Here is a 115,343-nt window from a genome sequence, read left to right as displayed (position 1 = left end):
GTAAGCTCTTCGCATCAATTCATCAATTTATTCACTTTCAAGCCCCTGTAATTATGACTTGCGAGCAAGCCAAACAGATATCTATTGTAGACTTGTTGGAACAATGCCATATCCGCCCCCAACATGTCCGGGGACAAGACCATTGGTACCTTTCTCCATTCAGGAATGAGAAATCGCCTTCGTTCAAGGTCAATGCGCGGTTGAATCTCTATTATGACCATGGAAATGGTCAGGGGGGTGATGTTATTGATTTAGGACGAGCCTTGTTTCGTTGCGATACAAAGGCGTTATTGGAGAAATTGGATTCTGGTCTTTTTCTATTTCAACCGCAAGATCTAAAATCGACTGGCTTGCATATAGATAGTGGCGGTACCCCGGCCAGGACTATCGATCAATCTGGCATCCAAATTACCGATTTAAAGGGGTTAGGCAGTAATCCGGCAATTACCCGGTACCTGGAATCGCGCGGTATCGATCTGGCCGTTGCTAAATCATACTGTCAGGAGGTATACTATCGGGTCGGCGACAAGATTTATTTCGCCGCCGGTTTCGAAAACCGGTCGGGCGGCTATGAGCTGAGAAATGCCTACTTCAAGGGTTCGACATCTCCGAAGGACATATCCCATATCGAGAATGGTCATAACTCGGTCTGCGTGTTGGAAGGCTTTATGGATTTTTTGTCGCTTCTCTCGCTTCGAAAACAGGAGCAGATCCAGACCGACTTTGTAGTGCTCAATTCGATAAGTCTGGCAGAGCGAAGTGTGGACATTGTCAAAGGTTACAGCACCGTATTTCTATATCCGGATCACGATGCAGCCGGGAAAAAGCTGCTTGAAAAATTCGAGAACGCGGGGCTCAATTGCGTCGATGCCTCTGGTATCTATAAGGATTACAAGGATCTGAACCAGCTGCTGGTTGCAAGCGAGCAGCTGGAAAAGCAGCCCCAACATCAGCACCGTCCTAAGAAGTCCCGAGGGCTGGGCCTCTAAGTTTCTTTCAGGGAGCAAGTTTGTGTTTTCGCTTCGCAAAAACTCGTTCCGGCCGCACCGGAACTCAAACTTGCTTTTACTCCCGATGGTCGCAAAAGGGTATTCAACAGACTCTGTAAACGAAATGAAAGTGGTAGAAAGCATGGAGCAAAATTCACACAAATCCAAAGGCGGAAGGCCGCCCAAGAAGGTCAAACGAAACGCGCAACTAATGGTCCGACTTTCGGAAACTGAGCGGTTTTTAATCGAGTCGAAAGCCAAGGACGCAGGCCTTAGACCAAGCACCTGGTTGAGGCAAGCGGCCAGGAAAGCCAGGGTTGTTGCGCGGCTCTCCGCAGAGGAAGCCGGGTTCGTCAGAATGCTGGCTGGCCTGGCTAATAACCTAAACCAGCTGCTCAGGTTTACGAACATGCAGGGACTGCTGCACGAGACAAAAAAGGCTGCACAGCTTCTATCAGACATTGATCATTTACTCAAAAGACTAGCCAACGATGATCGGTAAGATAATGATAGGATCAAGTTTCGGAGGGGCCGTCAGGTATGTCATGCAGAAAGAGCAGGCTATCGTGCTTCATGGCGAAGGAGTCAGGACCCAGGATGTAAAGTCAGCTATCCATGACTTCAATGCTCAGCGCCAGATGAATCCCGAGCTGGGCAAGGCTGTCGGTCACCTGGTGCTGAGTTGGAGTTCGTTTGACAAGGATAAGCTCTCACAAAAAGTCATGGTAGAGAGGGCTGCCGAATATATGGCCAAAATGAAAATCCAAAACACCCAATATTTGGTCGTTGAACATCGCGATACAAATCAGCCACATATTCATATTCTCTACAACCGGGTTGATAATGCTGGTAAATCTATTTCGGACCGCTTTCAGAAGCGAATGAATCAGAAGGTTTGCAAGGAGATGACCCTGAAATATGGCTACTACATAGGCAAAGGAAAAATGCTGGTTAACCGAGCGAGGCTTAAAGGGATTGATAAAACGCGTTATGAGCTGGCAGATCGGATCAAGATGGCAAGCAGATCGGCAGTGAATTGGAAACAATTGGAAGGGGAGCTTTCATCGAGCGGAATTGCCCTCATCTACAAATACAAGTCTGGTTCCGATCAGATTGAAGGTATCAGCTTCCAGAAGGATGGAACGGTGTTGAAGGGCTCAAAAGTGGACCGAAGCATGAGTTTTCTGGCACTTGATAGAAAGCTGCGGGAAAATTTTCAGCAACAGATGTTGGTGAGGCGTCGGATGTGGGAGCGCGGGACACCACCACCGGCCCAAGAAAAAATGCTAACTCACCGATATGGTTTGCCGAACTATCCGAAGGAAAACTTACTGAAAGACTTGATGGATCCGGTAAATCAGCATGACACAATCAACCCCAACCTTAAAACAAAACAAAAACGCAAAAAATCGAGAGGACTACATTTATGAAAGATATTGAAGATAAATTCGATGGCTTCGAGCAGGTACTGGCTATCCTTGTAAAAAAGATCTCAGTGCTGGAAAGCCTGTTGATTGATGCGAAAGTGCCGGTCGATGATTTAGCGCGCCAAATGCTGGCAGAGATTCAGGCCAGCGTGGCAAAAATACCGTCAGGTAACTTGATGCTTTCTGAGCTAGTTGGTATTCGAAAGAGCCTTGACGCATTATCATCTGCTCTGGAAAATCCCAAGCCAGCCACATTCGATTTCAAGGCTAAAAGCTATTTCGTTTCATTAGCGGTACTGCTTTGTACTACCGTTTCTTCGCTTACGATAGCAATATGTTCCAATAAGGAAATTGAACAGGTTCGTCGAACAGCGGCAAGGTATGAAGTGGCTCAACAGTTATTTCCTCGTCTAACGAGCATGATTGATAAAGCCTTCGACCAAGCAGCTGAACCCTCGGTAGAATCACTTCGGCATGCGTGGGAATCGCCGGATCCCGAATTAAAGAAGGCGAGTAATAGTAGGCACAAAAAGCGTTAAGTGTGTATTGAGCTGTCTCTGTTTCGCCGGAATTTCCAACGCCGGAGCGATTATGCGATCATTGGAGAGCCCGTCGAGGGTTGTAAGATTTCCGGCTAACCAGACAATTGATGTCGATGGTTCACCGAAGATTTTACGACATACCTCGTAAAAATCTATTTATGCATCTGAGTGAAAACTGTTCAGACAGCTCGATTTTATGCGGCCATAATAAAATCTTCTATGTAAGAAACTATTCTTAACGTATGCTCATTTTAATTATTAATAAAAATTCAATTTAAATCTCATACTAATTATTGGAATTTTGTAAAAAACAAATTATCCTTGCCAGATGTTAACTTAAATAAATTATTCCTATGCAAAACTCTTTTAAAACAAAATTTGAAAAGCTGGATAGTGGATTGTTTGAGCCGCTTGAAGAGACGCAACTTTCTAAAATTATTGGAGCAGACGGACCGACTAGCAGTAGTATGCCAACCTACAATCCAAGTACAGGAACAACTCAAACTGATACGACGACTGCGGAAGATACTCCTCCTCCAAGAGAAGTATAGTTTCAATAATCGGTAAGAGACTAACAATAACATGGCGATACATTGAAAGACTTAGGTCTTTCAATGTATCCATTATTTCAAATGATACTTCTTTTAAGCGAAAGGAATTGTGAAGAAAGTACTAATTTGGTTATTGACTGGATATCCTTTTTCGGTGCGGACTTTCAAAGAATAAATGGAGAGGATTTGGTTAGCAATGGGCTGGTAGTCAATATATCTGGTAATGGAAAAGCAATATTCGGAACTTCAAATGAATCGGGTTTTAAAACTTCAAATATCAAATCTGTATGGTTCAGAAGATGGCGGATACCTCCCATGCTTCGCCATGCTGTTTTATTGAATTCCATAGAATACGATGCTTATAGATACCTGGTTTCAGAGTTCAATGCACTTAGTGCTTCCTTCTTTGCAGGTATAAGTAAACGCAATTGGCTAAATAAACCTTCTGACCTGACACACAACAAGATCTTTGTGCTTACCCAGGCATCACTCGTAGGGCTGAAAATACCTGAAACGCTCATTTGTCAGACCAAAGTCGAACTTCGGGCGTTTCATCGAAAGCATTCGGGGATTATTTCTAAATCAATTGGTGATACCACATTTTTTAGATCTGAAAACAGAACATTCTCAAATTATACCGTTGAAATTACCGACAAGGACATCGATAGCCTGGAAGAACACTTTTACCCATCCTTGTTTCAATCAAAAATCGACAAGCAATATGAACTACGCATTTTTTACTTGGATGGAGATTTTCATGCTATGGCGATCTTCTCACAAGGTGATAGACAAACTGAGATCGATTTTCGGCAATACAACACACGAAGGCCTAACAGATGTGTCCCCTACAATCTGCCGGCTCAAATTAAGAACTTGTTGACAGCGCTAATGAAAAGGTTAGATATGAACTGCGGCTCCATAGACCTGGTCAGAGATAAAAAGGGAAACTACAATTTTCTTGAGGTAAATCCGGTTGGGCAATTCTCTATGGTATCATATCCTTGTAATTATCATCTTGAAAGGAAAGTTGCACAATACCTGATTAAACAAGCTCATGAACGAAAATAAAGATCAACCGTCAACAGATTTCATGGCGATGTTGTCAGTCAGCCTTTTATCAGAATTCCCCGTTCAATTCGGCAAGATAACTGAACATAAGCAAGAAGGAGCACATGTAGCCAGAATTGCTGAGAGTACCTTCCACAATGCGGGCCAGTATAGATGCCATGACTTCTATAAACCGATTTCCACCATCATTCCTTAATCGCTTATGGTATTTCTCTTGTATGCTTGTTGTGTGCCGGTTGACGGAGCAAGACGAAGTGTGATTTGTGATTTACAGAGAAATAGACCATACCTGATTCCGAAGGCGCTTTTTGAAATCCTGACTGTCCATGCCGACAAATCATTACCTGATATCAAGGCTTACTATGAACATGAAGTTGATGAAACAATAGATGAGTACTTTCATTTTTTAATTGAGAATGACTTAGGTTTTTGGACAGATGAACCTTACCTGTACCCGCCAATCGCTTATGATTGGGAAAGTCCCTCTCAAATAACCAATGCGATAGTGGATATGAATGAACACTCAATCCACGATTTTGATTGGATCGCTATGGAGCTCGACAAGGTTGGATGTGCTGCTATTCAGTTGAGATCATATAGCTCTTTATCGTTGGATGAGCTATATTCGATTCTTCGGTCATTTCAGAATTGCAGGCTCAGGACTATTGAAATACTTCTCAAATTTTCCGAAGGACTGGAACTCGCGGCGTTGGAAGAGATTGTACATACGCACCAGCGTGTTAGCTCGATTTACATTCATTCATCACCTTATGCTGAGGCGCACATGGCTAGTCGCACGAAAATTCCGATTGTTTGGATTAATACCGCGATAAGTGACCACTCGTTTTGCGGTAATGTGAATCCCGGGCGATTTGCTTCCAATATACAAATGTTCACTGAGAGCATGCACTATAATAATTGCCTTAACCGCAAGATTAGTATCGATGCAGATGGGCACATTAAAAACTGTCCTGCATTCGGAAAAAGTTTTGGAAAGGCCGGCAGCACCTCGCTGACAGAAGTTATTTGCGAGAGCGATTTTAGAAAATGGTGGTCGATCAGCAAGGATTCCATAGACACATGCAGGGACTGTGAATTCAGGTATATATGTACTGATTGCAGAGCTATCACTAGCAATGACAGTGACATGTTTTCGAAACCAGCTAAATGCAAATACAATCCTTATCAGGCAACCTGGATCGCAAATTCGTATTCATATGAGCAATAAGACAGAAATTTTGCACACCGCCGGAACTGTCCGTTGTATAGACCGGCTGTTTAACATTCTTCAAATAAAGATTCCGCAGGCCGCGGTAAAAAGTGCATTTGCTCAATACGACAATTATCCGAATATTTCGCTGTCTGAAATTATCGATGCTTTTCGTTCCTGGAATATCTATTCCATGGCGATAAAAGTAAAGGGGGATAGTCTTGCCTCTCTTGATCCTCCCATATTGATTTATTTAGAGGAAGATGTTGAAAACACCAGTTTTGCCGTTTTAACGGATTTTTCGGAGGAAATTGTATGCTATTATCACCCAAACAAAGGTATTGTCACTGAGAGCAGAGATGATTTATTCAAAAGATGGAAAGGTGTTGCACTTTTGATAGATGGTAGCAATTCAGTCGTCGATCCTTTGTTTGATACCGGTACTGCCTTGGTGGCGTCGGAGGTTGAATGCTATCTTAAATCTAAATTTAGAGTGATCGATGGGTTTTTGGATCCTACGGATTGTGACGCAATTATTTCTCACGCGGAAGAGAGGATGGGGAGAAGTGAAATAGTTGTAAACGGTGCTAACGTCCTATCAAATCATCGCACCAGCTATTCGGCTTCACTTGTAGACTTGCCGGAAGAGTTGAACTCGAAAATTAGGTCGAGGGTAAAAGGATTGTTGGGCGATCTTTGTTATGGGAGTATTGAGAACCTGCAATGCGTGTCGTATTCGAACGGTCAACAGTTTAAGACACATTTTGACGTTGATAAGGATCTTAGGCGCCTCTATACAATACTGGTATATCTTAACGATGACTTTATGGGCGGACATACATTTTTCCCGGAATTGGACGTTTCGGTCACCCCTAAACTGGGAAGGGCTGTTTTATTTCATAATTTCGACTCTAATGGCGATATCGACCGATTTTCTTTACATGCCGGACTTCCCATAACCAATGGCATTAAATACGCTTGTAACATATGGATTCGCGAATAGTTAATGCAGGAGCGAACGAATCATGATCTTAATTAAAATGTGTAAGAAAGTTAGTGTTAGAATTCAAAATGCCGGGAGATCTATTTTAGGTAATTTCGTTTTGCTGCTATTTTTATTTGCTGCTTTGGATGTAAAATCACAGACTCCCGGTGAGGTAAAAGGTTACTTTTTTACCGATGAGATTCTGGCCAGTGCCAGAAAAGACAGCTCCCGCGCTCAGTTGAATCTGGCTGCACTTCAATTTTCCTTTATCGGTGACTACCAGAATGCCTTGTTTTATATGGACAAAATCAGCCAGCCATTTAACAAGCTTAGCCCGTCGGATAGCGCTTCGTTTAAAACTTTGTCGGAAATCGACGCCCGCCAGCACATTAGCAGGATCGCGAAGGACAACAGAGCAATCATTGTCAATGAGGCGCATCACAACGCTCAACATCGCGTCTTTACCCAATCGCTTTTGCAACCTCTATATGAGCGAGGTTACAGGTATCTGTGTGTGGAAACGCTCAATGTCAAAGATGCGAATTTGAACCATCGAAAGTATCCGGTTTTAAACAGCGGATGGTATTCGATCGAGCCACAGTATGGAGAGCTGATAAGAAGCGCTTTAAGAATTGGATATCGGCTGGTTGCTTATGAGGACACGACGGATGCCGATGGCCTTCGCAGGGAGATCCACCAGGCGGAAAATATTGGTGAGGTGTTTAAAGCTGATCCGGATGCGAGGATTTTGGTTCATGCGGGCTATGACCATATCCGGGAGGACTCGGCCGTGGGCGATTGGGGAAAAGCCATGGCGGGACGTCTTAGAGAAATAACGGGAATTGATCCGTTTACCATAGATCAGGAGATTATGATGGAGCATTTTCATTCCACCAAAGAAAATCCTTATCGCGAGCTCGTAAATGCATCCAAGCCGGCATTCTACGCCTATGACGATAGCACTTTGTTTTATGGGCCACTCAACAGGCCAAAAAGGGTTGATGCAAGGTTATTCCACCCTAAAACTACCTACAAGTATGGCCGACCTGAATGGCTGACAATGGACGGTAGTAAAAAGTACTATATGCTTGATCCCATAAAAAGTCATTTGCCAACGCCCTGCCTGGTTTTTGCATACAACTTCTCGGAGGACAAAAATGAAGCAGTTCCGGCAGACGTAATAGAAGTGAGAACAACGGAAGAAAAAGCACTCATTCTTTATCCTGGAAAGTATAGTTTGCTCGTAAAAGACCGCCAGGGAAAAATAATTTTGTCTAAGGTGATCTCAGTTGCGGAGCATTAGTATGCTGCTTTTGGGTCTTTATCAACTGAAATTTCACGCTGTTTCCGAAAAATATGACGCCCAAAGCAGGCATTGCAACTACCATCAAAGGATGTCCTGCAAGCATTCTGGATGAATTTATCAGGTATCATCAATCAATTGGATTTGCGTATTTTATTTTCTTTCTGGATGACCCATCCGAGGAGGCCCCATTAGTTTGGCCGGCAGCTAATGTACAGTTTGTTAAAACTGACCGGGATCTTTACAATCAATGGCAGTCGGTCAATCGTCCCGGGTTGCTCAAATATATTGAGACTGACATTATAGCAAGGCAAATACTAAATCTGGAAGTTGCATTTCGGATCTTCAGGGATTTGGATGTGAAATGGGCGGTGCATATAGATGTGGATGAAATTTTCTACTCCATTCGGTGGGATAATGTTATTGATCATTTTATAGAGCTCGATTATAACAATATTTATTCCGTGAATTACCCTAATTTTGAGGCGATACCGGAGAAAATCAATATTGAAAGCTACTATCGGGACGTGACATTATTTAAAAGGAATTCTTCTCTGCTTACCGATTATCAGATTGATGCATTAAAGGTATACAGGACTGAAAACCCAGGAAGACAATATTTCAATTTTTATGGAAATGGGAAGCCGGCTGGCAATATCCTTGGCAATATATTTCCAGTGGGTCCGCATCATTTTTCAAATTCGATGAGAATTAAAAGTGATTCCAACGTAGTTATCCTGCATTATCCCGTTTGCGGGCTGCAATATTTTATAGACAAGTACAAAATTTTGGGCTCCTTCCCCGACACTTGGCTTGGGCAACATGAAATTGCTGCGTCACTACCTTTTCATGTCCTTTCCAGAGATACAATCGGGGCGACAAACATGGATGAAGTGATCGGTTTGTATAAAAATAATGTCATGCTTGACCCGGAACAGATTGCTTATCTGCTGGATAAGGGGATTCTCGTGAGATTACGGGACGTTGCTGATCGCCTCAAAACGTTGGTTTGATCGTTGGCCGGGGTATCGTTCCGACAGCAAAATCATTGACGCCCCGACTTAAAAATGGATACCAATCGTTCTGCAAGCACCCTGTCGGCCGTGATAATATCCGCTCTTCCCTTCATTCCCGCCCTGAACCGTATTTTCTGTCCGTACTCAGTTTTCAACGACGGAGGCAATATGACTTGTCCCCAATACAAGCTGTCTTGCCCCAATGTTTTGGATATATTGCCCAGTACTCCTTCCAGCATGCCATATTCCCGATAGGGGTATCCATCCAGCTTGATGTACACTTTGAGTCCCTTTCTTAACTTTCCCATATTTTTCTGAGGGATGCGGACTATCCCCTCGTAGTTGCCCGACGCCGGCTCCACAGTCATCAATTCATACCCCCGCGGGAAAAATTGATGCTCTTGCCAGGGGCCGGAGAGAGAAATCCGGCCAGATGTAGGCGCAACGAGTAAATACTTTTGCTTCCATGCTTCGACTCTGCTTTTGAATGTCTGAAGAGTTTGTAAGAAAAGGAGTTTGTGTTCGTAAATCGAATGATCGAGTTCCAATATTTCCTTTTGCTTAGCCGCCTGAAGTGTTTTTGTTTCAATGTATACGGAGCCGAGACTCATGACCGGGATTTCCCGGTTGATCAACTTTGATTCCTCCCTGCGGTATTCCAAAGGCGAGATGACTTTGTCGTTGTACAATTTCCGATGAATAGCGAATTCGCCCTCTGCGATTGTGAGATCTTTTTGTTGAAGTTCTATCCGTTTGGATATGTTAGATTCGAGGCTTTTCAAATGATCAATCTCTTCCATTAGCAATTTGCGTTTTTGCAGGTAGAACCCCTCGGAAAGGACAGTCTTTAATTTTACCAAATTTGTGTTAAGTAGTTCGTAGTCAGCTTGTAATTCTCCCAGTTCATGTGCGCTGTTTCCGTCGAAAAGTGAAATGAACTTCCAGTCATTCTGATGTATGGAGGCGACCAACCTATCAACTTGACCGGCAAGATTCAAAACTTCATTGTAATCGGCAATGCTTTCCGTAACCCCCACTAATTGGTTTTTTCGCACGAATTGATCTTCCTTAACCAGAAGTCTTGTAAGCCGGCCATCGGAGTGCATGAGCACTGGCCTTGGCGCATCCTTCGATGTCAACAATACCGAAGCGGCCACTACATCCGGATAGCGAACCAGAAATGAGGCAGTGATCAGGAGAATAAATACGAGGGTGCAAATTGATATCCCCCAGCTGACAAGCCAGGAGGGGGGGCGGTTGACAACATGCTGAACTGCCTCGCTGTGAATTTCGCTTAAAACCTTATTGCTTTTCATAGATCGATTGTTGTCGTTAATTGCTTGTTGACCAAATCGAAATATTTTCCCCTCCTGTTAATTAAATCGTCATGATCGCCAGTTTCAACAATCCGTCCGTTCTCCATCACCACGATTTGATCGGCGGTTCTGATAGTGCTTAGCCTGTGCGCGACTACTATGACGGTTCTGCCCTGAAAGAATGAGTTTAAATTTCTAACAATAGCCGATTCATTTTTGGCGTCGAGGGCATTAGTAGCCTCGTCGAAAAGCAGAAGCTTCGGATCTTTGTAAACTGCCCTTGCGATCAGGATTCGTTGCTTTTGGCCTTGGCTGATCCCATTTCCCTCAACGCCGATCCGTGTATTGAATCCAAGAGGAAGTGAAGATATGAAGTCGTGGATATTGGCGAGACGGGTCGCTTCCTTTAATCGTCTAAAATCGATTTCTTCCTCGCCGGCCGCGATATTTTTGGCTATTGTGTCGGAGAAAATAAACCCATCCTGCATAACTGCCCCACAACCTTGTCTCCATTCCCGGAATGAAATCGTTGCGATATCGATCGATTCATCGAAATTTCCGTCGGTTTCATCATTTGTCCTGATAAAAATTCTCCCCGCGTCTGGTTCATAAAACCGCAACAGTAGTTTCAACAGGGTGGTTTTTCCACTACCGCTGGCCCCGACGATAGCCGTTGTTTTGTTGTATGGAATTGTCAGATCTATATCTTTCAAAATGGCGGCATTCCCGGCTCCTGGGTATGAAAACGACAGATTTCTTATCGATATATCACCTTGGTTCCAGTCCGCAACCCTCGCGTCCAAAGGAAGTTCCTCATCATCAAGCTCATGCACCTCGTTTAGCCGCTCAATGCTTATTTTAGCATCCTGCCACGATTGCAGGAAATTGATCATCTGTTCAAGGGGGGAGTTGAATTGTGCCAGTACATATTGGATTGATAGCATTCCTCCAAATGAGAGGTTCCCGTCGATCACGGCCTTCGCTGCCAGAAATGTGACAAAAATGTTCTTACCCTGATTGATCAGGAGCGCGCCGGCCTGCTGGATCTGAGTGATCGAGAGATTGCGGACGTTCCATTTGAAAAGCCGGAGTTGTGTATGCTCCCATTCCCATCTCCGTTGCAACTCCGATCCGGACAACTTGATCTCCTGCATTCCCTGTATTATTTGCACAATCTGCGACTGATTTCGTGCGGAAATGTCAAATCGAGTCGAATCCAGAACGCGCCTTTGATTCATGAAAAGCAGTACCCAAAGAACATAGAGTAAGGATAGGCCTACGGTTGACAAAAAGACCTTCAGATCGAGGTAGCTAAGCAGAATCCCAAACACGAGGATGTTGAAAAGTGAAAAGAACATACTCAGCGTTTGACCGGTTAAAAATGATTCGATTCTGTTATGGTCGCCGATTCGTTGCATTATGTCGCCGAAATGCTTTGTATCAAAAAAGCCGACGGGCAACCTCATGAGCTTTGCTAAAAACTGTGAAATTATCGTAAGGTTTAGCCTGGTACTTATATGCAGTAGAATCCAGCTTCTCAGAAAATCAATAGTTGCAATGCTTATGACGAGTGCTATTTGTCCGATAAGGATCAAATTTATAAATGAAAAATCATGTGCTTCTATACCGATGTCTATTAAGGACATCATTAGAAATGGGAGTAAAAATTGAAGCAGACTTCCCACGACCATTCCCAGTGCTAACTGCGATATCAGTTTTTTGAATTTCCATACGTGCGAGAGCAATTGAAAAGTACCAATGTTTGTTGCGGTGCTTTTTGTACTCTCTTCGTCAAGACTGTCAAAAAGAGCGGTGGGCTCCAACAGGAGTACGTGCCCTTCTGCTCCACGCTCACTCTCACCCGATAGCCAGTGTTCCTTAAAGTCGTTTACTGAAAATGTTATTATTCCCCTGGCCGGATCTGCAATACGGAAATACAGCTCATCCGCCCTATTAGTAAAGCCGGCTTCGCTGTTGGCATTGTTATGAGACGTCGGGTTGTTTTTGCCTCCTAACCATTTTTTTAAATTAGCAAGATTTCCGGATGGCTTATCAATATGATAGAGTACCACAAAATGTTTCTGATCCCAATGAAGAATGCAGGGTAATGGGGCATCTTCAACGAGTTGTTTGATTGTCGATCGGGCACCAATGGATTTGAAACCTAATTCTTCGGCGGCTCTGGCAATACCCAGCATTGATACGCCTTCTCGTGTTGTCTTTGCTTTTCGTCTGACCGTATGGGCTGTAAAATGCTTTCCATAATATTGAGCTACCATTCTCAAACAGGTCGGGCCACAATCCATTCTGTCCAATTGACGAAAATATGGGAATTTGTTCATTTATAACTACTTGCAATAACATTTATGAGAGAGTTGATTTTATCAAATAGCGAAATATGATGATTCTTCTATTCTTCAACAATTAAAGTAAAAATATTTCAAACCCCAATGGAACATGCTCAGAACATGTTTGAAGGATACCTCCGAGATATGAAAAGCCATAGTGAAGTGCAGTAATGTTTTTTTTCTCAGAGCCCACCAGCGTGTGGATGGATTAACGTATCTGTGTAAAGGGGGCATTTGGGCCACCATACTTCTATAAATGGCATTTATTTTTCCGTAAAATAATTATGTGTTTTATCCAATTTTTCTACGGAATATCTGACTTCTACGACTAATCTTAATCGTTTGGTAACATAAATGGCGTCACCCATATAGAGAAACATTTTGACGATTTTTATTTATTATTTTCTACTGAAAGAAACACCGTAGTGTCAAAATTTCGATAAAACGAACACGGATAAGTAAACTAATTTTTGCTACGGTGTTACTTTTTCTATTTAGATCATATATTTAAGATAGAGACAGGCCTCTCTCTGTTTAAGGAAATTTATTAATTGTTACTTTAATCCAATTTCAACTATGAAAGATCAAGCATGTACACTTGCCAAAACTAATGTTACACCGGCGGAAAAATTAAACATAATTCAAAACCTTATTGGTAACAACCATAAAGGAGTATGTTCTAAAACTGTTGCTTACGCTGATACTACATACGTTCGCTAGGTTTCAAATAGAGGGCCTGGTATCCAGGTCCTCTGTGTTTATCTATTTTCCCCACTGTTAGCTGATCTTTACACTTCAATTTTACGATTTTGAACCTCGCCGGACTAATTTTGAAGATTGCCAGTCGATGCAATCTAAATTGCTCCTACTGTTACATGTATAATAAAGGAGATATGTCATACCTGTCGCAACCTAAATTCATGAGTAAAAAGACCATGGTTCAGGTTGTAGCCAGGATAGAAGATTATTGCAAAAGCAATAATCTGAGCGGTTTTCTTGTGATATTTCATGGCGGGGAGCCTCTGATGGCTCACAAGGACCTGTTCGAATTTTTTGTTCGTGAATGTTTGAAACTCGAATCTGTATCGATCGACTTTGCTTTACAGACGAACGGCATCCTGGTGGATGATGAATGGTGCGAGTTGTTCAAAAGACTTAACATTAGCGTAGGGTTCAGCCTGGACGGAACACGCGAGTCTAATGATGCATACAGAGTCTATCATTCCGGAAAAGGGTCATTTTTGGATACTTTGAAAGGGATTGATATTTATAAAAAGCACTTTCCTAATGACCTTTCGGTAATAACGGTCATGAATATCGATTACGATCCGATCGAAATTTATGAGCACTATAAAGAGATCGGGGTTAATATGTGGAATATATTACTTCCGGACTACACCCACGACACATTACCCTACTGGTTGGAATCCAAGAAGTCGACGATTTGGGCCGATAAGATGGTGTTGCTTTTTGACCACTGGCTCGAAGATAACGATGACGGAAAACCAATGATCGACATATTCATTACAATTATAAATCTTGTTCTGGCCAGAGAAAATGCGGGAAATGACCATTTTGGAACCAGGGAAAATAATACGATCGTCATTGAGACAGATGGCGGCATTGAGGCAACAGACCCCTTGAGGGCGTGTGGCGACGGGTTTACAAAAGAGGGGATGACCATTTTCTCAAATACCCTGGAAGAGGCACTTCAGACCCCACTCAGTAAGTTGTATATCAACAGCACATTATGTGATAAGTGCCAAGCATGTCCGATTGTCGAGATTTGCGGCGGAGGATATGTGGTTCATCGATATAGCAAGCACTCCGGGTTCGATAATCCCTCGATTTATTGTAGCAATCTGATCAGATTGATTACGCATGTTTATAACAGGCTCCTGAATTTGGAGCCGTCTCTAAAAGAACATCTCAGTCCTATGGAATACGAGGACCTGATCGAACGTATTTGAATATGGAAAAATTAGTACCTGGTGTAACATTGATTTTGGATGACAATCAATATATGGATAGGGTTTCATTGAGCTTAGGTTCGGTGGCAGGGAAAGCCGATAAATATCATTCCTGTTCTTATATTCCTGCCAGAGAATGGCGACGTATAACCACTGATGAAATACCCGTTGTTCGTAGTTTCAATTCGGAACGGTGTCAGTTAGGTAACGGAATTAAGATCCATAAGCTTCCTGAATCCATCATCAACTTGTGCAAGGAAATGGAATTTGACCGTGTATTGGATAGGCGGGATATTGTTAAAAAATACGAATCTCATGGTCACTTGTTTAAGGATTTTGATGATGAGATGGAGCATTTTTTATATTCTTTTGATACCATCGACGACGAAAAGCCGGTGGTTCACGCGTTTCCGATCGTCACGAAAGGGCTTGAAACCGTAACCAAGAGATATATAAATGGTGTGGAAGAATACCTTTTTTGCGGTATGCATATAGACAGTGATTCCGGAAATACTATCGGTGAATCTATTGGTGCAAGGAATCGGGTTTCTATCAACCTTACAAGCGAGCCTCGTCATTTATTGTATGTGAATGTATCTTCGGAGGATCTGATAAATAGATATCGAACCCTATTCAATATCAGCGCGAATATGGATACAGACAGGGACACACTGGTAAGATCTTTTTTCGAAAATAATCCGAAGTATCCGATTGTGAGACTGACCATTCGGCCGTACGAAATGTATATAGCTCCAACTGAGAACCTGATACATGATGCTTCTACGTTAGATCGGGAGTTGGAAGATATAACTATGGTTGCATTGGGTAAATTTGTTGTTAATTAGCGTTTTGGGTGGATTTAATGGAAATTTCTCGGGATGAGATTGCGCATGAAAGCGCGGGTATTGAAAGCAAGACGGCTTTTTCACAGGTTGAGCTGTTTCGCTTACACCGACTCAAATTTTTGATAACCTATTTTTTCACAATCACAGAGAATGTCATTAGTTTATCAATCCCTTACTTCACCGGCCTTGCAATCAATGATGCATTAGAGGGCCGCTTTCTTGGCCTCATTTACTATGCCGGCTTGTGGACAGTTCACGGATTGACCCATGTGGTACGACAAACATATAACATAAGAACATTCTCAAAGATATACCGAGATGTAGCGGTAAATGTTGTAAGAGATCAAAAGGACCGGGGTATCGAAACCTCGAAAATTATCGCGCGATCCGGACTATCGCGCGAATTCGTGGATTTTTTCGAAAGGAATGTACCGGATATCATCAACACGTTGTTCAAGTCGCTGGGAGCGCTTGGAATGTTGATTATGTTCGACTGGGGAATAGTGGTGTTTTGTATCATCCTGTTGCTTCCATTATATGTAATCAATAAACGCTACGCGAAAAAATCGTTAGATCTTAATTCCGGTATTAATGATCAATATGAAAAGGAAGTTGGTGTATTGACGAGAAATGATCCTGCTGATGTGTGGGATCATTACAATGCGTTGAGGAACTGGCGCATTAAAATTATAGATACACAAGTGATCAATTGGGCGACGATGGAATTGTTTATTATCATTATCGCATGTATGATAATCATTCGGGCGGGTGCTCTTGGATTGTACGCTGCCGGTACCATATACTCTATCATATCCTACATGTGGAATTTTATTTATAGCCTTGACAAAGTTCCGGCATTAGTTCAGCAGATAAGCCGCTTAAAGGACATAAAGAGGAGAATGTAGTATTTATTTTCACGTATAGGGAAAGTAAGGATGAAAATCGTGACATGTATTTCGGACGAGAATGATGTTGGGTACAGGCATGCGCTCAAAGCATCCTGCAATAAAAATCAAATCGACTTAATTACAATCGTGCACAAAGGCTCATGGAATAGTCATAGGGCTAAGGATTTTCATTTGAGAAACGCTATTGAAGGCTTTCCGGAAGATGAGGTAATCCTGTTTTCCGACGGCTATGACGTGATTGTTACAGGTGGCGAGCAAGAAATCATGGAACGTTATCAAAGGATCGTGCCGGATAGATCGGTAGTCGTGTCGGCGGAGCGGACGTGTTATCCCGATTCTACCCTCGAATCTCAGTATCCGTCCGGAAATACGCCCTATCGGTTCTTGAATTCCGGTGGGATTATTGGCAGGGTTTCAGATTTGCTCATTGCCCTGAACTGTATCGAACAGATCAGGAGCTCATTATTGTACGATGAGTTTGAGTACAGCAACCAATATTTGTGGACGAAGCTTTTTTTGGAAGGAATGAGTCCTAAGATTGTATTAGACACAGAATGCGAGCTATTTCAAACCTTCCCAACGACGATGCAAACAGTAGATCAATTTCTTTTCCATTCGAATGAAATTGAAAAAAAGGCAATCGCTACAAGAGAAATGGATATAATTTTGGAAGACTTCGATTTTGGCGAATTGACAATTTTCAACCGCCTTACCGGTACGCATCCACTTCACCTTCACTTTAATGGCCCGGTAATGAAGTCTGCGATGCTGCTAGCACCGTTCACATCATTTGTCAACTAGAAAAACGTGCCTATCGGGCTAATATTCACTCTCCTTTAACGGCTTTTATCGGATTTGCCGAGGCCGCCTTTATACTGTGTAATGTGATGGTCATGAGTACAATGGCGAGGGCTATGACTCCTGAAAGTACGAATATCCACCATTGAATATGGATTCGGTAGGGAAATCCTTGTAACCACTCGGACATTCCATAGTAAGCTAGTGGGGATGCAAGCAAGATAGCGATCAAGACCAGTTTGACAAAGTCTCTTGAGATCAATGCTAAAATGCTGTAAACACTGGCACCAAGCACTTTTCGTACACCAATTTCTTTTGTCCTTTGTTGAATGTTTAATAGTGACATAGCAAAAAGGCCGAAACAAGACAGTAATATGGCTATGATGGAAGCCGTCGAGAAGATACGATAAATTCGTAATTCCTTCTCATACTGTTTGTTTACATTGTCTTCTAGAAAGGACCCTAAAAACTCGGATTTCGGGGCCAAATTCAAATACTCCTTTTCCAGCAATTTCATGGTGGCGATGGATGAACTGTTAGGGCGTATCCTTACGAATAAATAGGAGAGACCAAAAGGCTTGTTGAACAGGATTGTAATCGGCTCAATCTCCGAATGCAGGGATGAGAAATTATAGTCTTTGACTACGCCTATAATTGTCTTTCCTCCATTCAGCGGTAATTGGGTTCCGATAGGGGATTTAAGGCCTAGTTGGCTGGCCATTGCCTGATTGATAATACAAGATTGTGTTGAATCTGTTGAGTACTTTTTGTCGAAGCTTCTTCCGGCAATGAACTCCAACCCCAGCGTTTCAGGGTAGTCGAAATCCACATTGAGTGCATTGGTCAGGACTTTCTTTCCTTGTATGGTAAATCCGTATTTCGATTGCCGGCTAGTTTCGTCTTTGCCTTTGCCAAGGTTCAGGTCGGCACCGGTTATGCTGACGAACTGAGGATAATTGGCGAGCCTTAATCGCATGGCATCGAGTAGTTTGTACCCGTCAATCTCGTAACCAACCGGAATGCTGATTACCTCTGTACGGTTATAACCCAGCGGCTTATTTTGTAATAGTTTGACTTGTTGATTAATAACCAAGGTGCTTGTTATCAGGAAGATTGAGATAGTGAATTGGACAACCAGCATTCCATGGTTTACGACGCTGACCTTTATCTTATTACTTACTTTTCCTTTCAAAATCTCAAGAACATTGAATCTGGAAGCAACTATCGCCGGATAGAAGCCGACGAATAATGTAGTCACCAGGAAAAACAGAATTATCGTCCAAATTACTTCTGGCCGTATGAATTGGGAATAGGACAAGTTGAGGTTAAATTGACTGTTATAGACTGGTAGCAGTAACACGGACAATATGCCTCCCAATAACATTCCGGAACAACAGACAATGGAGGCCTCACCCCAGAACTGGAAAATCAGATGGTCTTTTTTTGCTCCCAGGTATTTTCGAATCCCGACTTCCTTTGCCCGGGACATGGTATTGGAGGTCGTCAAATTGATATAATTGACATATGCAATTAACATCACTAAGATACTGATTCCCAGTAGTACTTTCGGATATACAGGGTTTATTGATTTGTTGTCTTCTGAAAGCTGATAGAAATGCACACCCTGTAATGGCGTGGTATGCAAACTGATGTACTGTCCTTCGCTGTCCGGCGCCAGACCATTGCTGCGAGCATTCTCAATATAGTTGATATAGGTTCGCTGCATAAATGTCCGGGCATTTTTTTCGAATGCGGACGCAGTTGTTTGATCATTCAGGCGTACATAAACTTGATGTGTACGTACGTTCCAGTCGTTTAAATCCATGTGGTAGTAAGGCTCGTTTTCGAAGCGGATCAAAGCATCTGCCGAAATGGAGGAGTTGGCAGGGGGTGTCTCTAATATTCCCCGTACAACAAATGGTTGCTGTTTGCCATTTAAGTTTAGCGTAAGAACTTCGCCCATAGGTGGATTGGCGCCGAAAATTGAACTTGCAATTTGTTGGCTGAGAATGATACTGCTTGGATCGTCGAGCGCGGAATTTGTATTACCATCTATTAGTCGAAACGAAAACATTTTTAAGAAATCGGGATCAACATACTGTACACTTTTGTTGAAAACTTTGTCTTTCCACTTCACCTGAGTCGAGCCTTCTTTATACCGTGTTGCTTGTTGAATGGCATCCGGATGAGCTAGTTTTAAGTTTTGCATCATTGGAACTGGCATCTTGGTGCTAAATACCTGCCCATCGGCTAGAGATTCCTTCAGAGACAGTCTGTAAATGCTGTTTTTAGCGTGATGAAAATCATCATAGCTCCATTCAAAATTTGCAGTGAGAAACAGCAGAATTGCAGAACAAAATGCCATGGCAATCCCCATGACGTTAATTAGCGAGTGTATCCAGTCTTTTGAAAATCTTCTACTGGCTATTTTGAAATAGTTATTTAGCATAGTTGATTACTTTTTACGATTCTGGCCATCATCAGGTTGCCCCAAAAACAGCTGTGCCTGAGGTAAATCGGCTTCATGCTGAATACCGAATTTGTTTGTAAACAACTTGGTAAGGTAATTCTCTGAGTAAGACTCGTTGCTTTCAATCGTTTTCCGTAGGAGTAGAATTGAATCTAGGAAAGATTCGTTGGTTAGCAATTTACTTATTTTATTTTGTATATCCGGTACTTGATCGAGTTCCATATTTCCTGCTAGGCCTATTCCATGATATTCTACTTTTGAGCTATTGCCGCTTTGGTCATGTAATAAATCGAGCGGATAGATTAACATAGGGACCCCATAGCAGATACTCTCTTTAACAGATCCTAGTCCACCATGCGAAATATGCAGACAGGCCTCTCGCAATACAGCCAATTGGGGTACGTAGTTAAATATGTGAATGTCCTCTCCATACTGGTCTGGTGAAATTCCTGTTTTATTAATGAGCGAACCGTGCACGGAGCAGATCAACTGTATATTGGCAATTTTTGTAATGGCTTCCAATAGCTTTAATAAAAAAGCTCCCAATACTTGATTAGACGCATTATAGTACGTCCCAAAACTGCAATATACGATCCTTTTTCCTGTTTCCTTTTTACATAGGATATTTGTCCATTTGTTCTGAAAGTCGTCAGCTGCGTTCGCATCGTTACGGTTTGTATCGATACACAAGCCCAGATAGTATTGATTTTGGCGTCGGTTTTTTTGAGAGAATTCTAATTCTGCGGGTGCGAGTATCAATTCAGGGACGTTCTCAAAAATTGCACCAAACGTTGTATAGTTAACCTCTTTATTGCCGATGCCGGAATCATGGACCAGGCGTCTGAACTGGTAGGGAAGGACCCAATGCAGCAGTTCCTGTACGAACGGGCGAAAACCCTGAAACCAGTCCAGTGGCTTATATATGAATGGATTATCCATTGGGGCTTCTTGTTCCCAGTTTCCCTCATTGACGGCCGGTATCCCATTTACTTTATAGGTAGAAAGCATCGGGTTGTAGAACAATATTTTTAATTCAGGATGCGACGAAAACAGAATAGGGTAATCGGTAATGTTAAAAATATCAATAATTACAACGGATGGGTTTACGGATTCTATCAATAGAGACATCGTTTTTTTTCGGTGCTTATAAATGATATTTGACAGATAAGCAATTGCGATGTTTTTGAAACTGGTTTTTCCTTTGTGCTTGGCTACGAAAGTCCATTCCATACAGGTTGCCGCGCGAAATGGATCATCCTCAATGGATATGTATCCATTTTCTCTAACCAGGTGGCGCAACTCTTCGTCTGCTAAGGCGAAATGAACTTTAAATCTCAATTTGAGTTTTTCGGCGATGGAAAATGCGGGTATTACGTGGCTTTTTATGGAAGCTGGAATGATGAGCAAATTGTTTTTTGGTGTGGAGCTGTTGTGAGACATGATTTTTTATTGCGAGCTGATTCAGATCAATTAAGTTAACAACCTAATTTGTCTTTTCAAATTTGCAACAATTGAGTCACCGATACATATGTTGTCCACTCTTGAATAGAAATGATCTGCTCTTGCAAAATGGAAGCGGTTCGTATCGGCTCTCCGGTCAGGCGGATGAAAGAAAAATGGAAGGATCTTTCTAATTGTTGAGGATAACCTTTGCAGACACTCAAAGACTAATACGATAAAATTACATTACTGATCACGGGATTGGGCGTTGTTCTCGGGGGCTATGACAACTAAATCTCAGGCAAATCATTGCAGTGCCAAAAATTTACCCCAAAATGAAGGCATATGCTACTGGAATTGAAAACCTGGGCCATATATCGTAATCAGGTTGAGATAATAAATACCGTGGCCGTTCTATGATATTCGATTTGCGGAGCTAGTCGATTACTTTGAGGGATATCTTGAAATGTCTTCGATTTTTGATTTCTAAGCCTATATCGGAGAAGTCAAGTCTAAAAATTGGAGATAATGAGTTGGAGGAACTCAGAAAAACTCAATGATTCCCAAGAAAAATGTTCGACCTATGTTCGACCTAAGAAAAAAGCCACTCACAATTTTCATCGTAAGTGGCTGATAATCAATGTCGGGATGACAAGATTCGAACTTGCGACCCCTAGCACCCCATGCTAGTGCGCTACCGGGCTGCGCTACATCCCGAACTTTGCAGATTGCTCTGCCGTATTCTTTGGGGTTGCAAATCTAAGAATGTTTTGGATTATTGTTCATTTCGGGTTGAAAAAAAATTGATATGACCCGAAATGAACAATAAACGTGCCTTTTGTCTAGATGCTCTCGTTCTGCCAATCCGGGTTCACGACTTCGACCTTGCCCTTGCGGAACCATTTGTCGCGGATGCGTTCATTGACGTAATACATACACGGTACCATAATGAGTGTCAGCAGGGTAGAGAATGTGAGACCGAAAATGATCGTCCAGGCGAGGATGTTCCAGAAGACGGAGCTTGGGCCGCCGACAATCAGGTGAGGTTCAAGATCACGGAAAAGGCCTACAAAATCGACGGTGATACCCAATGCAAGCGGTACAAGACCGAGTACAGCGGCGGAAGCCGTGAGCAATACGGGCGTCAGACGTATCGCCCCGCCTTCGATGATGGCCTCGCGCATAGGATACCCGCGCCCTCGGAGCTCCTCGATGAACTCGATGAGGAGAATACCGTTTTTCACCACAATACCAGCCAATGCGATAATACCCACACCCGACATGATAATCGAGAAATCCTTATTGAAAATAATGAAGCCCAGCAATACCCCGATCAGCGAAAGAACGATCGTGAAGAAGATGATGAATGGCTTGATCACCGAGTTGAATTGTGTGGCGAGGATGAGGTAAATCAACATAATCGCGGCGCCAAATGCGGTTCCAAGGAACGCCATAGACTCAGCCTGTTCTTCCTGCTCACCGCCCATTTTGATAATGTAGCCGTTCGGTACCTCCATTTCCTGGATCAGGGTCTGGATCTGTGCCACGATCTCATTCGCATTGTAGCCTGGCAGGACGTCGGAGCCCAAAGTAACGATGCGGCGCTGATCCTGGCGGTTGATCTGGCTGAAAGTGGTCGAGTAATGGATATTCGCGACGGAAGTAATAGGTACCTGACGCAATGCACCGCCCATATTCATGTCGCGGTAAACGACATTAAGGCTCAACAGCTTCTCGATCTGCTCACGATCGTCTTTTTCCAACCTTACCATAATCGGATATTCATCCTTGTCGTCGCGGAATTTGGAAACTTCCAAACCGAACAATGCCGTACGAACTGCCAATGCGATCTGCTGCGAGCTGATGCCTTCGCGCTGCGCCTTTTCTCGGTCGATATCGATGACGATCTCGGGTTTGTTGGTGACGAGGTCGGAGCGGAGCTGATCGATACCCTCAATACCCGAATCCTGCACCTTTTTCAGTACGTCTTTTTCCAGTTTTTGAAGTACCTCAAATTCATCACCGGAAATTTCGATCGAAATAGGTTTACCAGTAGGCGGTCCCACCGCTTCGCGTTCCACGGAGATTTCGGCGCCCGGAATGCCGGCAACCGCATCGCGGATCTTGCGTAGGATCGCTTCGGACGACCTACCACCACGTTCGGTCCCATATACAAACGCAACAGTCACTTTCGATTTGTGTGGTGTTGCCGAGCGGTCGGGATTGTATGGATCACCGGCGTTTTTACCTACGTTGGCAATCACGGAGTTTACCATATCCATTGCTTTTTCTTTTTCCAAAACATCAAAAACACGCTTTTCGATGATCTTGGTCACAGAGTCGGTGACGCGGGCATCGGTACCGATCGGTAATTTGTTATAAACGTACACGTAATCCGGGTCGCCGCTTGGGAAAAACAGGACTTGTGGTTGTACGATACCGGTAAGCACGAATGTGAAGATCAACAGGCAAAATACGCCCACTATCGCCACTACCGGACGCCAGCCTCTGAGCAGCCAGTCGATAAGCTTGCGGTAGCCGTTTTTCAATGCAGGCAGCAAGTTGTCCTGGAACGGGACGAGAATACGGGGCGTCAGAATATAGTGGTTGAAAATCCAGAGTATTAATATAAATACAAAGAAATTACCCACACCACGGTCCATCGCATAGCCAATCGCCGCGGCAGCCGCGAGGATAATGACCGGCCGACGGATCGCCTTGAAACTCGTATCGTGCGCTTCCTTCTCATCGTCGTGGCGACCCATGAACGACACCGCAAATACCGGGTTCATCACATAAGCGACGAAAAGCGAAGCCCCAAGGGTGATAATGAGGGTTAGCGGCATGAACTTCATGAATTCCCCGACAATACCCGTCCAGAAGAGCAGCGGGAAGAATGGCGCGATGGTTGTGAGTGTACCCGAAAGTACCGGGATAAATACCTCACCGGCAGCCGCTTTTACTGCTTGTTGGATCGTCCAGTCCTTATGCATGTTGAACAAGCGGTGCGTGTTCTCGATTACCACAATGGCGTCGTCCACCACAAGCCCGATACCGAGCAGGAATGCAAATAGTACAATGGTATTCAGTGTAAATTCGGTACCTACCATCGGACCGATGATCGGCATTAGTACAAAGGCTACCAACGCAGATAATGGTACCGAAAGACCCACGAAAATCGCGTCGCGAACACCCATGAAGAACATCAGTACCAGTACCACGAAAATAAAGCCGAGTACAACCGTGTTGATCAAATCATGCAAGTCCGCACGCGTTTGTATCGACTGGTCGGCAGTGATTTTGACATCCAAACCGGCAGGGAAGCGGTTTTCTTTAAAATCGGCTATTACGTTTTCGATTTTGTCCGCTGCATCCACAAGGTTTTCCCCCGAACGTTTAATCACGTTCAAGGTGATTACAGATTTGTTGGCCAGACGGGCGAAATCCTGTTGCTCTTCAAAGCTGTCGGCTACCTCGGCAATGTCGCCCAGGCGCACGGTCGCGCCTGTCGACGTGCGTATGCGTATGTTCGCCATATCGGCTACATTCGTATACTCGCCTTTCACGCGCAGCGTACGACGCACGCCCTGCACATTGAGCTCGCCGCCTGAAACGTTGATATTTTCACTTTGGATCGCCGTTTGAACATCATAGAATGTCAAGCCGGTCGATTTCATCCGGTCGAGGTTCACATTGATCTGGATCTCGCGGTTCAATGCACCGAGAATATCCACGCGGGTAATCTCAGGCAATGCTTCGATCCCGTCCTGCAGGTCTTCGGCATATTCTTTCAGTTGTTTCAAAGAATAATTACCAGCAATGTTGACGTTCATGATCGGGAACTCGGAAAAGTTCACGTCCTGGGCCGTCGGGCCGGAGTCGAGATTTTGGGGCAAATCGGTTTTGGCCTTATCCACCGCATCTCTTACCCTTTGCAATGCGACCTCCACGGCCACATCCGGTGTAAATTCGACGAGGATTACCGAAACGTCCTGCAATGCATTGGATTTGATCTTCTTGACCCCGTTGAGGGATTTGAGCTGCTTCTCGATCGGTTTGTTGATCGTATTTTCGATATCGGCCGGCGCGGTCCCGAAATACACCGTATTAATGTAGATCTGCGGGATCTTAATATCCGGGAACTGCTCCTTCGGCAGGTTATTGTACACCATGAACCCCGCCAAGGTGATGATGAACGTAAAGATGTAGATCGTCGTCCTGTTCTCTACGCACCAGTTGGTGAAGCTTAGGGTTTTGTATTCGCTAAATTTCATAATGTTGAATGAGTGAATGAGTGAATGAGCGGGCGCCGCTGCGATGAATGATTCCGCCGGGACGGAAAAGAGTCGCGTATTCCTGACAACTCCTGACTACAAATGACCTTTGACGGTCGTCATTCTTCATATTTAGTAGCTAATCGGCTGACCATCCGATACTTCCTGGTAGCCCAGTGTGATCAGTGCGTCTCCTGCTGATAGGCCCGAAAGAATCTCGACTTTGCCATTGTAGCTCAGTCCCGTCTTCACTTCTTTCGCTTTGGCTACCTTTTTGTTGCCTTCTGTCACGGCTACATACACCACATTTCCCTTTTCCGTGCTCTGAACATAATTTTGGTCGATAGCCAGTGCATTTTTGCTGGTCGCGTCGTTGATCTGCACCTGCGCCATCATATTAGGCTTGATATCGCGGTCGGAAGGCAGGCTGGCCTCGATCGTAAATGTTCTCGACAGCGGATCGACCGCAGTGCTCACGAACGTTATTCTGGCTTTGTATTCCTTTTTCAAATCAGGAAACTTGACGATTACTTCGTCGCCTTTTTTCACGCTGGCCGCATAAACGTCGGACACTTTCGCAGAGACTTTGAGGTTGCTCAGGTTTACCACCCGCACTACACCTACGCCCGGGGAAGCCATTTCACCTACTTTGATATTGACCAGATCCACCACACCGGACATCGGCGATACGATGTTCGTTTGGGCAATCTGCGTATTCAATGTCGCCAGTTTTCTTTCGAGGCCCTCTTTATTGTTTTTGGCTTGAAGATATTGCAGCTCTGTGCCTATCTTCTGGTCCCAAAGGTTTTTCTGCTTTTCAAAAAGCGTGTTAGCGAGGCTCAGCGAGGTTTTTAGTTCTTCTACGGATTCGGTCAGGATGCTATTGTCAATCTTGCCGATCACGGTTCCTGCCTTCACGGCGTCGCCTTCCCGCACGTACATGGCCACGACGGCACCGCCGGTTTTAGGGGTAACGAGCACGTTGTTTTTAGCATCAACCGTGCCTTGCAACTCCACGTAATGCTTGAAAGTCTCCGCATTCAGCGTGTCGATGGATACCGGCTTCACTTTCGCTTCCGTGACTTTGTTCGGCGAGAGCTTACCAATTTCGATTTCGAGTGCCTTGATCTTCTTTTCGTTCTCAACCTGCTGAGTTTTCAGCGCGGCGAGCTCTTCTTTTTTGCCTTCCAAACCTTCTTTCTTGGCTGAGCAGGAAGCCAGAATGGTGGCAATAGCGGTTATAATCAGAATATTGCGTTTCATGGTATTGGTAAGTAGCTGTTTCGAATTTTGTTAAGTGTTAATGGTATTATTCGGCATAAAGCTCGCCTTTGGCCTTGCTGAGATCAACTTTGGCGATCATCAGGTCGTACAATGCGGTGAAGTAGTTCGTCTGCGCTTCCTTTAAAGAAGATTCGGCGTTGACCACTTCGATGTTCGATCCTACGCCTTCTTTATATTTGATCTTCGTGACGCGCACGATTTCTTCGGCGAGCGTCAGGTTCCGTTTCTGGGTTTCCAGTGTGGCAAATGCATTCTTAATATTAATGCTCGCCTGGTTGTTTTCGAGGTCGATTGATTGTTTCAGCAAAGTCTGATTGTTCTTAACCTTGTCGATCGCGATCTTTTTCTGGCTGATCTGGTAGTGTTTCGAAAAACCATCGAAAATAGGAACGTTCAGCGTTATGGTTAGAACCGAGTTGTTGAACCATTTTGAGCCGAAAAGGTCATTGAAACTGTCTCGACCGTTATTGTGGCCATAGCCGACGGAGGCATTGAGCGTAGGCAAATATCCGGCCCGGACATTCCGCAGATCGAGTCCTGCCAGTTTTTCCTGCGTGTTGAGCAATGAAAACTCAATCCTGTTTTCATAATTAGGCAGCGCATCGGCTGTGCTGGCTCGCAGTGCCTCAACATCCAAGGCATTGATATCGTCAGTCAGTTGGATAGGATCGTTAGCAGGCATGCCCATTTGGTATTTCAATAAGGCATAACTCAATTCGATCAGGTTCTGGACTTTCTGCCGCTCGGTTTGCAGGTTATTGATCTGCACTTCAAGGCGGTTGACGTCCAGCAGCTCTACAAACCCGCTGGCGTTCATCGCTTTTGTTTCGCGCATGGATGAATCCACACGTGCAATGTTAAGATCGAGTAACTTGGCGCGTTGCTCAGCAACCTGTGCCGAATAGTAAGCTTTGGTCACAGCTTCGGCAACCGTAACTTTCGATTGGGTAACGCCCTTTTGCGCAAGCTCCCGATAAGTGGCGGCAGCTTTCAATCCAATAAAATAAGAGCCATTGAAAATGAGCTGATTAAGCGTTGCGGAAGCGGAGCCCTGGTATTTCACCCCGAACTTCAATGCTACCGGCGGTGCGTCCGCAGGCGCGTTCGGATCAGCGAAGTTGGCAGGAAGGAAGAAGCGCTGGATGATCAGGTTGTCGGTATAAGAAAAGTTTGCATTTACCTGCGGCAGACCTGCCGCGCGGATCTCTCCAATACGCGCTTCGGCTGAAATCCCGTCGAGTTGCGCATTCTTGACATTTAAATTATGCTTGATCGCGTAATCAACGGCTTCTTTAAGCGAATAGCCGGTTTGTGCATACAATGGGACAAAATTGATCAGTGCCGCGAGCAGCATCAAAGTGCTACGTATTGTTCTGGCATTTTTCATGGATATTGAGTTCAGTTGCTGGTTTATCTTTTATGGTGTTGTAGTATTCAAAGCCTTTTTCCGAAAGTATCCCCCTTAAAAAATGCATGAGAAACTGAGTTTGCACATGCATCATGTTGAATCTCTTGGCTGGATAAATGGTCGGGTCAAATGCAAGCACGATCTGTTCCACGCGCAGGAGCGAAAGCACATCCACATCGATATCGGGGCGATAAAGGCCCATTTCGATACCTTTTACCAGGTTGTCGCGGAGGTTCCGGATAATGTACTCGTGTTTGTAGTTCTGAAAAAGTTCCCAGGCATTGGGGTAGTACTTTTTTAAATCATACAAAAGCGTTGGGTTCATGTCCGCGAGCGTTTCCTGCATTTGTACGGTGGCATACATCGCTTCCTCGATCGGATTTTCGGCGAGCTCTTCGAGCTTCTCCATTTCGCATTTCTGGGTCCGTATCTCCTCCTGGATCACGAGGGCGAGAATGGCCTCCTTGTCGGAATAATGCTGGTAAATGGTACGCTTCGAAATCCCCAGGTCACGGGCAATGTCGTCCATTGTGACGCTTCGTATGCCGTAGCGCCAAAAAAGGTTCAGTGCCGATTTGATAATTCGCTCTTTCACAGCGACAAATTTGAAATTTTCGAATGACAAAAACCAAGAAAACTTTAAAAATGTTTAAAGTTTTCGACGCATTAGTAGTCTGTTATTGGCAAAGTAGGCACAAAATGGACTGCAAAAAGCCCTTGTACGCTGATAACTAGCAGCTTTGGTCGTATTTCGGACGCTTGATGAGCACTGCCGATTGGAGAAGAATCATAGGAATGGTTTTTAGCTGTTGAGAAATGTATAAATCTTGAATAGGATTATATTGAGAATAAATAGGTCGATACAAAACGCTGGGAATGAGTCGAGAAGCCGGATGTTCTCACCCGTTTTCCGGTTTTATGGCCTGAAAATAGGCATCTCGTCGCCGGTTGGTCAATTAAAAAATTATTAAGCGGCGATTTTCGGGTATGAACTTGGCAAATAGAGCGATAAATTGCTTTCGAAAGGGAATGATTTGACAGTGATCCGTGTTTGGAAATGACACATATTCTGCCCAATTTTCGGGCCTTTTTCGTTCCTATTTTTTAACACCCAATTCACTAATTGCCATCGCGACAAACAAATCAATGAAAAGCTACATTGACCTGATTCAGCAGACGTTCGAGTTTCCGACCATGGAGTTCAACGTCGATAATAATCAATTGCTGTTCAACAATGTACCTCTGATGGATATCATCAAGGAACATGGTACGCCGTTAAAGATCAATTATCTGCCCAAGATCGGAGAACACATTGAGAATGCCAATATGTTTTTCCGGAATGCCTTCAAAAGACATAACTATAAAGGCACCTATACCTATTGCTACTGCACGAAATCGTCGCATTTCAGTTTCGTACTGGAAGAAGCTCTGAAGCATAATATCCATATCGAAACGTCTTCCGCGTTCGATATCCCAATTATCCGGGAGCTTTACCGCCGGGGCAAGGTCAACAAGAGCACGTACATTCTCGCGAACGGCTACAAGCTGCCGCGGTACACGCAATACCTGAGCGAGCTCATTAACGAAGGGTTTAACGTGGTCCCTATCCTGGATAACCTCAAAGAAATCGAATCGTACGAGCAGCAGGTGACCGCCGACACGGTGCAGTTTGGAATGCGCATCGCGACGGACGAGGAACCGAATTTTGCATTCTATACCTCGCGTTTGGGTATCCGCTATAATGATGTACAGCAGCTTTACAAAGAGAAGATCGAGACGAATCCTCGTTTCAAGCTCAAAATGCTGCACTTCTTCATTAATACCGGTATCAAGGACAGCGCCTATTATTGGAGTGAATTGACCCGCTTCATGTTCAAGTACTGCGAAATGAAGAAACTCTGCCCCGACCTCGATTCGATCGACATCGGCGGAGGCCTTCCGATCCAGACTTCATTGCAAGCCGGCTACGATTACCAGCAGATGATCGATGAGATCATCGAGAACATTCAGTGGATCTGCAACAAGAACAATGTACCGGTTCCGCACATTTTCACCGAGTTCGGGAGCTATACCGTCGGCGAGAGCGGCGCGGTGATTTATGAAATCATCGATAAAAAGCTTCAAAACGATAAGGAGCTCTGGTACATGATCAACGGATCGTTCATTACCCAGCTTCCCGATTCATGGGGTATGAACCAGAAATACATTATGCTGCCTATCAATAACTGGGATAACCCTTATCAAAAGGTCAATCTCGGCGGATTAACGTGCGACTCGCAGGATTTCTATAACAGCGAAATGCACAGCGCAGATTTGTACATGCCGATTTTCGAGGATAACGAACCACAATACATTGGGTTCTTCCATACTGGTGCGTACCAGGAGTCGCTGGGAGGCTATGGCGGCATTCAGCACTGCCTGATCCCGGCGCCGAAGCACGTACTCGTAGACCGCGACGAAGAAGGCCGCATTACTACACGCGTTTTTGCCGACGAGCAGAACAGCGATTCGATGTTGCGGATCCTGGGTTTCAAAGAGGAGCCTTTCGGAGCGCAGGATGGAAAGCAGGTTGTTGAAAAACCAGTTGCTGAAAAGTCCCGTGTGAAGCCGCAAGAGGAGTTGGCAGAAACAAAAATCTGATACCGTATATAAAGTTCTTTGAGTGAGTTCGTTATTAGTCAAGCTAAAACGCTCATTCAAAGAACTTAATTTTATATTTTTGTAGTGACAAAATCTTATACGAACTGGAAAATGAAAAAGATCTTACTTCTTCTGGCTGTTTGCGGAACATTGGCGGTTGCATCATCTTGCACCAAACACGCCTGCCCTGCATACGGATCAGTACAGAAAACCCAGCCAGCGCCGGTAGTAAAAGCCTAAGCGTTACCGTTTCAATATCAGCTTAGCTGCTTCCAGCAAATTCACAGCGGCATAATCTCCCGTCGACTCTTCTGCATGCGGGATAATATGTATCGTTTTCAAACCCACATTCTTTCCTGCCTCCATATCCCTGTCCCTGTCGCCTATCATCCACGATTGGCCCGGATCGATATTGTATTTGGCCATAGCCTTCTCGATCAGCAACGAACCTGGCTTCCGTGACAACGAGTTGCCGGAGTAGGAGGGGTGAAATGGAGCGAAATACAGATCGTCCAGCGCATTATGCGACGCGCGTTGCATTGCTTCATGAATAGCATACACATCATCGGCCGTGTAAAGGCCTTTTGCAATGCCTGCCTGGTTGGTAATGACGATCAGCAGATAACCCGTTTCTTTCAGCATTTGCAATGCTTCCGTCACCCCATGGGGAATCACCAGTTCTTCCAGCTTATAGAGATAATCCGGGCAATCCTCGTTCAGTACTCCGTCACGATCGAGGAATACGCATTTGTTCAGATGAGCAGCCATATTTAGAGAGAAGAATACTCTTTTACAGCCTCGATGAAACATCTCACCTTGTCGGGGTCGGTGTCGGGGTATACGCCGTGGCCGAGGTTGGCAATGTAACGCTGCGTACCAAACTGGCCTACCATTTTCTTCACCTCCGCTCGGATCTGGTCGTAGGAAGAATACAGCACACAAGGGTCAAGATTACCCTGCAATGTCTTATTTGGAATCAGCTCGCGCGATTCGGCGATGTCCATATTCCAGTCGAGACCCACCACTGAGCAATTCAGCTCCCCGATCTCTTTTCTGGCGAAGAATGCGCCTTTTGCAAAAACAGTTAAAGGCACCTCGGTAATGGCGTCGCAGATCTGTTTGATATAGGGCAGGGAAAAAACGCGGTATTGCTCCGGCGACAGAATGCCTGCCCAGGAGTCGAAAAGTTGTACAATATCGGCGCCGGCAGCGATCTGCGCTTTCAGGTAAGCGATCGTGCTGTCGGTGATTTGTTGTAATAATGTATGTGAAAATTCAGGATCGGCGTATAAATGCTTTTTGGCAACCGAGAAAGTTTTGGAGCCTTTGCCTTCCGTCATGTAACAGAAGATGGTGAACGGCGCGCCCGTGAAACCGATCAGCGGCACGCGGCCTGCAAGGCCTTGTTTTGTTATTTTAATGGCGTCCAGCACATATTTTAAATCCGTTTCCGGCTCGGCGATGTGCAATTTTTGAAGGTCTTCCAGCGTATGGACCGTGCTTGGAAAAACCGGCCCGCGCTGCTCCACCATTTCGTAGGGCAATCCCATTGCCTCGGGAATCACCAGAATGTCGGAAAATATAATGGCAGCATCCACGCCCAACAAGTCGACAGGTTGCAGGGTCACTTCTGCTGCCATTTCAGGTGTAGTGGCCAAATTGATAAAGCTCCCGGCCTTCTCGCGAACGGCCCTGTATTCTGCAAGGATGCGTCCGGCCTGGCGCATCATCCAAACAGGCGTGCGTTCGGTCTTCTCCCCCCGCGCCGCCCGAAGCAAAAGGTCATTTTTCAGATTCATGCGGCAAAGGTAGGGAGAAAGTGGTTATCAAAACTTAAAATTCACCCCAACTAAAAAATTCCTTCCTGCCTGTGGAAAGTAGAAATTCTCCTGCGTCAGTGCACCGCCGGCGATATAACCATACGTATAGCCGTTCGACTCGTACTTCTCATTCAGCACGTTGTTTACGAGCAGGTTGAAAGCAATTTCATTCGCCCAGGATGGTTTGATGGTCCAGGAAAGGCGGATATCGTTGGTCAGGTAAGCGTCGAGTCTGCGGGTTTCGGTTGAAGTATTGTCCAGATATTGTTTACCCACATACTTCGTCAGTAGGGCCAGCTCAAGGTTTTTACGCAGCGTGTAAGTGAACTGGCTTCCCGCGATCACATTCGGTGAGAAGGAAATATCCGACTTGCCGTGATTCACTGTTTGATAACCGCCGTTATCATAGTCGACAATGTATTCCGTAAAGTTTTTGATTTTATTCTGACTGAAGGTAACATTTGCATTCCATTTCAGGTGGTTATTGAAAACTACCGCCCCTTCCAGCTCGATGCCGGTGCGGTAGCTTTTAGGCACGTTCACGCGTACGGAACCGCCTACGTCATTGATCTGGCCGGTGAGTACAAGCTGGTTTTTGTAGCTCATCAGATAGTAGTTCGCTGAAAACGCCCATTTGCCTTGCTGCGTACGGAAACCGGCTTCGACATTCTGCAAACGCTCGCTTTTTGGGAAGAGATTGGCGGTAGAGGAAGTGAAATCATCACGGTTAGGTTCGCGGTTTCCGATGCTGTATGATGCGTAAACGGAACTTTGCTCAGCCAATTGATAAGTAAGACCTGCCTTTGGATTAAAAAATGAATACGACTGATCGAACGCGAGCTGAACGAGGTCATTGTCGGTTCCATGAATGGCATGGCTTACGCGACGGTATTGCAGATCGGCAAATGCAGTTAACTTGTCTGTAAAAGCATAGTAAAGCTTTCCGTACAGGTTAAAATCTTTCTTTTTGCCCGTGCTGAAATAGTATTGATGCTCGTTTTCGATATTTCCCGCATTGCGCGCCCAGATGATCTGTCCGTAATGGTCGCCGTCGTACTGGTTCCAACCGCCGCCAAAACTAGCGGTAAGTTTTTTGAAACTGTTATAGTCGAATGAAAATGTGGTTCCGTAAAAGTAATTATCCAGCCAGCGGCGGCGGATGATATCGGTGCTGGTGAGGGTGTCTTTGCCGATAACCACGTTAGGCAGGTTGTATTTGCTGTAATCGTCTGCCGCGCGGTATTGTTCGTAATAGCCCAGGCCGCGCACGAGAAATGCGTTGAGGTTGAATGTCAGTTTATTACTCAGGTTGTGGGAGGAAACGATCTGGTAATGGTCCTGGCGATAGTTGTCGACTTCGTTTTTGTAAGTATATGAATTATAAGTCCGGTTATCGGAATTGAGCAGGTTTTGTGCGTCTTTTTCTCCTAAATAATTTCTGTCAATATAAGCCAGAACGCCCTCGCGGTCGCCGCGGAGTTTAGCCTCCGGTACACCGTTCCACGACTGGTAAGTGCGTTCTTTGCCCGAAAATACATTCACGCGGACAAAACTCTTCTTGCCGAAATACCCGCCTGAAAGGTAGTATGAGTGTAATTCCGAAGAAGCACGATCCACGAAGCCGTCCGAAGAAACCCGCGATAGCCGTGCGTCGAATGTAAACTTGTCCTTAATCAGTCCGGAGCCGACTTTCAATGTGTTTTTGAATGTATTGAAAGAGCCGTATGAGTTATTCAGCTCCGCATAAGGCGTTTCGCGAAATGCATTGGTATTGATATTCACCGAAGCGCCGAACGCACCGGCGCCGTTGGTAGAGGTCCCCACGCCGCGTTGGATCTGGATGCTGCTCACCGACGACGCAAAGTCGGGCATATTGACCCAGAAAACACCCTGGCTTTCCGCATCATTATAAGGAATGCCGTTCACTGTCACGTTAATGCGGGTCGCATCGGAGCCCCGTATGCGTATACCCGTGTAGCCCACACCACCGCCCGCGTCGCTCGTGCTCACGAGGGAAGGAGAGAAGTTGAGGAGCACGGGAAGGTCTTGCCCCATGTTCTGCTTGTCTATTTGGGCGGCGGTTACGTTCGTGTAAGCCATACCCGTTTTATCATTCACGCGGGTGGCGTTGATAATGACCTCATCGGCCTGGTAAGTGCTCTTCGTCAGTTTAACATTGACTTTTTCGGAGCCGCCAAGCGATATCTTCGAAGTTTGGTAACCGATGTAGGAAATGTCGAGGGCGTCGATATTGTCTGAAATGTTTTTCAGAATAAAATTCCCGTCCTTATCCGTGCTCGTGCCGCGGATTTCGCCTGCTTTGACCGTCGCGCCGGGCAGAGGTTTTCCGTCTTCGGCATCTGTAATGCGGCCGGAAATGCTTTTTTGTGCAAAAGAGAGGAGCGAGGTGGTGCTTAACGACAGCGCCAGTAGATAGGTAGTGATTTTTCGCATTGCGATAGTCAATTACAACAGGCAGGGGCCACCTATCCGAAAGTTCGATAAAATGTGAACAGAAAACAGCCGGTTCCGGCTTTCTCTCCCTACGCCGGCATTACCCGGATCAGGTTAAATGGGTATGATCTCAGCCCGTTCGGTAGGGCACCCCTTGAGATTATGCTGCAAAATTAAGTGTTTGGAAGGGATGTTACAAGTGACCCCGGTTTATTGTCCTGGCGCGACTCGGGATTAAGGTCATGTACATGAAAGGTTTTCAATAATAATATAGCCAATTAAATTCAACACATATCTTGCGTGTATCGGCATATTAACGTCGTTTTCCGTATTTTTACATATTTCAATGCGAACTTAATAACTGCCTGAATTACAATGCCAAACTATACAGACACACCCGATATCAGCGCCTCCAAACACGCCATTGACCTCGAATACCGCTTTGGCGCGCATAACTACAAACCGATGCCGGTAGTGATCGAACGGGGCTCGGGTGTTTTTTTGTGGGATGTGGAGGGGAAGCAGTACTTCGATTTTCTCTCGGCTTACAGCGCAGTGAGCCAGGGGCATTGCCACCCAAAGATCGTGCAGGCGATGATCGAACAGGCGCAAAAACTAACGCTGACGTCGCGGGCATTTTATAACGACCGCCTGGGCGAATGCGAGCAATTTCTTTGCGAATACTTCGGGTATGATAAAGTTTTAATGATGAATTCCGGCGTCGAAGGCGGTGAAACTGCGCTGAAATTGACCCGGAAATGGGCTTATAAAGTGAAGGGTATCGAGCCAGGCAAAGCGAAAACGGTGTACGCGGCAGGTAACTTCTGGGGCAGGACGCTGGCGGCGATATCTTCTTCGACGGACCCGTCGTCGACCAATGATTACGGTCCGTTCCTGCCCGGCTACGAAATCATTCCCTACAACGACCTTGGTGCACTTGAAAATGTCCTGAAAAGCGACCCCAATATTGCCGGATTCATGGTGGAACCCATTCAGGGAGAGGCTGGTGTGGTGGTGCCGGATGAAGGTTATCTGAAAGGTGTGCGCGATTTGTGTACAAAATACAACGTGCTTTTCATCGCCGATGAGGTGCAAACCGGCATCGGGCGTACGGGCAAGCGCCTGGCTTGCGACTGGGAGGGTGTGAAGCCGGATATTTTGGTACTCGGAAAAGCATTATCCGGCGGTACCATGCCGGTTTCGGCTGCTTTTGCCGATGACGAGATAATGCTGACGATCGCTCCCGGCGAGCATGGCTCTACCTATGGCGGTAACCCGCTCGCATGCGCGGTCACGATAGCTGCATTGGAGGTAGTTCAGGACGAAAAACTGGCCGAAAATGCCGAGAAAATGGGACAAACCTTTCGCAGGAAAATGCAGGAACTTCAAAAGCAATGTTCGCTGATCGAAAGCGTTAGAGGGAAAGGGTTGCTGAATGCGATCGTAATCAACGATTCGGAAGATAGCAGCACGGCGATGGACCTTTGTTATAAAATGATGGAAAAGGGGCTGCTGTGCAAGCCTACCCATGGTAACAAAATCCGTTTCGCACCGCCATTGGTGATCAATGAGCAGCAAATGGACGTAGCTTGCCGCATTATTGAAGAGGTATTTATAGAAATGAACGGAAATCTATGAAACTGAGACTTTTCCTGCCTGTGATCTTGCTGGCTGTGCTCGTTTTTTCGTGTAAGGATAAAAACGTAGACCCCAAGAATGATACCGAAACCAACCAATGGATCTATACCAACATGAAATATTGGTATTACTGGACGGATCATATTACCGCGTCACCGGATTATAACAAAACACCCGGCGATTTTTTCAACTCGCTGCTTTATAAATATGACGCTACGGCCCGCCCGGATGGCGACCGGTTTTCATGGATGCAGGAAAGTGCGAAGGAGCTGGAAGCGTCTTTGGGAGGTGAATCCAAAACCAGCGGCATGGAGTACAAGCTGGTGTACTTCCCGGCCAACACCAGCAATATAGTTGGGATTGTGCTTTATGTGATACCCGATTCGCCCGCTGCCAAAGCCGGTTTTGTCCGGGGGGATGTGTTCAGTAGTGTAAATGGCCAGAAACTGACGGATTCGAACTATTCGAAATTGCTGAATACGGAAGATAAGGTGAGCTACACCCTGGCTGACATCACGGACGGTACATTAAAGGAAACCAAAACGACAAGGGAGGTCGCACCGGTTGTATTGCAGGAAGACCCGGTGTTTTTTGACTCAGTGTATACGATCGGCGCCAGTAAAATCGGCTATGTGGTTTATCATCAGTTCATTCCGGAGCCCTATCAGACCAGCAGCAAAGCATACGACAAAAAGCTGGACGCTATTTTCGGCGAGTTTAAAAATAGTGGCGTCAATGCGCTGGTGCTCGATTTGCGCTACAACCCCGGAGGTTATGTAAGTTCAGCGACGAACCTGGCGAGCCTGATCGGCAAGGTTACGGCAAACGACGTGTTTTATTACAAAGAATATAACAAGCAAGTGACGGAAACCAGCCTCAAAAAATACGGCGAATCCTATTTCTACGACAAGTTCGTATCCAAAAGCCAGAATGTGGGCGGCAACCTGCAACACCTCGTGGTGCTGGTGTCGTCGCGTACAGCGTCGGCGAGTGAATTGCTGATCAATGGCTTGAAGCCGTTTATGGCCGTGACTTTGGTCGGGGGTAAAACGGTCGGAAAGAATGTGGGGTCGATAACGATCGCCGACGAGAAGAATGGAATTAAAGTGGGTTTGCAGCCCATAGTTTCGAAATCTTTGAATAAGGATAAAAAATCGGATTACCATGTAGGCTTCGAACCGGATGTGAAAATAAGCGAAGGCAACATCCTTTATCCTTACGGCGACCCTCGCGACCCGTTGTTGGGTGAGGCACTGTTTCAGATCACGGGCACGCACGTGACCCGCCAGGGCCGCAGCGCTCGGGTGTTGCAGGAAGAAGCAAGTACGGAACTATCCTCGTCGATCAGCCGCAAAGCGGGCGGTAGCAACATGTTCTACGACAGATAACGACCGGCTGGTATATTTTTTTTGAATGGTGCGAGAACGGCTTCCAACTGTTCTCGCACCATTTTTTATTGCTATTTTTACAGACTTGCGTATTTCTAACTAATTGACCTTTATGAAGCTGGTAAATGATATGACTGTCTGGTTTTTGAAGCGACGCTTCGAACGGATCGAACAGTTTATGAAGTACCCCATTGAAACCCAGCAGCGTATATTTTCCGAATTGATCGAAACGGCCCGCTACACCGAATGGGGTAGCCGCTATAATTACGGGCAGATCAAAACGGTGAAGGAATTTCAGGAACAGGTGCCTGTTTCGGCTTATGAGCAGCTTTACCCTTACATCGAGCGGGTGCTGAAAGGCGAACCGAATGTGCTTTGGCCGTCGCAGATCGAATGGTTTTCCAAGTCGTCGGGTACGACCAACGCGAGAAGTAAATTCCTGCCTGTTTCGCCCGAGGCGCTCGAAGAATGCCATTATGAAGGCGGCAAGGACATGATGACCCTGCTGATTAACAACCGCCCCGATACCCGTGTTTTCGATGGAAAGGGCCTTTCGATCGGCGGAACTTTACATGCCAACCCTTTTGACGATTATACCCAGATTGGGGATGTGTCGGCGGTAATTATGCAGAACCTGCCTTCCTGGGCAGAGTTCATGCGCACACCGCCATTGGAAGTTGCATTGATGGACCACTGGGAAAGCAAGCTGGATAAAATGGCGTCGATCTGTTCGCAGGAAAACGTGACGAGTATTCTCGGCGTGCCTACCTGGACGATCGTGCTGCTCGATCAGATTCTCGAACGTACCGGGAAAAAAAATATGCTGGAGGTCTGGCCCGATTTCGAGGTTTTCGTGCATGGAGCGGTCTCATTCGAGCCCTACCGCGATCTGTTCATGACCAAATACTTCCCTTCCGACCAGGTACTGTACCTTGAAACTTACAGCGCTTCGGAAGGCTTTTTTGCGATCCAGGACGACATTAGCCGGGTAGGAGAAATGCTGCTCATGCTCGATTACGGGATTTTTTACGAATTTATACCTATCGAAGAGCTCGGCAAGGAGCATCCCCGGGCGCTGTTGCTGGATGAAGTGGAAGTAGGGAAGAACTACGCCATGGTGATTTCGACAAATGCAGGCTTATGGCGCTACCTGATCGGCGATACGGTGAAATTTACGTCCATCTATCCATTCCGGGTGAAAGTAAGCGGCCGTACCAAGCATTTTATCAATGCATTCGGCGAGGAGGTGATCGTCGAGAATGCCGACCACGCCATTAAGGTAGCAGCGCACCAGACCGACGCGCTGGTAGCGAACTACACCGCGGGCCCCGTGTACATGGGCGATGGCTCGCGCGGCTGCCACGAATGGATCATAGAGTTCACCAAAGAGCCCGAGGATCGCGGTGTGTTTGTTCTCGCATTGGATAATGCATTGCGGGAAGTTAATTCCGACTACGATGCCAAGCGCTATAAAGACATGGCCCTCACGCTCCCGCGAGTGCATTTCGCTCCCGCAGGCACCTTTTACGCGTGGATGGGCAGGAAACACAAGCTCGGTGGCCAGAACAAGGTGCCGCGGCTGAGCAACACGCGGGAGTATCTGGACGATTTGCTCGCCAGTTTGTAAAGTGTCGTTGGGAAACTGACGGCCGATTTGATACTTACGAATCGAATATTAAACAGTAAATATTAAAGTAATCGGCGGTCGGTGGTCAGCGGTCGGCGGTCAAATTCTTCCGACGCTACCACTACCGCAACGCCGCATCAATGATTCCCAAACGCTTAAAAATAAAAGGACTATACTCTTACCAGACCGAGCAGGAAATTGATTTCGATCCGCTGACGGACGCTTCGTTGTTCGGGATATTCGGGGCTGTGGGAAGCGGGAAATCTTCCATTCTTGAGGCGATTACCTTTGCGCTGTACGGTGATACGGAGCGGCTCAACAAGTCGGGGGACGACCGGACCTATAATATGATGAACCTCCGCTCCGACGATTTGCTCATCGATTTTGAATGCATTGCAGGAAAGAACGGCGATCGTTACCGGTTCACGGTGCGTGGAAAACGGAATAGTAAGAATTTCAAGGATGTAAAAACCTTTGACAGGAAAGGTTACATCTGGCAGGAAAACGACTGGGTGCCCTTGGCCGAAAACGAGTCGACCGAAAGCATTATCGGCCTCAGTTATGACAACTTTCGCCGGACGATCATCATACCCCAGGGGCGTTTTCAGGAATTTATCGAACTGAAAGACGCCGAGCGGACACGGATGATGAAAGAGCTTTTCCAGCTCGAAAAATATGATCTAAGCCGTAACGTAGGCTCGCTGAGCAAGCAGAACGACCTCGCATTATCGAATGTCGACGGCCAGTTACTGGGACTTGGCGAGGTAACACAGGAAATGCTCACGGAAGGCGGGCAGCGGTTGGAACAGCTCCGGCAACAAATTCAACAGATTACCGATGAGCTTGCCGTCCAGACAGCACTCGAAAGTAATTTTCAGAAACTCAAACTTGCCGGCGAGAAAATTCAGGTTCTTCGCAACAGATTGGCCGTGCTCGACTCCCAGCGAGCGACGATGCAGGAACGCGAGGCCATGTTGAAGACTTTTGAGACCTGTTCGCTGCATTTCAAATCCATTTTTGACCAAAAAAGCAATCTGTTGACCGCAATAGCGAGAGACCAGCGTATTTCAGAAGCAAACCAGGAAAGGTTGTCGAAGCTGGCGGGTTTGCTGGAAACACAGAAGGAAACATTGCAAATGCTGCGGCCGCGCTATGAAAAGCGTGAAGAGCTGCTGGCCACCGCTGAGGAGCTTGAAAAGGTCATTCGGATTATCGAACATTCACAAGCAGTTATCAAACGGAAAGAAGCCTTACAGCGGGGCGAGGAGCAGTTGAAGGAGAAGGAAATTGCTATTGAAATACAAAAACAGCAAAGGCAGGAGCTGGAAGCGACCAACGAAAAGCGAAAGGCAGGCCTCGGCGATGTGCTCGAAATGGGCCTTGTAAAATCCTGGTTCACCACAGCCGACAGCCTCGCAGAGAACCGTCAGGCGATTAAAACAGAAGCGGAGGCGCTTGCAGCGGAGATCCAAACGCTTAGTGACGGACTTGGGGAAAGATTACAAGAGATCACCCGCGATTTTGGTATTGATTTTGGGTTAGAGAAATCTTTGGAGGCTTTTCAAGCGGCCATTTCTAATTACCTGGAAAAAAGCGAAAATGATCGAAAGGGACTCAATCGTCAGTTGCTGCACATCAAAACGAGGGTTGCATTACACGAATATGCCGGTAACCTTGAAGACGGAGAGCCCTGCCCGCTTTGCGGTTCGCTGCACCATCCGGAAGTTTTGACGGCCGATGGCGCATTATCCGAAGAAACGGTCGCAATAGAAAAGCAGTTGAATGCATTGGATGAAAAAGAAAGGCTATTAAGGCGTTTACAATCGCCGGTAGAGCGAGTTTTCAATCAAATAGAAAGTCTTGAAAAACAAAAATCGTCGATAAAACAACGATTCGCGGATGCGAAGGCAAAGCTGGAATCGCATGATAAAACATTTGAATGGGCCGCATTCAATAGAACAGACCGTGAAGGTTTTGAAAAGCGATTTTCGGAAAGCAGCCTTTTACAGGCAGAGATCAAAGCTGGGGAAACGGCAGTGAAAGCCTTCACGGAGCAAATAGAAGCGGCTACCAGAGAAAAAACCGAAAAGATCGAAAAGCCGCTTCAAGTGTTGAAAGACGAGATTCTGAGGTTTGAAAATACCGTTCACACGCTTTCGGAACAGTTATCGAGGGTTAATCTGGCGGATTTTGAAACGACCGACAAAAGTGAGATTTCAGAGAAGATTAACGAACTGAAAGCGGATTATCAGCAGCTTTCAACCGCATTTGCCGAGGCTGAAAAGCAGGTAGATGCCATTGAAAAGGACCGGAATACGCTTTGGGGGAGCCAAACTACCTTGCTGGTGGCGCTCGAACGAAGCCAGCGTGATCTTGCCGTGGCGCAGGAAAAGATCGATAACCAGCTGGCCGCCTATGGATTCGAATCGGAATTGCAGGTGGTGGAAATACTGCAAAAGCCCATCCGGATCGAAACCGAGCGGCAAGCGATCGACGAGTTTAAACTCGCATTGGAAACGACCGGTGCGGAGTTGAGAAACCTGCTCGAAGAACACGCCGATGAGCAATACGACGCCGTAAAACATGGAGAGGTTACTGCATTGAAAAATATGCTGACTGAAAACCTGAGTTCCCAGCGGAAGGAAGAAGGTAATATTGGGGGGCGGCTGAAACAATTGACAGAAGATCTGGCTAGAAAAGTAGCGTTACTTGCCGAAAAAGGCCGTTTGCAGCTCAGGAAGGAACATTTAGACGATCTAGCGAAGTTGTTCAGATCCAGCGGGTTTGTGGATTATGCGTCGAGTATTTATCTGCAAAATCTCATTCAGGCGGCAAATCACCGTTTCCACCAGATGACCCACCAGCAGCTTCACCTTGAGTTGGGCGAAGGCAACAGTTTTTGGGTGAGGGATTTACTCAATGGCGGCCATATGCGGTTGCTAAAAACACTCTCGGGCGGACAGAAATTCCAGGCAGCCTTGTCGCTGGCACTGGCCCTGGCCGACCACATTCACGTCAGAAACGAGTCGAAACACAACTTTTTCTTCCTGGACGAAGGTTTTGGCTCGCTCGATAAGAATGCTTTGCAAACCGTTTTTGAAACGCTGAAATCATTGCGGAAGGAAAACAGGATTGTGGGTATTATCAGTCATGTCGAGGATTTGCAGCAGGAAATCCAGACGTACCTGCGCATTACCGAAAGCGACGAGGGGAGCAGGATCGTGCCGAGCTGGAAATGAGTATCAGACATAAAATGTATATTTGGGCCTATTTGCCCAAGCCGTCCTATGCTTTTGGAAAATTTTTACGGGTCGTTTCTACTTTGGATTGAAGCACAATTATCGGGAAAGAACTGGTTGTGGAAGCTCACCTTCCTGGCTGTCGCGCTGTCGCTTTTTCTTGCTTTTCCACCCTATTCGCTGCTGCTTAATCATTTGAGAAACAACGGTGTGAGCCTGGACGCGTGGGTGTTTATCCAAAATCAGGCGCAGGACTTGCTGCACCCCAAAGACATGGACTATGACGTCCGTCGCGAGAATATGATATTCCGCTGGACATTGCCGCTGCTCTCGTTTCTGACCGGTCACAATGTATTGCTGATCCTGATCATCCAGGCCGTTTTGGGTGTGCTGTTTTTGTACAAAATAGGGGTTTATATCTATTCAATTTCGGGCGACAAGGTAAGTACAGCGCTATTTGTGACGGCTATTGCCAACATTTTCGTGAGCGTGTGGGCATTCGCGGACGTGCACGGGTATGGCGATGAATTTGCCTTTTTCTTCCTGCTACTGGCGTTGCTGAGCAAGAATCCGCTTGTGATATTCCTGTCGCTTCAGATCGCGTTCTTCACCGACGAGCGCGCTGTCGTGGCGGGAGGCTATTTAGTGCTCTGGTGGATGGGTACGAAGGCCTACCGCAACAACAATTTCGGTGTTCCTGGCCTGCTGAAATCGGCGTTTACGGGCGAGAGCCTGGTGGTTTGGGTGGCGTGGGCGATCTATTTCACAATCCGGGAGTATGTGCAGGTTACGTATTTTCCGCATCACTCCTATTCTACGATCGGAACGCCGGTATTGCTGGCAAATGCCCACCGTAACGGCCTGGGAAGTAGTATCTGGAGTACATTCGAGGGGGGCTGGCTTATCCTGACCGCCGCATTTGCGGTACTGTGCCTCACGAAACGCTATTGGCTTCTCTTGGCGCTGATGGCCGGCTTTTCGGTGCTCGTGGCCACCGGAATCTACGTGCATGATATCGACAGGGCGTTATCGTACGGCTTCCCGTTTATTCTTCTTGCGGTTTTTATATTGATCGAAACCTCTTCCACATCCGCTGTGCGGCTCATTCTGTTTTTCACAATGCTCATTTGTGTGGGGCATCCGCAGGTTTTTTATATGGGCTACAACAAAATACTGTGGCTGGAACCGCTCCCTCTCAAACTGTTCATGCTGATCGACCATCGTCTGCATTGGGGCTTATTCGGATAGGGTCGCCCGGATAGGGTCGCCCGGATAGGGGTCGGGCCGATTATTTTCGTCCTCTCCCAACCAATGCCTGGCAACATTGGTCAACGCGAGTGTGTCGGCACTCCGGGCAGGATCCGTTAAATGATCATTAAGCCTTGCCTCAGAGTAATCGATTTTTTTATGTGAAAGGTATTTTTGTATTTTAAAGGAAAAATATCTGACATTTACTAATCGGTTACTTTTGAAGCGGATCGCGTATCTGAAAGAGTTTAGCCACACCCTAACAATCTATAAATTGCCATATGCCGCTATTAGTAGAGCTGGATACATTTAACACTGGATCGGGTAACCTCACAGTCTTTGAAAAAATCATCCCCGGTACGATCAAACGCGTATTTTATATTTACGGCGCGAGTGAGACGCAGAGAGGTGGCCACAGGCATCACAAAACGTGGAATGCCCTGGTTTGTATTCATGGAAGTTGTCGTATATACTCCAACGACGGTGTAAAAGAAGAAATTTTCATTCTGGATAATCCCGTTTCGTGCCTGATTCTCGAACCCAAAGACTGGCACATTATGGATTCTTTTTCGGATGATGCGATCCTGTTGGTACTGTCCAATGAATATTACGACAAGGCCGACTACATCGACGAGCCCTATCCGCTCAATCAGCTAATCCAGACAGTATTTCAATGATCCCATTTCTGGATTTAAATCAGGTAAATGCCCCTTATCTGCAAGCGATCGAAGATGCTTCCCTCCGGGTGATCCGGTCGGGCTGGTACATCCTGGGCAATGAATTGAAAACATTTGAAAAGGCATTTGCCGCATATTGTGAAGCGGAGCATTGCGTGGGCACGGCCAACGGCCTGGACGCTATTACGCTTATACTGATGGCCATGGATCTTCCGAAAGACAGTGAGATCATCGTGCCTGCCAATACTTATATCGCGTCGGTACTGCCGGTAAGTTACCTGCACCTTACGCCGGTTTTCGTGGAACCCGATCCTCAAACGATGCTGATCGATCCTGCGTTGATCGAGCAGGCCATAACACCGCGGACAAAAGCGATTATCACAGTAGATCTTTATGGTAGAAGCTGCGAAATAGCAGATATTCTTGATCTGGCAAAAAAATACAGTCTGAAAGTAATAACCGATGCCGCTCAGGCACACGGAGCTACGCACGCAGGCAGGAAAGTAGGTACCTGGGCGGACGCGACAGCATTCAGTTTTTACCCTACCAAAAACCTGGGTGCGCTGGGCGATGCCGGTGCCATCACGACCAATGACGCCGCATTGGCCGAAAAGATACGCTACCTGCGTAATTACGGCTCGGTGATCCGGTATCAGAACGAGTATCAAGGTGTAAATAGCCGTCTGGATGAAATGCAGGCCGCTATTCTTAGTGTAAAACTACCTTACCTGGATCCCGAAAACGCACGTCGACGGGAAATCGCCGGCCGGTATTTGCGGGAATTACAATGCAGCGACCTTACATTGCCGCCCGGTGACAGGCTCTCGGAAGATGCCTGGCATCTCTTTGTAGTGCGGCACCCGCGGCGTTCGGAGTTTATCGCGTTCCTGGATGCGCACGGGGTGCAGACGAACGTTCATTATCCGCAGCCTATTCATAAACAATTGGCTTACAAAGAATTTAAAGATTTACATTTGCCTCTCACAGAGCAGATCCATAAGCAAGTGATCAGTTTGCCGCTCAACCCGGTTCTAACGGATCATGAGGTGGCTTACATCATTCAAACCGTCAATCAATTCGATCGTCAATGAAGCTATCGGTCATCATTCCGGTTTACAACAGTGAAAAGACCATTCGGCCGCTGATCGAAAAGCTGCAAGCGACTTTATCAGAAATATCATTCGAAATCGTGATGGTCAACGATGGCAGCCACGACCGCTCCGAGCAGGTTTGCCGGGAACTGTCGGATGCCCACGCGAATGTCCGGTTTATCTCTCTTCGCAGAAATTACGGCGAGTTCAATGCGGTAATGTGTGGCCTCAACTGGGCTTATGGTAACTATTGCGTGATGGTCGACGATGATTTTCAGAATCCGCCGGAAGAAATATTAAAGCTGGTGGAAACGGCAGAATCGGGAGATTATGACGTTGTTTACACGCATTATGCCAAAAAACAGCACTCTGTCGGCCGGAACATGGGCAGTAGGTTTGTCAACTGGCTTACGAGCTATCTTCTGAATAAACCCAAAGACCTGTATTTATCCAGCTTTAAACTGATTCGGCAGGAAGTTGTGCAGGAAATAATCAAATACCACGGTCCCTATCCGTACATCGACGGACTGATATTCCGGATCACCCGCAACATCGGTACCGTGCAGGTAGCGCACGAGAAGCGTGAAGAGGGGGCTTCCAATTACACATTACACAAGCTGGTATCCCTCTTTCTCAATATCCTGTTCTGCTACTCGTCACTGCCTATCCGTCTTTTTGTACCCATTGGCGTCGGTTTGTTCAGCCTGGGCTTTTTACTTCTGCTCTTTCTCACATTACAATGGATTATCGGTCCCGACCCTAAGGGCTGGCAGGTGGTAACGGCCACCATTATCTTCATTGGTGGCATTCAATGCATGCTGCTGAGTGTGCTGGGGGAATATATCGGCAAGAGTTTCATGGCGCAAAGCGGGCAGCCGCAATATGTGATCAAATATAACAGCTCTGAACACGTATGATCGGTAACCGGCTCGAATACCTGCGCATGTACGAAACCGAGCGCAAGCTGTGGTGGTATCAGATCCTCCACGGCAAGGTTTTGAGCCAGATCCGCAAACATTTCAGAGCGATGGACCCCGATCTCAAAATCCTCGATGCAGCTTGCGGTACGGGCGGGTTAATGTCTTTTTTAAAAGAAAATGGTTATTCCAACCTTCGGGGCTTCGATTATTCACAGCATGCCATCGATTTCTCGAATGAACGCGGACTGAATGTCGTCTTCGGCGATCTTCGGAATGTGGATGCATTCGAACCGGGTGAGCCGTTCGACATCATCACCTGCAACGACGCGCTCTATTTCCTGACCGACGAAGAGATCGTCCGCGCACTGACCGCGTTCAGAAACCGTCTGAATCGCAATGGATTGATAATCATTAATATTCATGCATTCGAAGCCTTTTCCGGCACGCACGACCTCGCGGTAGGCAGTTCGCGACGATTCAAGCTGGAACAGTTCCAGGCATTCGGCAAAGCGGCCGGGCTGCGGATCGGTTACACTACTTACTGGCCATTCGCGCTTTCGTTGCCGATTCTGCTTGTGCGGCAGTGGCAGAATTACCAGATCCGGAAGAAGAAGATCAATGTTGATCATCTCGATTCGGATGTCGAATACCCTGGCGATGCGGTGAATGCGGTTTTAAAGACCATTACCAAAGCCGAATCCGCCATTCTGGGTAAGGCACCATTCGGGAGCTCGCTCTTCATGACTTTCCAGCCGGCCTGATTTCCCTACTTTTTGGAATATCCCGACGAACTCACGGCATCAAACAGTGCTTTCGTTTTGGCAATGCCATCCTCTGCGTTGAGTGCGAAATACCAGAATACTTCCAGATCGCCCCGGTGCATTGCCTGGTTCATATCGCCGCTTTGCGATTTGTGGGCGGCTTTCACCCAGTCGGCGACGATCATATAGCTGTGTTTTTTATCCTCTCCGAAGCTGTGCGAACGGTCGAATTCGAAGACAGGAGCAGTTTTGAGAACATTGGTTTCGGGATAACCTGCAAGCCCGGTGAATTGGAAAGTGTACCCCTTATTTTGTGATTGGCCCCCCAATACAACCGGTTTCTTCGTGCCTTTATAACGCTGCACGGCCCTTATCGCGCTGATGGACGCCGTTTTATGGTGCGCGTGCTGGCCCTCGTGCGGGATGAGGCAGAATACGAAATCATAGTTTCCGTTGGCCAGAATATTGTCGAGCTTTTTCTCCACGTAGGCAATATCCCAGTTCTTACCTTGTAAATAAGGCTTTTCGTCACGGTTGTAGTAATCGTCGAGCTGGTCGAGGAAGAAGAAATTGCCGATGCCCATCACCTCGCCGGAAGCCATGAGTTCTTTTTTCCGGATCAAGGGCAAATGCTTTCTGCCCGTGGCCGAATCAACCAGGTTCAGGCCGTAGTAGCTCGATGCTACCAGCCCATTGTAGCCGCCCGACGCGTCGGTGATTAATGCAAGGTCGGCAGAGCCTTTTAATTCACGGGTTACTTTAAAAACAGTCACCGGAAACATCGTTTCATCGTCCGGATGAGCTGTAACGATCAGAACGCGCGGGCCTTGCGCATATGAGTTCAGGGAAAACAGCAATAGTAACAAAAGATAAATGTTTCTCATGCGATGATTTCGTTAGGTGATGTGTTGTAAAAATATCGATTGTTCAAATATTCATCACGCTCTTATTATCAAAGTTTTATGGATTTGAAACTCAACGGGAAAACTGCATTCATCAGCGGTTCAACACAGGGTATCGGCTTTGCCATCGCACAAAGCCTCTTGAAAGAAGGTGCCAATGTGATCATTAATGGCCGCTCGGAAAATAAAGTAGCCGATGCCGTTCAAAAACTAAAAGAATCATCGCCCGGCGGGACACCGCACGGAGCGAACGCCAGCGGTATTGCAGCAGACTTTTCCAAAGTAGAAGAAGTGAATGCACTGCTGAAACAATTACCGGATATTGATATACTTGTCAACAACGCCGGGATTTTCGAACCCAAACAGTTTACCGAGATCTCGGATGAAGAATGGTTCCGGTTCTTTGAGGTGAATGTGCTTAGCGGTGTGCGGCTTGCGAGGTATTTCTTCCCGAAAATGATCGCCAAAGACTGGGGCAGGATCATCTTCATTTCCAGCGAATCGGGCGTTAATATCCCGGAAGAAATGATTCATTACGGTACTACCAAAACTGCTCAGCTGGCGGTGAGCCGTGGTTTGGCGGAACTCACCAAGGGGACAAACGTGACGGTAAACACGGTAATGCCCGGCCCGACCAAATCGGAAGGGGTGGCCGATTTTGTAAAACAATTGGGTGAGGCCAATAATATGTCTGCCGAACAGGCCGAGAAGGATTTCTTCAAAAATGCACGTCCGACATCGCTTTTGCAACGTTTCGCATCGGTGGAGGAGATTGCCAACCTGGTAACTTACGTAGCGAGCCCGCTTTCGTCCGGGACCAATGGATCGGCTCTGAAAGTGGATGGCGGCGTGGCCAAGTTCATTATCTGACGCTTTGCATAGTCTGCGTTTTTGTACAATGATCAGAAAATATGCCAATTCTGGAACGTTCGTTCTGAAATAATTGTCTGATAGTCATGGCACGCAACAAAGCATTCGAACCGGAAGAGAGGCTTGAAAAGGCGAAATGCCTTTTCTGGCAAAAAGGCTACAACGCCACCTCCATGCAAGACCTCGTCGATACGATGGGGCTGAACCGCGGGAGTATTTACGACACCTATGGCGACAAGCACAGCTTGTTTCTGCAATGCCTGCGGAGTTATACCGAAGGCATGTTTGAAGACTACCGGAAAGTGGCTGAGGAAACGAAGTCGCCCATGAAGGCAGTAGAAAAGATCATCAGAAAGGCGGCGATCAGGACGGTGGAGGAGGAAAGGACTTGCCTAGGTGTGAAATCGACGTTCGAGCTGGCTTCGGTAGATGAGGAAGTGCATGCCATATTAAAACAAAATACCGCCCACCTGACGACCCTGCTGAGAGACCTTTTGAAAAAAGCGCAGAAAGCGGAAGAAATCAGTGGTAAAAGGGATCCGGGTATGCTGGCAAATTTTGTCGTATCGAATTTTACCGGTTTCTGGCAGACGTACCTGGTGTATGGTGATGGCGAGCTGGTAGAGCAGCAAGCCGAATTTTTAATAAAATCAATCAAAAAATAATATTTGTCCAATGGTGGAACAAGCATTCCATAATGACAATGCTTACGGACATGTCAGGATTAATTACAGAAATCGCAAATAAATCAGGTATTGTAAAAATCTACAAACAAGGAGCGCCTTCGGTGCTGGGTTACGAAAGAGAGACCATTACAGAACCAGGCCCGGGAGAAGTACGGGTGCGCCAGGAGGCCATCGGGCTGAACTTTGTAGACACTTATTACCGCGACGGCAAGTTTCCCGTCAAATCCTTTCCTTACACGCCTGGCGTGGAGGCGGCGGGCGTCATCGAGGCCGTTGGGCCGTGGGTAACGGAATTCAACGTCGGTGATCACGTAGGCTACCACTTCATTACCGGTGCTTATGCGGAAAGCCGCGTTGTATCGACCCAGCAACTGATCCATATTCCGGCGGGAATCACCTCGGACGAAGCGGCGGCTATTCTGGTGAAGGGGTTTACTGCCAGGATGCTCGTGAAGGCCGTCCATCCTGTTAAGCCGGGCGATGTGGTGCTCGTACATGCGGCCGCAGGGGGCGTGGGCACGCTCCTAACCAAATGGGCGAAGGCGCTTGGCGCTACGGTGATCGGAACGACGGGTTCGGAAGAAAAGAAGGAAGTAGTACTTGCCAACGGGGCCGATTACGTTTTCCTGGCAGAATGCCGGGAGTTTGTACACTCGGTGCTGGAAATCACTAATGGCCAGGGCGTGGATGTCGTGTTCGACGGGGTCGGAAAAGATACTTTCACCCATTCACTGGATCTGATCCGGAAAGGCGGTAAAATTGTGCTCTACGGATCGTCGTCCGGTCAGCCCGAGCATATCGATCACGGGTTGCTGCGCGAAAGGTCCATTATAATGGCTACACCCACGCTCAGCGCATACATTACCGACCGCGAGGTGCTCGAAGAATATGCTGCCGACACATTCGGTGCATTCCAAAACGGGATATTCGAGAAACTGGCTATTACACGGTATCCGTTGTCAAAAGCAAATCAGGCGCAGGCGGATCTCGAAGCACGGAAAACAACAGGTTCCGTTATTTTGGTACCGTAATTTTTCGCATCAATTCAATGTTATGTCCAAGGTCCTCATTCAATTTGCACACCCCACTCACAGCAAATCCAATGTGCAGAAAACATTGGAAAAGTATGCCCGCAAGGTAAAGGGAGTTACTTTCAATGATCTCTACGAACATTATCCGGATCTTTTTATCGATGTCAAAAGAGAACAAGAATTGCTGGCAAAGCACGATATCGTCATATTCCAACATCCTTTTTACTGGTACAGCAGCCCGCCGATCCTGAAACAATGGCAGGATCTTGTGCTGGAATACAACTGGGCCTACGGGCCGAAGGGGCATGCTTTGAAGGGTAAAAAGATATTCAACGCGGTGTCGTGCGGGGGCGGGCGCGATGCCTATTCTGCTTCTGGATACAACCGCTTTCCCGTCGGGCAATATCTGCTGCCATTCGATCAGACGGCCCATTTATGCCGGATGGATTACCTGCCGCCTTTCGTAGTGCATGAAACTTACACGATCGAAGATTATACGCTGAAAGCCTGCGGCGAGCAATATGCCGAATTGCTGGACGCGCTCGTAAATGATCGCATTGATCCTGCGAAGCTGGCGGGAATAGAATATCTGAACGAACTTTTTCCACACTAAATAACTCTTAACGATGCAGCAATCCTTCTTTTTCCAGGCAATGATATACCTCGCAGCGGCGGTGGTGATGGTCCCCATTGCCAAACGGCTGGGGTTGGGGTCGGTACTGGGCTATCTGGTTGCCGGGGTGATTATCGGTCCGGCGGGTTTGAAATTCATTGGGATGGAAGGCCAGGATATTATGCACTTTGCCGAATTCGGGGTGGTGATGATGCTTTTTGTGATCGGTCTCGAACTCGAACCTTCGCGCCTGTGGCGTATGCGCAAGAATATTGCGGGACTTGGCGGCCTGCAGGTAGGTGTTACGACTCTACTGGTGGCGGGTATTGCCATGCTTTTGGATGTGGGCTGGAAAGAAGCGTTGGCGCTGGGGATGATTATCGCGATGTCGTCCACGGCTATTGTGATGCAGACCCTGAATGAAAAAGGCTGGCTGAAAACGATTGCGGGACAAAGTTCCTTCGCGGTGCTGCTGTTCCAGGATCTGGCGATCATTCCGATGCTCGCATTGTTCCCGTTGCTGGCCGATCATACCGGCGTGGCCGATGGGCATGGCGCCGGTGGCTCGCTGGTGAGCGCATTACCCGCCTGGCAGCAGACTATTGTAGTATTGCTATCGGTTTCGGCGATTGTGCTGACGGGGAAATATCTGCTAAGGCCGGTTTTCCGAATGATGGCTCGCACAGGGCTCCGTGAAATGTTTACTGCTACTGCATTGCTGCTTGTCGTGGGCATTGCGGTGCTGATGACCTCCGTAGGCCTGAGTCCGGCGCTGGGGGCATTCGTGGCGGGAGTGGTGCTTGCCAATAGTGAGTACCGCCATGAGCTCGAAAGCTCGATCGACCCTTTCAAAGGCTTGCTTCTGGGATTGTTCTTCATTTCGGTAGGGTCTTCCATTGATTTTTCACTGGTTACTTCCAAACCGCTGCTGATCATCGGACTGGTGGCCGGGCTGATGTTGCTGAAAATGGCCATTCTCTTTGTTTTAGGCAAGATATTCCAGGTACGCAATGCGCAGAATTTCATATTCAGCATTGGGTTAAGTCAAATCGGCGAATTCGCATTCGTACTGCTCAGCTTCTCGGTTCAGCAAGGTGTTTTGGGGAAAGAAGTGTCTGACACGATGACGGCTGTGGTCGCGATCAGCATGGCTATGACGCCGTTGGCGATGATGGTCAATGAGAAATTTATACTAACCCGTTTCTGCCTGGTAAGCGCAGGTTTGCAGACGGCCCAGCGGCCGAGTGACGTGGAAGAAGAGGACAACCCGGTCATTATCGCCGGTTACGGGCATTTTGGGAATATCGTGGGGCGGTTTTTGCGTGCCAATGGTGTGGAAGCGACGGTTCTTGATAATGATAGTGATAATGTCGACTTCCTGCGCCGTATTGGTCTGAAAGTGTATTATGGTGACGCTACGCGCTATGAACTGTTGGACATTGCCGGTGCGGGCCGCGCGCAAATGATTATTATCGCGATCAGTGATGAGGAAAAAAGATTGGAACTGATTGAAACAGTAAAAAAACACTTTCCTCACCTGCACATGCTCGTGCGCTCGACGAACCGCAATGATGCCTACGATCTCATGAACGCGGGTATGATGCATATTTACCGCGAAACGTTTGATACAAGCCTCCGATTAGGCGTGGATGCATTGAAACTCCTCGGGCATCGCGCACATGAGGCGACCCGGATGGCGAAGACGTTCTTTGTTCATGATGAGCGGACGTTAAAACACTTGTCGCGTATCCGGAACGACGAAGAATATATTCACGCGGCGCGGGAACATATGGAAGAGCTGGAAATGATTATGCAGGCGGATAGGGAAGCTGTCCACTTGAATGCCCTCGCCGGCTGGGACCGCAAAGCTGAGACAGAAACAGCCTGATCGTCTCAGGCTTCCTGATTTTCCACAATCCACTCGGTAGTAGCATTAATAGTGCCCATTTCCCAAAAAATGGAAGGGCTTAGTTCCACGCCGAGCCATTCCTGCAATTCGGTAGTGATGTCTACCATAAGCAGGGAATCCAACCGGTAATCGATGATTTCGGCGTCAAGGTCTACTTCGGAGGGGTCTATTTCCGCGTGGTGAGCAATGCGCTCAACTATCCAGCCGGAAATTTCGGTAAATGTTTTACTCATTTAGTTGATGTTTGTAACAAGCACTGAATGCTACGGTGAAAATAGTACTTAGACAGGTTTTTTGAAAGTGAACAGCTTTTTAAGTAACCGACATTAGTCTAGAATGCTCTTTTTGGCAAATAGCTCGCGTGCCTTGAGACGCTGGATTTTACCGCTTGATGTCTTCGGCAGCTTACCGGGCGGGATCAGGAGAATCTCATGAGGGATAAGGCCGAACGCTAATCCCACACTCTGCGCCATTTTGTTTTTGATCGACTTTTCATCATCCGGCGTTTGTGCTACGCGACGTACTTCACTCACGATCATCAATGCTTCGCCCTGTTCTGTTTCAACGGAGAATGCCGCCGCGGCATTAGGCTGGACATCCGGGTGGCTTCCGCCCACCACCTCTTCAATATCCTGTGGGTAATAGTTGACCCCCCGAATGATGATCAACTCCTTGGTGCGGCCGGTAACAAACAGTAAACCATTGTTTAGAAACCCTAAATCCCCTGTTCGCAGATATGGGCCGTGACCATCGCTGGTGTAAGCTCGAAAAGTTGCCTTTGTAGCATCGGGCTTTTCCCAGTAACCTGCGGCAATGGCATCGTTCTTTACCCATATTTCCCCTTCTTCTCCCTCCGGTAGACTCGCGTGGCTCGCGGGATTTACGATCGTCACCTCTGTAAATTCCACGGGAGGGCCGCAGGCGACAACTTCCTTGGTATTACTGAGTTTAAGATAGGTCATTGGAATGCCGTTCAAATGCAGGCTTACGGCCAGTGTAGCTTCCGCTAGCCCGTAGGACGGTACGAGGCTGTTTTTCTTGAATCCGGCGACTTGTGTGGCGGCGGCAAATCTTTCGAGGGTGGAAATCCGGATTGGTTCGGCGCCCACATAGAACACGCGCATCGAACTGAGGTCGAGCGCTTGCAGCTGTTCTGCCGGAATGCGTGCCAGACAATGATCGAGCCCGAAACCCGGCCCACCGCAAAAGCCGGCCTGGTAGGTGCTGATCGTCTGTAACAGCAGCGCAGGTTTGGTGATGAACAGCAGCGGAGAAATCACATAGCCCGTACCGCCGGTAAAAATCGGAGACAAAAGACCGTCAACAAGTCCCATATCATGGTAATGCGGAAGCCAGGTTACCGAGGCATCGTCTGCGGTGCGCCCGAAACAGTTATTGATGGCACGCAGATTGGCTGTGAGATTGACGTGGCTGATCATCACGCCCTTGGGATGGCTTGTAGAGCCGGAAGTATATTGTAAATAGGCTGTGTCAACTGACTCTTTGTGCCGCCGGATAGCTCCTGGTGTCGCCGGCGCGGCCATCAGATCGTCGGTGAAAACCCATTCGGCATCATATTCCTGTAATGCCGAAGAAGCGGTGTTTTTGCGCTGAAACAGCATTTTATAGGTTTTAGCATTGGTAACGATCCCGGCGGCGGAACAATCGCGCATAATGCTCAGGATACGGTTTATACCAGGCTCGGAATAACTGATGGGCGTGGGCACGACAATAATGCCGGCATGGAGCGCGCCCAGGAACGAGCATATAAAGGCAGCTTCCGCGGGTAGCAAAAGGATAACCCTTGCATTGACGGGAAATTTGGCACTCAGCAGGTGAGACGCAGCCAACACGCGCTCATGAAGTTCGGTATAACGAAGTTGCTCTGCCAGCTCACCCTCTTTGCCAATGTAACCGTAGGCAAGCTTGTCTGGATGTAAACCGGCATTGGTTTTTAGTACATCAAGTATATCCATAAAACGCAAAATAAAAAGAAAAGGCCAGATAAAAGTGGCTTTGTGCACAGTATCAGGCCTTTTTTTATCTAAAGGTATTTCAATTATCGTCTGGATCCGCGATGACGGCCGTTGTTTCCATAATGGTCGTTCCGGCGATATTGTTTGCGGTAAACCCGGTTGTCGTGCCGGCGGTAACTGTGGCGGTCGGCATAGATAATGCGTCGCGGCACCGGTTTTACTACCACAACACGCGGTGGTGGTGGTGCATTGTAATACCTGTAACTATGCCGGTAGCCGTAATCATAGCCCGGATCATAAGAGCGGTAGGTACAGGATGAAATCGATATAGCTGCGACCAACGTCATGACGACCGACAGCAAAATTCTGTTTGTTTTCACAGTTCTAGTTCGTTTTGTACTGTTTCTAGAACGAATTGGACGGCCTAATAGTGCCGTTAGAGGGGAGTTGCCAGTGCTTTTGAAGAGTTATCCACATTGTTAACAATGCTTAAATGTAGCTTAACCGGCTGGAAATGTAGTATTTTAGAGGTTGTTAACAAGTTATACACATTTGGTGTGTGGATAACTTGTTAACAAATATTAGGCTATGCTTCTACGTCGTAGATCAGTACCCGCTCCCAAAGATGCGCGCAATCTTCGATGAATTTTTTGTGCAATGGATGCACCTGGTATACGTCATGCGCAGCCTCGTCTGCGAAAATCAGGATCTCCGCGAAATCATAGGTGGCGTCGATAACCGGACGGCGGGTGGCAGCAGGCGGGCCGATATAGGCCGTTTCAATGGATTCGATCGCTTCGAGTGATTTGATGCCGGCGAGCAGGGCTTGTCTTGCTTCTTCGTTGTCCTTCTCCTTCAACCAGAAGAATACATTGTGGATAAACATGGATAATGGTTTATGGTGTTAGAAATTGATTTAAGGATTCAATTGATTGACGACATCGTCCGTTTTTGCCTCCGGCAATTGCTGGTGGTACGCTTTTTCGAGCTTGAATGAAAACGTCGTACCCTTTTCCGGCTTCGACATGACGGCGATTTTGGTGTCGTGGGCATTCAATATATGTTTTACAATGGCAAGTCCCAAACCCGTACCGCCGATTTCTTTGCTCCGGCTCTTATCGATTCGGTAAAAACGTTCGAAAATGCGGTTCAAATGCTCGTGCGGGATGCCGGGGCCATTGTCCTTTACCTCCACTTCGATGTACTTTTTGCTCTCGCTGAAATGAACAATCACTTTGCCGTTATCATGGCCATATTTGATGGCGTTTTCAATCAGGTTGAGCATCACCTGTTCCATCCGGTCGGCGTCGGCCTTGATCCAGACTTCCGGCATGTCGTCCGGTTTGACTTTCAATGACACGTTGCGGTTTTTGGCAATGTGTTCGAGCCGGCTAAAAATACCGAGGGTAAGCTTGCGGAGATCTGTGGGGATGATATTCATTTTGATATCTCCGGTTTCCATCTGCGAAAGAACGAGGAGATCCTTCACTAGCACGTCGAGGCTGTCGAGGTTATTGGCGGCTTTGCGTAAAAAACGTTCGCGGACTTTTTCGTCATCCATGGCGCCGTCGAGGAGCGTGTGGATAAAGCCCTGTGCGGCAAATATCGGTGTTTTGAACTCGTGCGAAACGTCGGCAAGGAACTCCCGGCGGAACAGTTCCAGCTTTTTCAGCTCATCGATCTCCTTTTGTTTTTTGGTTACATAAACAAAAATCTCATCGTTGATCGTCTTGAGTGGGTTGGATTCTCTGATGAGCTTCTTGCGCGGGGCCATATTGAAATCCCTCATTTTTAACTTATGGATCGTGCGGTACATTTTGTTCACCTCGCGGAAAACAAGAATATCGACGGCGTAAAGCACGAGGAAAAACGAGGAAATAAAGGAAGAAATAGCCGAAACGAAGAGCATCCCCTTCGAAACGCCATCCACAAATGCTAGAAATGTGGTGGTAATGAGGGATATCAGGAACGCCAGAATGACGGCAATGAAACGGGGACTTAGCGACATCGTACTTTAAAGCTTGCCGGATGCGGGAATATATTCTCCCGCATCCGGCGAATCAGTTGAAATTTAGCCTTAAAGTTAACACTTTGGAACCGTTTTAGATTCGGTTTCACCTCCGAAGTGGCTTGTTAAGAAATTGTTAAGCGACCAAGGTGTATCGCCAAACAACACATGACCTTTCCTGACCTTTTAAAATCCCCCGCGGTACTTATATGTGCTCGCGACCTTATCTATCGCCACAATGTACGCCGCAATCCGGAGTGACACTTTGTATTTCAGGGACGTTTCGTACACTTTGTCGAATGCGTCCTTCATAATACGGTCGGTACGGCGATTGATGCGTTCGAGCGTCCATTTATAGCCGATCCGGTTTTGTACCCATTCAAAATAGGAAACTGTAACGCCGCCAGCATTCGCAAGAATGTCGGGCACCACCATAATGCCCTTTTCATTAATAATATCGTCGGCTTTGGCGGAGGTAGGGCCGTTGGCACCTTCGACAATCATCCGTGCCTGAATGCTGGATACATTTTTGCGGGTAATTACATCCTCTTTCGCAGCCGGTACCAGCACGTCGACAGGCAAAGTGAAAAGGTCGTCGCCGGAAATGAGCTCGGCTTTGGTATAACCTTCTAATGAACCCTTGTTGGCGTCGCGGTAAGCAACGGCGTCGGCCACATCGATTCCCTTATCATTATAATATGCGCCCGAAATATCGCTGATCGCGTGAATGGCCGTACCACGCTCGCGCAGGAGCAGGGCCGCATGTGAACCGACATTACCAAAGCCCTGAACCGCCGCCGTGGCACGGTAAGGGTTAATACGCAGCTTTTCCATGCCCGCCAATGCGGATACCATTACGCCGCGGCCTGTGGCTTCGGTGCGCCCCAGTGAGCCACCGAGTACGAGCGGTTTGCCGGTTACCACGGCTGGGATCGTCATGCCTTTTGATTTGGAATACTCATCCATGAGCCATGCCATTTCGCGCGGGCCTGTGCCCATATCCGGTGCGGGAATATCCTGGTCGGGCCCGAAAACGTCCAGTAATGCCGTCGTGTATGCGCGCATGAGGCGTTCGATTTCACCGGCCGACATTTCGCGCGGGTTGCAGGCGACGCCGCCTTTGGCTCCGCCATAAGGAATATCGACCACGGCACATTTCCAGGTCATCCAGGCCGCGAGTGCGCGCACTTCGTCCAGGTTCACATCGGGATCAAACCGGATACCGCCTTTGCTGGGGCCGAGAATGGTGGAGTGGATTACGCGGTAACCTTCGAAGGTCCGGATCTCACCGGAGTCCATGGTCACCGGCAGCCCCACTGTTACCTGTTTGCGGGGTACTTTGAGGATATAATACATTTCTTCTGATATTCCGAGGAGGTCGACGGCCTTATCAAATCGCTGCATCATTGACTCCAACGGATTGTCCTTATCCTTAATCGGAGCCGGTTCTATGTAAGACATCATTTGATATTTAAATTGTTGATATTGAAATGGTTAGCTCAAATGTGCTAAGTTGGTTATACAAACTACGTTATTTGTTACTTTAAAAACAAAAAACTAATTTTTCTTGAAATAGTAATAAAATAATACCGGCATAGAATGTTCCACGGGAGTAACAAACATTAAAATTATACCACAGGTTTTGGCAGGAATCCCAAATTTTCTGGTTGGATCGGGGTAAATATTGAAATGCAGAAAAAATAAAAAAAGGAGGCAAATAATTGCCTCCTTTTCGGGTTTGGAATATCGGGCTTGGATTAAGCCATTTCCATTTTGGACGCGTAGCGCTTGCGCTCGTTCTCGTCCAGGTATATTTTCCGCATACGCATGCTGGTAGGCGTTACTTCAAGGTATTCGTCTTTCTGGATGTATTCCATGGATTCTTCCAGAGAGAAGTTGATTTTCGGTGCGATACGCAGGCCATCGTCCGTACCGGAAGCACGCATGTTGGTCAGTTTTTTCGCTTCCTGCAAGTTTACAACGATATCGTTCGGGCGGTTGTGCTCTCCGATAACCTGTCCACCATAAATTTCATCCCCCGGCTCCACAAAGAAACGTCCGCGGTCCTGCAATTTATCGATGGTGTAACCCGTGGCAGGTCCTGTATTTTTTGAGATGATAGAACCACTGATACGTCCCGGGATTGGTCCGCGGAATGTACCGAACTCTTTAAAGCGGTGCGTCATTACGGCCTCTCCTTGGGTGGAAGTCAACACGTTCGAACGAAGTCCGATCAAACCTCTTGAAGGAATGAGGAATTCAAGGTGCTGCAAATCTCCTTTCGGTTCCATGATCAGCAATTCGCCTTTACGTTGTGTCGCTAATTCGATCACCTTACCCGCAGTTGCTTCCGGAACGTCTACCACCAATGTCTCGATCGGTTCCAGACGCTCGCCGTTTTCATCTTCTTTGAAAAGAACCTGTGGCTGGCCTAATTGCAATTCGTAACCTTCGCGACGCATGGTTTCGATCAATACCGACAAGTGAAGGATACCACGTCCGAAAACAAGGAATTTATCTTCAGTATCCGTAGCCTCTACGCGAAGTGCAAGGTTCTTTTCAGTTTCTTTCATCAAACGGTCACGAAGGTGGCGTGATGTAACAAATTTGCCTTCCTTACCGAAGAATGGAGAGTTGTTGATCGTGAAAAGCATGTTCATAGTAGGCTCATCCACGGCAATACGAGCGATCGGCTCAGGATTTTCGAGATCAGCGATTGTATCACCAATTTCGAAATCTTCAATACCCGTTACTGCGCAAATATCACCTGCTGAAACTTCCGCCACTTTCACGCGGCCAAGTCCTTCAAATGTCTGAAGTTCTTTTACTTTCACTTTCTTAATCACACCGTCGGCTTTGCAAAGCGACAATGTAGACCCTTCTTTGATTGTTCCTCTTTTCACACGACCGATGGCGATACGGCCAACGAATGCGTTATAGTCGAGAGAAGTGATTTGCATTTGCAATGTACCTTCGTCGATCACCGGCGCAGGAATGGATTCGATGATCGTATCCAGCAAATAGGTAATGTTATCAGTTGGGTGCTGCCAATCCGGGCCCATCCATCCTTGTTTTGAAGAACCATAAACGGTAACGAAGTCCAATTGGTCTTCGGTAGCGCCCAGGTTGAACATCAAATCAAAAACGTTTTCCTGAACTTCTTCCGGGCGGCAGTTTTCTTTGTCTACTTTATTTACAACCACGATCGGTTTCAGCCCTAAATCGATGGCTTTGCCCAATACGAAACGGGTTTGCGGCATCGGGCCTTCAAATGCATCGACCAGCAACAATACGCCATCCGCCATTTTAAGTACGCGTTCCACTTCACCACCGAAGTCTGCGTGACCTGGTGTATCAATTACATTGATTTTCACATCTTTGTAACGCACCGATACGTTCTTGGAAACAATTGTAATCCCACGCTCACGTTCCAGATCGTTGTTGTCGAGGATCAGGTCGTCGAACTCCTGATTGTCGCGAAACAGCTTTGACGCGTGGATGATTTTGTCGACCAAAGTCGTTTTACCGTGGTCAACGTGCGCAATAATTGCGATGTTACGAATGGCTTGCATTGTTTTATAGATCAGTTGTTTACGGCGTTGCTACGAATTGGTAAAAACTACGCGCAATAGCCGTTTGGCTTTTGTCTGGATGTAATTTGGCCAAACAGGGTGCAAATGTACGCACTTTTCCTCTGAATAACAGTATTTTACAATTAAATAATTGTTATCCCGTGAAAAACAGCCTTTAAGCTAAAAGAAGTGCAAAAAGGAAAAGAAAATATTAAAAGGGTGCAATTTCCTTTTCAGACATGCGGTATAGGTTGTCAGGATCAAAATCGACGCCATTATCCCAGACCAGCGTTCCGTAGGAATCCAGCTTCACGGATTTGAAATAATCCGCATCGGACAATCGGCTAATCAGACCGTCATTTATCCTACGGTATTTCTCAATTATCGCTTTCAGGTTCACAGTCCTTACTTCGTCAGTGTTGAAAAGGCAGGTCACTGCGTAATCTTGTATAGTAACGATTTTTTTGATGTAGTAAAGCATGTCTATTGAAGTGGATCAATCTTGTTATAGCTTTTAAAATCCTTGCCCAGATTGATAAAGTTTTCCAATAACTCTTTTGGTGGATTAATGCCCATGCCTGAACCAGTTTTAGTTGTTTTGGAGAGAGATAGCCGTCCAGCAGCATTGGATTTTGAATGTCGATGATCGCCCGGTGTTCCTGAAACTCTGCATGAAAATGGGGGGGATTGTGGTCATCAAAGTACATTCTGATGATAATGCCGAAAAAGCGGCTGATTTCTGGCATTGTATAGTGTGCATGTTTTGTTATTCAAAGATAAGAAGAATTGGGGTAACCAGTCTATTTTGCATTCGCTTTCCCGTTTCGTTAATTTGTAAGGATTGAAATACCATTAAACCACATGATGAACAAGAACATACTGGCTGGGCTACTCCTCTCTATCAATACTTTGGCATTCGCACAGGAGCGCCTGCAGGATGATGCAGCCAAATATGCGGCGGGCATAACGCCGGCCGATCTCAAAAAGCACCTCGTGATTATCGCTTCCGACAGCCTGGAAGGCCGTGATACCGGTTCTCCGGGCCAGAAAAAGGCGGCGGAATACGTGTCGAAGTACTATAAGCAATATGGATTGCAGCCCATTGCGACCGATGCCGACGGCTCGAAAAGCTATTTGCAAAAATACAAGCTTTATAAACGCAGCTGGGGAGAGGTGTATGTAAAGTCACATGGCAAGAAGTATGAATTCAATAAAGACTTCTATCTAAACGGATTGCTGGATGTTCCTGAGGAGATCAGTACCGATCTCGTGTCGGTAGGTTATGGAATAGAAGACGGAAGTTATAGCGATTATGCCAGTATCAATGTAAAAGGCCAATCCGTGATAATATTCGATGGCGAACCCAAAGCTCCGGGTGGAAAATACCTGCTCAGCGGCAATTCGGAGAAAACCAAATGGAGCGGCCCGGTTTCATGGCAGGTAAAGGCTAAGCTGGCCAGGGAAAAAGGTGCTAAGTATGTCTTCATTATTACCGACAAAACCGGCGAGGACCTGGACAAGGAGATCCGTCAGCGTGCGGTAATGGCCCGGAGATTCAGTGCACCCACATTAAAACCGGTGCAGGAGAACCCTTTGGGAACTGCTGCGTTTGTGTTTTCAGCGAAGAGGGCGGCAGAAATGCTGGGAACTTCGGTGGCAGAACTTATGAAATTGAAATCCGAGATTGATAAGTCGGGTAAACCTGTCCTCGAAAACTTCGCGAACACGGTTTCCTTGAAAGTCGGCCGCGTGAGTGAAACGATCGATACCGAAAATGTGGCCGCATTCATGGAAGGTACCGACAAGAAGGATGAGGTGCTGGTTATCAGTGCGCATTTGGATCACATCGGTATTTCGGAGAATGGAGAAATTAATAATGGCGCGGACGACGACGGGTCGGGTACAGTGTCGTTGCTGGAATTGGCGGAAGCATTCAGCAAAGCTAAAGCCGAGGGTAAAGGACCTAGAAGAAGCATTCTTTTCCTGAATGTCACCGGTGAAGAAAAGGGACTCTTTGGTTCGGAATATTACGCTGAAAATCCGCTGCTGCCTCTTAAAAATACGATCGCCGACTTGAATATCGATATGATCGGTCGCGTGGACGAAGCGCATAAAAATGATCCAAGATACGTTTACCTGATCGGTTCCGACAAGCTTTCTTCAAAACTGCACGAGATAAGTGAGGAGGCCAATAAGAAATACGTCAACTTAAAGCTCGACTACACTTTTAATGATCCGAAAGATCCCAACCGCTTCTATTACCGTTCCGACCATTACAATTTTGCCAAAACGGGTGTTCCGGTAATTTTCTATTTTACAGGCGTTCATGAAGATTACCACCGTCCGGGAGATGATGTTGAGAAAATTCTCTTTGATAAGCAATCGGAGATCGTGAAGCTGGTATTCCATACCGCATGGGAATTGGTGAACCGCGACGAGCGCATTGTGGTGGATAGTCATAAGGAGTAGTTTTGGAGGAAAGGGAGGAAGGAGGAAAGGGAGGAAAGGTGGTTTTAAACTAATGACTGAAATATGAATCGGGTTTTGATGTTGCTGGTTTTTTGTGTGTTAAGCACAACCTCACGGGCGCAGGTGCCTGCGGAAAATTCGCTGCTTTGGGAAATCAGCGGTCGTGGGTTGGCAAAGCCTTCATATTTGTTTGGGACGATTCACCTTATTTGTCCAACCGATTTCTCGCTTAGTGATTCCTTGAAAAGCACCATGTCGCGCACGCAACAGGTGGCGTTGGAAATGGATATGGACGACCCGGGCATGATGGCCGGAATGATGAAAACGATGAACATGGCTGCCGGTAACGAGTTGAAAAAGCTCGTTACCGAGCAGGAATATCAGCGGCTGGACCGTTTTTTTAAAGACTCGGTGCACGTGGGTCTGGCCATGTTCGAGCGGGCGAAGCCGTTTGTGCTAATGGGCCCGCTGTTCAATACCGTGCTGGATTGCCAGCCGCAATCTTATGAAATGGCGCTGGTAGAACTGGCAGGCAAGCAAAAATCCGAAGTGATCGGTATCGAGACGCTCGAAGAACAAATGGCCATTTTCGATACAATTCCCTACAAAGATCAGGCGAAAATGCTCCTTAACCTGATCGACAGTCTGCCGTCGGCACGCAAGGAGTTTAAAAGCCTCATTGCATTATACAAAGCTCAAAACATCAACGAACTCTACGGAATGACGCTGAAAAGCGAATTCGGAATGGAGGGCAATGAAGAAGTAATGCTCTTTGCCCGCAACCAGAAGTGGATCCCGCGCATACGTAGGATCGCCAGTGCGAAACCGACCTTTTTCGCTGTTGGTGCAGCGCATTTGGGCGGGGAAAAAGGGGTTATTGCTTTATTGAGAAAGGAGGGGTTTACAGTGAGCGCGGTGAAGTGAAATAGATCCAAGGGAAGAATACAAAAATAGCACCTCAAAACGCCGAAATCCACCGCGTCAGCCACTCGGGGCTGAAAAACAGCATTAATAAGGCTACCAGAAATAATCCGGCGATGAGCTTGCCGGAAGCACTATTATTTGTGGTAACTGCCTCGGCTCTTACCGTTTTGAAAAACAACAAATAAGGCAACCGCATATAATAGGCAAGCGAAATGGCTGCATTCAGAATCCCGCCGACGAGCAGCCAGAGCATCCAGGTCAGTTCCTGGTCGTGATAGCTTTCCCAGAGGGCCGAAAATACCAGTAGCTTCGAGGTAAAGCCGCCGGTAGGAGGTAAACCAGCTAACGCAATCATTACTACCGTCAGAATTCCGGAAACCCACACGTAGTTGCGGCCGAGGCCTTCGTAGTCTTTGAGTTGGGTTTCTTGCCTTGGTTGTAAAAGATCTACGAGGAAGAATGCGGCGAGGTTGATGACGAGATAGGCAGTGGTGTAAAACACGGCAGCTTCGAAACCAAAACGGCTGTATGCGGCAATACCAACTAGCAGGTAGCCGGCTTGCGCAATAGAAGAATAAGCTAGTAAACGGCGTGCATTAGTTTGCCAAAGGGCCGCCACGTTCCCGATGGTCATGCTGATTAATGCGATTCCACCCAAAACAGGGAAATATTGGGCCGGTAAAATTCCGGCGAGGCGCATGAGTACCAGTATCACCGCCGCCTTGGGCGCCACGGACAGGAATGATACCAACGGTGTTGGCGCAGCTTCATAAACATCGGGCGTCCAGATGTGGAATGGTACGAGTGAAAGCTTGAAGAGCAGGCCGGCGAGCGTTAGTACAATGGTGACCGTTACCACGAGGTCGGTGTTGCTGCTGAGCGCGACGGTCATGGCGTCGTTGGTAATATCGAGCGTGCCGGTGAGGCCGTAAATCAATGAAATGCCATAGAGCATTACCGCCGAACTGGCCGTCCCAAAAAGCAGGTATTTAATACCGCCTTCTGCTGCTTTTTTGTATGGCGACAATGCGACGAGCAGGTACGAGCTGATCGAAATCAGTTCCAGCGAAAGGTAAATCGATAGCAGGTGTGTGGACATTGTCAGCAAATGCATGCCAGTCACAGCGGCTATCAACAATGCGTGGTATTCGGGCGGGAAATCGTATTTTAGAATGCGGACGTGCAATAATGTGAAGATCCAGGCCAGTGTGATCAGGATTTTGAAAAATACGGCCTGCCTGTCGAGGAACAGCAGCGGTTGAAATCTGAATGAAGGTTCAGCATTCCATTGGCCGATAACTAACAATAGGGTAATCAAACTGCCAAACAGCGCTACATTTAGCAAATAAGATATAGATTTTTCCTTGCCAAAGCGCTTGGCAAAAATCAGTTCAGTGAGCAGGAACAGACAAAAAAATACGGCCAGAAATATTTCAGGAATGATTCCGCCCAGGCTCTGGCGTATATGTATGAGCTGATCGTTGATGTTCAAGAGAGCAGGTACAATTTTTGTGCAAAAGTACGGAAACAATCCAGCCCTTCGGCTTTCAAACTTCGAACTTATCAAATTAACCAACTTAAATCATGAAATATCTGCTAAGAATTTTCTCGCTGGCATTCTGCATCATGAGCATTCAGGCATACGCGCAGGATTCGACGGGACTGGCGGGAACGCCTTATCAGGAGACGCAACCGGCAGCGGGGGGAAAGTCCCCTTATCTCTTGAAGGAGTGGTATTCGGGGACAGTGAGGACGAGCGACGATCGCGTTCATGACGGCGTCCAGCTCCGGTACGATTACGTGAAAGACGAGGTGGAATACAAAGCCGGTTCGAATGTCTACCGCGTTTCGAACGGTGTAACCGAATTTTCGATCCCAAGCGGCGTAGAGCTGTACACTTTCAAAAATGGTTATCCGGCAGTGGAAAATCAAACTGACAAGAGCTTCTACCGTTTGCTTTACGATGGGAACACCAAGCTTTTGAAAAAATACACGAACCCCATTAAGGTAGAAAAAGCCAGCGCCACTAGGGAAATGGACGCCGGCGCTAAGTTGTATTTGTTGAAAGATAATAAGATGAACCCGGTGCAGCTCAATAATCGAAACAGTTTTCTAAAACTGCTTACCGACGAGAAAAACAAGCTGAACTACGTGATCAAAGAACAACAGCTGGATTTTGCAGGTGAAGATGATCTGATCCGCCTTTTGGAAGAATACGATTCGTACAAGGCGGGTCGCGGGGGCAACTAACCTACTTTTCTACAATCCAGCGGTTCACGCTATTATATTTGCCTTCGAGCACGATCTTGAAAAAGCCGGATGGATATTTCGAAATGTCTATTTCGGCTTTTTCGTTGGTAACGTCCACTTCATCCATCAGGTAATAAAGGTCGCGGCCCCCTTTTTCGAAATGATTCGTCGTTGTGAGCCAAATCTTAACTTTTCCTTCCTTTTCAACGGCTTTCCATGAAATGTTGGCCTTCCCCGACGATTTTTGTATTACGGGCGCTGTTACCGAAAGTTTTCCCGTAAATGGAACCCCGTCGACTTCAAATGCCTGTTCTTTTGGAATATTGATATCCATATGCCGCGCTACGGTCGGGAAGATGTCGACAATGCCTGGTGTGGATTTAAAATTAGGGTTCAGCCCTTTCGCATTGGTGACGATCCAGGTGCCGCGCTCACGGTCGCTCTGGCCGCCGTGTCCCTGACCGGTTTTGCTATCGCGGCCGTGATCAGTGGTAACTACGATAAGCCAATCTTCATTGAAGCTTTTTTCGCGGTAGCTAATGGATTTCCAAATGCGGCCCATCTGAGCATCCATCATTTGAATGGCCTTATGAAACTGTTCGCTATCGCCGTACTTGTGACCCATATCGTCGGTATATTCGAGGTAAACCCACGACATGTCGGGGCCGTTGTCGTGAATGTAAGCAGCCGCTTCGTCCACAACTTTCTCATCGATTTTATGAATGTACTCGCTCTGCTTATCGTGTTTGAAGTGCACAGTATCGAGCTCGAATCCATCAAATGAATAATCGATTTGCAGTTGCTCAGTTTGCGGCAGATTGGTACCGACGAGCTTAGTCCGGTTGTCGAGCCAGGTCGAGAAAATGGCAGTCCGTTTTTGTGGATATTGTTCTTCAAGAAAGCGAAACAGCGTCCAGTAGTTATAATTAGGGTCTTTGATATCGTTATCCCAAACATTATGCTTATTGACCCATGTGCCCGTCAGAAGGCTGTTGTAGCCTACCGCGGAAATGGTCGGAGTTTGCGAGTAAGTGCCTTTGCCCCCGCCTACGTGTGCACGCGTGTAGCCGCCTACCTTCGCGATGGCGTCCAGATGTGGCGTCGCGATCTTTTCTTTGCTGTCGCTGGAAATGCCGTCCACGATTACAAAGACGACTTTTTTGGTTTTACCAGCCTGGGATAGTGCATCCGGGACCATGATTGTGGCTGACATCAGCCAAAGCAGAAAGGAAAAACGGGTTTTCATAAATTGAATGACTGTTTAATAAAAAATCCCTCAAATTAACGGCTATTCCGCCGAATTTGAGGGATTTTAAGACAAAGAAATTATTATTAAATTATAATTTCTTCGCTACTTTTTTATGGATTTACCGGCTGTTCAGTTGCGGTGTCGGTTTTCTTTTTTTTACCAAATGCGTAAACTATTCCAAAGTGGGTTTTGAGCACGCCGCTGTCGAATTTGTCCTTCACGTACGGGTTAAGTTCCAATGCGAGCATAATGCGGCGGTTCATCGGAAGCGGCGAAATGCGGACCCCTATATTCACGGAATAACCATCAATGGTGATCAAATCTGCGTCGGCATCGGCAATGCGATAAAGCGGGTTGAGCCTAAGGCCGCCTCCGATGTACCATTGCGCCACTTCGCCTCTTTTAAGGTTAATCATCGGCAGCAGATCGACGCTCAGGCTGCTGAACAGCGAATTCGTTTGCAGTCGTGTATCCAGCCAGATTGCCTTTTTTGCATTCGTGCTGACGGTCAGTAAGTTGCTCCATGGATAATAACCCACCGACGCTTGCGCCCGGAGTTTTTCCTGACCCAACAGGAGCATCAGCATCAGTACAAAAAGAACTCGTTTCATCGAGGAGTGTTTATCAGCGGCGCATTGCTTTGCCCAGCTTGCCTGCCGCCTGCATGGTATTCATTTTTTTCATCATTTTCCGCATTTCATCAAACTGTTTGATCAGGTTGTTGACTTGCAGAATGGAGGTGCCGCTACCGTTAGCAATGCGTTTTTTGCGGCTTCCGTCGATAATGTCGGGGTTTTCACGCTCCTTTTTGGTCATCGACTGGATGATTGCCTCAATAGGTTTGAACGACTCGTTGTCGATATCAAGGTTTTTAATGGCTGAGCCCATTCCAGGGATCATTCCGATGAGGTCTTTCACATTACCCATCTTTTTGATCTGCTGCAACTGGCCGAGGAAGTCGTCAAAATCGAATTTGTTCTGACGCATTTTGGCGTTGATGCGTTTCGCCTCGTCTTCGTCGAATGCCTGTTGGGCACGCTCAACGAGGGAGATCACGTCACCCATGCCGAGGATCCGGCTCGCCATACGATCGGGGTAGAAGGAATCGAGTGCCTCCATTTTTTCCCCGGTACTGATGTATTTGATTGGTTTTTCGACGATCTGGCGGATCGAAAGCGCCGCACCACCGCGGGCATCACCGTCCAGTTTCGTTAGTACAACACCGTCGAAATCGAGTCTTTCATTGAAGGTCTTGGCCGTATTCACCGCATCCTGACCAGTCATAGAGTCGACCACGAAGAGGATTTCAGAAGGTTTTACAGAAGATTTAATGTCTTCCACCTCTTGCATCATCACCTCATCCACTGCCAAACGGCCCGCCGTATCGACGATTACGATCTTTTTGCCCGTCTTTCTTGCGTGAGCAACCGCATTCTGCGCAATATTGACGGCGTTTTTGTTCTCCGGTTCCGAATACACTTCGACGCCGATCTGCTCGCCGAGCACTTTCAGCTGGTCGATCGCCGCGGGACGGTACACGTCGCAGGCGGTAAGAAGCACCTGGCGGCCTTGTTTTTTGAGTAATGCGGCCAGTTTACCCGAGAAAGTCGTTTTACCGGAACCCTGCAAACCGGCGATCAGGATTACTGCCGGGTCTCCTTTGATATTGATCCCTTCGGCATTCCCGCCCATCAGCTCGGTCAGCTCCTCCTGCACGATTTTGACGAACATCTGGCCTGGTTCAACAGAAATCAGGATTTTTCGGTCGAGGGCCTTTTCACGGATGCGGTCGGTAATTTCTTTGGCTACCTTGAAGTTAACATCGGCGTCGACCAATGCTTTACGGACTTCCTTGGTAGTAGCGGCAACATTTATATCGGATATCCTGTCCTTTCCTTTTAGTGTGCGAAAGGCGTTATTAAGCTTGTCCTGTAAGTTTTCAAACATGGAATAATATCTATGGATCTGAACCTGAATTTGAAATAAAACACAAAGGTATAAATAAAATGAGGAGTACAGGAAAGTTACCTCCTGTACTCCTCAATATTCGCTGGTTCGAAGGTTCTGCTTTGCTAGTTCGAGTTCCTGCTTCGGACTTGTTATTGCTTCAATGCAACGCTCACTTCGGCGGGTTTCGGTGCCTGAATACCGTCTTGCGCGAACTGGCGGCTGATGCCTTCGTGCACATTATAATAGGTGTCCCAATACGTCGCGCTCGGTGTCCACACGCGTACGTCGAAGAAAATGGCATTCTCGGTAAGCTTGGTGACCAGAATATCGTGCGGCACGTCCTTCAATGCAGTCGGGCACGCGTCCACTACCTTTTGTACCGAAGCTCTGATCTTGTCCACACCATTCTGGCTTCCTGCGGCAAATACCATATCGACGCGGATCTTGCCTTTTCCCGAAATATTGGTGATCGGCGATGTGGATAGTGCACCGTTTGGGAGGATAATAGTCCTGTTATCAGGCGTTACCAGGACTGTGTTGAAGATCTGCACTCCTTCGACCGTCCCCGTGAAGCCTTGTGCGTTGATCAAATCGCCTACGCGGTAAGGCTTGAAAATGAGGATCAATACCCCGCCGGCAAAATTGGCCAGGCTACCCTGTAATGCCAAACCGACCGCCAAACCAGCTGCACCCAATACCGCTACGAATGAGGATGTTTCGATGCCCACGATGCCTGCGATACTCAGCAGCAGCATTACATTCAGCAGGACGATGATCAGCGAGCTCAGGAATGGCTGCACGTCACGGTCGACCTTGCGTTTTTCCATCACATTGGTGAGCATCGAACTGATTTTGCCTACAATGAAACGGCCGATGATAAAAGCCAGGAGTGCGAGCAGGATCTTGCCGCCATAGAGTGTTGCCAGCGTCCAGATCTGCGCTTTGATAATGTCAAAATTCATGCGTGTAGAGGTTTTGTTGATAGATGTGAATGGCGTGAAAGCGTAAACATTAAATATCTTCCGGTTGCAAAGTGATTTATTCCCCGCACATTAGCAAAGGGAAAATATTAAATATTCAAGTAGAAATAAATCCGATTAAGGTAGAATAAAAATGACAAAGGGTGAGCGATGGCTGTTTACCATCTGCTCACCCTTCGGTGTATACTTTGCATTTCGCTTATTTCTTGAACTTCGCAGCTATCCAGCGGAACATTTTCTTCTCCTTTTCCCAGAAAAACGAGAACTGGCCCAACAGAAAACCGTACAGCAACAACAAGCTCTGATAAGTAGGGAAAATAAAGAGAATGTAGGTAATGGTTTTGAGCCACATTGGCGTGGTGTCGTCGTATCCGAGCAGATAAAATAGCCCTTTCCGGAGCCATACTACGGACGAACCCGACAAACTGAAAACCGCGAGCACCAATAAAACCTGCCTGGTTGTTTCCAATCCCCATTTTTCCTGCATTTTGCCCAACCAGGGCTGTGCATTCTTTTCTCCGCTTTGCATATGTGTTACTGTATTGACTGCGACTGAATTTCCTGCAAAGAAACAACGCGAATCGCAGAAATCCTTGGTTTTAATGAAGGTTTAATAGCTGAGTTCCTGAAAGGCGACCTATTTATTTGATCTTCAAAAATACCAGTAACCCCAGCACACTCACGATCAAAACACTCGCTGCCGCGGCGGTCATAACCCCGTCTCGTGCGTTCTTGCCCAGGAAATCCAGTCCACTGTATTTGTGCAGGAATGCAAAGCTGAATCCCTCGCGCCGGTTGCGGTCTTCTACCTTTGTGGAAAGGCGGCTGGTTGTTGTTTCGATGTAATACGTCGTATGATCGGGCGTGTCGTACGCGAGTTTGACGACCGGGAGCCTTTTGTTCACGAAACCATATTCCCCTGCGAAACTCGTTACGAGTGAAGCTTTCTCGACTTCCGCATCCGAAATAGGCGACGAAATCTGTGCTTCCATCAGGTCGCAGCAGCTTTCGGCATTGCGCTCTTCTTGCGCTGCGAACTTGCGCGCGAGGTATTTCGCGAAACGGATATTGCCGTCTTCCAGTTTTTTGCCGTCGCGGATGTTGGTATAATCCACCACCGTTTTGTCGGTTTCCCAGTCTTTCCGCGCGGTTTGCCAGAAAATATTCTCGCCCCATTTGATCAGTCCGATGTTGTTGACGCCTTTAAGATCGATCACCGACGCCTGGGCGATTTCTTCGGTTTTGATCACGGGGTCGTAAACATATTTCTGACGTTGGTCGGGATCGAGCTTTTGCACGGCATGATAGGCTCCTGAGAATGCAAATGTGAATGTGAAAAGGCTGCACCAGATGCCGATCGAACGATGGTACTTACGCAGAATCCCGCGCTGGTTGCCCGAACGGCCGGTTTTAAACTTTTTCCACATTAATCCGTACACTGCTACCCCGGCGACCGCCGAAAGGATAATGAGGCTCAGGAACGTCACCATTACCGCAATGCGGATCGTATTGTTGGTGATGATATCCATAAAACCCCAATTATGGAAGGTGCCGAATACCCAGATGAATGCTTTGCGCCCCTTGTCATTGAAGGTAGCAAAGCGGCTCTGGCCCGTTTCAACATAAATATCCATCTTCCGGTCGTCGTCGAAGCTGATTTTCCATACTGGCAAAAAGCGGTTCACATACTTGTACTGATCGGTGAATCCGGTCAGTAATGTGCTGGAAATGATCTTCGATTTGGGCTCGCCGAGCATGTTGCGCGCCATATGTTCGGCATATTTCCGGTCGCCATCGGGCAATTCGGCCCCTGTTGTGGTATTGAAATACCTTAATTTATCATCAACACCTTTTACCTGATACCAGGCATTTTCCTCAAATTTGATCAGCCTGAAATTCTTGAATTCCGTGATCTTATTCTGGATTAAAACCTGTCCTAGTTGCAAAGTCACGTCCGCCGGCGCAACTGGCTCGGCTTTGTAAAATTCGTGTGCAATGGTCGTTTTGAACCAATGCGACATGAATGGGTGCATGACACCCGATGCGGTCCAGAAAATGGTGGGAATAATGGCCAGCAGTCCTAACATGCGGTGCCAGCGGTAAATGTTCCTGCGGATCGCCTTTTCGGCTTTTGCCTTAAACGATTCTTTCGGTTGAATAGTAATTTCCTCGATCATAATCCGCTATTTTTTGCCGGTGAAGGTGTACTGCGCGCCAAAAACGAGTGTCCTCGGTGCGGCAGCGTTGTACGTTGTTCGGTCGGTGGCGCTGTTGCCGCGCGTTGCATTGGTGGCATAGAGCACGTCGGTAAGGTTGAGGACGTTCGTAAACAGCTCGATGCCCTTCCAGTTGTACCCCACCCTCATGTTCAGGACGTCGTAACCTTCGTATCTGACGGTGTTGACCTGGTTTTGATAGTAGGAAGCCACATGTTGCCATTCCACCGACGACCGGAAATTCTTAAACCATTTTGGATAATAACTGAACTCGGTATTCCAGAGCCAGCGTGGCGAGGACGGCATATCTTTGCCATTTACATTCTTGACTGCATCGGACGCGCGGTTGCTCAAAATGAATTCCTCGTACCTGTGAATGGTCGTAGTCCCGCCGAAACGGAAGAAGAATTCCTTCGTCGGTTTGTAGGTCACGCCAAATTCCACGCCGCGGTGCAGCGTCTTTCCTGCCGATTGGTAATCGTAGGAATTATCCGGCAGCCGCACATTCAGTAGTTCATTGCGGCCATTCATCTGGTAGAATGCGAGGTCGATATAGATCTTGTTGGCCAGCAATGAGGCCCAACCGCCGATTTCCGCATTGTTGAATTCCGCCGGTTTCAGGTTGTAGTAAAACAGATCACCGTTTTCGGCCGGTACCGTGCGTTTGCGGAATACCGACGTCAGTCCCGGAGGTGAGAATCCCCTCGAATAGTTGGCATAAATTCCCTTCCCTTTTCCCAAATCATAGGTAGCCCCGATTTTCGGCGTAACCTTGCTGTACGATTTTCCACCCGAAGTGCTGTCGAGGAAGTTGGTGTAGTTGAAGGACATACGATCATAACGCAGGCCCGCGGACACGCGGAGTTTTGGCAACAGTTCGAAATCATATTGTGTGTAAGCAGCCATATTCTTGATGTCCGCGTCGTAATCCGCATTTTTAATATCCGGACGCTCCTTGACGATGGTATATTTCTCCATCGACTTCTTATCAGCTCGCAACCGGGCAGCCAGATCGACCTGGTAGGACCAGTAGTTTGATGGCGAGAAGTCGAAAACAGCACCTGTGATCAATTTAGAATTAAGAAAACTGAATCGCTGGCTGTGCTGGGCGAGTATGCCGAGGCTCTTGAAATTGCTCGAATTGATTTCGCCCTTCGCGGTCGTCTGGCCGGACGTCCAGCGAATGCCGTAGTTTGGATTTTGTCCGTGCTCATTCTTTCTTGCAAAAGCGGTTACGAATGTCTGTGAGCCATTTTTCCAGTCTTTTTCAAGCGTAAGCCGGCTGCGCAGCGAGTTCACTTTGCGGTAGGTAAAGTCAGTGGTGCTCACATATTGGCGGGAGTAAAATGCAAGGCTATCTACACTGCCGCTGGTTTGCGAATCGTATTTGCTGTAAGCGAGGGTATAAATCAGGCGGGTCGACGGCGTGAAGTGATATTCCAGCCGTGCATTGATCGCATTTTTGTCATAGTCCGAGCTCTTCATCCAGGCATCGCGCTGGCGGGCAACGAACCCGCCCACGTAAATGCCGAACTTCCCGATCATGCCGCCCGCACCATACTGAATGCGTTTGTAGCCCCACTGATCTGCCTGGACGCCGATTTTGGCTGTCGGCAATATGGTAGGGCGCTGCGTGATAAAGTTGATCGCGCCGCCCACTGCTTCGGGGCCGTAAATGGAAGAAACCGGACCTTTTACCACTTCCACAGCGCTGATCGCAAACTGGTTGAATTCCAGAATGGAGTTGTGGTTGAAGACACCCATCGGCCGGATCGGTACGCCGTCTTCCATGTAAAGGAAATAGGCATTGGTCGTAAACGGCTGGCGGATCGCCATCGAATGTTGCTCGTTGCCGAGGTTCACCATCATCACCCCCGGTACCTTGTTCACAATCTCGTACATGGCCGTCGGCTTGGCCTCATCGATCATCCGGGGAGTGAGTTTAGAGATGGCGATCGGGCTTTCGGTGCGCAATGTAGCCTCTCGGTTGCCGGTAACGACTACCGATTGCAGGTTTTCCGTAGCGGCATCCAACCCGATCTTAATATTTTTGCCATTTTCGATCTTCACTTCTTTGGCAGAAAATCCTATGCTGGAAATGCGGAGTACCACCTCGGAAGCGGGGCTATTGAATGCGAAATGGCCGTTATTGTCGGTTGTGGTACCAAGATTGGCAGAAACGATCTGGACGGTCGCGCCCGGAATGGGCTCTTTGGTTTGGGTATCGAAAACACTGCCCTCGATGCCCTGTGCCGCCGCCGCGTGCGCACATACATACAGGAAGAATGCCTGTAAAATTACTTTCAGGTCCATTATAATGCTTTAAGAGATTAAAATTCAGTTAGGTATCGTGAATCTTATCTCCTGGGCGGACGCAGCAGTTTGCCGACCGGGGCGGCGTAGAAAAGCAATTGGTGGAAGAAACGAACCGGTTCACGGAACACTGTGACCTCCGGGTCAAAATTGTAAAAGTAGGATTGCGGTGTAAAGAGTTGGATAACAGGCATATTATGAACCTTCTGGGAAGTTTCCTTATCCTGCTTGTCCTGTTGTTGTTTGAGTTTTTTAGCCAGGTAACATTTACCGTCGCAACGCAGCTCGGGGCGCTTACGGTTTTCGCAGAGCACCTTGGCAATGTATTCCCGGTTCAGTTTGAAATACGCGATCGTACCCCACGGGCTGAGCGTGGGTAGCATAATAGCTGCAAGCAATATGTAGGCTATGAACGAGCGCATTAAAAAGCGGTCCCTACGCCGGGGTCGGAAAACCGTTTGTCTTTGATAAAATCGTCGTCATTCAATGTTCTCAAAAATGCAATGATCGATTGCTTTTCTGCGCTTGTCAGGCTGATCCCGCGTTTCTGACCTGCGGCATTGAGCAGCGGATCCAAAGTCGGGGAAACGTAAATGCTGTCTTTACTGCCGGGTTTGTCGTTCGCATAATGATCGAGCACCTGTTCCAGTGTCGTGAAACGGCCGTCGTGCATGTAAGGCGCCGTCAGTCCCGCATTGCGCAGGCTTGGTACCTTGAATTTCAGCCGGTCGTCGGCATTCAAAGTAATGGCATACCTGCCCTGGTCGTTTATCCGGTTGGGTGTCAGGCCATTGTTTCTGAATTTCTGGTCTGTAAAAAGCTCTCCGGCGTGGCAGGAAGCACATTTTTGTTTAAAAATACTTAAACCATCCTTCTCCTGCGCAGTCAGCGCGGAAGCGTCGCCTCTTACAAAATAATCGTATCTGGATGTGGCCGAAACCATCGTCATCATAAACTGCGACAGGGCCTGCATCATACGGTCGGCTGTGATGCTATCGCTACCGAATGCAGCTTTGAACATTTTAGGGTAATCCACCTGCTTGGCGGCACCAGCTACCGGCGTTTTCTTCAACTTTTCAATCACATTGGAAACGCGCTCGTCCATTTCCACCTTGTTCTGAATGGGCACCGGCGGCACCATATCCAGATCATGCACACCGCCATCCCAGAAGAAGGAAGTGTTCCAGGCCATATTCTGTACCGAGGGTGCATTACGTGTGCCGATCTTATCGTCCACCCCATGGCTAAGATCGTGGCCGTGGTGCGTGAATGCGGCCTGCTGCTGGTGACATGTCCCGCAGCCAATATTGTCCGTGCGGGAAAGAATGCCATCGTAGAACAGGAACTTCCCAAGTTCAACACCTTCGACAGTCAGCGGATTTTTGGATAAATCATAAACCGGATCGGGGAAATAGGAAGGTTTTGTCCATTGCAATGGAGTAGGCGTATTGTCCGATGGCTTAGGTTCCGGATCATCGGTGCTGCTCTTTTTGCAAGAGACCGCCAACGCCAGCAACGCCGCCAAAAAGCTCATTATGCCTGTAACCCTCCCCATTTCGGTTGCTTGTGCGATTAATTGATTTTTATCTCTTTGACATTAAACATACCGGCGTAATTGTCGGCGATGATCTTCGAAGAGTCGGAAAACATTACGCCGGAGCTCTTCTTGATGCTCCACTGCGTTGGGCCGTTGAAAATTTTCAGGATATCGGCCTGGATAAGTACATTGGAAACAATGCTCGTCGTAACGATCGCCTTCTGGCCAGGGAAATTCAGTTTGATGGTTTTGAGATTGTTGAGCGTCTTTTCCGTTCTGCCTCCAAAACCGCCGATGTGGTAATAGTATTTACCATTGGCAGTTGTTGCCGAATCGGAAGCACCTTCCAGTTTCAGAAAAATATAGCCTGGATTCCAGTCCCAGTACATTGCTTCCTCGTTGGTTGGGCCTGTATCCTTGTCGAGAATTCCCTTGCGCCCGGGTTGGGATGGGTCCATCACACTGCGCAGGCTGTCTATGCCCACCATGAATTCTATACCGGTATAATCGCCCGTCAACACGTTCCGGATCGTCAGCTTTTGCGATCCGGAATTCGCCTCGCGAATCAGGAAATAGCTTGAATCCTGCGGCACCGTAAACACGCGACCGTCGATCCTGGTGAGTTTGATATTCGAAATATAGTAATTCAGCTTGCTGACCGTGAAGTCCTCGCCCGCGGCATTGACGTATCTGGTGCTGTCGAGCTGCAAATCCTGGTTGCCCACGATATTATCGAATTGCAACTGAATGGTGCCGGTTTCGATGGGGTCGGTATCGTCTTTTTCGTCCGGGAAAGAGCATGAAACCATCAGTAGCCCGGATGCAAGCGCCCATGCCGACAGCCATGAAAATGTTCTTTTCATCATGTGTATTTTGTAAAATAAGAATTTACACGCAGTAAATAGGCGTGCTTTAAGCCGACAAAATTGCAAACAGAATCTGTTCTAACTAGTAATAGAACTGCAAACGGGGCGATTTTATGCTAAATCAGACGAGCGGGGGATGAAAAATATCGTCCACCGCGACGCGGGGTGCGAAGCTGGGGGCGAGGGCGAAAACTGCCCGCGGCAGCAATTCGATCCCAACCGGTTGTTTGGTAAAGGAGAAAACCGCGCGCTGGTCCATCACCTGGTCGATCAGCCGCGACATATAGCTTTTTTCGGCCTGCCTTTTTTCGTGCTCATCGAGCGAAGCAATGCGTTTGGCAAGGTAACATTTGCCGTCGCAATGCAGCTGCGGCCGGTTTTTATTTTCGCAAAGGTTCGCGACGATGTATTCACGCCTGATTTCAAAATCCAGGTATAACAAAGGAATCACCCACACTTTGACCAGCATGAGGCCAAGCAGGCTGAGGGATATCCATTGTTTCGCAGAATTTCTCACAATATCAGAAACGAAGGGGCCGGTTTAAGTGGTATTCGATCATGCAAAGGTATTGACGAAAAGGTTAGAAAAGATGTTTTTCTTTATGAGGATACATCACTCACTAGCGTAATTTGTAATAAAGCTGAAATGAAAGACCTCCGGAGTAAAGAAAACGGTTATTGAGCACTGGCGGTGTATAGCCGAAACCCGGGTAATACTGCACATAAACGGAGGCTTTGGTCCGCCGACCCATTACGTTTCGCAGTAAAAACCGGAGAGACAGGTCACGGCTTAGTTTGAGGTCGTAAGCAATATAGCCTTCCCAGCCTATTGCGACATTATTCCTTTCCTGGAAAGAACCTTCATAATCGCCAAATGTAGGCCCTTCAAACCGAAACTTCCCATTGTACCCGGCAAATGAGATGATAGGGCCATAACCGACGCTGATAAACCGGGGGCGGTATTTGAACTCGTATGAGGCCCGGAAATAAGCCCCCCGGAAACTCTGGGACGGATTGAATTCATCGTATTGATGGGTAGAACCTTTTGCAAAACCTGCACCGATCACAATACTTGCGTCCGGCTTTTTGATATCAAACCGATAGTAGGGCTCAATGACGATCGTTTTTCGAATGTAATACCAATTGGGCAGGACATACGTGGGTACGCTGTTGATCACATCAAGACCAAGGTAGCGGCCTCTGGTGCTGTCCTCCTGGGCGTAGGTTGTAAACGCCAGCGAGACGATGGTGATGAGAGCGGCGAGTGTTTTCATCATTTGATCTCGACATAAATCCCTGTGGAAGTATCCTGCGCGCCAACCTTCCAGCTATTCGGTGCGACGTAGGTGCCATACCGCACCTCCACTTTTTCGAATGTCGACCGATGCGTGCGGCCATCCCGCGGTTTATTGGCATTCACTACAAATCCGCAATCACCCTTATAGCGGAATTCCCGTTCATAAAAGATTGTCAGGGTGTCAGCGGTTTTTTTACTGCCTTCATACGTGTATACATATGTAGTGCTATCCGCCCGCAGGGAAATCGGGAATTCTTGTATTCCTGTAATATTTTTGGATACGAGCTGTCCCTTTGAATCCAAGGCATTCAGCGCGAATATGGAGTCTACCTTAGCAGAGTCCAGAAATGTATTTGTGGAGCTTACGACAATTGTCAGTTCGCGCTGTGGACCGCAGAAGACACAGCCGAGAAGCAAGAGCGATACAGACACTGGAATTATCGACATCAAATATTTCATGAAGATCCGGGGGAGTATGTTTCCAGGAGACACAATTTCTTCAAGGAGCGTTGCCCGCCGCAGGATAATCGCTCTTTTTATTGGGAGCAGATTTACAGTATTGTAGGTATATTTGAGAAAAACACACTATGACAACATTAGCACTTTTACGCCCGACCATGTACTCAGAAGAGGAATATCTCCGGCTTGAAAACGACGCCTCTGAGAAGAGTGAATTCTTTCAGGGGAAGATCGTCATGATGGCTGGGGCTGCGCCGAACCATAATTTTATCAACGATAATGTTGTGGGGTTGATACACCCTTTTTTGAAAGCAAAATCGTGCAAAAGTTGTTCGAGCGATCAACGGATTCATATACCATCGAATTCGCTTTATACTTATCCCGATATTATGATTGTGTGTGGGCCGAAAAAGCATGCAGAACTTGATCGTAATACAATCACTAATCCATCGGTAATTTTTGAAATCCTCTCACCGTCTACGAGTGAGTACGACCGTGGCAAAAAATTCAGACTGTATCGTGACATCGAAAGTTTGCAGGAATATGTGATCATCAATTCACTGAGTATAGAAGTGGAGGTGTGGCGGCGGACTGTGAACAATCAGTGGCTCCTTGCCGACGACGCTTTTTCTTTAAATGATTCTATCACCATTCAAACAATCGGCGCTACGCTGCAAATGGCCGATCTTTACGACGGTACTGAGAATGTAAGCGGCCTCTTTCCCGCGCCCAAAGAGTAATTTTCCTATATTTGCCCTTTGAACAATAAGGGGCTTTTTGCTCCGTTTAAGATCAAAATCGTTTTTGAATAGAATCGACCTCTGTTTCATTCGCTTAACCATTCACTTTTTATTTCTGATATGATGCTTCTGCAAGCACTTACTGACTCTACTGCGGCTGCACCCGTCGCTGAGCAGGGCCTTTCTGTAATTGATCTGCTCGCCAAAGGGGGGTGGGTAATGTTGCCGCTCGGATTGTTGTTCCTGGCTACATTGTTCCTCATCATCGAACGTTTCCTTGGAATCGGTGCCAACGGTAAAATCGAGCCGCAATTTGTGGACAATGTCAAGGATTTTATCCAGCAGGGAAACCTGAAATCGGCGGAGTCACTTTGCAGAAACCAGCGTAACGCTGCGGGCCGCATTCTTGAAAGAGCGATCGGTCGTATTGGTTATCCGATTAAAGACATTGAAACAACGATCGAAAATGCCAGCCAGATCGAGATCCAGCGCATGGAAGGTAACCTGCCCTACCTCGGGGTGATCGCGGGTATCGCGCCGATGCTCGGGTTTGTGGGTACGATTTCAGGTATCATCCGTATTTTCTACGATATTTCGATCTCCAACGACTTTAATATCAGCACCATCGCGGGCGGTATGTATGAGAAAATGATCACCTCCGGTTCCGGTCTGATCATCGGTCTGATCGCCTATGCGGGCTACCACTTGCTGAATATGAAAATCGACCGTTTTGCATTGCGCCTGCAAATGGCTGCTTCTGATTTTCTGGATGTGCTTCAAAAGCCTGTGGCTGCAAAATAGATAATTTACAAGCCTGGCAGGTCTTTGGATTTGGCAGGTCAACAACTCATTTCCAATATGAAAATACGTCGGAAGAGCCGGTTTGCCCCGGAGGTGTTCACGCACTCGCTCAACGATATTATGTTCTTTCTGCTGCTGTTCTTTTTGATCATCTCCACGATGTCCAATCCGAACGTGATCAAACTGATGCTTCCGAAAGCATCGGCTACCCAGCAGATGTACAAGAAGCAGATTACGCTGTCGGTGGATGACAAAAAGGCTTATTTTATCGATAAGGAGCCAATCCCGTTCGATCGCCTGGAAGCTGAATTACAGAATATTTTTGCCAATGTGGAAGAAAAGACAATTGTATTGCGGGTAGATAAGAACCTCGCCGTGCAGGACCTGGTGGATGTGCTCGAACTGGGCGCCAAGAACGATATCAAAATGGTGATGGCTACGGCCAAATAGATTTTAGGGAGTAAAGGGAAGAGGGAGGAAGGAGGAAAGGAAGGGTTTGAAGGTTCTTGATCTTCAAACCCTTTTTCCGTTTTAGTGGTCGGCGGCACTTTGGTAGATTTGCTCCACAACGGATTGCAGGATGGCGCCTTGCGCTCCGTCGCAGATGTTGGCCTGTTTACCGTCGCAAAGGTCCATGAATGCAGTTGTGTTTTGTAACTGAACGTCGATGTTGCCTAAATGCGGGAACCGGATATCAGCCAGCTCGCCTGCTATTTCGGTGTGTACCGAGAGCGGGAATAATTTGGCTCCGCCTTTTGTGCCGAAAACTTCCAGATTGATGGCCTCCTCCTGCTCCATATTCAGCGCAAATGATGTGGATAATGCGATGCTCACATTGCCGGGGAACGACAGATGTGCAAAACAGGCATCCTCCACTTCGAAAGTAGCGGGGTCCCATGCGCCTTTCAGACCCTTTCCGCCGGTTTTACCAATAAAATCATAGGTATTAGCCACAATGCGGGAGGGATGCTGATACCCGGTTAAACCTAATGCAAGGTCGAGGATATGCACGCCTAGATCAATCAGCGCTCCGCCTCCCTGAATGGTTTTATTGGTGAAATTGCCCCAGCCCGGAATACCGCGACGGCGCAGGTAGTTGGCTTTGATGTGGTAAATGTCGCCGAGGTTGCCAAGGGCATGATAGTTTTTCAAAGTCGTATATTCCGGAGCATGGCGGCGCTGGAAGTTGTACGCCAACGTTAAGCCCTTCTTTTTGGCCAGGTCGGCCATTTCGCGTGCTTCGCGGGCGTTCATCGCAGGTGGTTTTTCGCAAAAAACGTGACAGCCGTTTTCGAGCGCCTGCATGGTGAATGGGTAATGCAGGGTGTTAGCCGTGCAGTTGACGACAATGTCGGGTTTACCTTCGCTCCGGTACATTTCATCGGGACTGTCGTACGCAAACAGTACGCCATGCTTGTCGGCCAGCGCCCGGGCTTTATGAATGTCGCGGCTGCATATCGAAATGACCTTGACGCGATCGGATAATTGGGCTAATGCCGGAAGGTGGTTCTGGTCGGCAATGTGCCCGCCGCCGATGATGGCAGCTTTCAGTACTGACATGAATGGGAAGAATCGGTTAATTATACTTCCAAATATCAGCAATTATTTGGTTCTACCTTCCATCGACCGGTGGGCTCTGATTCAGGTAAATGCCGCCGTAATTGAAAAACCTGGCCTTGCCGGATTTTTCATCGACATATCCCTTGTTCGTGGTTCTTGGAATGAGACTCCATTTTCCCCCGTACGCAACTTCAGTGAATTTTCCTGCGGCAGAGGGATTTAGCGTCCCATTGAGGAAGGCGCCAATCTCGTCCATTTTGGGAAGAGTAGATGTGCCTTTTGTATTGAAATCCAGAAAGCCCTGACGTTTGTCCTGATTATCCTTCTCAATTTTAAAGTCAATTTCAAGGGTATACTCCATTTCAACCGTCTTGCCGTTCTGCACCGCCGGATTCCATTTTGGCATCTCATTTACGACACGCAGTGCTTCCTTGTCAATACCGTAGCCAATCTCCTTAAGGCTTTTGGCGTTACGGATATCGCCGTTTTTATCCACAGTGAAAGACACCAGCGCGATCGCTTCCACATTTGTTTTGCGTGCAGTTTCCGGGTATTGCAGGTTTTGAAGCAAATATTGCATCAATGCCTCCCTTCCGCCGGGAAATGAGGGTTGTTGCTCGACAACCTTCATATCATCGCTGGTTGGGGAAGAATTTGGTACAGACGTAACGGTATGGTCGCCGGTTATTGGCTGGCCGACGATTACCGGCCCCGTGATTTGGTTTACGGCCTTTTTGATGATCAGCCCAAGCTCCTGATTATTGTCGGTCAGCTTAAATTCCTGCGTTTCATAGGCAACGTGCGTGATCACGAGCCTGGAATTGGCCGGCACATTATGTAGTTCAAAACGACCGTGACGATCCGTGGTTGTGCCGCGGGTTGTCCCTGCAATGATGATGGTAGCATCCTCGACCGGCCCGTCGATTTCGTCGGCAATGAGGCCTCTTACGCGAATGGTCTGTTCAACTTCCGCTCTCAACTTACCGATGGCCTGCAATGGCGAACGTGAAGCCGTGATGGCAACCGAACACGCCACTACTGGTAGAATCAGCAAATACTTGGTCAGTAACCACCGTGAACTACGTTTTTTGTAAATCATCTGAATCCTGCGTTTTAGCAATGAGGAATTGAAAAAATGATTGGCAATGGCAATGTCCGGGCTGCGCATGGCATATGCGACCAGAAATGACGCATAATCGTTTCGGTCCGGAACAGGCTGATCGGCCAGGTATTCGTGTACGGTTTCAATGGAGCGCTTGTATAGCCACACAACCGGGTTAAACCAGAAGCCTATTTTCAGTAGCTCGATCAACAGGACATCCGCAGTGTGCCATTGCCGGATATGTTCGTACTCGTGCCGGATGATCGCGTCCGGATTATGCCGGTAGTCATGAGGGCTTAGAAATAGCCAGCGAAAGAAAGAAAACGAGCTTCCGCCTCGGCTACCGGCGTTTTCCGGCAACATAAGTAATGTGTAATAACCCATATCGATTCTTTCGCTCCGGCGGGCCATTTTACCAAGCCTGAGAATGTCCGAAGCGAATTTCCAGGTTAACGCCAGCGCGACGGCCGCATACAGCCCGGCAATCCAGGGCCATATATGAATGCCCGTTTCCGGTGCTTTGTCTGCAATTACGGCTACTGAGATGGTGGCTTTCTGGTATACAGTTTCCGGCACGTAGATGGTCGTAACCGGTTCTGCAACGTGGATCGCAGGTAATGCCAATGCAATCAGTAACGTGCCCAGCAGGTAGAACCGGTTCCATTGAAAGAAAGTATGCTTTCGAAGCAAAAGCCAATAGCAGGCATAAAACAATAACCAGTATGCATTGACTTTTGCCAGATAGAGGAGCGTTTCCATGCAGGGATGCGTTTCAGGTTGTTATTTGTCTTTGGTGTTGATGGAGACGACGCCCTTCGCACCTTTTGAACCGTAGATTGTAGTAGCCTCTGTACCTTTAAGGACGCTGACACTCTTTATCGTGTTAGGGTCTATTGTATTTAGTAACAGACCATCCATTACTTCGCCGTTCAAAATATAAAGTGGCTGATTTTCTGCCGTAAACGGTCCGGATGTTCCCCGAATTTGTATTTTGGCATCCGATCCTTCTCCCACGGTGAGGGTGGTTCTGTCTTCGAAAGTTTCAGCGCGCAGCGGCACCTCGGTATTGTTCTGTTGCGCAACTGGCTGCGCTTCAAATGTCTGAGCAACTGGTTTTTTGAAACCGACAACTGTGGACTCTTTGTCGGTGGTCGTGTCTTCGCCTTCTTCCGCCAGCTGGAAATTGATGGGGACCGTGTATTTTACACTGACGGATTTTCCGTCCTGCTTACCCGGAGTCCATTTAGGGAATTTGGAGACTACGCGGAGTGCCTCTTCATCGCACCCAAAGCCAATGCCTTTCAGAATTTTGACGTCCTGGATGTCGCCCGCAGAAGTCACCACAAAGTTGACAAAGACTTTGCCTTGTACATTAGCTTTGGAAGCACGTGTGGGGTATTTGATATTCCGGCCGAGGAATTTGAACATCTCCGCATTGCCACCGGGATATTCCGGTGTGACTTCGACGGCCTCTAAAACAGGGCTGGCTTCTAAACGTTCCCCCGTTCTTATTGCCTCATTTTCTTTCGAAACCTGGCTTTCACAACCAGCGACAAGCAGTGCGCTGGTTCCGATCATTGTTGCAGCAGCCACGTAGGTGCCCAGCATCCATTTGGATGTGCGATTCTTATAGATCATCTGGATGCGGTTTTTTAACTGAGATGGTTTGAAAAAGTGGTTAGTCAGCGACGCGACAGGCGCATTGAGCGCATATGCGACGAGGAATTGGGCATAATACTCACGATTCGGGGCTTGCGCATCGGCCAGGTACTCGTGAATTTCTTGCAGCGACCGCTTGTACAGCAGCAGCACCGGGTGGAACCAGAAAACAGTTCGCAGTATTTCTATCAACAGAATATCGAGACTATGCCGCTGTTGCGTATGCACCATCTCGTGCCGTAGAATAGCGTCGAAGTGGTTTTCATAGTCGTTGCGGTTAATGACAATCCATTTCAGGAATGAGAAAGAGCCGACCTCGTTGGAATCGATCAGGATCACTGTGCAATCTTCCAGCTCGATAAGCTCGCCTGAGCGAAGGTATTTTACGAGCTGGGCGATGTTGCGGGCCAGTAGCGCAGCGGATACAGCCAGTCCTGCGGTATAGATCGTCGTCAGAATTTGCACCCAGGTCCAGCTTTCCCGTTCTTTCGGGGCCTCTTTAATCACTGCGAACGTCGAAGCGCTCATTTCGTAGATCACGGGCAGCTCGGGTGCCGCCGATGGATAAATGATCTCCGGCAAGGCAAAGGCAATCAGGAGAGAGCCGATCAGGTACCAGCGGTTCCATTGAAAGAACGTATGCTTGCGCAGCATCACCCAGTAGCAAGCGTACAACATCACCCAGTAAAGGCTCACCTTGCCGATATATATGAAATTTTCCATGGCTAACAGACGGTTTACTGGTCGTTTTTATGGTGGTTGATCAGCTTCATGATTTCATCCAGATCCTTGGTGTTCAGGTCATTATCCTTTACAAAAAAAGAAACCAGGTTAGGGAGCGAGTTATTGAAGTAGTTGACCATCAACTGCTTCATTTCGTGGCGTTTATATTCCTCTTCGGAGATGAGCGGATAATATTCGTGTGTCTTGCCGTAGGCATTATAGCCAACGACCTCTTTCTTTTCCAGAATACGGATGATGGTCGATACGGTATTATAGGCCGGTTTTGGCTCGGGCATTTCGGCAAGAATGTCTTTCACAAACGCCTTTTTCAGCTGCCAGAGAATTCTCATGACCTCTTCCTCGGCCCTCGTCAGGTTACGGATTTCCATAGTGTTCTTTCTTTAAAAATGGGTTATAAGTAATGGGTAATTCAAATGTATTACTATTTTGTTAGTTTCAAAACTATTTTATTAGTTATTGTAAAAAAATAAAAACCGTCACGGGAGTGGTGACGGTTGGGGTTGATTTTCAATGTTCTATGTTACGCATATTTTGAGCCTTTGCGACGAAGATATTGACCTATGTTACACAGCGCTCCTGGCATTAATACTACCTCGTGGTTCCAGTCAAAAGTTGTCCAACTACCAGGCGTAGCAATCATCACTTTTTTCGTTTCCGTGAAGAACCATAGCACTTTCGCTACTCCGAATTCCAGGAGTTTCATGGTTTTCAAAGTCACATATTCGCTTTCTGTAGCATCTTGCAACTCTACACGCGTGTCAACCTCAATACACATTGCGGGCGGAACTTGTGCATAATTCAGGTTGATCTGGTCTATCGTAAGAATATTGTAATCAAAAACCATAAAATCCGACACGAGGTTGTTTTTTCTGTCAATATGCAGACCAGGCTCGTTGGTGGCAATGAAGTATTGATTCTCGTCGATCGAACGAAGAAGAACACGTACCAGAAAAGTGACGATAAATGCTTGTAAAGTAGAGCAACCCATAACACCTTCTGCATCTTTATTACCTGCAAGAACCTCTGGGTAGCCTTTGAAGTAGTAAGGCTTCCCATCAATGATCTCGCGGATCAGTGATGTTGGAATGCTTTCTTCTAAGGCATTTTCGGGGATGTCGAAGCCTGGTCTCAATGAAGCTATCATAGTTTGGATCGGTTAGCCCATTATCGAATATACAAAAAATGGACGTTGATATTCAACCTAATGTACAAGGTGACACGCTCAATGAGCAATCTGCAAAAACAAAGGGCGACGGAATCAAATCCCGTCGCCCTTGCATTATGATATCTAAATTGCCTATTCAACCACGCTCAACTTCACAGTATTCGTCTTGCGCTGTCTCGAAACCGGCATGCTCAGTGTATTGATGAACACGTCGCCTTTCTGCAATTCGCCTTTTTCAACGAGGAATGTTTTGATGTCCTCGATGAGATCGTCGGTAGAAACGCCCTGGTCGCGGTCGTAGTAGAATACTTTCGTACCCCAGTACAATGCAAGCTGGTTCATCAGCATCCGGTTCGATGTGAAGATCAACAGATTCGCTTTCGGACGGTGGTGCGACAAGCGGAATGAAGTATAGCCTGAGCGTGTAATGCCGATAATCGCCGCAGCCTGGGTGTCACGTGCCAGACGGCAAGCGCTCATTACTACGTTGTCGTTCAGCTTGTAGGTGCCTGGGGAGTCGTTAACGGCAGCATGGTGTCTGAAATAGATGGTTTTGCTGTTAGCCTCCACTTTTTCAATGGTTCTGGTCATGCTTTCCACAGCCAGAAGTGGGTATTTACCGGAAGCAGTTTCAGCCGAAAGCATTACCGCATCGGCACCATCTAGTACCGAGTTAGCCACGTCGTTCAGCTCGGCGCGGGTTGCGCGAGGGCTTTCGATCATGGATTCGAGCATTTGCGTAGCCACAATTACAGGCTTGCCGGCACGGTTACATTTCTCCACGATCATTTTCTGGATCATCGGAACCTCTTCGGCAGGAAGTTCTACCCCGAGGTCACCGCGGGCTACCATGATACCGTCCGTAGCTTCGATGATCTCATCGATATTTACGATCGCCTCAGGCTTCTCAATTTTCGCTACAACGCGGGCAAATTTGCCTTTGCTGGCGATATATTCCTTCACTTTTGTGATTTCGTCAGCTGTGCGGACGAACGACAATGCGATCCATTCTACATTGTTTTCAAGGCCGAAATCCAGATCTTCCCAGTCTTTCTGTGTTACCGAAGGCATCGAAACGCGCGTATTAGGCAGGTTTACGCCTTTTTTGGATTTCAGTAAGCCACCATAGATTACCTCTGTGATTACGTCCGTACCGTCAATTCCGGTTACCAATACTTCCAGTTTACCATCGTCCATCAACACCCGGTCGCCGATCTTTACATCATTGTACATTCCGTCGTAAGGTGTGCTTACTTTCTCGGCAGTACCCAGCACTTCGGTATTTGAAAGGATCAGTTTCTTACCTGATTCGATCAGAACGCCGTCTTTTTCCGCCACCAGACCGATACGGATCTTTGGCCCTTGCAAATCTTGAAGAATAGCCAGGTTAAGGCCGTGCTCTTCGTTGATCTCGCGGATGTTGGTGAGTCTTTCCAGATGGTCAGCGTGGGAGCCGTGGGAGAAGTTGAGACGGAATACGTTCACTCCTGCTTTGGCCAATGCATATAATGTTTCTTTCGATTCCGAGGTCGGGCCTACGGTTGCAACAATTCTGGTTTTTTTGGAAGACATAAAGTTAATGTGCAGTAAAAATGATGTTTTTATAAACAATCCACGTCGATTATTACCTGGATGCTTTTTAGCGTCTTGTCAGTCAGAATGTCAATTACTTTTTCCTGTATAAATGACTTTGCCGCCTTAAAATTAATCTTTTCTCGTTCAAGTTTGATGAGAATATCGAACAAAAACTGATTTCTTACTCTTTCGACCAGTGGCGGCTGGGGCCCGAGAACCCTGCTGGCACCCAAATGGGCCGTCAGTTTTTCAGCCAGCACTTTCGCGGCGCGGTTCGAAGTTCCCTCGTCGACATGCTTCACCGTAACCTTGATAAGCCGGGTGAACGGCGGATAGTTAAACTTCTCGCGCTCCGCGATTTCGGCCTCGTACATGCCCTCATAATCATTATTAATGATTTTTTCGAGCAACGGCTGAGAAGGATTTGCCGTTTGGATCAAAACTTTCCCGGGCTTGTCGGCCCGCCTGCCTGCGCGCCCGCTCACCTGCGTAAGCATTTGGAACGCACGTTCGGAAGCGCGGAATTCGGGGAAGTGGATAATGCGGTCGGCGTCGAAAATGCCCACCACGCTTACATTATCGAAGTCGAGCCCCTTGCTTACCATTTGCGTGCCCACCAATATATCGATCCCGCCTTCTTCAAAATCCTGGATGATCTGCTGATAGGCATTCTTGGCACGCGTCGTATCGAGGTCCATCCGCTGCACCCGCGCCTCCGGGTACATTACATTGATTTCCTCCTCAATTTTTTCAGTACCGTACCCCATCGTTTTGACCTTGGGTGACCCGCAATGCGGGCAAGTACGAGGCACTTCCTCCTTATGCCCGCAATAATGGCAGCGAAGCTCGCGCGCCTTCATGTGGTAGGTAAGGCTCACGTCGCAGTTGGCACATTCGGAAATCCAGCTGCATTCCTCGCATTGCAAATAAGGCGAGTAACCTCGTCGGTTCTGGAAAAGGATTGTTTGCTCCTTGTTTTTAAGGTTGTATTCCAAATGGCTGAGCAGCACAGAAGAAAACTCATTCTTCATCTGCTTCTGCCGCTTTTCCTTCTTGGTGTCGATCAGTTCAAAGCGGGGTAATGCGGCATTTCCGAAACGCTGCTTCATCTCCACCAACCCATACCGGCCGCTTTGCGCGTGAAAATAGCTTTCAAGCGACGGTGTCGCCGAGCCGAGCAGCGTTTTGCCTTTGTGCATGTACGACATGATCACGGCTACGTCACGCGCGTTGTAACGCGGGGCGGGGTCGTGTTGTTTGTAGGACGTTTCGTGCTCTTCGTCCACGATGATCAGTCCCAGATTATCAAACGGCAGGAAAATAGCCGACCGCACGCCCACAACAAACTGGAATTTTCCATCCAGAATGCCCTTCCAGACTTCCACACGCTCGTTATCCGAAAATTTGGAATGGTAAATACCCATTGCATCGCCAAACACTTTGCGCAGGCGGATGACGATCTGGGTCGTCAGCGCAATTTCGGGAAGCAGGAATAATACCTGCGAGCCACTTTCGAGCGCTTGTTTAATAAGTTCGATGTAAACTTCCGTCTTACCACTGCCGGTAATACCGTGGAGTAGCACTACCTCTTTTTCCGCGAACAGCTCGTGGATTTGCCGGGAAGCCTCTTCCTGCGTTTCGGTGAGCGTAATGTTGCCCATATTGCCCATAGGAATGTCCTCGAAACGGGAGACAAATATTTCGAACTGCTCGAAAATGCCTTTCTTGACAAGGGTATTCAAAGAGGCATCCGAAATGGTGTCATCCTGGCTGAATATCGATTTGTCCAGACCCTTGGCGTTCAAATCCGGATTATTGTAAACCGGTATGAAGCTGAGGTATTTCAAAAGGATTTCCTGCTGTTTTGGGGTCTTGTCAAGATCGGCTGCCAACTTTGAAAGCGCTTCATTCGTAGTATAAGCAGCCGTCAGCCTGATCTTCTTAGCAACTTTCGGTTTGTAGCGTTCTTTGACTTCTTCATACAATATCACCGCCCGCTTCCCGACGAGTGATTTGATAATGGAAGTTATATTCGATTTCTGCAAAAGCCTTTCCACTTCTCCATAAGAAAGGGTTTGGTGCTTCTTGATCTCCTCAACTACCAGATGCTCCTGGTCGGTGAGCAGGTCTTCATATTCAAATTCAGGATTTAACTGAATGCGCGACTGGCTGGTGATTTTCAGTCCGGCGGGCAATGCGACATTCATCACTTCGCCGATATTGCAGAGGTAATATTCAGCTACCCAATTGAAAAGTTCAAGCTGATGTGCGGTCACGATCGGCTGCTCGTCCAGCAATTCCAGAATGTATTTGGCCTGATACTTTACGGGCGGATTTGTGTGCAGCTGCGCCACCACGGCCGTGATGACCCTTTTTTGACCAAACTGTACGATCACCCTTGCGCCCACCTTGATGAGCGAGGCCATTTCCCGTGGTACGCGGTACGTAAACAGGCTTGGAATCGGTACCGGGAGAATCAGGTCGGCAAAAAAGGTAGTTTCTTCCTCAAACAAGGAGGTCATTGGCTCAATTCTTTAATTCGGCGCAAGTTCGCAATTTGTGGTCAAGCAATCAATGAAACATCGAGCGAAGCGGCATGCGCCCAGTCGACCATTGCATTGAAAAGCCTGATATTCTGAAATTTGGCAATATCACTTTCCCGGATTTCTGCCAACCTGATAATGCCCTGATCGAGCAGGAGCGCGCGTTGTGTACCGGGCAGGAGCGGGGTTGCGGGTGTCAGCCAATCGCTGCCGTCGAAGAATGCGACATTGCAATAATTGGAATCGGTTACCAGCCCTTTTTTAATAATCAGTATTTCGTCCGCATCCCCGCGCTGTGCAAAAAGTGCATTCAGCGCGTCGCGGTTATCATATTTATATTGGTAATCGATCTCGTCGTCGTACACCCGCCGAATCTTGCGGATCGTGCGCCGTGAATAGGGTTCCCATTGGATATTGTCGATCTCTTTATCATAAGCCAAACGGCATTTGTGCATGCTGTCATCGACGTGATCGGGTATTTGCAGAAGCCCGGCCAGGTCCCAGTCATCCATGCAACCCCAAAGTTCCTGTCGGGTTTTGTTCAGGCGTGCTTCGTGATACGACAGGTTTTTCAATTGCCGGTTTTCGACACAGATCGTTTCAAAGCACAGCATGCGGGGCGTAGCTAAATGGGAGATAAACCTTATCGACAATTTCCTGGTATTCACTCGATGCATTGCTCCGCGCAGTAATGCCGCCACCGCTTTTAAAAACCAATCTGTCTTCCTGCTGCTCGATGAACCGGATCATTACGGCACTTTCGAAATTCGTTCCATCGAAATAACCCATTATGCCCGTGTAATAACCACGGTTATACTCCTCGGCCTCCTGAATGATTTCCAGCGTACGCGGTTTCGGCGCGCCGGTAATAGAACCTGCGGGTAATAATTTTTTCAAAAGATCGCCATACTGACCGTCAAAGGTGGCCGGAAGTATCCCTGCAATTTCGGAACTAACTTGTAAAAGCGTTTTATCAGAAGTCTGAATGCGGTCGATGTAGCGATAGCGTTCCACCCACACTTTTTCGGCCACCATACTCAAATCGTTTCTAATCAAATCGACGATCGTCGCGTGCTCGGCGGCTTCCTTATCATCCGAAAGAATTACTTGTTCCGCGTTTGGTATCGAAGCATCAATGGTGCCTTTCATCGGAAATGAGGCAATGCGGTTGCCCTGAATGCGGACAAATAACTCAGGAGAAAAGCAAACAAACCTGTTTTTGAATAGCACCCGGTAAGGCGCTTCGCTGTGCCGGAATATCTGTTCGAGCGTCAGGTTGGTGTCGATCGGCGTGGGCACCGAAAGGTTGACCAGAAATGAGTTTCCGGCATTCAAATGGCGTAATACGCAATCAAATTTGGCGTGATATGCCTCGAAGGAAAGCGGATGTTTGTCGAACTGAATGTGCTCGGGAAGCTCGTCGCGAAGAAGAGCAACGTCGTTGGAAAAACCATTCAGATTGAAGAGAATCTCGTTTGGATCGAGCTCGTCGAGTTGCCAGGCCTGCGGTTTTTGAAATTGGTAGTCCACCAAAAAAAAGAACGGGGTTTTGGCTTTGCCCCATTCATTCAGTTTCTCCGTAAAGTCCCCTGCCGCGTTTTCCAAGCTTAAAAAGGTATTATCAGACTTTTTGAACAGTTGGCTAATTTACAAAGTTCAGAAACCAATAGCTAAATTAGAGGGTTAAAACACTAAGGACGGCCGGTAGCAAAGGGTCGTCGGTTCAAACGATGCACATTTACGACGCAATTATTATCGGAGGCGGCCCTTGCGGCCTCGCAATGGGTATCGAGCTGGCCAAAAGCGGTCTCGATTACCTGATCCTCGAAAAGGGAAACCTTACCGAATCGATCCGCAGGTATCCACGGCGGATGAAGTTTTTTTCCACTGCCGAAAATATCGAAATAGGCGGTATACCGTTCGCGATTTCGGATGTAAAAGCCAACCGCAATGAGGCTTTACAATATTACCGGAAGGTAGCAGGGTATTATCATTTGAATTTCAGGCTATTTGTAGATGTCGACCGGAGCGAGAAACAGGCCGACGGCACTTTTCTTACCTATTCGAATGATGGACAGGTGTTCCAGTCGAAAAATGTGATCCTGGCCACGGGTTATTTCGATGTGCCCCGTATGTTGAATGTACCGGGCGAGAACCTGCCACACGTTTCGCATTATTATGATGAGCCATTTAAATACTCCTATACCAATGTGGTGCTGGTGGGCGGTTCCAATTCGTCGGTCGAAGCAGCTTTGGAGCTGTATCGTCACGATGCAAAAGTGACGATCGTGCATAAGGAGGCCGACTTCCGCACAAAGGTCAAGTATTGGCTCGTGCCGGATGTGAAGAATAGAGTGAAGGAAGGGAAGATTCATACGCGTTTCAACTCGGTTACGCGTGCGATCGAGCCGGGGCGTTTGCTGATAGAGAACATTGAAACCGGCGAGCAGGAGTGGTTGCCGGCTGATTTCGTGTTCCTGCTGGTAGGTTACCTGCCGGATGAGCATTTGCTGGCGCGTTGCGGCGTAACACTCAATCCGGTTACGAAAGTGCCGGAGTATGATTCGGAGACTTTTGAGACAAATGTGCCAGGCCTTTACCTCTGCGGGACTGTGCTTGCTGGTGTTTTTACGGAAAAGGTCTTTATAGAGAACGGCCGTGAGCATGCGGCGGCTATTGCTGATCATTTGGCAGGCCGCGAAGTCCGGAAGGTTAATGAGTTGATTGCTCGAATTTAAAACGCCCCGGCCGCTAATTATCCGTCTACCAAAATCAGCTTCTTCCTTTTCTTTTTAGAGGAAATTTTCTCGATTTTACCAATCAAACCATTCGCTCCGACGGCATAGCCTACGTTTCCTGCGAAGCTCAGTGCGTGGAAACCTTCGGTGCCGAGTGAAATCCAGCTTTTGCCACGGTCCAGTGAGACGCTGCTGCCGGAAGGGCCGGAGGCTACCAACGCGTAGTTGTCGGATCGGATCTGCGTGTCGCCGTTCCAGGTGGCGTTGGTTTTGTGATAAACGGCTGCGGATTCTTTGAGACCGGTGGGTTTTGTCATGCCGGATAATGTCCAGGTAATGCCGCCGTCATTGGTCAGCAACACGTTTTGTGTCGAGTCTGTTGTTTTTTTATAGTCTCCACCTACTGCAATACCATTCTTTTTAGACCAAAACCTTAATCCGAATATGCCGCTTGTCGGGCCGGCTGCCAGCGGCGTGGAGGAAACCTGCCAGCTCTGGCCATAATCTTCTGAACGGAATACCCGGGCCATCTTACTTCCGCCTGTTCCGATAAACACGGTTCCTTTGCCGTTAACAAGAATGGAGCTGCCGCTGGCGGCGAAACATGCTTCGCCGGGTTCGGCTGCCGGGCGCTTGTCGAGTGGTAGTTCCTGCCAGGTGTTACCGCCATTATCAGTTGTCAAAATGAATAGTTTCCCCTGCGTCGGGTCGCCGAGGCAAATTCCCTTATTTTTATCCCAAAAGTCGATTCCATCCAGAAAAACCCCATTTTGTGTAGTTTGGTACACAAGCTTCCAGCTTTCTCCGCCGTCTTCGGTCTTGTAAATTTTAGCTTTATCCTTCTCAGATTCGCCTGCACTCATCGCGATCGCAACTTGTTTGTCGAATGCATGAATGTCGCGAAAATCGAGCGAATCGGCGCCGGCGACTTTGTAGGTTATCCATGTGTGGCCGCCGTTGGTCGTTTTCAAAACAGTGCCCCGTGTGCCGCCGATCCAGCAGATTGTTGGTGATACCGCATGTACTGCGCGCATATGGATCTTCGTTTTGATATCGATGACTTTCCATTGCGCCTGGCTTGCTGTCGCTGTCAGGAAAATCGTCAATAGCATTGTGACAGCAAAAAGGCCGTTCACGTAAAATCGGGGCGCTGGTTTGCGAAGTGGCACAGTATTTTATTATTTTTCAGTTCTAATGTTTTATCAACACAAAATAGGGAATTCATATGAACAAGAACCAAAAATTTTTGATTGGCTCGATCGGAGCATTGCTGACCGGCATTGCGATTGGCCTTTTGGTAGCTCCAAAAAATGGCAAAGAAACCCGCAAATTGATCAAAAATAAGGCGAACGACCTTGGTGGAAATGCGAAGGACACGTATGAAAAAAGCCTTGAAGAGCTTTCTCACCTGGCCGACAAGCTTAAAGACGGGTTCTTGAAGAATGTAAGTACTGCAAAAGATAAAGCTAACGGCCTGGCCGACAATGTGAGTGAAAAAGCTCGCAGCGTGGTCAACAATAATGTTTAGTAACTCCGATATTGACTACATTGAAAGGGTTGTTTCCGATAACGAAGCGACCCTTTTTGCTGCCTTTAATCAGGGTATTTTGGCTACAACTTCGCCGATTACCCGATTAATATCTTCCGTGAAATTCTTCGTTTTCTCAGGAATGATGCCGCTCGCACCCCCTTGCCACACCATCCTGTTGTTGGCAGCGTCCACTAGGTCGATCACGATCGTACCTTCGCGGTATTTGCCGGTCACTACTTCTTCACTTTTCCAGGAATAGCGTCGCTGGCCCATGTAACGCGGTAGCCCGTCGGTGCGGAAGTCCGTCTGTCGGGTTTGCAATTGTTCCCGTACATTCAATGCGATATTAATTTTTAGTCCCGGGTCGCGTGCTTCGTCCAATCCCCGGGATTGCAGGTTTTTAGCAATGGCTTCCCGGATGATATTCACATTCTTTTCGAAGTTTTTAGAAACGGTATCGCCAGTCGCTTCGATGTCATAGAAGCCGTAGGTCGCGTAGTCGGCAAGCTTGAAGGTGTTTTCTTTCTTGACTTTCAGGAGTTTGTAGGAAGAGCTGCACGCGGTAATCAAAAAGGTGGAGCACAAAAAGACCAGTGCCGGTAGATTTCTCATAACAGCGAATATTTAGGTTATATTATCCGATTACGCTTCCCAATTCCTTGGCGGCGGCCATACTAATGCCTTTGTAGAACATAAATTCGGTCATGACGGCATGTTGCTCCTCTTCCGTCTTCGCATGCACCGCCTGTTGCAGGCATACCTTCATTTTCTCTTCGATGAATGCCTTTTTCAGTCTTAGAATATTGTTAAATGCCGTTCTATCTAGTACGTCTGTCTCAAAAGGCACGTAGATCTCGTATTTTTCCTTCCAAAGTTCACTGAGCTCGTGTTTCTGTGTTAGCCATTCGATGGTGAGGTTCCTGATCTCCGCCTCGTGGTGTTGCAGGAAATAGTCGGTGGTGAGTACATGGTTTCTATTAAAATTCTCGCGGAATAAAGTCAGCAAATGACTGTACACCGGATCTTTCAACTCGATTCCTTCAATTTGTCCAAGCACATACTGGCATACAGTGATGGTCGGTTCGAGCTCACGTGCGCCGTGTACGACGAGCAGGCGCACGAACGCTTCTTCCTGATAATGCAGTTTGGTGCGCTGAAATGCTTCAACTTCTTCGGCAACGAACGGAATGGCATCCGGCTCACCGGCAAATGGCCCGAAGCCATCGCTGAACAACGCGTCCAGGTCATCCGGGCCTTCCGGTTGATGAAACTCCTGGCGGGGACCTTCCGGTGTTGCATTACTTTGCCGGGGTTGACGTTCTGTTGGTTTGGCGGTGTGCTGTTTCCGAAGCAGTTTGTTTCCCTCGGTGATCAGCATCTGCTCGTCCACCCGCAACATTTCCGATGTGCGGTGAAAAAATACCTGCCTTTTGATCGCGTCCGGTATTTTGACAATGCTATTGACGACCTCCTGGATCACCGCGGCCAACCGGAAAGGGTCATTTCCCGCATCCTGCAACAGGATTTCAGTTTTGAAAGTGATAAAATCTTTCGAAGCCTTTTTCAGGTGTGCTTTAAATGCTTCCGCACCAACCCTGCGTACATAGCTGTCGGGGTCCTCGTTATCCGGGAAAAGGACGACATTCACATTCAGCCCTTCTTCCAAAACAAGGTCCAAACCGCGCAGTGCCGCTTTGATACCCGCCATATCGCCATCGTAAAGAATGGTAATATTGGGTGTGAAACGGCCGATCAGCCGTATTTGCTCCACCGTTAGCGATGTTCCCGACGACGCAACGACATTCTCGATCCCGGCCTGATGCAGCGAAATAACATCCGTGTAGCCTTCCACCAGATAGCAATGTTCCAGGCTGCGGATGGCGTTTTTAGCCTGGAAAATACCATAAAGGACTTCACTTTTATGGTAAACTTCGGTTTCGGGCGAATTGAGGTATTTGGGCTGATTTTTATCAGTCTTTAATATCCGCGCACCAAAAGCGATCGTTTTCCCGGCAATATTGTGAATCGGGAAGATGACCCGGCCCCGGAAACGGTCGTAGCCTGCGGTTTGGCTGCCCTCCTTATGAATGAGCAGGCCCGCTTTTTCCAGAATTTCGGCGGAATAGCCCTTTTCGAGTGCTTCTTTTGAAAACGAATCCCAATTATCCAGACTGTAACCCAACTCGAACTTCTTGCGGATTTCGTTTGTAAAGCCACGTTCGCGGAAATAGCTCAGACCTATCGCCTGGCCTTCCTCGCTGTTGTGGAGCTGGTGCTGGTAGAAATTTTTGGCATAATTGAGGATGATGTACAAACTTTCCCGCGCATTCTGCCGGATCGTCTCTTCATCTGTCAGCTCTTCTTCCTCAATTTCAATATTGTATTTGCCTGCCAGATACCGCAAAGCCTCGCCATAGCCAATCCCGTCGATATCCATCACAAACTTGATGGAATCACCCGCAGCCCCGCAACCGAAGCATTTATAGATTTGTCTTACGGGGTTGACGTTGAACGAAGGCGTTTTTTCGTTGTGAAACGGGCAGCAAGCCGAATAGTTGGCTCCTTTTTTCTTTAAGGACACAAAATCCCCTACAACCTCCACAATATCTGCGGCGTGTTTGATCCTCTCTACGGTTTCGGGGTTAATGCGCATAATTTTCTAATGTTTCAGTTCACGTGGTCGCGCAGCTTCACCGGATTTTTTGTCTTTTTATCCAGTTTCATGTTCAGCAGTTCCACCAGGAAAGAGAATGCCATCGCGAAATACGCATAGCCTTTCGGGATTTCATAGTGAAATGCTTCTGCTACGAGCAGCGTGCCAATCATCAACAAAAATGACAGCGCTAAAATTTTGATAGAAGGGTGATTATTTACAAAATCCCCGATTTTACCCGCAAATGCGATCATTATAAACGTGGACGCTATGACAGCTATGATCATGATCGGTACTTCTTTTACCAGACCGACGGCCGTAAGCACGGAGTCGAACGAGAAAATGATGTTCAGCAATGCGATCTGTACCAATGCGCTGCCGAATGTCAACGTTTTTTTGCCTGAAATGTCACCTGACGGGAGTTCTTCGGCCTCGCCTTCCAGTTTGTGGTGAATTTCTTTAGTGGTGCTGTAAAGCAGGAAGAGTCCGCCGCCGAGCAGAATGAGATCGCGGCCGCTGAAACCGTGGCCAAATAGGGTCAGAACATCTTCTTTAAGGCCGATCACCCACGAAATAGCAAAGAGGAGCGCGATTCGTAGCACCAGCGCGATGAGCAAGCCATTGTTTTGCGCTTTTTTCCTTTGATTAACAGGCAGTTTCCCGGAAACAATTGTGATGAAGATTACGTTGTCAATTCCAAGGACGACTTCCAGTAAGGTCAATGTAAGCAAACTGATAAGTGCGTCGGTGGTGAAAAGTGATTCCATGAATGAGTTGGTGAGCGTTAGTTGCACGAAAGTAATCAGGCAGAGTAGTTTGAGCAATAATTACGCCAATTTTCCGTAAATTTGAATAACAGCGCAATTCGATAAAAAGAATTTAGGGAAATGTCCACTATTTTCTGATTAGAATTTAGAAATTCGCATCCTAAAGTTTTTTTCTGATCACTTTAGTTTGTTATTTTGCGGTATTGAAATTCGATCTGAAATTTTATCCAAGCGATATAATAGATATTAAAAATATAGTGTGTGTATAGTGTGAAACAGGGCATGGAAATTTTTCTATGCCTTTGTTTTTATAGGCTGATTATTAAATGATTAGCTATGCAGTCAAGCAATCTCCTGGTATAGTTTGATCAGTTCGCCCACCGCATCATATGTCGTGCCCGGCAGGGTGATCAATCGCCGCGCCTCTTCCAGTTTTTCCTTTAAATCAGCTTTCGAAAAATCCTGAAAAACGCTGCAAAATGGCGGCCGTTCCACGGCTGCGGAAGCCAGGACGGGGATTCCAAGCTCCCGTGCTTCGTGGATCGACAATGACCCACCATCGGTAGTAGTATTTCGGATGAATGCGTCGGAAAGTAAAAGAATACTTTTGAAATCGTGTAGCTGACTGATAAAAAGCAGGTTATTAGGAATGTGCCGTGTGTGCTTTTCGATGTACAACCGGTAGTTACAGGATGGGTCGGAGACCAAAAGTTGATACTCCGGATAATCGGCGAACCGGGCGATCATCTCTGAAATCCCATAAGTTTCCTGACCATTCTTGTCAAATGTCACATTCCACGCATTTGTGCAGAATGTCGCCTGGTAATCATTGCGGCGCGATGCTATTGCCGCCTGTAACCGGGCCGGGAGGGGAAGTATGTCCGCGTCGGGGATATAGGTTGAGATCTGGCGGGCGCGTGCGTTGCAGTTGAACGCTTGCAGCAGGCTCGCCCGCTCCTGCACAATGGGTACGTGCGCGAGGTATGCGGATAACTTTACGACCCAGTTCACTAACGCGCCATACCTGCCCCAACGTCCGTGATAAGTAATGATGAGTTTCTTAAATGTAAGCCGGCAGAAAGCGGCAAACAGGGCTTGCGTACCCGGGTTTGAAAAGTGGATATGAATGGTGCGGTGGGTAGCTATCTTAAAAAGAATGCTGGCCAGAGAAGCTTTTCCAGGATCGCAAAAATCGAAGGGGAACCCGGTTCGTCGCAGATTTTGCGTCAGCCTCCTCACATGCTCTGTCACTCCGCCGATCGGTGGTGGTATTTGTCCGATAATCAGCAGTTTAGCCATGATAGAGCGACGGGGAACTCTCACAAATGGTTTTTGAATAATGATACATGCAGAGTAGCAGGAGCGGTGCGATGCAATTGATCGTGAGACTTTTGGCCGGAATGATCACCCAAACGGACCCTACCGAATGCACAAATAGCAGGTACGCACACAATGCAGTGGGCAGAAGCCGGTATTGGCGTCCTGATACCTTCGTTTTCAACAAACAATATCCAAGTCCCAGGAAGAGTGCGTACAGATACAGCATTCCGACAAGCCCCTGCTCCGCGAGAATGGTAAAAAACATCGAGTGTGCCTCGCGATAGCCTGGGCCCAGCAGCTCAAAACTTCCTGTGCCATGGCCGTAAAGCGGACTTTCGAGAAACAGTTTGTACGCAAACCTGCGAATTTCTGCCCGCCCGCTGGCTTCCTGTAATTTTTGGAGGGCCGGCCCGGCTGCCTGGAAATCGGCGAAACGGAGTTGCCAGGAGTAGGCGAGCTCCGTATTGATGAGTTGGAGGAGGTCTTTGAAAGCCGCGCTGAGCAGAATGCCGATCGAACTAAACCATACGACTTGTTTTAAGTTGCTTATAATCAATAATGTAGAAAATAAGTAAGGTAATACAATAAAGACCGCACCGCGCGAAAAGGACAGCAACACCACGACAGCGAAAAGTAGTACCAGTAAAAGTGTCAATAGAAATGTATGTCTTGAACGCCCGGCATATCGCAATGCAAATGGCCAAAGGAGAATAAAGTAAGCCATTGTCACATTGGTGTCCGAAATATTTCGGGTTACCAGCAGGTTGCTGGCACCTTTGTATTGCGCTCCCAAGAAGACGAGCCCGAATGTTCCAAACGCAAGCAGAATGAACAGAAGGCAGAGGGATCGCTCTAAATCCGTTGAGAATGAGGGACGTTCAGAACACAGGCTTAAATAGCAAAAATACAAGGGAAGGGTGATGACTACCAAAACGAATGCCCCGGTAATGATTCCCGGCAGATTGGGCGAGATGATGATGGACAGAAAGTTAAGAGCTATCCATGATGCAGCTACACCTTTTTGTGTGGCGGTAAGACTCGTTTTAAAACGAATCAGCGCAGATACAATGTGGAGATCGACAATTATAAAGGGTAGCAGCCGCCATGGAGAATTAGCGCCGGGCGGGAAATCGTACTTTTGAAGGAGGTGTAGAAATTGGGTCAGAATAGGGATACTGAGTACGTAAAAGAGTTTGTGCTCGGACGGAACAACCAGCGTAAGCACACAATAGACATAGAAACCGAAAACGAGCACAGTTTGAACGGTACTTTCGCCGAAAATGAGCAACGAGCTGAACACGATCGTAGCGAACCACACCACGCTGACACACAATGCAGCCATGCTGCCTGCCGCAAGGATCAGCCTAACCATTCCCTGATATATTGAGCGGACAACAGGGCGGAATCGGGCGAATATTGATTAGTGAAACACTTTACCGCTTTCCCGAGGTCAGTTGTCACGTGGCGACCGCCTAATATTTCATCCAGTTTTCCGAACAGCTCCCGGCGATCATAAACAATGTATTTCCTGTGGATTTTGTGAAGCGGTAACTGATGAGAATAGTCATAGAACCGCCTCACCGATCCGGCATAGTCCACACCCGGATGGGCATCGTAGGCAATGCTGATACATGGTTTGTTGCAGGCAGCGGCATCCAGGAACATTGTAGAAGCGACTTGTACGCAAACAGTGCAAGTCGTTAGCTGGAAATGTAATATTTCAAGAAAATCGGCGGGTGGCACCTTGCCTGTATTTTCACCGAAAGATTGAAAAACACGCAGATTTTTGACCGAACCGAAATGGTCGTATCGCCGAGGGTCATCTCGGGGGTGACACCTTACGAGGATCAGGACATCGGGCCGGGTTTGCGCATATTCTAAAAGGTCTTCAATGACATAATTTTGGCACGAGTGGTGTTTGACAGCGCCTGTCGGAAACAGGATAATGCGGGTATTCGCGTCGGTTCCGGGCACTCCGGCCGGGTTGGAACTTTCGTCGGCCGGGTTCCTGAAATATATATCGAACCTCGGAATGCCGGCAATGCGAATCGCAGCAAGTTCTCCGAACATTGCATAAAACCGCTGGTACTCGAGCGCCATAGATGGATTCCAAACCAGCACCAGATCGGGCCTCGCATTCATCAATCCTTTTGAAGTAAAATTGTCCCAGCTGATGATGATTGAAATATTCGGTATTCCATGTATTTGAAGCGAATTAACGATTGCGTTCTCACGCAAATCGAATGGGGAAGTCGAGACCACCGCGAGAAAGTTGTGAGCTGCAAGCGGCACGTAGAGATCTGACAGCGTTGTGCGACGGATCAGCCAGTTTCTGATAAAAACCATCACCGAGGTACTCAGAAGGATGAGCGTAAGGCTTTTTTGTGATATCGAGAAAAGCCAATGAAAGACGCGGCCCCGTTCCATGACTTTAATGCGGATAGTTTCCAGGCCGAAGCAATAGCCGAAAAGTAGCGTCTCTACCGCTCTCAGCCATTTCTCAAACGTTGAAACTGAGGGTACCGGCGTTTTTAACAACTGCATGTTCAGTTGGAAATGTTTGTTGAAATGATCAACATCTGCTACCGTCAGCAGATCGGACATGACCGAGATCCTGTAACATTTCCCAAGCTGGCCCATGAGGCCGGAATGAATGGTGTTGAGCACCGCGAATGGATTGGTAATTAATACGAGAATATGTTTTTGGTCTGATCTTTCCATTGATTAAAGAGTGTTTCTGCCCGCATCCAATCGGCAGGCGTGTCTATATTGATCTCAAACGGGTTATCGTTCAACCACCCGGCTATCTTCCCTCCGGTGATCTCGCCTGCGCGGATCAGTGAGGTGCGTGCGATGTAAATCTCTCCGTCCCGATGGTACGTAGCAGTCAGGTCCTGTCGCCGTGTAGGTCGATTTACATCCGGTACCACATGCTGTAATTTGTCGTTTTGCAGGGTATAAGACCAGAAAGGGTTATGCGGATCGGGAATCCTTCGCATGGTCATCAGACTGTCGGCCTTTTGCTGGACGACGTGACGGATGGTTTCGTCGATCATGCCAGGTTTGCGAAACGGGCAGGTAGGTTGGAGTAGCAGCACATATTCAAAGCGATAGAGATTGCGTTCGGCACTATTTAGTGCGTGTATGACCACTTCGATCATTGGCGTATGATCCGTCGCGATATGCGCGGGACGCACAAACGGTGCCGTTATTCTGTCAAAACAGTTCACAAAGGCGGCGATTTCGGGGCAGTCCGTGGAAACGAGAATGGTATCCAGCAGCTCCGACTGCCGGGCCGACTCGATGGTGTATTGTATGAGCGGCATTCCGCCAAGCAGTTTCATGTTTTTACCAGGAACTCCTTTCGACCCCTTTCGTGCAGGAATGAGGCCCAGGATTTTTGGAAATAGCGCTGTCATGCCGGGAGAAGGTGTTTTTTGAGAATCAATGGAACAGTCGCAAGTTGCTCGGCGATTCGTTCCCCGGCGTCACCACGCCCGTATAGCGTTACCTGCTGGTAATGTCCATGGGCGAGCTGGTGTTGGACGGCGGATGCAATTGCCTCAGTGTTCGGAAGGCAATCCAACACGTTCGGGCCTCGCTCCCGGCCGCGTTGCCTGCTTCCGATGTTCACTGCCGGAACGCCCAGCGCACTGCATTCGCGTATCCCTACGCTGGAATTGCCGACAAAGGCTGCACAATTCTTGAGCAGCTGAATGAAGTGACTCGATTCCATATTCTTGAAAAAATGGAAGGGGAGATCCGGATGTTGCTCCCGGAAAGCACGAATGCCCTGGGCGGTGCCGGCCGTTCCGGAATCGGCATTGGGCCAGAACCAAATGCCGGGCATATTCAGGGCAGCAATGGCATGCAGGGTGTTGCCAATCTGCCATTTAGAATGTCCTGTTTCGGTCGTTACCGGGTGCTGCAATATCACCAGGTAGGGTGCGTTCAAGTCGGGCTGCGTGCCCACACCTCCGTAACTTTCGTAAGGGTTGAAATAGAAATCCTTGTGCCGGTACACCAAATCGATGGAGGGACACCCGGTGCAATGGACTTTCTGTCGCGAAAGGCCCATCCGCACTAATCTGTCCCGTGCGTTTTCGGTAGCTACAAAATGCAGGTCAGCAAGTTGCGAAATGCTGTTTCGGATACGGTCGTCGATATTGCCGGTGGTCTCTCCGCCCTGGACGTGAGCGAGTGGAATGTTCATATTCACCGCGGCAATGGCCGTCGCGATGGTTTCGTACCGGTCGGCAACGGTGACTACTAAATCAGGTCGACGGTTCGCGAAAAAAGTAGCAAGTTCGATCACCGCAAGACCGGTTGTTTTGGCTGAGGCAGTAGTGTTTTCGACGTCTAGCAGATTTGGGATGATAGCGGAAACAGGCAAGTTTTGAGCTTCCAGGTGTGGAATGATATTTCCGAACCTTTCGACCAGTGCGCTGCCAGTTACGACAATCTGTAATGTGAGCCGTGGATGAGCCTGGATGGCCGTCAGCACGGTTTTGATCCGGCTGTAACTGGCCCGGGCAGTGATTACAACGCAGATTTTACGCATGGCTAAGGTGGTTTTCAGTGAGAAAATCCCATTGAGCAATATCTCTTGTCAAGCTCTTCCCCAGCACTTCCTGGTACCGCGCCGCCGGTACGCCAAAACCGGCCGGTTTTTTAGTTTCGAGATCGGCGCATTGGATCTGCTCGCCTTTCCGCAGATCGCGGTTAACGGCTAGTGATTTACCGAAGAGACTTTTTAGTCGCGAAAAAGCCGCATTTGCATCTTTGTCAACAGGGAAATTGAGCGCCGTTTCGATCCTGCGAACGCCGGTGATTAATGTATTCGCCTGCCGAAGGGTTAACGATGCGGAGGCGTCGGGGTTGCTCATCCTTTTGTCGAAAGTAATATGGAATTCCAGGATACGAGCGCCGAGAGATGCCGCTGCGAGGCAAGCGAAAATGTCGCCCGAGTGATCCGAAAGGCCAACCGGGACCTGGTAACGCTGGCTCATTTCATACAAAACATTCAGTCCCCATTGATGCGGTTTGGCAGGATAGGCGGTCGTGCATTGGAGTACGGAAACGGTCTGCCCCCGGGATTGGAGGAGGAAAACAGCCCGATCGAGTTCGGCCCAGGAGCTCATTCCCGACGATAGTAGAACCGGTTTCCCAGTGTCTGATATCTTGTCGAGCATGGGCAGGTTGTCCACTTCGCCGGACCCGATTTTAAATGCGGACACCCCGATTTCGTTGAGCAAATCGACTGCCGCCAGTGAAAATGGACTGGCAAGAAAGTCCAGCCCGGCTTTTTCGCAATGTTTTTTAAGCCCGCTCCATTCCTGTGCGGAAAACTCCATGCCTTTCCAGTACTCAAAGCGAGAACCATTCTGATAGGGTATTTTGACCCGGAAATCCTCGTAAATACTGCTTTCGGCATCGGCGATATGGACCTGAAACTTCGCAGCGTTGGCTCCTGCGTGTGCAAGCGCATCTACGTATGCATGCGCAAGACCAATGCTCCCCTCGTGGGCCTGCCCAATTTCCCCGATCATATAAATCTGCTGCTTCATAGGTGTGTTTGTTTATTGGTTAAATGAATATCAATAGTAGTTGTATTGGTACCGGTGTAAGTCTCGGGTGCCGTTGAGAACAACATATAAATCAGGTAGTTGTCGTTGCTCACACGCTTTCTGCATATTGGCGAGTTGGTGAATGAAAGTGAAATGCTGCCGGACGATAAACAAGGTCATGTCGGCATGTTGCCCCAGAAGGCGTGCATCGGCCACGAGACCGACGGGCGGGCTATCTAGCAGCACATAATCGTATTCTTTTTTAAGTGTGGAAATAAGCGCGGCCACTTTCGGCGAGAGCATCAATTCCCCTGAGCCCGGATGTAGTGCGCCGGCGGCGAGAAAATCAAAGGGATGCTCCGTACCACACCGTTGAACAAGCGGCTCGTTTCCAAGGGTAATGCATTCTGTAACGCCTTCGGGCCGTAGATCAAGGAGCTTGGCCAGCGTCGGTTTTCTGAGGTCGAAGTCGATGAGCAGCACCTTCCTGGTCGCAAGCGCGAATGAGCGTGCGAGGTATGTAGCGACGAATGATTTTCCCTCGTTGGCCATCGCGGAAGTGAGGAGTATCACCGTGCTTTGGTGCGCCCCGGTAACAAACTGGATATTTGTTCGCAACGAACGGAACTGTTCCGTCAACAGGCTGCGGTTATCAGCTTTGGTAAACAACGCAGACCGGCTTTGCTGGCCGATTTCTCCGATTATCGTGGTGTCGCATTGCTGTAATATATCCGCCTTCGATGAGATCTTGTTGTTGAAAATCTGCCGGACGTAGAGCATGCCGACCGGTGCCAGAATGCCTCCCAGGAAGGCCACCAGCATGGTAAGCTGGTAATTGGGATAAGCAGGCTCCGGGCTGACTTTAGGCGGATCGATAACTCTTGCATTGGCGATATTTGCCGAGCGGGAGATCGCGGTTTCCATGCGTTTTTTTAGCAAAAACAGATACAACTCCTGTTGAATGCCTTGTTCGCGGGACTGCGACAAAAATGCACGTTGATGTCCGGGCAATTGCGCAATTTCCGCATTGAAGCCCGCACCGTATTCGCGAGTCGCGGCAATGCTCAATGCCAGCTCCCGCTTTTGGTGCTGGATAGCGTCCAGGAGACCACTTCTGAGGGCGGCCATTGCATTATCCAATGTTTTGACCTCGGGATGGTCGGACGTGAGCGACGTGAGGGCCTTTACGCGCGACAACTGCGCCTCATTGTATTTCCCGGCCAAATCGGCAAAGATATCATCTTGAGGGTATAGCGCCGAGGGGATGGCCGTGGCGGGCTTCTCATGTAAATGCGTTTCCAGCAATTGAATGATTTTTAAATGGATCGTCAGCTCCTTTTCTTTCGCCGCATTGATGGCGAGCTTTTGAAGTGCCTGACGACTGTCTTCCGCGAGGTCGATGACTTGGTGGCGCTTACGGAAATGTTCGATGTCTCTTTCAACCCCGGTTAGTTCGGAGGAAACGCGCGTCAGGTTTGCATTGATAAAGTCGATCGTGTTATCCGCTATTTTGTTCTTTTCTTTGATGCTTGCCGCCTGATACCGGGCAATCAGCTGCTTCAAAATAGCTTCGCCTTTCCGCGGCAAGATCTCCCGTATGGAAAGATTGACCAGGCATGCAGTTTTGTTCGGGGCCTGAATGTTCAGAACACGCGCGTAATGGGCGAGGACTGTCTCGCTTCGGGATATTTCGAAGCAATACTGATTCTCGGAGGCGGGTTTAAAATGGGTGGTGTCAATTACTGTAAAGCCATTCGGCAGACTTAATTTTTGGCCAAATATGCCTTTGTATTCGCCATCAGGAGTTTGGAGCGTAAATGAAGTGCCACCTACGCGACCAATGCGGTAGATCCCGGGTTTCGCAGGTCGACGCCCGGGAAACCTGACTTTGTATGGTGTCTTTTCGTAAAGTTCGGCCGTTTTAAGGTGACCCGAAGCGAAGTATTGAGTGGTTAAACTCAGGTCCTCAATCACCTGGCTGAGTAACGTGCGACTTTTGAGTATTTCAATTTCGTTTTCCACGCTGCTGGTAGCGTCAGGAAGCCCGAGTTCTTTCAGCAGTGCGGTTTCACGAAAATCACTTCCTCTCGAATCGTCACGGACTAGAAGAGAGGCCGTAACGTCGTAATATGGCGTTTTGTATCGCAGAAACGCCAACCCCAGGAGCATTGACAGGCAAGGGGAAATGAAAAACCAGTACCATCGGAACCGGATGGCTTTCCAGAGCGGGTTGTCGGCCCAGTCTTGAAATGATGTGAAGTTCGCTATCGGAGGTTTGGGTGCCAGCATTGCCTACACGTTTCAGGTGATAGCATTTAGACGCTGACATGTAATTTTGGTAACGCGACTTCTACAAATTTTTTTTCAAAATATTCTTAGAAAACAAAAAAACCTATCTCAATGCGTTGAAACAGGTTTTTGTAAGAAAAAATATTTTTCAGGAATCGAAATGTACTTTCACTTTTTTGAGTGCCGACGCTACGACCTGGTGCATATCATAGTAGCGGTATTCAGCCAGCCTTCCTCCGAAAATAACGTTCGGTTCATCGGATGCAAGCGCCTTGTATTGATTAAACACGGCGGTATTTTTATCGTCATTCACAGGGTAGTAAGGCTCGGCTCCCTTCACCCATTCCTGCGGGTACTCGTGTGTGATCACGGTTTTCGGCTGGGTGCCAAACTCGAAATGCTTATGCTCAATTATGCGTGTAAAAGGCGTTTCTCCGTCGGTATAGTTCACTACCGCATTTCCCTGATAGTTTTCCTGATCTAGCAACTGGTTGTCGAAGCGCAGGCTGCGGTATTCGAGCTGGCCGAAGCGAAAATCGAAATATTCGTCGATAGGACCGGTATAAACGACTGTTTCAGCGAGGGCAGCAAGTGTTTCTCTTTCTTTGAAGAAATCTATGCCCAGGCGCACGTCTACGTCTTTCAGCAGTGCTTCCGTCAGTTTATTGTAACCTCCGATCGGGATACCCTGGTAGCGGTCGTTGAAGTAATTATTGTCGAATGTGAACCTTACGGGAAGCCGTTTGATAATAAATGCTGGCAGTTCGGTAGCTTTTCTTCCCCACTGTTTCTCGGTGTATGCCTTGATCAGCTTCTCATAAATGTCGGTTCCTACCAGTGAGATAGCCTGTTCTTCGAGGTTTTGCGGATCTTTAATTCCCGCTTCTTCAACCTGCTGGCGGATTTTTTCCTTAGCTTCCTCGGGCGTACGTACCCTCCACAACTGGTAGAAGGTATTCATATTAAAAGGGAGGTTATACAGCTCTCCGTTGTAATTGGCCACGGGGGAGTTGGTATACCTGTTAAATTCTACAAATGAGTTTACGTAATCCCAGATGTCCTTGTCGTTGGTGTGAAATATATGAGCGCCGTATTTATGGACGTTGATACCCTCGACATTTTCGCAATATACATTACCGCCGATATGGTCGCGGCGATCGATTACAAGACATTTCTTTCCGCGTTTGGTCGCCTCATGGGCAAATACCGATCCCCACAAACCCGCACCTACTACCAGATAGTCATATTGTTTCATTAATTCCTGTTGTGTTGTTATGATGTGGCTAATTGACTTCTATAATCAGCGTGTGAATATATTAAAAAGAGAAAGGCTCCCGACGGGAGCCTTTCTCTTTAAGTCGTTTCTTCAATTATTAAGGAAGAAGTTTCAATTCTACGCGACGGTTTCTCTGCAAACCTGGGCGGGTTGCGCTGTCGGCGATAGGCTTGAACGATCCGAAGTAGTCGACGATCACTTTGCTTGGGTCTTGCAGACCAGCTTCGTTGACCAAGAAGTTTTTCACTGCATCTACGCGGCGTTTCGAAAGCGCGATGTTGTAACGGTCAGATGCACGACGGTCTGTGTGACCAGCCAATTGCAAGCGGCATCCGTTTTTATTCATCAATGCTGCTACGTTTTTCAGCAATTCCTGGAATTCAGGTTTCAATACGTTTTTGTCGGTATCGAATGTTACGTTAGCAAAGATTTCGGAGCATGCTGCACCTGTTGCCAATGCGTTTTTCACGTAAGAATCGAAGTCGAGTACGCGACCGGCACCATCAACAATGCTTCCTGCTGGTGAGTTTGGCTCTTTATCGAAGAAGTCGGATACACCGTCACCGTCGGTATCAAGCAACAAACGTGGGTCGATATCTTTTGGACGGTTTGCTTTTGCAACAGAGTCCATTTCTTCCAGTGTAAGGATTTTCGGTGGTTTAACCAGTACACGCGGATCTGTGTAACGTAGGTGGTAGTAACCGCCTTCGTCTGGTTTGTAATCCCATTTGCCATCCACTTTCGCAACTTTCAAAGGCTTTTTGCCCAATTTGTAAGTTACCTGGATTGCACCGTATCCATAGCTGTCAAGTTCAGAATTTCCTTTGTGAGAAGTTTTCTGATCTTTAATGTTGAAACTATTTGGCGTTCTGTCGTAGTCACCACCGTAAGTAGCGTCCAGGTAGTCAGAGTTGGTGTGAGTCAAACGGAAGTCAACACCGATGTCGATTCTTGGCGTTACTTCGTAGTTCACGTTCAAACCAGTCGGAACGATCCAGTCGTTCATATTCCCGGTTTCACGAAGCTTCACACCGCCTGTCAGGTCATATGCCGTAGCATCGTAAAACACCTGACCGATACCTGCATACGCATCGATCTTCCAGCGCTTCATTTTGTTGGGACCCATCAGGAGTCCTTTCAGGTTAACAGTTCCTGAAAGCGAAACATCGAAGTAATTGCCTTCAAAATAGCGGTTATAATTACGACGTTTCATACCTCTAAGGTTACCCAAAGATGCGTCCAGACGAGCGCCGAACAGGTACGAAAGTTGTTTGTTCAGTGTGAGGCCTCCTTGAAAAGTTCCGGATTCCTTGTGGCTGTCAGAATTTGTCTTGGTAACAGGCCAGAAGTCATATTCTCTTAAATCACCAAAAAAGAGCGTCGGGCCAAAGTGTGCGGAAATTGACCAGGTGTTCAATTTGTAGGGGCCATCGTACGTCGCTTTTGGATTGTAATCCGGAGAATTCGGTTGCACCAGCGGCTGTGCGAATGAAGGCAGCGCCATCATTGCTCCCAAGGCAAACGAACCAATCAACTGGGATACTTTTTTCATACTATTCAAGTTAGCGTTATTAAGATTAACTAGGATTGATCTATATCCAATTTTATGAGTAAAGTTATATATTGTTTTCACGGCTAATCGTAACATTAACCAAATGCCTAGTGCGCACAAAAATAGGTTATCAATATCACTTAATCAACCGCAAGTTGATACAAATGGAAAAGTTTCCTGATATTTAATTCAAATTTTACCCGAAAGAAACCTCCTTTTTTGAACTTTCAAAGCCGTTGATTCAATTTTTTTTCCATTTCGCGCTTCCATGAAGCGAAACTTCCGTCGATAATTTTCTCTCTCGCACTGTTAACCAGCCACAAATAGAATGTCAGGTTATGAATGCTTGCAATCTGCGCGCCGAGCATTTCCCCCGACTTCACCAGGTGCCTCAGATACGCCTTACTGTAAAATGTACTAACGTGCCCTCCAAGGCCCGAGTCTATCGGTGACATATCATCCTTCCACTTTTCGTTGCGGATGTTGATAATCCCCTCGGTTGTAAAAATCATGCCATTGCGTGCATTGCGGGTAGGCATTACGCAATCGAACATATCCACTCCCAGCGAAATGCATTCCAGAATGTTGGCAGGCGTACCCACGCCCATGAGGTAGCGTGGCTTATCCTTCGGCAGGATATCGCAAACCACCTCTGTAAGTTCGTACATGATCTCGGCAGGTTCACCTACCGAAAGACCGCCTATCGCATTGCCTTCGCGCCCTGCGGAGGCAATAAACTCGGCCGATTGCTTGCGGAGGTCTTTGTAAACACTTCCCTGAACGATAGGGAATAACGTCTGACCGTGACCGTACTTCGCTTCGGTGCTGTCGAAGCGGTTGCAACAGCGGGTGAGCCAGCGGTGTGTCATCTCCATCGACTTCCTGGCATACGTAAAATCGCACGGGTAAGGCGTACATTCGTCAAACGCCATTATGATATCGGCGCCGATTGCTCGCTGGATGTCCATGACGTTCTCGGGCGTGAATGTGTGTACGCTACCGTCAATGTGTGACTTAAATACCACACCTTCTTCATTTATCTTACGGCCGGTTCCAGCCAGCGAATACACCTGATAGCCTCCGCTATCGGTAAGTATAGGCCTGTCCCAGCCATTGAATGCATGGAGTCCGCCGGCCTTTTCGAGAATGTCGAGCCCAGGGCGGAGATACAGGTGATAGGTGTTACCTAATATGATTTGTGCTTTGACATCTTCCTTCAATTCGCGCTGGTGGACGGCCTTCACAGTCCCCGCTGTACCCACAGGCATGAAGATAGGCGTTTGGATTACCCCATGATCCGTCTCGACTAATCCGGCCCTTGCTTTAGAATGGGGATCCTCAACTTGTAATGTAAACTTCATTAAAAGGTTTTAAATTGCTGGTGTGCAAAAATAGGGGGAACGTCTCGAACATTCCTGTCAATGACAGTATATTTGCATGAATATGGAAAAATTTTACATCTCTCTTCTATTGTGGCCGATTCTTTACTCTATGCGCTAGGGGCGTTCGTAGCTGTTCAGGTATTCTATTATCTCTTCTTCTTTACACGACTGGCATTTTACGGAAAAGGGGCAAATTATGGCAATGCTATGCCCGGGGTAACCGTATTGGTGTGTGCCTGGAACGAAAGAGAGAACCTGACGGAGCTCATTCCACTGCTGGACGCCCAGGAGTATCCCGAATATGAGGTGATCCTGCTCGACGATCGGTCCGACGACGGGAGTGAAGAATATATCCGCGAGAATATCAACAGCTGGAAGCATATCCGCTACATCCGTATCAACGATCAGTTCAACCACGTCACGCCCAAGAAATACGCATTGACGGTTGGAATGAAGCAGGCTAAATATCCCATCGCGTTGATGACCGATGCCGATTGTCGGCCGGCTTCGAACCACTGGATAACTGCCATGACCTCCCGGGTAACGGAGGACAGGGATATTGTACTGGGATTTTCACCCTATTTTAAACAAAAGGGCCTACTCAACTGGTTTGTTCGCTGCGAAACCTTCTACGCCGCTGTTCAATACCTGTCTTTCACACTGGCTGGAATGACTTACATGGGCGTCGGTCGTAACATATTATATAAGCGCTCTGTATTTTTTGCCAATAAGGGCTTTTATACGCACAAACACGTTTTCGGCGGCGACGACGATATTTTCCTGAATGAAGTAGCGACCAGCTCCAATACGACCATTTCCATCGAGGAAGATTCCTTCGTTTATTCGGTTCCCAAGACCAACTGGAAAGACTGGTTCCGCCAGAAGCGCAGACACATTTCTGTGAGCCGGTATTACAAGCCGCGGAATAAGATATTGCTGGGGATGCTTTCCGCAGCACACATCGGCACCTGGTTTGTCGGGTTAGTGACATTGGCCTGGGGGCTAATCGTGAAGGACATGCTGCTGCTGCAATATCTCGGTATCGTTTTTGGCATACGGTGGGCCATTCAATGGTTTCTCCTTATCATTATTAATATAAAGCTGGACAAAACCGTGGAGTGGTTCAGCTTTTTACTGATGGACTTCGCACTTTTTGTTTATTACCTCGTTTTCGGGTTTTTGACCATGACGAGCAGAAAACCCCGTAAATCATGGAATTGATTGATAAATACTTCCCGGACCTGACCGCTGTCCAGCGCGAAAAGTTCGGACAAATGGGCGAATTGTACGAGTACTGGAATGCTCGCGTGAATGTGATATCGCGCCAGGATATCGACACCCTGTATGAACGCCACATCCTGCATTCGCTGGGCATTGCGAAGGTACAGGAGTTTAAGCCCGGCACCAACTTGCTCGATGTAGGCACCGGCGGTGGCTTTCCCGGCATTCCGCTGGCCATTATGTTCCCTGATGCGCAGTTTCATCTGGTCGATAGCATTGGTAAGAAGATCCGCGTCGTGCAGGAAATTGTGGATGCATTGAAACTCGAGAATGTGCGTGCGGAGCAGGTGCGGGCCGAGAGGCTGGAAGACAGTTATGAATTTGTAGTGAGCCGCGCCGTAACCCGGATGGCGCCGTTTGTGGGCTGGGTCAAAAAGAATATCAGCCGTAACTCGTTCCACGAGCGCAGGAACGGTATTTTATATCTAAAAGGTGGCGACCTCGCCGAAGAGCTCTCCGAGATCAGGGAAAAGGCTCAGATTTATGAGCTTTCGAGCTTTTTCGGGGAAGAATTCTTTGAAACTAAGAAAGTCGTATATGTACCTTTGTAAGCATTCATTTAATAACCTATTCAAAATATGAACGAGCGATTCAGCGCCAGTGGGCTCATGAACCCGTTTTTTCCCGATGAAGTAACTTTCGGAGAAAAAGGCGTGACCTTTAAAGTCAGGAAACTTTTCAAGAGCAACGATAACTTTGTTTTTTATTCCGACATCTCGGGTGTAGAAATCGAGAGTGGCGTATTCTTTTCGACGATCCGGGTCATTCCGCGGATGCGTCCTGAAATTATTATCAACAATTTTACGAAAGGAGATGCCAAGAAAGTCAAGGAGTTAATCCTTGCGAAAGTGCAAGCCTAATAAATTTTTAGAGTTTAGACTTGCGCTGTATAAGTTGAATTACTAGATTTGCACCACAATTCGAGTACAACAACCGGATAATGATTCCCGAATAGCTCAGCCGGTTAGAGCATCTGACTGTTAATCAGAGGGTCGCTGGTTCGAGCCCAGCTTCGGGAGCAACAAATAAAGCGCCTGGCAATTCATTGCTGGGCGCTTTTCTCTTTAGATACAGCGTGAGCTGTAAAAGTCTGTTGAGCCTGGAAGCCGTAAGGTAGGGCAAGTTGAACGGGCGACGAAGTAGGAAAGGCAGGGGCTTAAAAAATTTACAAAATATTTTACCCAACGCTTGCAACTTAAAAATAAGCTCCCTACTTTTGCAACCCCAATCAGGAAACGGTAGCGAAAACGATCGGTACCACTAGTTCTGAGAAGATTCAGAGCAAAGTTCTTTGACATGATGAAGAGAGCAAGAAGATAGGTTCGTTAGAAACATTGGTCGGTTTCTTTGGAGACCAGACTGCAAC

General features: G+C 47.5%; 100 protein-coding genes, 2 tRNA genes, 1 pseudogene and 1 riboswitch. Of the genes and pseudogenes, 44 read left to right on the top strand and 59 right to left on the bottom strand.

All coding sequences use genetic code 11. The annotated features are described in order from the left end of the window. Positions 1–53: 53 nt before the first annotated feature. From IEY24_RS33155 to IEY24_RS27335, 12 genes and pseudogenes are all read left to right on the top strand, one after another. Positions 54–248 (top strand): annotated as a pseudogene (locus tag IEY24_RS33155) (CHC2 zinc finger domain-containing protein); the annotation flags it as partial. 102 nt (positions 249–350) lie between these two features. Beyond that, positions 351–989, top strand: coding sequence for a DUF8464 domain-containing protein (locus tag IEY24_RS27385; protein WP_229223283.1), 639 nt, complete (start codon positions 351–353; stop codon positions 987–989). Positions 990–1,059: 70 nt separating this feature from the next. Continuing rightward, positions 1,060–1,491 carry a plasmid mobilization protein gene (locus tag IEY24_RS27380; RefSeq protein WP_188938495.1) on the top strand — a complete coding sequence of 144 codons (432 nt, stop codon included), beginning with the start codon at positions 1,060–1,062 and terminating at the stop codon, positions 1,489–1,491. Next, positions 1,481–2,419 (top strand): relaxase/mobilization nuclease domain-containing protein, encoded by a 939-nt coding sequence (locus tag IEY24_RS27375; RefSeq protein ID WP_229223281.1) that lies wholly within the window; start codon positions 1,481–1,483, stop codon positions 2,417–2,419. The genes IEY24_RS27380 and IEY24_RS27375 overlap by 11 nt, the downstream gene beginning before the upstream one ends. Continuing rightward, on the top strand, positions 2,416–2,955 hold the full coding sequence (locus IEY24_RS27370; RefSeq protein ID WP_188938494.1) for a hypothetical protein: 540 nt from the start codon (positions 2,416–2,418) through the stop codon (positions 2,953–2,955). The genes IEY24_RS27375 and IEY24_RS27370 overlap by 4 nt, the downstream gene beginning before the upstream one ends. A 356-nt stretch (positions 2,956–3,311) precedes the next feature. Beyond that, the gene (locus tag IEY24_RS27365) at positions 3,312–3,509 is read left to right on the top strand and encodes a hypothetical protein (RefSeq protein WP_188938493.1); all 198 of its coding nucleotides are present in this window, start codon (positions 3,312–3,314) and stop codon (positions 3,507–3,509) included. Between the two features lie 42 nt (positions 3,510–3,551). After that, entirely contained in the window at positions 3,552–4,577 is a 1,026-nt protein-coding gene (gene gwsG / locus IEY24_RS27360; RefSeq protein WP_188938492.1) for a grasp-with-spasm system ATP-grasp peptide maturase, read from the top strand. Further along, on the top strand, positions 4,564–4,773 hold the full coding sequence (locus tag IEY24_RS27355; RefSeq protein WP_188938491.1) for a hypothetical protein: 210 nt from the start codon (positions 4,564–4,566) through the stop codon (positions 4,771–4,773). Before gwsG ends, IEY24_RS27355 begins: the two co-directional genes overlap by 14 nt. 6 nt (positions 4,774–4,779) lie before the next feature. Beyond that, positions 4,780–5,805: a grasp-with-spasm system SPASM domain peptide maturase gene (gwsS, locus tag IEY24_RS27350; protein WP_188938490.1), complete on the top strand. Its 1,026-nt coding sequence runs from the start codon at positions 4,780–4,782 to the stop codon at positions 5,803–5,805. Continuing rightward, positions 5,795–6,790 carry a 2OG-Fe(II) oxygenase gene (locus tag IEY24_RS27345; RefSeq protein WP_188938489.1) on the top strand — a complete coding sequence of 332 codons (996 nt, stop codon included), beginning with the start codon at positions 5,795–5,797 and terminating at the stop codon, positions 6,788–6,790. Before gwsS ends, IEY24_RS27345 begins: the two co-directional genes overlap by 11 nt. 22 nt (positions 6,791–6,812) lie before the next feature. Beyond that, a complete protein-coding gene (locus tag IEY24_RS27340) occupies positions 6,813–8,075 on the top strand; it encodes a hypothetical protein (RefSeq protein WP_188938488.1) in 1,263 nt (420 codons plus the stop codon). Positions 8,076–8,128: 53 nt separating this feature from the next. Continuing rightward, entirely contained in the window at positions 8,129–9,088 is a 960-nt protein-coding gene (locus IEY24_RS27335) for a hypothetical protein (RefSeq protein WP_188938487.1), read from the top strand. A gap of 32 nt (positions 9,089–9,120) precedes the next feature. On the opposite strand, the gene IEY24_RS27330 is transcribed toward IEY24_RS27335, so the two are convergent. Both IEY24_RS27330 and IEY24_RS27325 read right to left on the bottom strand, forming a co-directional pair. Next, a complete protein-coding gene (locus tag IEY24_RS27330; protein ID WP_188938486.1) occupies positions 9,121–10,407 on the bottom strand; it encodes a beta-barrel domain-containing protein in 1,287 nt (428 codons plus the stop codon). Further along, the gene (locus IEY24_RS27325; RefSeq protein WP_188938485.1) at positions 10,404–12,749 is read right to left on the bottom strand and encodes a peptidase domain-containing ABC transporter; all 2,346 of its coding nucleotides are present in this window, start codon (positions 12,747–12,749) and stop codon (positions 10,404–10,406) included. The genes IEY24_RS27330 and IEY24_RS27325 overlap by 4 nt, the downstream gene beginning before the upstream one ends. Before the next feature lie 582 nt (positions 12,750–13,331). On the opposite strand from IEY24_RS27325, the gene IEY24_RS27320 reads away from it, so the two are divergent. The 5 genes from IEY24_RS27320 (at position 13,332) to IEY24_RS27300 (ending at position 17,279) form a co-directional block, all read left to right on the top strand. Continuing rightward, on the top strand, positions 13,332–13,475 hold the full coding sequence (locus tag IEY24_RS27320; RefSeq protein WP_188938484.1) for a hypothetical protein: 144 nt from the start codon (positions 13,332–13,334) through the stop codon (positions 13,473–13,475). Between the two features lie 89 nt (positions 13,476–13,564). Next, positions 13,565–14,725 carry a radical SAM protein gene (locus IEY24_RS27315; protein ID WP_308420644.1) on the top strand — a complete coding sequence of 387 codons (1,161 nt, stop codon included), beginning with the start codon at positions 13,565–13,567 and terminating at the stop codon, positions 14,723–14,725. Positions 14,726–14,727: 2 nt separating this feature from the next. After that, a complete protein-coding gene (locus tag IEY24_RS27310) occupies positions 14,728–15,570 on the top strand; it encodes a hypothetical protein (protein WP_188938482.1) in 843 nt (280 codons plus the stop codon). A gap of 17 nt (positions 15,571–15,587) precedes the next feature. Then, the gene (locus IEY24_RS27305) at positions 15,588–16,475 is read left to right on the top strand and encodes an ABC transporter six-transmembrane domain-containing protein (RefSeq protein WP_229223328.1); all 888 of its coding nucleotides are present in this window, start codon (positions 15,588–15,590) and stop codon (positions 16,473–16,475) included. 30 nt (positions 16,476–16,505) lie between these two features. Then, the gene (locus IEY24_RS27300; protein WP_188938480.1) at positions 16,506–17,279 is read left to right on the top strand and encodes a glycosyltransferase domain-containing protein; all 774 of its coding nucleotides are present in this window, start codon (positions 16,506–16,508) and stop codon (positions 17,277–17,279) included. A 25-nt stretch (positions 17,280–17,304) separates the two neighbouring features. Here the strand turns inward: IEY24_RS27300 and IEY24_RS27295 are convergent, their stop codons facing one another. The 7 genes from IEY24_RS27295 to IEY24_RS27265 form a co-directional block, all read right to left on the bottom strand. Then, entirely contained in the window at positions 17,305–19,725 is a 2,421-nt protein-coding gene (locus tag IEY24_RS27295; protein ID WP_188938479.1) for an ABC transporter permease, read from the bottom strand. Between the two features lie 6 nt (positions 19,726–19,731). After that, a complete protein-coding gene (locus tag IEY24_RS27290) occupies positions 19,732–21,186 on the bottom strand; it encodes a glycosyltransferase (RefSeq protein WP_188938478.1) in 1,455 nt (484 codons plus the stop codon). A 643-nt stretch (positions 21,187–21,829) separates the two neighbouring features. After that, positions 21,830–21,903, bottom strand: a tRNA-Pro gene (locus tag IEY24_RS27285). Positions 21,904–22,028: 125 nt separating this feature from the next. After that, positions 22,029–25,460 (bottom strand): efflux RND transporter permease subunit, encoded by a 3,432-nt coding sequence (locus IEY24_RS27280; protein WP_188938477.1) that lies wholly within the window; start codon positions 25,458–25,460, stop codon positions 22,029–22,031. A 132-nt stretch (positions 25,461–25,592) separates the two neighbouring features. Continuing rightward, positions 25,593–26,723 (bottom strand): efflux RND transporter periplasmic adaptor subunit, encoded by a 1,131-nt coding sequence (locus IEY24_RS27275; RefSeq protein ID WP_188938476.1) that lies wholly within the window; start codon positions 26,721–26,723, stop codon positions 25,593–25,595. A 46-nt stretch (positions 26,724–26,769) separates the two neighbouring features. After that, positions 26,770–28,131: a TolC family protein gene (locus tag IEY24_RS27270; RefSeq protein WP_229223262.1), complete on the bottom strand. Its 1,362-nt coding sequence runs from the start codon at positions 28,129–28,131 to the stop codon at positions 26,770–26,772. After that, positions 28,106–28,747 carry a TetR/AcrR family transcriptional regulator gene (locus tag IEY24_RS27265; protein ID WP_229223260.1) on the bottom strand — a complete coding sequence of 214 codons (642 nt, stop codon included), beginning with the start codon at positions 28,745–28,747 and terminating at the stop codon, positions 28,106–28,108. The genes IEY24_RS27270 and IEY24_RS27265 overlap by 26 nt, the downstream gene beginning before the upstream one ends. A gap of 551 nt (positions 28,748–29,298) precedes the next feature. Here IEY24_RS27265 and IEY24_RS27260 point away from each other — a divergent pair. Next, positions 29,299–30,792, top strand: coding sequence for a type III PLP-dependent enzyme domain-containing protein (locus IEY24_RS27260; protein WP_188938474.1), 1,494 nt, complete (start codon positions 29,299–29,301; stop codon positions 30,790–30,792). A 243-nt stretch (positions 30,793–31,035) separates the two neighbouring features. Here the strand turns inward: IEY24_RS27260 and IEY24_RS27255 are convergent, their stop codons facing one another. From IEY24_RS27255 to IEY24_RS27245, 3 genes are read right to left on the bottom strand one after another with little or no spacing between them, the layout of a single operon-like run. Then, complete coding sequence (locus IEY24_RS27255) at positions 31,036–31,560, bottom strand: D-glycero-alpha-D-manno-heptose-1,7-bisphosphate 7-phosphatase (protein ID WP_188938473.1); 525 nt, start codon at positions 31,558–31,560, stop codon at positions 31,036–31,038. Between the two features lie 2 nt (positions 31,561–31,562). Beyond that, positions 31,563–32,591, bottom strand: a complete 1,029-nt coding sequence (gene hemE / locus IEY24_RS27250; protein WP_188938472.1) for a uroporphyrinogen decarboxylase — start codon at positions 32,589–32,591, stop codon at positions 31,563–31,565. Between the two features lie 27 nt (positions 32,592–32,618). Continuing rightward, positions 32,619–35,066, bottom strand: a complete 2,448-nt coding sequence (locus tag IEY24_RS27245; protein WP_188938471.1) for a TonB-dependent receptor — start codon at positions 35,064–35,066, stop codon at positions 32,619–32,621. A gap of 70 nt (positions 35,067–35,136) precedes the next feature. Further along, positions 35,137–35,231: riboswitch (TPP riboswitch) on the bottom strand. A gap of 210 nt (positions 35,232–35,441) precedes the next feature. On the opposite strand from IEY24_RS27245, the gene rocD reads away from it, so the two are divergent. The 9 genes from rocD to IEY24_RS27200 all read left to right on the top strand — a co-directional run bounded on the left by rocD (position 35,442) and on the right by IEY24_RS27200 (position 47,655). Next, positions 35,442–36,704 carry an ornithine--oxo-acid transaminase gene (gene rocD, locus IEY24_RS27240; RefSeq protein ID WP_262892443.1) on the top strand — a complete coding sequence of 421 codons (1,263 nt, stop codon included), beginning with the start codon at positions 35,442–35,444 and terminating at the stop codon, positions 36,702–36,704. Next, positions 36,701–38,092, top strand: a complete 1,392-nt coding sequence (locus tag IEY24_RS27235; protein ID WP_188938470.1) for a S41 family peptidase — start codon at positions 36,701–36,703, stop codon at positions 38,090–38,092. Before rocD ends, IEY24_RS27235 begins: the two co-directional genes overlap by 4 nt. A 112-nt stretch (positions 38,093–38,204) precedes the next feature. Then, the gene (locus IEY24_RS27230) at positions 38,205–39,719 is read left to right on the top strand and encodes a GH3 auxin-responsive promoter family protein (RefSeq protein WP_188938469.1); all 1,515 of its coding nucleotides are present in this window, start codon (positions 38,205–38,207) and stop codon (positions 39,717–39,719) included. Between the two features lie 140 nt (positions 39,720–39,859). Continuing rightward, on the top strand, positions 39,860–42,958 hold the full coding sequence (locus IEY24_RS27225; protein WP_188938468.1) for an AAA family ATPase: 3,099 nt from the start codon (positions 39,860–39,862) through the stop codon (positions 42,956–42,958). A gap of 48 nt (positions 42,959–43,006) precedes the next feature. Further along, positions 43,007–44,206 (top strand): hypothetical protein, encoded by a 1,200-nt coding sequence (locus tag IEY24_RS27220; RefSeq protein WP_188938467.1) that lies wholly within the window; start codon positions 43,007–43,009, stop codon positions 44,204–44,206. Between the two features lie 281 nt (positions 44,207–44,487). After that, the gene (locus IEY24_RS27215) at positions 44,488–44,883 is read left to right on the top strand and encodes a sugar 3,4-ketoisomerase (RefSeq protein WP_188938466.1); all 396 of its coding nucleotides are present in this window, start codon (positions 44,488–44,490) and stop codon (positions 44,881–44,883) included. Continuing rightward, complete coding sequence (locus IEY24_RS27210) at positions 44,880–45,974, top strand: DegT/DnrJ/EryC1/StrS family aminotransferase (RefSeq protein ID WP_188938465.1); 1,095 nt, start codon at positions 44,880–44,882, stop codon at positions 45,972–45,974. The genes IEY24_RS27215 and IEY24_RS27210 overlap by 4 nt, the downstream gene beginning before the upstream one ends. Further along, on the top strand, positions 45,971–46,891 hold the full coding sequence (locus IEY24_RS27205; RefSeq protein WP_188938464.1) for a glycosyltransferase family 2 protein: 921 nt from the start codon (positions 45,971–45,973) through the stop codon (positions 46,889–46,891). Before IEY24_RS27210 ends, IEY24_RS27205 begins: the two co-directional genes overlap by 4 nt. Continuing rightward, positions 46,888–47,655 carry a class I SAM-dependent methyltransferase gene (locus IEY24_RS27200; RefSeq protein ID WP_188938463.1) on the top strand — a complete coding sequence of 256 codons (768 nt, stop codon included), beginning with the start codon at positions 46,888–46,890 and terminating at the stop codon, positions 47,653–47,655. Before IEY24_RS27205 ends, IEY24_RS27200 begins: the two co-directional genes overlap by 4 nt. A 5-nt stretch (positions 47,656–47,660) precedes the next feature. On the opposite strand, the gene IEY24_RS27195 is transcribed toward IEY24_RS27200, so the two are convergent. Then, the gene (locus IEY24_RS27195; RefSeq protein WP_188938462.1) at positions 47,661–48,539 is read right to left on the bottom strand and encodes a PIG-L family deacetylase; all 879 of its coding nucleotides are present in this window, start codon (positions 48,537–48,539) and stop codon (positions 47,661–47,663) included. A gap of 78 nt (positions 48,540–48,617) precedes the next feature. Between IEY24_RS27195 and IEY24_RS27190 the strand changes: the two genes are divergently transcribed. The 5 genes from IEY24_RS27190 (at position 48,618) to IEY24_RS27170 (ending at position 53,645) form a co-directional block, all read left to right on the top strand. Then, positions 48,618–49,427: an SDR family NAD(P)-dependent oxidoreductase gene (locus IEY24_RS27190; protein WP_188938461.1), complete on the top strand. Its 810-nt coding sequence runs from the start codon at positions 48,618–48,620 to the stop codon at positions 49,425–49,427. 86 nt (positions 49,428–49,513) lie between these two features. After that, entirely contained in the window at positions 49,514–50,092 is a 579-nt protein-coding gene (locus IEY24_RS27185; RefSeq protein WP_188938460.1) for a TetR/AcrR family transcriptional regulator, read from the top strand. A 50-nt stretch (positions 50,093–50,142) separates the two neighbouring features. Then, the gene (locus IEY24_RS27180) at positions 50,143–51,144 is read left to right on the top strand and encodes a quinone oxidoreductase family protein (RefSeq protein ID WP_188938459.1); all 1,002 of its coding nucleotides are present in this window, start codon (positions 50,143–50,145) and stop codon (positions 51,142–51,144) included. Positions 51,145–51,166: 22 nt separating this feature from the next. After that, positions 51,167–51,757: an NAD(P)H-dependent oxidoreductase gene (locus IEY24_RS27175; protein ID WP_188938458.1), complete on the top strand. Its 591-nt coding sequence runs from the start codon at positions 51,167–51,169 to the stop codon at positions 51,755–51,757. A 13-nt stretch (positions 51,758–51,770) separates the two neighbouring features. Then, positions 51,771–53,645 carry a monovalent cation:proton antiporter-2 (CPA2) family protein gene (locus tag IEY24_RS27170; RefSeq protein WP_188938457.1) on the top strand — a complete coding sequence of 625 codons (1,875 nt, stop codon included), beginning with the start codon at positions 51,771–51,773 and terminating at the stop codon, positions 53,643–53,645. A 5-nt stretch (positions 53,646–53,650) separates the two neighbouring features. On the opposite strand, the gene IEY24_RS27165 is transcribed toward IEY24_RS27170, so the two are convergent. The 9 genes from IEY24_RS27165 to IEY24_RS27125 form a co-directional block, all read right to left on the bottom strand. Continuing rightward, positions 53,651–53,899, bottom strand: a complete 249-nt coding sequence (locus IEY24_RS27165) for an acyl carrier protein (protein ID WP_188938456.1) — start codon at positions 53,897–53,899, stop codon at positions 53,651–53,653. A gap of 93 nt (positions 53,900–53,992) precedes the next feature. Further along, positions 53,993–55,642, bottom strand: a complete 1,650-nt coding sequence (locus IEY24_RS27160) for a fatty acyl-AMP ligase (protein ID WP_188938455.1) — start codon at positions 55,640–55,642, stop codon at positions 53,993–53,995. Between the two features lie 83 nt (positions 55,643–55,725). Continuing rightward, the gene (locus IEY24_RS27155; RefSeq protein ID WP_188938454.1) at positions 55,726–56,022 is read right to left on the bottom strand and encodes a hypothetical protein; all 297 of its coding nucleotides are present in this window, start codon (positions 56,020–56,022) and stop codon (positions 55,726–55,728) included. A gap of 206 nt (positions 56,023–56,228) precedes the next feature. Then, positions 56,229–56,528, bottom strand: a complete 300-nt coding sequence (locus tag IEY24_RS27150) for a Dabb family protein (RefSeq protein ID WP_188938453.1) — start codon at positions 56,526–56,528, stop codon at positions 56,229–56,231. A 30-nt stretch (positions 56,529–56,558) separates the two neighbouring features. Further along, entirely contained in the window at positions 56,559–57,650 is a 1,092-nt protein-coding gene (locus tag IEY24_RS27145) for a sensor histidine kinase (protein WP_188938452.1), read from the bottom strand. Positions 57,651–57,836: 186 nt separating this feature from the next. Continuing rightward, positions 57,837–59,111: a Glu/Leu/Phe/Val family dehydrogenase gene (locus IEY24_RS27140; protein ID WP_188938811.1), complete on the bottom strand. Its 1,275-nt coding sequence runs from the start codon at positions 59,109–59,111 to the stop codon at positions 57,837–57,839. A 296-nt stretch (positions 59,112–59,407) separates the two neighbouring features. Continuing rightward, entirely contained in the window at positions 59,408–61,222 is a 1,815-nt protein-coding gene (gene typA / locus IEY24_RS27135; protein WP_188938451.1) for a translational GTPase TypA, read from the bottom strand. Positions 61,223–61,433: 211 nt separating this feature from the next. After that, complete coding sequence (locus IEY24_RS27130; RefSeq protein WP_188938450.1) at positions 61,434–61,658, bottom strand: DUF2442 domain-containing protein; 225 nt, start codon at positions 61,656–61,658, stop codon at positions 61,434–61,436. After that, positions 61,636–61,968 carry a DUF4160 domain-containing protein gene (locus IEY24_RS27125; RefSeq protein WP_188938449.1) on the bottom strand — a complete coding sequence of 111 codons (333 nt, stop codon included), beginning with the start codon at positions 61,966–61,968 and terminating at the stop codon, positions 61,636–61,638. The genes IEY24_RS27130 and IEY24_RS27125 overlap by 23 nt, the downstream gene beginning before the upstream one ends. A 115-nt stretch (positions 61,969–62,083) precedes the next feature. Between IEY24_RS27125 and IEY24_RS27120 the strand changes: the two genes are divergently transcribed. Then, complete coding sequence (locus IEY24_RS27120) at positions 62,084–63,691, top strand: M28 family peptidase (protein ID WP_188938448.1); 1,608 nt, start codon at positions 62,084–62,086, stop codon at positions 63,689–63,691. Positions 63,692–63,754: 63 nt separating this feature from the next. Beyond that, positions 63,755–64,615: a TraB/GumN family protein gene (locus IEY24_RS27115; protein WP_229223251.1), complete on the top strand. Its 861-nt coding sequence runs from the start codon at positions 63,755–63,757 to the stop codon at positions 64,613–64,615. 34 nt (positions 64,616–64,649) lie between these two features. Here IEY24_RS27115 and IEY24_RS27110 read toward each other — a convergent pair whose 3' ends face one another. After that, the gene (locus IEY24_RS27110; RefSeq protein WP_188938447.1) at positions 64,650–66,107 is read right to left on the bottom strand and encodes an NADH-quinone oxidoreductase subunit N; all 1,458 of its coding nucleotides are present in this window, start codon (positions 66,105–66,107) and stop codon (positions 64,650–64,652) included. A 92-nt stretch (positions 66,108–66,199) separates the two neighbouring features. Here IEY24_RS27110 and IEY24_RS27105 point away from each other — a divergent pair, with 92 nt between their 5' ends. Continuing rightward, the gene (locus IEY24_RS27105; protein ID WP_188938446.1) at positions 66,200–66,865 is read left to right on the top strand and encodes a hypothetical protein; all 666 of its coding nucleotides are present in this window, start codon (positions 66,200–66,202) and stop codon (positions 66,863–66,865) included. A 1-nt stretch (position 66,866) separates the two neighbouring features. Here the strand turns inward: IEY24_RS27105 and IEY24_RS27100 are convergent, their stop codons facing one another. From IEY24_RS27100 to IEY24_RS27040, 13 genes are all read right to left on the bottom strand, one after another. Continuing rightward, positions 66,867–68,111, bottom strand: a complete 1,245-nt coding sequence (locus IEY24_RS27100; protein WP_188938445.1) for an alkaline phosphatase family protein — start codon at positions 68,109–68,111, stop codon at positions 66,867–66,869. A gap of 113 nt (positions 68,112–68,224) precedes the next feature. Next, positions 68,225–68,725: a hypothetical protein gene (locus IEY24_RS27095; RefSeq protein ID WP_229223249.1), complete on the bottom strand. Its 501-nt coding sequence runs from the start codon at positions 68,723–68,725 to the stop codon at positions 68,225–68,227. 13 nt (positions 68,726–68,738) lie between these two features. Continuing rightward, complete coding sequence (ffh, locus tag IEY24_RS27090; RefSeq protein WP_188938444.1) at positions 68,739–70,061, bottom strand: signal recognition particle protein; 1,323 nt, start codon at positions 70,059–70,061, stop codon at positions 68,739–68,741. Between the two features lie 152 nt (positions 70,062–70,213). Next, positions 70,214–71,026, bottom strand: a complete 813-nt coding sequence (locus tag IEY24_RS27085) for a mechanosensitive ion channel family protein (RefSeq protein WP_188938443.1) — start codon at positions 71,024–71,026, stop codon at positions 70,214–70,216. A 217-nt stretch (positions 71,027–71,243) separates the two neighbouring features. Further along, positions 71,244–71,573: a DUF6787 family protein gene (locus tag IEY24_RS27080; protein ID WP_019944969.1), complete on the bottom strand. Its 330-nt coding sequence runs from the start codon at positions 71,571–71,573 to the stop codon at positions 71,244–71,246. 112 nt (positions 71,574–71,685) lie between these two features. Further along, positions 71,686–73,221 (bottom strand): PepSY-associated TM helix domain-containing protein, encoded by a 1,536-nt coding sequence (locus IEY24_RS27075; protein ID WP_188938442.1) that lies wholly within the window; start codon positions 73,219–73,221, stop codon positions 71,686–71,688. A 6-nt stretch (positions 73,222–73,227) separates the two neighbouring features. Further along, complete coding sequence (locus IEY24_RS27070; protein WP_188938441.1) at positions 73,228–75,573, bottom strand: TonB-dependent receptor; 2,346 nt, start codon at positions 75,571–75,573, stop codon at positions 73,228–73,230. 44 nt (positions 75,574–75,617) lie between these two features. Further along, the gene (locus IEY24_RS27065) at positions 75,618–75,995 is read right to left on the bottom strand and encodes a hypothetical protein (RefSeq protein WP_188938440.1); all 378 of its coding nucleotides are present in this window, start codon (positions 75,993–75,995) and stop codon (positions 75,618–75,620) included. Continuing rightward, the gene (locus IEY24_RS27060; protein WP_188938439.1) at positions 75,995–77,128 is read right to left on the bottom strand and encodes a cytochrome-c peroxidase; all 1,134 of its coding nucleotides are present in this window, start codon (positions 77,126–77,128) and stop codon (positions 75,995–75,997) included. The genes IEY24_RS27065 and IEY24_RS27060 overlap by 1 nt, the downstream gene beginning before the upstream one ends. A 17-nt stretch (positions 77,129–77,145) precedes the next feature. Next, positions 77,146–77,976 carry an MbnP family protein gene (locus tag IEY24_RS27055; protein ID WP_229223247.1) on the bottom strand — a complete coding sequence of 277 codons (831 nt, stop codon included), beginning with the start codon at positions 77,974–77,976 and terminating at the stop codon, positions 77,146–77,148. 121 nt (positions 77,977–78,097) lie between these two features. Beyond that, entirely contained in the window at positions 78,098–78,493 is a 396-nt protein-coding gene (locus IEY24_RS27050; protein WP_229223245.1) for a hypothetical protein, read from the bottom strand. Positions 78,494–78,596: 103 nt separating this feature from the next. Then, positions 78,597–79,253 carry a hypothetical protein gene (locus IEY24_RS27045; protein ID WP_188938438.1) on the bottom strand — a complete coding sequence of 219 codons (657 nt, stop codon included), beginning with the start codon at positions 79,251–79,253 and terminating at the stop codon, positions 78,597–78,599. Beyond that, positions 79,250–79,720 (bottom strand): hypothetical protein, encoded by a 471-nt coding sequence (locus IEY24_RS27040; protein WP_188938437.1) that lies wholly within the window; start codon positions 79,718–79,720, stop codon positions 79,250–79,252. Before IEY24_RS27040 ends, IEY24_RS27045 begins: the two co-directional genes overlap by 4 nt. Before the next feature lie 140 nt (positions 79,721–79,860). On the opposite strand from IEY24_RS27040, the gene IEY24_RS27035 reads away from it, so the two are divergent. The 3 genes from IEY24_RS27035 to IEY24_RS27025 all read left to right on the top strand — a co-directional run bounded on the left by IEY24_RS27035 (position 79,861) and on the right by IEY24_RS27025 (position 81,723). Beyond that, on the top strand, positions 79,861–80,472 hold the full coding sequence (locus IEY24_RS27035) for a Uma2 family endonuclease (protein WP_229223243.1): 612 nt from the start codon (positions 79,861–79,863) through the stop codon (positions 80,470–80,472). A 120-nt stretch (positions 80,473–80,592) separates the two neighbouring features. After that, positions 80,593–81,273: a MotA/TolQ/ExbB proton channel family protein gene (locus tag IEY24_RS27030; RefSeq protein ID WP_188938436.1), complete on the top strand. Its 681-nt coding sequence runs from the start codon at positions 80,593–80,595 to the stop codon at positions 81,271–81,273. Positions 81,274–81,330: 57 nt separating this feature from the next. Further along, positions 81,331–81,723 carry an ExbD/TolR family protein gene (locus tag IEY24_RS27025; RefSeq protein WP_188938435.1) on the top strand — a complete coding sequence of 131 codons (393 nt, stop codon included), beginning with the start codon at positions 81,331–81,333 and terminating at the stop codon, positions 81,721–81,723. A gap of 81 nt (positions 81,724–81,804) precedes the next feature. On the opposite strand, the gene IEY24_RS27020 is transcribed toward IEY24_RS27025, so the two are convergent. The 9 genes from IEY24_RS27020 to IEY24_RS26980 all read right to left on the bottom strand — a co-directional run bounded on the left by IEY24_RS27020 (position 81,805) and on the right by IEY24_RS26980 (position 93,226). Next, positions 81,805–82,833 carry a Gfo/Idh/MocA family protein gene (locus IEY24_RS27020; RefSeq protein ID WP_188938434.1) on the bottom strand — a complete coding sequence of 343 codons (1,029 nt, stop codon included), beginning with the start codon at positions 82,831–82,833 and terminating at the stop codon, positions 81,805–81,807. Between the two features lie 52 nt (positions 82,834–82,885). Further along, positions 82,886–84,694, bottom strand: a complete 1,809-nt coding sequence (locus IEY24_RS27015; protein WP_188938433.1) for a TonB family protein — start codon at positions 84,692–84,694, stop codon at positions 82,886–82,888. A 21-nt stretch (positions 84,695–84,715) separates the two neighbouring features. Beyond that, positions 84,716–86,317 (bottom strand): M56 family metallopeptidase, encoded by a 1,602-nt coding sequence (locus IEY24_RS27010; protein ID WP_188938432.1) that lies wholly within the window; start codon positions 86,315–86,317, stop codon positions 84,716–84,718. A gap of 14 nt (positions 86,318–86,331) precedes the next feature. After that, positions 86,332–86,706 carry a BlaI/MecI/CopY family transcriptional regulator gene (locus IEY24_RS27005; protein ID WP_188938431.1) on the bottom strand — a complete coding sequence of 125 codons (375 nt, stop codon included), beginning with the start codon at positions 86,704–86,706 and terminating at the stop codon, positions 86,332–86,334. 152 nt (positions 86,707–86,858) lie between these two features. Further along, positions 86,859–87,482 carry a Uma2 family endonuclease gene (locus tag IEY24_RS27000; protein ID WP_188938430.1) on the bottom strand — a complete coding sequence of 208 codons (624 nt, stop codon included), beginning with the start codon at positions 87,480–87,482 and terminating at the stop codon, positions 86,859–86,861. Between the two features lie 153 nt (positions 87,483–87,635). Beyond that, a complete protein-coding gene (gene pyk / locus IEY24_RS26995; protein ID WP_188938429.1) occupies positions 87,636–89,075 on the bottom strand; it encodes a pyruvate kinase in 1,440 nt (479 codons plus the stop codon). Between the two features lie 29 nt (positions 89,076–89,104). Further along, positions 89,105–91,600, bottom strand: coding sequence for a replication restart helicase PriA (priA, locus tag IEY24_RS26990; RefSeq protein WP_188938428.1), 2,496 nt, complete (start codon positions 91,598–91,600; stop codon positions 89,105–89,107). A gap of 41 nt (positions 91,601–91,641) precedes the next feature. Then, positions 91,642–92,235 carry an aminotransferase class IV family protein gene (locus tag IEY24_RS26985; RefSeq protein WP_188938427.1) on the bottom strand — a complete coding sequence of 198 codons (594 nt, stop codon included), beginning with the start codon at positions 92,233–92,235 and terminating at the stop codon, positions 91,642–91,644. Beyond that, positions 92,222–93,226: an aminodeoxychorismate synthase component I gene (locus tag IEY24_RS26980; RefSeq protein WP_188938426.1), complete on the bottom strand. Its 1,005-nt coding sequence runs from the start codon at positions 93,224–93,226 to the stop codon at positions 92,222–92,224. Before IEY24_RS26980 ends, IEY24_RS26985 begins: the two co-directional genes overlap by 14 nt. A gap of 125 nt (positions 93,227–93,351) precedes the next feature. Between IEY24_RS26980 and IEY24_RS26975 the strand changes: the two genes are divergently transcribed. Further along, positions 93,352–94,359, top strand: a complete 1,008-nt coding sequence (locus IEY24_RS26975; protein ID WP_188938425.1) for a YpdA family putative bacillithiol disulfide reductase — start codon at positions 93,352–93,354, stop codon at positions 94,357–94,359. 17 nt (positions 94,360–94,376) lie between these two features. On the opposite strand, the gene IEY24_RS26970 is transcribed toward IEY24_RS26975, so the two are convergent. After that, complete coding sequence (locus IEY24_RS26970) at positions 94,377–95,471, bottom strand: WD40/YVTN/BNR-like repeat-containing protein (protein WP_229223241.1); 1,095 nt, start codon at positions 95,469–95,471, stop codon at positions 94,377–94,379. 113 nt (positions 95,472–95,584) lie between these two features. On the opposite strand from IEY24_RS26970, the gene IEY24_RS26965 reads away from it, so the two are divergent. Continuing rightward, positions 95,585–95,887: a YtxH domain-containing protein gene (locus IEY24_RS26965; RefSeq protein WP_188938424.1), complete on the top strand. Its 303-nt coding sequence runs from the start codon at positions 95,585–95,587 to the stop codon at positions 95,885–95,887. Positions 95,888–95,956: 69 nt separating this feature from the next. Here the strand turns inward: IEY24_RS26965 and IEY24_RS26960 are convergent, their stop codons facing one another. The 13 genes from IEY24_RS26960 to tgt all read right to left on the bottom strand — a co-directional run bounded on the left by IEY24_RS26960 (position 95,957) and on the right by tgt (position 112,675). Further along, positions 95,957–96,502: a DUF4136 domain-containing protein gene (locus IEY24_RS26960; protein ID WP_188938423.1), complete on the bottom strand. Its 546-nt coding sequence runs from the start codon at positions 96,500–96,502 to the stop codon at positions 95,957–95,959. Positions 96,503–96,524: 22 nt separating this feature from the next. After that, entirely contained in the window at positions 96,525–98,543 is a 2,019-nt protein-coding gene (gene dnaG, locus IEY24_RS26955; RefSeq protein ID WP_188938422.1) for a DNA primase, read from the bottom strand. Between the two features lie 14 nt (positions 98,544–98,557). Beyond that, positions 98,558–99,310, bottom strand: coding sequence for a TerC family protein (locus IEY24_RS26950; RefSeq protein WP_188938421.1), 753 nt, complete (start codon positions 99,308–99,310; stop codon positions 98,558–98,560). Between the two features lie 342 nt (positions 99,311–99,652). Further along, positions 99,653–100,609: a glycosyltransferase family protein gene (locus IEY24_RS26945; RefSeq protein WP_188938420.1), complete on the bottom strand. Its 957-nt coding sequence runs from the start codon at positions 100,607–100,609 to the stop codon at positions 99,653–99,655. Then, a complete protein-coding gene (locus tag IEY24_RS26940) occupies positions 100,602–102,002 on the bottom strand; it encodes an O-antigen ligase family protein (RefSeq protein ID WP_188938419.1) in 1,401 nt (466 codons plus the stop codon). The genes IEY24_RS26945 and IEY24_RS26940 overlap by 8 nt, the downstream gene beginning before the upstream one ends. Beyond that, positions 101,990–103,351 (bottom strand): CDP-glycerol glycerophosphotransferase family protein, encoded by a 1,362-nt coding sequence (locus tag IEY24_RS26935; RefSeq protein ID WP_188938418.1) that lies wholly within the window; start codon positions 103,349–103,351, stop codon positions 101,990–101,992. Before IEY24_RS26935 ends, IEY24_RS26940 begins: the two co-directional genes overlap by 13 nt. After that, entirely contained in the window at positions 103,315–104,049 is a 735-nt protein-coding gene (locus IEY24_RS26930; RefSeq protein WP_188938417.1) for an acylneuraminate cytidylyltransferase family protein, read from the bottom strand. Before IEY24_RS26930 ends, IEY24_RS26935 begins: the two co-directional genes overlap by 37 nt. Next, entirely contained in the window at positions 104,046–105,191 is a 1,146-nt protein-coding gene (gene neuC, locus IEY24_RS26925) for a UDP-N-acetylglucosamine 2-epimerase (RefSeq protein ID WP_188938416.1), read from the bottom strand. Before neuC ends, IEY24_RS26930 begins: the two co-directional genes overlap by 4 nt. Next, positions 105,184–106,197 carry an N-acetylneuraminate synthase family protein gene (locus IEY24_RS26920; protein ID WP_188938415.1) on the bottom strand — a complete coding sequence of 338 codons (1,014 nt, stop codon included), beginning with the start codon at positions 106,195–106,197 and terminating at the stop codon, positions 105,184–105,186. The genes neuC and IEY24_RS26920 overlap by 8 nt, the downstream gene beginning before the upstream one ends. A 30-nt stretch (positions 106,198–106,227) precedes the next feature. Continuing rightward, on the bottom strand, positions 106,228–108,486 hold the full coding sequence (locus tag IEY24_RS26915; protein ID WP_188938414.1) for a GumC family protein: 2,259 nt from the start codon (positions 108,484–108,486) through the stop codon (positions 106,228–106,230). Between the two features lie 148 nt (positions 108,487–108,634). After that, positions 108,635–109,741, bottom strand: a complete 1,107-nt coding sequence (gene glf, locus IEY24_RS26910) for a UDP-galactopyranose mutase (protein ID WP_188938413.1) — start codon at positions 109,739–109,741, stop codon at positions 108,635–108,637. A gap of 118 nt (positions 109,742–109,859) precedes the next feature. Next, positions 109,860–111,314: an OmpA family protein gene (locus IEY24_RS26905; protein ID WP_188938412.1), complete on the bottom strand. Its 1,455-nt coding sequence runs from the start codon at positions 111,312–111,314 to the stop codon at positions 109,860–109,862. 227 nt (positions 111,315–111,541) lie between these two features. After that, a complete protein-coding gene (tgt, locus tag IEY24_RS26900; RefSeq protein ID WP_188938411.1) occupies positions 111,542–112,675 on the bottom strand; it encodes a tRNA guanosine(34) transglycosylase Tgt in 1,134 nt (377 codons plus the stop codon). Positions 112,676–112,735: 60 nt separating this feature from the next. On the opposite strand from tgt, the gene IEY24_RS26895 reads away from it, so the two are divergent. From IEY24_RS26895 to IEY24_RS26880, 4 genes are all read left to right on the top strand, one after another. Continuing rightward, positions 112,736–113,917 (top strand): glycosyltransferase, encoded by a 1,182-nt coding sequence (locus tag IEY24_RS26895; protein WP_229223238.1) that lies wholly within the window; start codon positions 112,736–112,738, stop codon positions 113,915–113,917. Continuing rightward, complete coding sequence (rsmG, locus tag IEY24_RS26890; RefSeq protein ID WP_188938410.1) at positions 113,908–114,528, top strand: 16S rRNA (guanine(527)-N(7))-methyltransferase RsmG; 621 nt, start codon at positions 113,908–113,910, stop codon at positions 114,526–114,528. Before IEY24_RS26895 ends, rsmG begins: the two co-directional genes overlap by 10 nt. A gap of 27 nt (positions 114,529–114,555) precedes the next feature. Further along, on the top strand, positions 114,556–114,837 hold the full coding sequence (locus IEY24_RS26885) for a hypothetical protein (protein WP_188938409.1): 282 nt from the start codon (positions 114,556–114,558) through the stop codon (positions 114,835–114,837). A gap of 85 nt (positions 114,838–114,922) precedes the next feature. Next, positions 114,923–114,996 (top strand) — tRNA-Asn (locus IEY24_RS26880). The last annotated feature ends 347 nt before the right edge of the window (positions 114,997–115,343 follow it).

Source organism: Dyadobacter endophyticus (assembly GCF_014641595.1).
In the GTDB taxonomy this organism is placed as follows: Bacteria; Bacteroidota; Bacteroidia; order Cytophagales; family Spirosomataceae; genus Dyadobacter; species Dyadobacter endophyticus.
The sequence above is the reverse complement of the archived record's forward strand: the minus strand, read 5'-3'. Positions and strand labels throughout refer to the sequence as shown.

Excerpts from the sequence above, each read along its gene's own strand:
- IEY24_RS27375 (WP_229223281.1), top strand. The coding sequence starts at position 1,481 with ATGATCGGTAAGATAATGATAGGATCAAGTTTCGGAGGGGCCGTCAGG.
- IEY24_RS27370 (WP_188938494.1), top strand. The coding sequence starts at position 2,416 with ATGAAAGATATTGAAGATAAATTCGATGGCTTCGAGCAGGTACTGGCT.
- IEY24_RS27365 (WP_188938493.1), top strand. The coding sequence starts at position 3,312 with ATGCAAAACTCTTTTAAAACAAAATTTGAAAAGCTGGATAGTGGATTG.
- IEY24_RS27355 (WP_188938491.1), top strand. The coding sequence starts at position 4,564 with ATGAACGAAAATAAAGATCAACCGTCAACAGATTTCATGGCGATGTTG.
- gwsS (WP_188938490.1), top strand. The coding sequence starts at position 4,780 with ATGGTATTTCTCTTGTATGCTTGTTGTGTGCCGGTTGACGGAGCAAGA.
- IEY24_RS27345 (WP_188938489.1), top strand. The coding sequence starts at position 5,795 with ATGAGCAATAAGACAGAAATTTTGCACACCGCCGGAACTGTCCGTTGT.
- IEY24_RS27340 (WP_188938488.1), top strand. The coding sequence starts at position 6,813 with ATGATCTTAATTAAAATGTGTAAGAAAGTTAGTGTTAGAATTCAAAAT.
- IEY24_RS27335 (WP_188938487.1), top strand. The coding sequence starts at position 8,129 with ATGACGCCCAAAGCAGGCATTGCAACTACCATCAAAGGATGTCCTGCA.
- IEY24_RS27330 (WP_188938486.1), bottom strand. The coding sequence starts at position 10,407 with ATGAAAAGCAATAAGGTTTTAAGCGAAATTCACAGCGAGGCAGTTCAG.
- IEY24_RS27325 (WP_188938485.1), bottom strand. The coding sequence starts at position 12,749 with ATGAACAAATTCCCATATTTTCGTCAATTGGACAGAATGGATTGTGGC.
- IEY24_RS27320 (WP_188938484.1), top strand. The coding sequence starts at position 13,332 with ATGAAAGATCAAGCATGTACACTTGCCAAAACTAATGTTACACCGGCG.
- IEY24_RS27310 (WP_188938482.1), top strand. The coding sequence starts at position 14,728 with ATGGAAAAATTAGTACCTGGTGTAACATTGATTTTGGATGACAATCAA.
- IEY24_RS27305 (WP_229223328.1), top strand. The coding sequence starts at position 15,588 with ATGGAAATTTCTCGGGATGAGATTGCGCATGAAAGCGCGGGTATTGAA.
- IEY24_RS27300 (WP_188938480.1), top strand. The coding sequence starts at position 16,506 with ATGAAAATCGTGACATGTATTTCGGACGAGAATGATGTTGGGTACAGG.
- IEY24_RS27295 (WP_188938479.1), bottom strand. The coding sequence starts at position 19,725 with ATGCTAAATAACTATTTCAAAATAGCCAGTAGAAGATTTTCAAAAGAC.
- IEY24_RS27290 (WP_188938478.1), bottom strand. The coding sequence starts at position 21,186 with ATGTCTCACAACAGCTCCACACCAAAAAACAATTTGCTCATCATTCCA.
- IEY24_RS27280 (WP_188938477.1), bottom strand. The coding sequence starts at position 25,460 with ATGAAATTTAGCGAATACAAAACCCTAAGCTTCACCAACTGGTGCGTA.
- IEY24_RS27275 (WP_188938476.1), bottom strand. The coding sequence starts at position 26,723 with ATGAAACGCAATATTCTGATTATAACCGCTATTGCCACCATTCTGGCT.
- IEY24_RS27270 (WP_229223262.1), bottom strand. The coding sequence starts at position 28,131 with ATGAAAAATGCCAGAACAATACGTAGCACTTTGATGCTGCTCGCGGCA.
- IEY24_RS27260 (WP_188938474.1), top strand. The coding sequence starts at position 29,299 with ATGAAAAGCTACATTGACCTGATTCAGCAGACGTTCGAGTTTCCGACC.
- IEY24_RS27255 (WP_188938473.1), bottom strand. The coding sequence starts at position 31,560 with ATGGCTGCTCATCTGAACAAATGCGTATTCCTCGATCGTGACGGAGTA.
- hemE (WP_188938472.1), bottom strand. The coding sequence starts at position 32,591 with ATGAATCTGAAAAATGACCTTTTGCTTCGGGCGGCGCGGGGGGAGAAG.
- IEY24_RS27245 (WP_188938471.1), bottom strand. The coding sequence starts at position 35,066 with ATGCGAAAAATCACTACCTATCTACTGGCGCTGTCGTTAAGCACCACC.
- rocD (WP_262892443.1), top strand. The coding sequence starts at position 35,442 with ATGCCAAACTATACAGACACACCCGATATCAGCGCCTCCAAACACGCC.
- IEY24_RS27235 (WP_188938470.1), top strand. The coding sequence starts at position 36,701 with ATGAAACTGAGACTTTTCCTGCCTGTGATCTTGCTGGCTGTGCTCGTT.
- IEY24_RS27230 (WP_188938469.1), top strand. The coding sequence starts at position 38,205 with ATGAAGCTGGTAAATGATATGACTGTCTGGTTTTTGAAGCGACGCTTC.
- IEY24_RS27225 (WP_188938468.1), top strand. The coding sequence starts at position 39,860 with ATGATTCCCAAACGCTTAAAAATAAAAGGACTATACTCTTACCAGACC.
- IEY24_RS27220 (WP_188938467.1), top strand. The coding sequence starts at position 43,007 with ATGCTTTTGGAAAATTTTTACGGGTCGTTTCTACTTTGGATTGAAGCA.
- IEY24_RS27215 (WP_188938466.1), top strand. The coding sequence starts at position 44,488 with ATGCCGCTATTAGTAGAGCTGGATACATTTAACACTGGATCGGGTAAC.
- IEY24_RS27210 (WP_188938465.1), top strand. The coding sequence starts at position 44,880 with ATGATCCCATTTCTGGATTTAAATCAGGTAAATGCCCCTTATCTGCAA.
- IEY24_RS27205 (WP_188938464.1), top strand. The coding sequence starts at position 45,971 with ATGAAGCTATCGGTCATCATTCCGGTTTACAACAGTGAAAAGACCATT.
- IEY24_RS27200 (WP_188938463.1), top strand. The coding sequence starts at position 46,888 with ATGATCGGTAACCGGCTCGAATACCTGCGCATGTACGAAACCGAGCGC.
- IEY24_RS27195 (WP_188938462.1), bottom strand. The coding sequence starts at position 48,539 with ATGAGAAACATTTATCTTTTGTTACTATTGCTGTTTTCCCTGAACTCA.
- IEY24_RS27190 (WP_188938461.1), top strand. The coding sequence starts at position 48,618 with ATGGATTTGAAACTCAACGGGAAAACTGCATTCATCAGCGGTTCAACA.
- IEY24_RS27185 (WP_188938460.1), top strand. The coding sequence starts at position 49,514 with ATGGCACGCAACAAAGCATTCGAACCGGAAGAGAGGCTTGAAAAGGCG.
- IEY24_RS27180 (WP_188938459.1), top strand. The coding sequence starts at position 50,143 with ATGTCAGGATTAATTACAGAAATCGCAAATAAATCAGGTATTGTAAAA.
- IEY24_RS27175 (WP_188938458.1), top strand. The coding sequence starts at position 51,167 with ATGTCCAAGGTCCTCATTCAATTTGCACACCCCACTCACAGCAAATCC.
- IEY24_RS27170 (WP_188938457.1), top strand. The coding sequence starts at position 51,771 with ATGCAGCAATCCTTCTTTTTCCAGGCAATGATATACCTCGCAGCGGCG.
- IEY24_RS27165 (WP_188938456.1), bottom strand. The coding sequence starts at position 53,899 with ATGAGTAAAACATTTACCGAAATTTCCGGCTGGATAGTTGAGCGCATT.
- IEY24_RS27160 (WP_188938455.1), bottom strand. The coding sequence starts at position 55,642 with ATGGATATACTTGATGTACTAAAAACCAATGCCGGTTTACATCCAGAC.
- IEY24_RS27150 (WP_188938453.1), bottom strand. The coding sequence starts at position 56,528 with ATGTTTATCCACAATGTATTCTTCTGGTTGAAGGAGAAGGACAACGAA.
- IEY24_RS27145 (WP_188938452.1), bottom strand. The coding sequence starts at position 57,650 with ATGTCGCTAAGTCCCCGTTTCATTGCCGTCATTCTGGCGTTCCTGATA.
- IEY24_RS27140 (WP_188938811.1), bottom strand. The coding sequence starts at position 59,111 with ATGTCTTACATAGAACCGGCTCCGATTAAGGATAAGGACAATCCGTTG.
- typA (WP_188938451.1), bottom strand. The coding sequence starts at position 61,222 with ATGCAAGCCATTCGTAACATCGCAATTATTGCGCACGTTGACCACGGT.
- IEY24_RS27125 (WP_188938449.1), bottom strand. The coding sequence starts at position 61,968 with ATGCCAGAAATCAGCCGCTTTTTCGGCATTATCATCAGAATGTACTTT.
- IEY24_RS27120 (WP_188938448.1), top strand. The coding sequence starts at position 62,084 with ATGATGAACAAGAACATACTGGCTGGGCTACTCCTCTCTATCAATACT.
- IEY24_RS27115 (WP_229223251.1), top strand. The coding sequence starts at position 63,755 with ATGAATCGGGTTTTGATGTTGCTGGTTTTTTGTGTGTTAAGCACAACC.
- IEY24_RS27105 (WP_188938446.1), top strand. The coding sequence starts at position 66,200 with ATGAAATATCTGCTAAGAATTTTCTCGCTGGCATTCTGCATCATGAGC.
- IEY24_RS27100 (WP_188938445.1), bottom strand. The coding sequence starts at position 68,111 with ATGAAAACCCGTTTTTCCTTTCTGCTTTGGCTGATGTCAGCCACAATC.
- IEY24_RS27095 (WP_229223249.1), bottom strand. The coding sequence starts at position 68,725 with ATGAAACGAGTTCTTTTTGTACTGATGCTGATGCTCCTGTTGGGTCAG.
- ffh (WP_188938444.1), bottom strand. The coding sequence starts at position 70,061 with ATGTTTGAAAACTTACAGGACAAGCTTAATAACGCCTTTCGCACACTA.
- IEY24_RS27085 (WP_188938443.1), bottom strand. The coding sequence starts at position 71,026 with ATGAATTTTGACATTATCAAAGCGCAGATCTGGACGCTGGCAACACTC.
- IEY24_RS27080 (WP_019944969.1), bottom strand. The coding sequence starts at position 71,573 with ATGCAAAGCGGAGAAAAGAATGCACAGCCCTGGTTGGGCAAAATGCAG.
- IEY24_RS27075 (WP_188938442.1), bottom strand. The coding sequence starts at position 73,221 with ATGATCGAGGAAATTACTATTCAACCGAAAGAATCGTTTAAGGCAAAA.
- IEY24_RS27070 (WP_188938441.1), bottom strand. The coding sequence starts at position 75,573 with ATGGACCTGAAAGTAATTTTACAGGCATTCTTCCTGTATGTATGTGCG.
- IEY24_RS27065 (WP_188938440.1), bottom strand. The coding sequence starts at position 75,995 with ATGCGCTCGTTCATAGCCTACATATTGCTTGCAGCTATTATGCTACCC.
- IEY24_RS27060 (WP_188938439.1), bottom strand. The coding sequence starts at position 77,128 with ATGGGGAGGGTTACAGGCATAATGAGCTTTTTGGCGGCGTTGCTGGCG.
- IEY24_RS27055 (WP_229223247.1), bottom strand. The coding sequence starts at position 77,976 with ATGATGAAAAGAACATTTTCATGGCTGTCGGCATGGGCGCTTGCATCC.
- IEY24_RS27045 (WP_188938438.1), bottom strand. The coding sequence starts at position 79,253 with ATGATGAAAACACTCGCCGCTCTCATCACCATCGTCTCGCTGGCGTTT.
- IEY24_RS27040 (WP_188938437.1), bottom strand. The coding sequence starts at position 79,720 with ATGTCGATAATTCCAGTGTCTGTATCGCTCTTGCTTCTCGGCTGTGTC.
- IEY24_RS27035 (WP_229223243.1), top strand. The coding sequence starts at position 79,861 with ATGACAACATTAGCACTTTTACGCCCGACCATGTACTCAGAAGAGGAA.
- IEY24_RS27030 (WP_188938436.1), top strand. The coding sequence starts at position 80,593 with ATGATGCTTCTGCAAGCACTTACTGACTCTACTGCGGCTGCACCCGTC.
- IEY24_RS27025 (WP_188938435.1), top strand. The coding sequence starts at position 81,331 with ATGAAAATACGTCGGAAGAGCCGGTTTGCCCCGGAGGTGTTCACGCAC.
- IEY24_RS27020 (WP_188938434.1), bottom strand. The coding sequence starts at position 82,833 with ATGTCAGTACTGAAAGCTGCCATCATCGGCGGCGGGCACATTGCCGAC.
- IEY24_RS27015 (WP_188938433.1), bottom strand. The coding sequence starts at position 84,694 with ATGGAAACGCTCCTCTATCTGGCAAAAGTCAATGCATACTGGTTATTG.
- IEY24_RS27010 (WP_188938432.1), bottom strand. The coding sequence starts at position 86,317 with ATGGAAAATTTCATATATATCGGCAAGGTGAGCCTTTACTGGGTGATG.
- IEY24_RS27005 (WP_188938431.1), bottom strand. The coding sequence starts at position 86,706 with ATGGAAATCCGTAACCTGACGAGGGCCGAGGAAGAGGTCATGAGAATT.
- IEY24_RS27000 (WP_188938430.1), bottom strand. The coding sequence starts at position 87,482 with ATGATAGCTTCATTGAGACCAGGCTTCGACATCCCCGAAAATGCCTTA.
- pyk (WP_188938429.1), bottom strand. The coding sequence starts at position 89,075 with ATGTCTTCCAAAAAAACCAGAATTGTTGCAACCGTAGGCCCGACCTCG.
- priA (WP_188938428.1), bottom strand. The coding sequence starts at position 91,600 with ATGACCTCCTTGTTTGAGGAAGAAACTACCTTTTTTGCCGACCTGATT.
- IEY24_RS26985 (WP_188938427.1), bottom strand. The coding sequence starts at position 92,235 with ATGCTGTGCTTTGAAACGATCTGTGTCGAAAACCGGCAATTGAAAAAC.
- IEY24_RS26975 (WP_188938425.1), top strand. The coding sequence starts at position 93,352 with ATGCACATTTACGACGCAATTATTATCGGAGGCGGCCCTTGCGGCCTC.
- IEY24_RS26970 (WP_229223241.1), bottom strand. The coding sequence starts at position 95,471 with ATGCTATTGACGATTTTCCTGACAGCGACAGCAAGCCAGGCGCAATGG.
- IEY24_RS26965 (WP_188938424.1), top strand. The coding sequence starts at position 95,585 with ATGAACAAGAACCAAAAATTTTTGATTGGCTCGATCGGAGCATTGCTG.
- IEY24_RS26960 (WP_188938423.1), bottom strand. The coding sequence starts at position 96,502 with ATGAGAAATCTACCGGCACTGGTCTTTTTGTGCTCCACCTTTTTGATT.
- dnaG (WP_188938422.1), bottom strand. The coding sequence starts at position 98,543 with ATGCGCATTAACCCCGAAACCGTAGAGAGGATCAAACACGCCGCAGAT.
- IEY24_RS26950 (WP_188938421.1), bottom strand. The coding sequence starts at position 99,310 with ATGGAATCACTTTTCACCACCGACGCACTTATCAGTTTGCTTACATTG.
- IEY24_RS26945 (WP_188938420.1), bottom strand. The coding sequence starts at position 100,609 with ATGGCTAAACTGCTGATTATCGGACAAATACCACCACCGATCGGCGGA.
- IEY24_RS26940 (WP_188938419.1), bottom strand. The coding sequence starts at position 102,002 with ATGGTTAGGCTGATCCTTGCGGCAGGCAGCATGGCTGCATTGTGTGTC.
- IEY24_RS26935 (WP_188938418.1), bottom strand. The coding sequence starts at position 103,351 with ATGGAAAGATCAGACCAAAAACATATTCTCGTATTAATTACCAATCCA.
- IEY24_RS26930 (WP_188938417.1), bottom strand. The coding sequence starts at position 104,049 with ATGACAGCGCTATTTCCAAAAATCCTGGGCCTCATTCCTGCACGAAAG.
- neuC (WP_188938416.1), bottom strand. The coding sequence starts at position 105,191 with ATGCGTAAAATCTGCGTTGTAATCACTGCCCGGGCCAGTTACAGCCGG.
- IEY24_RS26920 (WP_188938415.1), bottom strand. The coding sequence starts at position 106,197 with ATGAAGCAGCAGATTTATATGATCGGGGAAATTGGGCAGGCCCACGAG.
- IEY24_RS26915 (WP_188938414.1), bottom strand. The coding sequence starts at position 108,486 with ATGCTGGCACCCAAACCTCCGATAGCGAACTTCACATCATTTCAAGAC.
- glf (WP_188938413.1), bottom strand. The coding sequence starts at position 109,741 with ATGAAACAATATGACTATCTGGTAGTAGGTGCGGGTTTGTGGGGATCG.
- IEY24_RS26905 (WP_188938412.1), bottom strand. The coding sequence starts at position 111,314 with ATGAAAAAAGTATCCCAGTTGATTGGTTCGTTTGCCTTGGGAGCAATG.
- tgt (WP_188938411.1), bottom strand. The coding sequence starts at position 112,675 with ATGAAGTTTACATTACAAGTTGAGGATCCCCATTCTAAAGCAAGGGCC.
- IEY24_RS26895 (WP_229223238.1), top strand. The coding sequence starts at position 112,736 with ATGACAGTATATTTGCATGAATATGGAAAAATTTTACATCTCTCTTCT.
- rsmG (WP_188938410.1), top strand. The coding sequence starts at position 113,908 with ATGGAATTGATTGATAAATACTTCCCGGACCTGACCGCTGTCCAGCGC.
- IEY24_RS26885 (WP_188938409.1), top strand. The coding sequence starts at position 114,556 with ATGAACGAGCGATTCAGCGCCAGTGGGCTCATGAACCCGTTTTTTCCC.